Source organism: Azospirillum lipoferum (assembly GCF_024170005.1).
In the GTDB taxonomy this organism is placed as follows: Bacteria; Pseudomonadota; Alphaproteobacteria; order Azospirillales; family Azospirillaceae; genus Azospirillum; species Azospirillum lipoferum.
The window spans coordinates 619373-729810 of sequence record NZ_JALJXJ010000002.1 but is presented as its reverse complement, the minus strand read 5'-3'; the positions used below and the strand labels follow the sequence as shown (position 1 = coordinate 729810).

Sequence of the window (110438 nt, the reverse complement as noted above, 5' to 3'; positions counted from 1 at the left end):
TAAACAGATTGACCAGCACGCGCGAGATGTCCTGCGGTACCAGCTTCACCTCCCCCACCGCCGCGTCGAGTCGACGCTCCAGCGTCGCATTGAAGCTGCGGTCCTGGGCACGGAAGGCATGGTAAGACAGAGTCAGCGCCTCCTCGACCAAGCCGTTCAGATCGGTGGTCTGCCATTCGCCGCCCCCGCCACGCGAATGGGCCAGCATGCTCTTGACGATGTTGTCGGCGCGTCGGCCGTGGTCGGCGATCTTGCGCAGGTTGCCTTGCAGGCTGCCGGCCAGATCGTTGACGTCGACACGCGTGGCGTCGTCCAGATGGTCGTTCAGCGGTTCCAGCAATTCCAGCAACTCGTCCAGCAGTTCCCCCGACAATTCGGCAAAGTTATTGACGAAGTTCAGCGGGTTCTTCAATTCGTGGGCGATGCCGGCCGTGAGCTGTCCCAGCGCAGCCATCTTCTCCTGCACGATCAGCTGCCGCTGGGTTTCCCGCAGTTCCTTCAGGATGGCCTCGGCACGTTCCTTGGCTTGCCGCAACTCGTCCTCAATGCGCTTGCGGTCGGTGATGTCATGGTGCGTGATGACATAGCCGCCGTCCGCCCGCGGCGCGTTCCGGATATCGAGCGTGCGGCCGTTCGGCACCCGGCGTTCGGAGTTGTAGATCCCCTTGACCCGAAAGCGGTTGCACAGCGCCGCCACCGTTTCCTCACAGGGAACGTCGCCGTAATCGCCGCGGCTGTGGTTGTAGGTCAGGATCAACCCGACGGCCGTGCCTGGAGGGAACATGCCGACCGGATAGTCCCACAGCCGGTAGAATTCGCTGTTGGCGCCTTCGACGTTCAAATCGCTATCCAGCATCAGAACGCCGTTGGGCATGGCGTCGATCGCCGCCTGCAACAGCTGTTCCTGGTGCGGCAGCTCGGCATTGGCGGCGAGGGGGCGCATCAGGGTCAGCATTTCCATTACCGCCGGCTGGCCGCCCCAGTCCACCGATTCCATCAACTGGTCGAACCATTGGATGCTGCCGTCCGCGCGGTGGCGCTTGATCCGGCGTACCTGTGACCGGATCAGCCCCTTCAGGCAGCGCGCATAGACATCCTTTTCCGTGTGCTGGTCATCCTCGGGCACCAGAGCCATGGCACTGGGCAATGCCTGGACGCTTTCGGTGGTCTCGTAACCCAACAGGCGGGCGAGGGTGGCGCTGCAATGCAGGATGGTATCGCCGCGGTGGACGAGCAGGCCCGGCATCGCAGCGACGAGCTGGTCATGATAGACGTGCCCGAGATCCAGGGCTTCCTGCACGGACTGGGGCGGCGAAACCCTGAGGTTGGTGAAATCGTCCATCTCGATCGTCCATTTGGGTCGTCCAAGCCGGTCGTCACGCGCGTTCCGCTCGTACTGGTCTCATCACGCTTGCATCGTCGCCAGCCGGCATTCGCTCCGGTGCCGTTTCAGGGGGCATCCAGCGGCAGTCGCAGGATAACGGTCGTGCCGTCACCGGGAGCACTGTCGATGTCGATCTCGCCCCCCAGCTTGCCGGTGACGAGGTTGAAGACCGCGTAGAGCCCCAACCCCATGCTGCCCGATCCACGCCGGGTGGTGGCGAAGGGCTGGAAGAGCCGTGGCTGGATGTCAGCAGGGATGCCGCGGCCGTTGTCGGACACGCACAGCTCGACCCGCTCATTGCCAAGCAGCCGGACCGACACCATGACCCGACCCCGGCGGTTCGAACCGTGATCCGGTCCCTCTTCCCGACCATCGACTCTGCCATCGGCCATTGCACCGGCGCCGACACCATCCATGGCGACCGTGGGGGAAGGCTCCGGCTCGAAGGCATGGGCGAAGGCGTTGGTCAGCAGAGCCAGCAGCACCTCGGTCAAGGCACCGGGATAGGTGTCGAGCGCCAGCCCGTCCGGGCATTCCAGCACAAGCTCGTGCCCGGCGGCGGCCGGCTGAACCTGCACCGCCAGCACGATGTCCGACAGGTAGTCGCGCAGGCCGACGCGGCTGCGCGGCGAACTGGCCTTGCCCTCCGTCACCAGCTTCAGGCTCTGAATCAGGGCGGCGGCGCGCTCGATGTTGGCAACCAGCAGGGTGGAGACCTCGCTGGCGGTGCCGACATAGTCCTGGAAATCGCTCTTGCGCAGCTGGCCGCCGTTGAAGGTCATGATGATCGCCTCCGACGCCGTCTGCAGATGGGTGGCGGCGGTCAGCGCGATGCCGACCGGGGTGTTGATCTCGTGCGCGACCGCGGCGATCATCTGGGCGATCACCGCCATCTTCTCCGCCCGGATCAGGTCGGACTGCATGCGCTCCAGGTCGGCCAATGCTTGTTCGGCCGAATCCTTGGCACGGCGCAACGCCTCCGCCTGCTCCTTGCGTTCGGTGATGTCGTAAAGCCAGACGATGAAGACCGGCTGGTTTTCATAGTTGGTGCGGTCGACGGACATTGCCATCCAAACCGTCCGCCCATCCTCGCGCACGTAATGGATCTCGTCGGAGGCCGATAAGGCGTCGGTCCCGGATGCCCGCTCCGGCCGCCGCTCCTGGACATGGCGGAACAGGGTGGGGGCGCAGCTTTGCTGAAGGGTGTCAGCAGGCACGCCGAACAGGTCGGTGCAGCGCTGGTTGCAATAAAGCAGGTCGCCGGCTTCGGTGATGATGGCGACACCGATCGGGCTGCCGTCCAGGACCCGGCGCATACGGGCGGCCTGGGCGCGTGACGCCGCCTCCGCCGTGCGGGTTTCCTGAAGCGCGTCGCGCAGGCGGCGCACGGCGCGGCAAGCCTCCAGCGTCTTGTGGATGGTGGCTTCCAGGTCGGCGAAGTCGATGGGCTTGATGATGAAGTCGAAAGCGCCGCGGTTCATTGCCGCGCGCACGTTGCCTAGATCGCCATAGGCCGACACCATGACCGCACGGATGTCGGAATTCACCTGCGGCAGATGGTCCAGCAGGGTGAGCCCATCCATGCCGGGCATGTTGATGTCGCTCAGCACCATGTCGATGTCGGGCCGGGCGCGCAACGTCGCCAGCGCTTCCTGCCCGTCATGGGCGAACAGGAACTCCAGTTCGCCGGTACGGACGGCACGGCGGAAGCGCTGCATGATCAGCGTTTGGACATCCCGTTCGTCGTCGACAACCAGTATCTTGCCCATCCCGCCTTCCTACCGCCAACCTGCAAGACAAGCAGGCCGTTCCGCCGGAACCGGGTCACACGCCGATCCGTGGGCCCCACAATAAGCGTGCATCTTCCGAACGGGAAGGGCTGTGGCGTATGGCACCCCATCGGTTGTACGCCGCCACGGGCGCAAGACTGGGCCGGACCGCAAGCGAAAATCCCCTGTTCCCTGTGGACTGTAGGTGTTGAAGGATATCACGGGATTGCGGCACGGCCACCCGATTGTAAATGATTAGTGTCTGATCAATCCTCTCGATGCCGCGCTGGCTGCTCCTCCATGTCATGGCCGAAAGCGCGATCCGCGAGCGGCAGGGTGAACCAGAAGGCCGCACCCCGGCCCGACTCGGGGGGCGGGCCGGCTGGTGCATCCTCCACCCCGATCCGGCCGCCCAGATGCTCGACGATCCGCTTGGCGATGGCCAACCCCAGGCCGGTACCTGCCGGCTTGCCGGTCAGCGCACTGCCGGACTGACGGAAGCGGTCGAACACCAGTTCGCGGTCCTTCGCCGCCACGCCGGGGCCGCTGTCGGCCACCATCACCCGCAGAGCATCGCCGTCCAGATGGGCCTTCAGCCGGGTCCGGCCGCCGGGCGGGGTGAATTTGGCGGCGTTGGACAGCAGATTGACGACGACCTGGATCACCCGGTCCACGTCGCCGCGCACCGGGGGCAGCCGATCCGGGATTTCGACGGACAGGGCAATGCCCCGCTCCCGGAACAGCGCCTCCGTTGCGGCGACCGCCTCGGCCAGAGCCCGTCCGGCGTCGATGGTCTCGATGCGCCAGTCCAACGCGCCGGCCTCGATCTTCGCCATGTCCAGCACCTGGTTGATCAGGCGGGTCAGCCGCTCGCTTTCCTTGATGATGACGGCCAGGAACTCCTGCCGCTGCTCGGACTCCAGATCGGGGTCGTCGTAGAGGATCTCGCTCAGCGCCCGGATCGAGGTCAGCGGTGTGCGCAGCTCATGCGTGACGGTGGACAGGAAATCGTCCTTCAGCCGGTCCAGTTCGGTCAGCCGTTCGTTGGCGGTGCGCAGGGCGTCGGTGGCGCGCTCCAACTCCGCCGTCTTGCGCTCCAACTCGCGGCTATGGGCGATGACGTCGCTGGTCTCGTCCAGCATGCGCAGAAGTTCCGCCGCCTCCACCGCACCCGTCGAGACGGAGGAGGCGAGGGCGACGCGGGCGGACGCTCCGCCGATGGCGCCGGCCAGCAGCCGTTCGGCCAGCCGCAGCCGCTCCGGCCCTGCCGGTTCGTCCGGATCAGCACCGGCGAAGGCCCGCTCGGCCCGCTGGGGGCCGAGGAAGCGGGCGACCATGCGGGTAAGGTCGCCGACACTGGCGGCGCTGCGCCAATCCGGCGGTGTCCCCCGCGGTGGTGCGGTGGCGTCCGGCGCCGAGTGGAAGACATCGACGAAGGCGGCGGCCTGCGCCCGCTCCGCCGCCCCTTGCCGGTCGAACAGTGACAGGCCGACATAGGCGCCGATGTTGGCAAGCGCTGTCCAGAACAGCGCATGGGCCAGCGTGTCCCAGCTCTCCAGCCCGAACAGCGCATAGGGCCGCAATGCAGCGATCCCCCACGGTCCGTCGGCGATGAAGCTGGCCGGCAGCCAGCCCGACCGTGCGAAGCTGGGCAGCAGCAGGGTGTAGGCCCAAATCAGCGTTCCTGCCGCCACCCCGCCGATGGCGCCGCGGCGGGTGCCCCTGCGCCAGTAGAGGCCGCCGATCAGCGCCGGCGCGAACTGCGCCACCGCTGCGAAGGAGATCAGGCCGATCGACACCAGGGCGTAGGCCGACCCCGCCAGCCGGAAATAGCCGTAGCCGAACAGCAGGATCGCCACGATGGCGACACGCCGCACCGCCAGCAGCAACGGCGCCAGATCGGCAGAGCGCGCCAGCGCCTGCGGCCGGGTACGCAGCAGAATCGGCACCACGAGATCGTTGCACAGCATGGTGGACAGTGCCACCGACTCGACCACGATCATCCCCGCCGCCGCCGACAACCCGCCCAGGAAGGCCAGCAGGGCCAGCCATCCGGCTCCACCGTTCAAGGGCAGGGCGACCATGAACAGGTCGGGATCCAGCTCCCCGCCGAAAGTCAGTAGCCCCGACAGCGCCACCGGCAGCACGAACAGGTTGATCAGCAGGAGATAGAGCGGGAACAGCCAGACCGCGCGGTCCAGATGGCGTTCCTCGACCGACTCGATCACCATCACTTGGAACTGGCGCGGCAGGCACAGCATCGCCGCGGCTGACAGGATGGTGGTCGCGACCCAGGCCCCCCATGGCCCGCCGCCCGATCCCGCGGTGCCGAGTGCCGGCTCGCTCCCCATCAGGCGGATGAGATCGGGGCGGTTGGCGGCCGTGGCGAACAGGCTGTCGAGCCCGCCATGCAGACCCCAGACCACGAAGATGCCGACCGCCAGGAAAGCGACCAGCTTTACCAGCGATTCCAGCGCGATGGCGGCGACCATGCCCGGATGATGCTCCGCCGCGTCGATCTGGCGGGCGCCGAAGACGATGGCGAACAGCGCCATCACCGCGGCGATCAGGAAACCCTGATCAAGGAAGGGGGCGAGAAACGCGCCTGTGGTCGTGCCCAGCCCACCGCCGGTCAGTGCGGTGAAGCTGACGGCGACCGCCTTGAGCTGGAGGGCGATGTAAGGCGTTACGCCGACTGTGGCGGTCAGCGCCACCAGCCCGCCCAGCAACGGGCTGTGGCCATAGCGGCTGGCGAGGAAGTCGGCGATGGAGGTGATGCGCTGCGCCTTGGCGATCCGCAGAATCTTGCGCAGCACCAGCGGCGCCAGCAGCATCAGCAGGGTGGGGCCGAGATAGACCGGCAGGAAGCCGATGCCCAGCGTCGCCGCCCGTCCGACCGATCCGTAGAAGGTCCAGGTCGTGCAATAGACCCCCAGCGACAGGGCGAAGACGGTGGGGGAGGCGATGACGCTGCGCTCCGCCGCTTCTCGCCGGTCCGCCCAATGGGCAATGGCGAACAGGGCGGTGAGGTAGAGTAGGGCGGCGATCAGGACGGTGGCCCAATCCAGTCTGGCCTCCATCCCGTCCTCCTAGCGCGCGCGGCCGGCGAGCGCCGCCAGCGCGATCACCGCCGCCCACAGGCCGAACACCCAGCCATAGAGCGCCGGCATTCCCAGGATCGTTCCCTCCACCCCGAACAGGCCGAGCAGCGGCGGATTGAACAGGGCGGCGGCCAGCAGGAACAGGCCGATCATCCGGTCACGGTACCGGCGGGGTTCCGGCGTGTGATCCGGCCCGCTCAAAAGGCGCGTTCCCGGGCGGCGAGTTCGACCAGGATGTTGGCGCCGCGGATGGCGTCGTCCAGCGTCCGCACGTCGCGCTCGCGCAGCATCTCGATCATCCGCAGGAAGACTGCGGCGGTGACCAGACTGTCGCCCAGCGCGGTGTGGCGGTCGACCACCTCGATGCCCAGCCGTTCGGCGATGCCGTCCAGCGTATGATCGCCGTCATTGCCCAGCAGCATGCGCGACAGGAGCATGGTGTCCAGAACCGGACAGTCGAACGCCACCCCCGCCGCCCGTTCCTTCATTTTCAGGAATTTCAGGTCGAAGGCGGCGTTGTGTGCCACAAGCACCGCGCCGGAGACGAAGCTGCGGAACTGCGGCAGCACGGTGTCGATGGTCGGCCTGCCCGCCACCATGCCGTCGGTGATGCCGTGGAAGGGGACCGATTCCGGCGGGATCGGCCTGCGGGGATCGACCAGCGTGTTGAAGGTCTCCCCGGTCAGGATGCGCCCACCCACCACACGGACCGCGGCGATCTGGATGATCTCGTCACCGGTGCTGGGCGACAGGCCGGTGGTCTCGGTGTCGAACACCACGTAATGTAGCCGATCCAGCGGCGTGCGGCCCAGCTCGCTGGTCGCCAGCGGCTGGTGCAGCAGCCCGAAATCGAAGAATTCCGGCCGGGCGCCGGCCTTCGGCCGCGGCTGGGCGGTGCGCGGAGACTGCGCCGGCGGCAGCGGCACGCGCAGCCGGGCGCGACCGGTACCAGTGTCGGTGGGCAGCGGCTCGCTCCAGGCGGTGCTGCGGTGGTGCTGCAACACGTCGCCGGCGCTGAGGCCGCCCAGCCCGTCGGGCAGGGTCTGGTCCAGCCAGCCGTCCAGCGTGGCGCTTGGCACCGCAGACCCTTGCCAGACGAGGTCGAGATAGACCCAGCGGTCGCCGTCCTGCGGCCCGGCTGCCTCAAGGTCGAAGGCGGTGGCGCCGGTCAGCGCCTGCACGCGCCGGATCAGATAGGCGAACAGCAGGACGAGGCTGTGGCTGTCGCCATGCACCCATTGCGGCAGGCCGGTCAGCGTCACCGTGGTGGCGGACTCCGCCCCCATTCGGTGGGCAACGAGGGTGATCAGGTTGTTGGAGTGGATGTCGCTCATCGGCCAGCTGCCGGTGACGACGTTGCGGTAGGCGGTGGTAACCCGCTCCAGCCGTTGCGACAGGCTGTCGCAGGAGTCCAGCATCGCGCTTTCGAAGGCCGCACGGTCGCCGGGGCCGAGGTCGGGCGCGTCGTACAGCGTCTCCACCGCCGCGCGCAGATTGGCGATGGGCGCGCGGAACCCTTCCGTCGCCTCGCGCAGCAGCGCATCGCGCTGGCCCAGCGCTGCCAGTTCGCTGGTGGCGTCGGACAGGGTCAGCACATAGCCGGTGATAATTGGGCCGGTGATACCGGGAGGCTCGTCCGAGGCCGGAGCGGGGTCTTGCAGGATGGCGCTCATCCGGCCTTCCAGCAGGATACGGCCGTCGGTGGTGGCACCGACGAACTGGGCTGTGGTGCCGTGTTCGTGGTTGATGTGCCGGCCTTCGCGTACCCGCAGAGTCAGCCGTTCCAGCGTGTGGGTCACCGGCTCCGCCACCACGAAATGCAGCAGCGAGCGGCCCAGCCCAAGCTCTCCCGTCAAATGCAGGATATCGAGGGCGGTCTGATTGTAGAGCAGGATCTGATGTTTGGTGTTGCAGACCAGAACGCCTTCATGCAGGTCGCGCAGCACGGCGGCGAGCTGCGTCTTCTGTTCTTCGGCCTTGAACGTGGACTCGGCGACGGTGCGGGCGATGTCGCGGCGGACCTGGGCCAGCTTGTCCGACAGCTCGTTCACCGCGCGCGCGATGGGCAGCAGGTCGCCATAGCGGGCCAGCGGCACCCGGCCGCCGACGGCCCCCTCCGCATTGCCGTGGGCGATCAGCCCGGCCTCGCGGCTCAGCGTCTCGGCGGCGCGCAGCAGATAGCGGTCGACCGCCAGCCACAGCCCCCACACCGCGGCGGCGCAGGCCGCCGTCATCACCACGGCATAGGTCAGCAGCGGGTCTGAGGCGTCCGACCCCCGCACCGCCACCGCCAGCCCGACCGCCAGCACCACCAGACCAAGACCGGCGGCCCGGAAGGCCAGCGGGATCATGCGGCGGGGCAAGGGGCGGGGCAGGGATGCGGGCGACGGCGCGCCGCCGGTCTTCCGCTCCGGCCGCAGCCCGTCCAGCGCCGGGGCGGTCATGGTGCCGGTTCCATGCTGCCGGCCGCAGGCAGACCCAGATGGCGGCGGACGGTGGTCAGCAGGTCGCGGGTGGAGAAGGGCTTCGTGATGTAGTCGGTGGCGCCCAGCGCCAGTCCCTTCTGCCGTTCGACATCACGGCTGCGTGCCGTCAGCATGATGATCGGCAGGGTCTTCCAGGCCGGGTTGGTCCGCAGGGTCTGGCAGACGTCGAAGCCGTCGCGTTTCGGCATCATGGCGTCGAGCAGGATCAGGTCGGGCGTGAAGTTCTCCACCGAGCGCAGCGCCTCGTCCCCGTCGCGGGCGATACGCACGTCGAACCCGGCGCGCTGCATGAGGACCTGGAGCGACAGGACGATGCTGGGTTCGTCGTCGACAACCAGGATGGTCGGCTTCATGGCGGGGCGTCCTCCGGTACGCCGGTCTTTTGCCGGCTTCCCAATTTGCGGCCGGGGCAATGCATTGGTGCCCTGGAATGTCCATGGTACGAGCAAAGAGAAGCGGGGATCAAGCGGCACTCCTGGCTCCCCCGACCAAAGAACGGGGGTGGAGGCCGAAAGAAAAAGCCCGGCCGCGACCAAATGTCGCCGCCGGGCTTTCGTTCGGATGACACGGTGTCGCAGGGGCGGGGACCGGTTGGCCGCCGCCGCCAGCCCCACCGGGGATCAGCGTGTGGTCACGACGACCGGGTTGAGTCCCATCTTCGATTTCAACTGCTCCGCCTCGCGCTTGGCGGCGGCTGGATCGGGGTAACCGCCGACGCGCACCGCGCGCCAGGAGCGGTTGGAGCTGTCGGTCCAGTCCACCGTATAGGCCTGAAACCCGTTGCCCTGAAGCCGCTGAACCAGCGAATCGGCGTTCGCCGTGACCGAGAAGCTGCCGACCTGCACCGTGTAGCGCCCAGCCGGCGGAGGAGCGGACGGGGTGGCTACCTTGGCGGTCGGCTTCGCCTCGCCATTGGAGGACGCAGAAGGAGGGGCAGCGGACGGAGCGGCCGGCGTCGGGGCTGCCGGGCGCTTTGCCGTCTCCTTGGGCGGCGCCAGCATCGCCTGCAACGAGCCGGTTTCCGCCGGCGTTTCCGGTTTGGCCGCTTCGGGCTTCGGTGCTTCCGGCTTCTGGACGGCGGGAGCGCTGGGTGGGCTTTCGGCGGTGGCGCGCGGCTTGGGTGTTGCGGCGGTGGCGGTGGCCGGGACGGCCGGCGGTTCCGGGACTTTCAGGACCGGCGGCGGGCTGGCAGGCAGAGCGGCAACCGGCGGCGGCGGAGCGGCGGAGGGGGCCGTCTGGACAGGCGCGGTCTGGACCGGTGGAGTTTGGGCGGCAGGCGTCTGTGTCGCGGTGGCCTGCGTCGTGGTGGCCGGGGTCGGCAGGCTTCCGGTCGTGGGCGTCGGAGTGGCCGGTGCCGGGTTGGCGGATGTCTGGTTCGATGGCGCGCGGGTGATGGCCGGGGCCGGCACCATCGGCGCCGAATTGTTGGCGGCGGTCGTCACCGGCGCCGGATCGCCAGACCCGAGATACACCACGCCGACGGCGATGCCGCCCGCCGCCACCAGGGCCAGCGCGATCTTGCCCAGCGGCAGGCGGCTGCGGCCTGCCGGCTCCTCCTCCTCATACTCCAGATCGTCGTCCTGCGGGTCGGCCCGCAGGTCTTCGTTCAAGGCGCGAAGCAGCTTGGCGATGTCCTCGTTCTCCGGCGGCGGAGTCTCGGAAGGTTTGCCGTTGGCCTTCATCTCGTCCTTGAAAGTCGGTGTGGTCAGGGTAGGAGCCTGTCGGTACGGTGGCTTGAGCGTCACGGTCGACCTGCGCTTGCCCGTCATCGCGGGCCGGCTGAATGCAGTAAAAGGGGCCTTCCGGGCGCCTGGGCCGCGGAACACGGACCGGCTGCGGAAAGCCCCTTCTCCTTATCGTATTTTGCCGCCCCTTCAAACCGCCATGCGGTCGCGCCCGGCAGTGGGGCGGCACGAAAGAAGGGACTTCAGCCCTGATGCGGCCGGGTCGGGTCGACCGGCTGGGCGGTGGTGGTCGCCGTCGGCTGAGGTGTGGTCGGCTGGGGATGGGCAGGCTGGGCCGGCGCCGGGTTGATTGCAGCCGGGGGCGCCTGGGCGGTGGTCGCGGCGGGCGGCTGGGCCTCGTCCTCGTCCTTCAGGCCGGCCTTGAAGGCTTTCACGCCCTTGGCGATGTCGCCCATCACGTTGGGCAGCTTGCCGGCGCCGAACAGGAGAAGCACGATGACCAGAACGATCAACCAGTGCCAGATGCTGAAACTGCCCATCGATCAATACCTCTGAAAAACGGTCGGAGCGGACGTCGTCGCGGTCGCCACCAATGTGAGTGCCCCTTCCGCGCCGCACAAGAGGGAGCCGTCGGGAACGCCGTGATAAAGGCGGTCCCGTCAGGCCGTCGGGCCGCTCTCCGCCGGCTCTTCCGGCAGCTGGTGGCGCATGATCAGCGGCGCCTGGAAGGCGCTGAACAGCAGGGTCAGCGGCATGATGCCGAAAACCTTGAAGTTGACCCACATGTCGGTGGCGAAGTTCCGCCACACCACCTCGTTCAGCACTGCCAGCAGCAGGAAGAACCACGCCCAGCGGATGCCCAGCGTGCGCCAGCCGTCCTCCGACAGGTTGAGCACCGTGCCCAGCAGGCGCTTCATCACGTTGCGGTGCGTCGCATGGGCGACGAACAGGACGATGGCGAACAGCAGGTTGACCAGAGTCGGTTTGATCTTGATGAACAGGTCGTCCTGAAGCCACAGCGTCAGGCCGCCGAACAGCAGCACGAAGCCGGCACCGACCACGGGCATGATCGGAATGCGCCGTTCCAGCCGCCAGGACACCACGAGCGCGATGGTGATGGCGACCATGAAGACCGCGGTGCCGGTCATGATGCCGGCCTGGGAATTGGCCACGAAGAAGGCGGCGAGCGGGCCGGCTTCGATCGCCAAGCGTGCGAACTGATTCATGGTCCCTGACATAGCCCGAACCGGCCGCCCATGAAAGGGGCGAATGTTGGCGGGCGGGACATTCGGATGCACTGCCCCGTCCATCGACGGGTGATGCCTATCGGTGACAACGCACGGTTCCCGCCGCCGGAAGGCGAGCGGGGCTTTTCTCGCGCCGAGTGTTTCGCTACCTCTTTCGTCATCCGCCCTTTGGCGGAAGGCGCGAGCGGAGGAAAAGCGAATCATGGAAGCGGCCGAGGTCAAGGACCTGATCGACGAAGCCCACGAGCGGGAGCAGGCCAAGCGCAAGGCCCTTGGCGGACACCATGCCGATAATGCCGAGGACGGTGGTCACGGGGTGAAGATGTCCACCGCCATCTACATCTCCGTTCTGGCGGCGGTGCTGGCCATCGTCAGCGTCGCCGGCTCCAACGCCGGCAAGGAGCTGATGGCCAGCGCCATCGAGGCGTCGGACAGCTTCGCCTATTACCAATCCAAGACCCAGCGGCAGATCAGCCTGCGTCTTGCCGCCGACGAACTGGAGCTTCTGTCCGCCGGCATGCCGGCCGACGCCCAGGCCAAGGCTTTGCAGCGTTCCGTCGAATACCGTCAGTCGGCCGACCGGATGGAGGCCGACGAGGGCAAGAACAGTCGCAAGGACCTGCTGGCCAAGGCCAAGGCGGCGGAGGTCCGGCGAGACCATGCCGCGGCTCAGGATCCCTATTTCGACTTCGCCGAAGGCATGCTGCAGTTGGCCATCGTGCTGGCATCGGTCTTCGCCATCACCAACTGGGTCTTCATCCTGTGGGCCAGCCGCGCGCTGGCGGTGGTCGGCGTGCTGATGGCGGTGGATGGCTTCACGCTGATCCTGCCGCTGCCTTTCCTCTGATCGACTCTTGAGTCCTCCGTATGATCGGTTCAAGGGCCTCAGCCTGAACCGATCACATGCTAGAACTGGACCGACAGGCGCAGGGATCCGTAGTTGGTCAGTGACTTCTGACCTTGGAATTCCGGCGTCTGCAAGGTCTGGGCATAGGTCAGACCATAACGGCCGTAGCGCAATGTCAGTCCTGCCTGCATGCTGCCGACCAGCGGATGCTTGGCGACCGACCGGCTTTCGCGGAAGCTGTTGCCGTCCAGGAAGATGTTGCGCGCCACCGCCCGGCCCTCGGCGCTGGCATAGACGTACCAGGAAAAGCGCCCCGGCCGTTCCGAATAGGGATTGTCCTGGTAAGGGATGCTGGACGTAGGGCGCGTCACCAGTGCGCCCACCGGTGGCGGCATATTGCCGCCAAGCCGGACGGTGGCCCCTGCCGCGGCGAAGGTCAGCACGTTGCCGACGCTCCCGGCGAGATGGGGGCTGAGGTCCCATTCCAGCGGGCCGAGGCTGTTGGGCTTCTCGTCGCGCCAGACATGCTCGTAGCTCAGCACCACGCCCGGCTCGTCATGCAGCTGATAGTTCCAGCCCTCCGGATAGGTGGCGCCGCTGACGATCTTGTGGACCGTCTTCTGCGTCTGCTCCGCCAACGAGGCCGGGCCGACCATGCCGAGGTCGAGGTCGATGCGGTCGACCGCCGTCGCCGCCTCGTTCAGAACCGACACGCGGCCATAGAGCCAGCCGGCATAAGGCCGGTCCTTCGGGTTCGGGTTACGGGCGGTCAGGTCGCCCGGCGTATAGATGTTCTGGCCGAAGGCGAAGCCGTAGCGCCGCACTCCGCCCGGCTCGATCCACGGCACGAGGTTGGCGAGCCAGTCGATGTTGCCGTAGGTCGGCCGCGCGCCGGAGAAATAATAAAACTGGAAGCCGTTGGTGTAGTAGCGGTCGGTCCCGCCGCCGAACAGGTCGTTGTCGATCCAGAACCCGATGGCCGGGCCGGAGGTCGCGGGTTCATCGCCGGGGGGAGGGATGGTCTCCTGCGCCGTGGCCGCCGACGCGGTCAGCAGCAGGATTGCAAATGCTGCCGCCAAAGTGGGGCCGCTCTTCGTCACCATTCCGACACGCTCCATCCGTTTCGCGAGATAACGGACGGAGGAGAGGTGCGTTGCGCTGCAGTGCAGCTTCTTTGGGGGTAGGGGGCAGTGCGTCGACGGACGATACCCCCGTATCCTCACATCCGGGTTCGCAATCCCTCCACCGCCTCCTCCAGCGTCATGTCGATGCGCTTGATCCCGTGCAGCGCCAGGAAGCGTGCCTCGTTCTTCGACAACTCGCCCGGGATCACAGCCCAGTGGCTGTCGGCTGATCGCTTGGCGATCTGGCGGGCGAAGGTTCGCTGGATCTCGTGGTCGAAGCGGCAGCCCAGGAACAGGAAATGGCGGCCGGCGCGGCGGTCCTGGACGATCGCGGGGATCGGAGTCTGGATGTCGATCTCCGTCAGGATCTCGACATAATCGCTGTCGGAGATCAGGTAGTTGCCGGCCGGCGTCACCGCGCCCGACGGCTTGTAGAGCACGGTGTCCCAGCCGGCTGCCGCGTCGGCGGTCGTCTCGGCGCCGTCGGGGGCGTAGTAGCGCACCCATTCGCCGGTCGATTGCGGGTGCGACACCCCCTGGATCTGGCCCCAGGTCCGGTCAGCGGCAGCGCTCAACAGGCTGTCCAGCACATTGTCGTACCAGACGTCGACCAGCAGCGGTGGGGCTGGGATCGCCGCAAGCAGGGCATGCACCGGGGTCGCCGGCACGGTCTGGCGGAAAATCTCGTCGAGGATGGTCTCCAGCGTCTTGCGGTGCTTGCGCGTCTCAATGAATTGGGCGACCGCGGTCAGGTTGGACCGGATGCGACCGGGAGCGGCGACCTTGGCGTTCAGGCGCTGCACCAACTCCGCCGAATTGCGCGGGATCGGGCATCGGTCGGGTGGCAGCAGGGCGAAGGCGCCGGGGCCGAGATAGGGCACCACCTGCTGTGCCGCCAGAGCCGCGGCGATCTCGGCCAGCGCCGCAGCGGCGTCCGGCACCGTGACGGAGTCGGAATCGGTTGCAAGCGTGGTGTCGCTCATGGAAGGCCTCTCCCTTTGGTTCTCAGAGATAGATCGCGGCGCCGGCGCCGGTGTTGACGCTGGCATCCTTCAACGTTTCCACGATGAAGGCGACCTGATCCCGGGTGATCTTGCGGTGCAGCGGTAGGGCCAGCACGCGGTCGGCCGTCTTGGTGCAGACCGGGCAGGCGCCGCGGCCGGCGCCCTGCTCGCCCAGCGCCTCGATGTAATACTGCTGGGTGTGCAGCGGCTGGCCGTAGTCGCTGGCGTCGATGTCGTGGGTGTCCAGGTCCTCAATGATCGACCGCCGGCCCGACGCGCTGAAGCGGGTGCCCAGATGGACGCAATAGAGCATCGGGTTAACCACCTCCGCCCCCGGCCCGCGATAGGGCGGCTTGATCCCCTCGAAGCTCGCCATCGCTGCGTCGTAATAAGCGATGACCAGATTGCGGCGGGTCAGGATTTCCGGCAGGCGTTTCAACTGCACCAGTGCCAGCGCGGCGTTCAGGTCGCTTATCCCCGCTTGCCAGGGCAGGGTACGGGTGATGACCACGGTGTTGCGGTGCTCGGTCTCGCGCCGGCGCATGTAGCGCAGCCGGTGGGCGAGGTCGCGGTCGTCAGTGACGATCATGCCGCCTTCGCCGGCCAGCAGGATGCCTGGTTCGGAAAAGTCGAAGACCGCTGCGTCGCCGAAGGTGCCGACCATCTGGCCCTTGTAGGTGGAGCCGATGGCCTCGGTCGAATCCTCCAGCAGGATCAGGCTCTTGGCCTCGGCCAGCGCGCGCAGCTCATCCCAATGGGCGGGATGGCCGTTGACGTTGGCGGCCAGGATCGCCCTGGTCTTCGGTGTAACGAGGGTCGCTGCTTTTTCCGGGTTGATGGTGTGTTGCCAGTAATCGATGTCGACCAGCACCGGCGTGGCGCCGGACAGCGCCACCGCATGCTGGACCTGATGCCAGCCGAAGGGGCTGCACAGCACCTCGTCGCCCTCGCCGATGCCGTAGCCTTTCAGCATCAGCAGCGTGGCCATGGTGCCGCTGGACACCGCCACCGCATGGTCGCGGCCGACATAGGCGGCGAAGGCGTCCTCGAACGCCCGCACCATCCGCCCGTCGCTCAATGCCCCGGAGGACAGCAGGCGGCCGAGCATCTCGACCTCGGCACCGGAGATGTCCGGGTCGGTCAGCGGGATGTAGTCGTCAACCTCGTCTTCTTCGGCGGGGGAGGGCTGGTGCAGAATTGCGGCGGCATCGCTCATTCACTCGTCCTCGTCCCGTTGGGCGATCACGACGCCGGTGGCAAGCTCCGGCTTGTCGGTGATGAGCCAGCAGTGGTTGTTGCCGTCCACCAGATGCAGGTCGAAGCCAGCCTCTTCCCGGAAGGGATCCTCCGCCATCACCGCGGCCATGGCGCCGGTGACGGTCTTCAGGTCCGGGTTGGCCTCGCGCACGCCGCGGACCACGGCGTCGAGCCTGCCGCCCCCGGCGAACAGCCGGCCGGCCAGTGTGGCGATGCTGTCGATGCGCTCGGGCGAAAGGGCCATAGGCGTCACTCCGTTCCGCGCTTCTTGGCTTCGACGGTGATCGGCAGGCGGGTGTCCGCCGGCATTTCCGGCAGATCGAGCGTCCAGCCGTTGGCGACCTTGACCCAGCCGCCCCACAGGCCCGGATGCTCCATCTCGACGATGGGTTCCTCCAGGTCCTTCTTGGCGACGTAGATCGTGTATTGCTCGGATGCCTTGCGGATCATCACCTTCATCACGGACACTCCATCCTATTGTTCTAGTTATGTTTTTTGTTACGCCGCGATCAGCCGGGCATGCAGGGCCGGCAGTTCGGACAGGACGGCGTCCACTTCCGCCGCGGTGGTGTAGCGGCTCAGCGAGAAGCGCAGGCTGGCGGCGGCCTGCGTGCCGCTCAGTCCCATGGCGGTCAGCACATGGCTCGGTTCGTTGTCGCCGGAGGAGCAGGCCGCGCCCATCGACACGGCGATGCCGGCGCGGTCGAGCCGCATCAGAAGCTCCTCCGCATCGACCGGATGGCCCCGCCCGTCGGCGAAGCGGATGTTGCTGGTGTTGGGCAGCCGGGCGGCGCCGGCGCCATTGACCACGGCGCCCGGCCAGCGGGCGAGGATTCCCTGTTCCAGCCGATCGCGCAGGAAAGCGATCAGGTCCGCCTCGTCGAGCCATAGCGATGCCAGCGAGGCGGCAGCGCCGAAGCCGACAATGCCCGGCACATTCTCCGTACCGCCGCGCCGCCGCCGCTCCTGATGGCCGTGGATCAGCGCATGGAACGGAGCGCCCTTGCGGACATAGAGCGCACCGACGCCCTTCGGCCCGTGCATCTTGTGGGCGGACAGAGTCAGATAATCGGTGATGCCGCAATCGACAGGCACCCGACCGGCCGCCTGCACCGCGTCGCTGTGGAACAGCGCGCCATGGGCATGGGCGATGGCGGACGCTCCTTCCACCGGCATCAGCGCACCGGTCTCGTTGTTCGCCCACATCATGGAGACCAACGCCGTCGCCTCCGTCACCGTGGCGGCGAGATCGACCAGCGAGGGCAACCCGTCGCGGTTCACCGGCAGGATGGTGACGCGCCAGCCGCGCTGACGCAGGTCGTCGAACAGGGCCAGTGTCGCCGGATGCTCCACCGCCGTGGTGACGATGTGGTCACGGCGGTGGTCGGTCTCCTCGATGACGCGCAGGGCACCCAGGATGGCGGCGTGGGTCGCCTCGGTGGCGCTGCCGGTCATCACCAGATCGGCCGGCTTGGCGCCGATCAAGGCGGCGACCTGGGCCTTGGCCTCGCTGACCGCGCGGCGGGCGGCCATGCCGGCGGAATGGGGGCTGGACGGGTTGGCGAACTCGCCGAACAGGTACGGCAGCATCGCCTCGCGTACTTCCGCAGCCAGGGCGGTGGTGGCGTTGTTGTCGAGGTAGATCGTCATCACATCACCCCCCATCACATCATTCCGGGTACGCCGCGCCTCGACCCGTCGACCGGGGCGATCTCCTCCTCCAGGCAGCCGACGACGGTGCCGCCGGGAAACTCCACCAGATAGACTGGCAGGCTGCCCTCCTCGGTGCGGCCGACGCGGACGATGGTGCCGGGCGTGCCCTTGGGCGCCAGCAGCGCGCCGTCCGGCACCTGCGGGTGGCTGCCGTCGTTGAACAGGTCCTCCTGCACCGTGACCCGCAGGCCCCAGTCGTACAGCGGTTCGCGCGGCGGGATGAAACCGGGCTTGGCGGCGGCTTCGACGTCGGACATCGCGAGGCTCCTTAATCAGGTGGGGACCGGGAAACAGGTGGGGACCGGGCTTTTGGAACGGGGTTATTGGGGGTCGTTGCAGCGGGCGTCGATCACCTCAAGCTCGCGTGCGCGCATGCCGACGACGACCCGTTTTTCAAAAAAATCAACGGCATAGATGTAATACATCTGCAGATAGGTCCCGACGGAGATGACGTAGCCGACATCGCCCTCGCGGATCAGGAAGTCGCCGACCGGCCGGCCGGGATAGGTGCCGTCGTTGCGCACGTCGCGCAGGGCCTTGACTTTGAACCCCTGTTCCAGCACCGGCGGGCCGACCAGCTCGTTGGCGTCGTCGGCGCTGCGGGCACGTTCGCGGCGGTATGGTGCGGCTGTCTCTGTCATCGGGCTGCGCTCCGTCGGTTGAGGGGCCGCTAAAGGGGCGGAAGGTCGTTGGCGATTGCGAGGCCGGCGGCGCGCTGGCGGGCGATGGCGCGCACCTCCTCCTCCGGGTCGTCGAGCAGGGGGCCGAGCTGTCCGGCATCGATCCGCCCGGCGACGGCGAGGCGGACCATCCAGTCGGCGTCCGGCAGCAGCACATGTAGCTTCGACGTCGGCAGCCGCTGCGCCACCACCAGCCGCACCCGTGGGCTGTCGTCCCAGGCGAGGCTGGGCAGCCAGTCCATGGCGAGGCGGCGGGCGACCTCCACCCGCACCTCCGGGTCCTCGTCATGCATCATCGCCGGCAGCATGCCGTCGGGGATCCGCCGCACCACCCGCAGCCGCACCGAACAGTCGGGATCGCGCATCAGCGGGGCGAGGTCGGCATCCTCCAGCCGGGTGGCGACGGCGATCCGCACCTCACGGTCGGGATCGTCGCGCAGCTTCAGCAGCAGCCGGCGTGGTAGCCGCCGGGCCAGGACGGACCGCACCGTCTCGTCCGGGTCGTTCATCAGCCGGGGAAGCTGGAAGATCGGGGCGAACCGCGCGGCGTTGGCCCGGACCTCGAAATAAGGATGATCGAGATGGCCGGCGGCGAGGTCCGGGTTCCATTCGAAGAAGCGTTGGATGCGCTTGGCGTAACGGTCCTGCACGCAGGCCTTCAGCGGCAGGCAGTGGCCGGGCAGCTTGCCGCCTACGGGGAGGGTGGCAGTCTCCGGGTCGAGCCGGCGGTCATGATGGGCGCAGGCGGCGCAGTCGACCGGTTCGCCCCGCCAGTCCAGCGATTCCAGGATGTCGTCACTCATGCGCCGGCCTCCTCAAGCTCATCTTCATGCTCGCGGCGGTCGGCGACGGCGATCAGGCGGGAAGCGCCGAAACGGTCGTCGGGATCGAGGGTGCGGACCTTGGTCAACGCCTCCCGCCCGGCGTCGATCCGGCCGGTGCGCAGCAGCAGGTAGCCGATGGCGACCAGGGCGAATAGGAACAGGCGGGGAGCCGGCTCCAGCCCGCGGAAATCGGCGGTGGCCGGCGTGACGTCCCGCCAGTCGGTGTGGTTGACGCCAAGTGCCGCCATGGCGTGACCGATCATGCGCTCGCCATAGACCAGTGCCTGGCCGAGATTGGCCTTGTAGAAGTGGAATTTGTAATGTCCGAGATCGACGAGGCGATGACCGGGAGCAATCTCCGCCGCATGGGCAAGATGGGCGAGTGCCGCCGCGCTGTCGGCATAGCTGGCGGCGGCCAGATGCAGGCAGCGTTCCGCCTCGGGCGGAAGATCTCCGCCGTAATAGCGGCGGGCGAGCCAGTCCTCATCCACCTCGTCCAGCATGGCGCGGTGCTCCTGGGTTTCCCCTCTCCCGGGCTCTCAGCGGATCTTCGATCCACCTGACGCCATCAGCACAAACGAAGTTTGTGAGAGAGGCGGGAGAGGGGATCAGATCATCACGCCGGGACGCAGCAGTCGGCCGGGCAGACGGCGGCGCATTGCGGACTGTCGAAGTGGCCCTGGCATTCGGTGCACTTGGCCGGGTCGATGACGTAGGTGCCCTTCTTCAGGCTGATGGCGATGTTCGGGCACTCGGCCTCGCAGGCGCCGCAGACGGTGCATTCGGCGGACTTGATCTTGTAGGCCATGGCTCTCTCCTTCGGTGATGGGATGGCTGTGGAAGAGGGAAAAGGGGATCAGGCGCGGCGCGCGGTCAGCGCCCCGGTGCGGATCACCGCGTCCTGGCCGGCGCGGGACTGGACTACGCCCTGGCCGAGCCGCTCGGCGTAGTCCTTGAAGTAGGCGAGCGCCGACTCTTCGATGTAGTCGAAGGCGAAACGGTCGACCGGCTCGATCCCGGCATCGGCCAAGGACTTGGACGGGCAGCCGCCGATCTTGGCGACGAAGACCGCGGTGCAGTCGTTGATCGCCGCCAGGACGCCGTCCAGCGTGTCGACGTCGCCGGAGCCGCCTTCGCAATACTGGTCGACGCGGCGATGGCCGACAAACTTGGCGCCGTTCGGCCCGACCTCGTAGATCTGGAACTCCTTGGCATGGCCGAAATGTTCGTTGATGCGCTCGCCGCCCTTGGTGGCGACCGCGATCAGGATCGGATCGACGGTGAAGCCGATGCTCTCCCGGACGTCGGCCTGGGCCGCGGCCTTGGAGGCGTTGCGGCCAGCGCGCTCGGATTCGACATGCTCGCGGTAGGTGCGGCGGGCCTCGTCATCGTATTCGACGAAACCCATCGCCTCGATCTTGTCGGCGGTGAACTCCTCGCCGCGATCCTCGCCGAGCAGGCCGACGGCGTCGGCGCGGCACTGGCGGCAGTGGCGCATCAGCTTTGCCCCGCCCTCGCAGGCGTCCTGCACCACCTTCAGCTCCTGCGCGGTCGGTCCGCGCTGGCCGTTCAGGCCGAAATAGGTGCCGTGGGCGGGGTCGGAGATCAGCGGCATGATGTTGTGCAGGAAGGCGCCGCGGCTCTTCACCGCCTTGTTCACCTCCAGCAGGTGCTCGTCATTGACCCCGGGGATCATGACTGAGTTCACCTTCACCAGGATGCCGCGCGAGGTCAGCATCTCCAGCCCTAGCATCTGCTGCTCGTGCAGGATTTTGGCGGCGTCCAACCCGGTCCAGCGCTTGTGCTTGTAGAAGATCCATGGGTAGATCTGCGCGCCGACCTCCGGATCGACCATGTTGATGGTGATGGTGACGTGGTCGATGTTGTATTGCGCAATGGTGTCCACATGGTCGGGCAGAGCCAGACCGTTGGTCGACAGACACAGCTTCAGGTCCGGCGCCTTCTTCTGCAGCATTTCGAAGGTGGCGAAGGTGTTCTTGCCGGCGGCGGCCAGACTGTCGCCGGGTCCGGCGATGCCGATCACCGACAATTGCGGGATTTCCTGGGCGACCGCGAGGATCTTCTTGATCGCCTGATCGGGGGTCAGCTTTTCGGAGACCACGCCCGGCCGGCTCTCGTTCGAGCAATCGTATTTGCGGTTGCAATAGTTGCACTGGATGTTGCAGGCCGGGGCGACCGCGACATGCATGCGGGCGAAATAGTGATGCGCCTCTTCCGAATAGCAGGGATGGTTTTTCACCTTCTCCCACACCGCCGGGTCCATGTCAGCCGGACCGTCCGACGATCCGCAGGACGACGACGAACAGCCGGAGGCCGTTTCTGGTGCTGCCGGCATCACGGCTGGCGGGGCCAGTTGCCCCAGACCGAAGATGCTGTCGAGCGAAACCACGTTGCCCATCATCCACTCCTTCCCTGCCGTGCCGGACGACACCGTTGGACGAAGTGGAGAAAAGCAAGTTCGGGGCCAGAAGCGGGAATATAGGGTTTACAAGGGCTTGGTGGGGATTGTCTGCTCACGGACGCTGTCGTCATTGCGACAATGGCGGGGTGGGCGGAGGGCTTTGTCGGGGTGCCGACAAACGGTCAGGCCAACTCGCCGCGGAAGGCGACGACATGGTCCTGCCCCTCGTCCAGGGCTTCTGCCCCGAAGCCGATCAGGCCGCTGCCGACCAGCTTGGTCGCATCGCGGCGCAGCACCACTGGCGGCGATCCGCCACTGCGGATGAAGGTGCCGTTGGTCGAATGGTCGGTCAGCAAAAAGCTTTCGCGGGTGAAGTCGATCACCGCATGCTGGCGCGAGGTCTGGCGCGAGGCGATGCGCAGGCCGCTGCTGTCCTCCCGTCCGATGGTGACGCGGGGCAGCGCCCGGCTCAGCGTGATGTCCTGTCCGCGATAGGAGAGATGCAGGGTGACCATCCTGTGGCCGGCTTCCGACACCAGGGAGAAGCCCAGCGTGGTGCTGTCGATGGCGTCGTCGTCAGCGTCATCGACGGTCCGGATCTGGTGGACGCGGATCGGGACCGTCTTGCCCTTCATCGTGACATTGTTCAGGGGCTTGGCCCGACCGCGCAGATCGGGCGACAGCCCGTCGGCCAGCGCCTGCGTCGCCAGGATCTCGCCGGGCCGGGCGATCTGCTGCACCCGGGCCGCCACATTGCAGGCGTCGCCATAGAGGTCGCCGACCCCTTCGATCACCGAGCCGAAATGGATGCCGATGCGCAGCCGCAGCCCGTACTGGTCCTGGATGCCGATCATAGCACAGGCGGTGCGGACACTGTCGTCACACTGTGGGAAGGCGGCGAGTAGCCCGTCACCCAGGCTCTTGATGACTCCGCCGCGATGCTCCTCCACCAGCCGGCGCAGATGGGCCAGCACACGCTGCGTCAGCGCCGCCGCGGTGACGTTGCCGATGCGCTCGTACAGCATCGTGCTGTCGGCGATGTCGACGAACAGCAGGGCGAGTGGCTTCTCAAGCGAAGGCAAGACGGAGATCCGTTCGACCGGGGAGCACGCCATCGAACCGAAGGCCCGGCAGGGTAACACGAAACCGTGGCGGGGCGCGACGGGCAGGGACTTCCTGCTCGCCGCCTAGAGTGTGATCGCTTCAAGCGGGATTGCTTGAAGCGTAAATCGTACGAAAAACCAAAAGCTTAGAGTCTGTCTGGTGCTTCAATAAGCACCAGACAGACTCTAGAACCTCTTGATCTCGATGTTGTACTTGCGCAGTGCGTAGCTCACCTGACGCGTCGTCATTCCCAGCAGGCGGGCGGCCTTGGCCTGGACCCAGCCGGTCCGCTCCATCGCCCAGACCAGGCGGTCGCGCAACGGACCCGACTCCGGCTCATCCAACGGCAAATCCGGCCCGGCGGACACCGGTTGTGGGGCAGGGGCGGAGGGGATTGCCGGGGCGGAGGACGCCGGCAGGGGGGCGGGCAGCGGGACGATGGCCGAGGGTGGCAGCGGTTTGGAGGCGCCACAGGCCGGTGCCGGGCCGGCGGAACAGCCCGAGGCGCAGGCCGGCCATTGTGCCCCGTTCGGTGCTCCGTTTGCCGCCGCTCCGTTTGCCGGTGCCGGCACCGGCGACGGCATAGCGGCGTTGACGGCCGGCTGCGTGCGGCCCTGCGCCGGGTTGGTCACGGCTCCGCTCATCGATGGGGCCAGTCCGCCGACGGCCGCGCCCATGGTGCGGTACTGGAACAGCACCGACGAATTGCAGAGATTCATGCTGCAGGAGAGATCGGGTACACGGATGGTGCCGTTGCGGCACTGGGTCGCGGCGCGCTCGATGCAGTTCTCCAGTTCGCGCACGTTGCCGGGCCAGGTGCAACGGTTCAACACCTCCAGCGCTTCCGCGGCGATATCGAGATTGAGGCCGTTGTCGCGGCCGAACTTGGCGACGAAATGCCTCGCCAGCGTGGCGATGTCACCGCGCCGCTCGCGCAGCGGTGGCAGGTGGATCGTCACCACGTTGATGCGGAAATACAGATCGGCGCGGAACTTGCCGTGGCCGACCGCCTCCTCCAGGTTCAGGTTGGTGGCGCAGATCAGCCGCACGTCGGTTTTGATCGTCTTCGACCCGCCGACCCGTTCGAACTCCTGCTCCTGCAAGACGCGCAGCAGCTTGGCCTGGAAGTTGGAGGAGATGTCCCCGATCTCGTCCAGGAACAGCGTGCCGCCCGACGCCAGCTCGAAGCGGCCCTTGTGGTCCTTCTGCGCCCCGGTGAAGGATCCCTTCTCGTGGCCGAACAGCTCCGACTCCAGCAGCGCTTCGGGCAGGGCGGCGCAGTTGACGCGGATGAAGGGAGCATCCTTGCGTGGCGACAGGTTGTGGATGGCGCGCGCGATCAACTCCTTGCCGGTGCCGCTCTCGCCGCGGATCAGCACGGTCGACTTGAAGGGCGCCACCCGGTGCACCTGGGCCAGCACGTCGACCATGTTGGGGCTGGTGCAGACCACGTCGTTGACGGGGGCCACCACCGGTCGCAGCTCCTTCTGCACGCGGAAGGTCTCGCGCATCATGAAGCGCCGTTCCTCCGCCACCGTGCGGTGCAGGCGCACGGTCTGTCCGATCAGGTTGGCGACCATGGTCAGGAAACGGACGTCGGAGCCGAAATGGCCGCTGGGGCCGTCGTCGGAGATGCGGTCGATGGTCAGCACGCCGATGACGGTGCCGGCCGCCTTGATCGGCACGCCGACCAGCGAGGCCACCTGTTCGTCGAGATCGTCGCGCCCGCCGGAGCGGTTGTTGAACAACGGCTCCTCGGCCAGATTGGGCACGACGGCCGGCATGCCGGTCTTCAGGATGCGGCCGCTGATGCCTTCGCCCTGGTTGTAGTCGATCTCCTGTGCCGGCGAGTCCTTCGGCAGCCCCTGCGCGGCGACGAGCCGCAGAGCCCCGTCCTCGCCCTGGAGGTAGACCCGGCCGCGATGCATCTGCAACTGGTAGGACAGCGCCCGCAGCACCTCGCGCAGGGTCTGTTCCAGATCCAGCGACGATCCGAGGATCTTGCTGACTTCGTAGATCGTCAGCAGCTCCAGGCTGGAGGATGACGCGGACTGGGCAGCACTCGGCATGTTCGATCCCCTCGCTCGGCTGGGGACCCCGGCATGGGCTGGACGGCATGGTCCAGATATCGCAATGCCTCGGGTCCCGGCGTCAGCGCCTTGATCCGTCCCTCCCGAAAACGCGGTGGCCGTTGATCCGGCCGCACTGTTCATGCGCTGTTTTGGAGCCCGTCTTGCAGGCCGGGCGTGGTCGCGACTCCGTTCGTACGCTGCCAGCCGATGGAAAGTGTCCGTGACTGCTCGCCGAAAGGCAAGACCTTTTGCATAGATTCTATTGCGGCGCACAATGACCTTAGCCATTGGTGGAGTGGTTGGATCATGTTAGTAACTGACTGGTCAGTTATATAGAGGGGCGTGTCATGCCCTCCCGCCACCCCAATCCCGATCCTGCCCCCGATGGCGACCCGCCGCGCTGGCGTCGCCGCAAGGACGCCCGTCCGCAGGAGATCGTCGCTGCTGCCATGGAGGTCTTCGCCGAGCGCGGCTTCGCCGCCGCGCGGTTGGAGGAGGTGGCGGCCCGCGCCGGGGTCAGCAAGGGCACACTCTATCTCTACTTCCCCAGCAAGGAGGAATTGTTCAAGGCAGTGATCCGCGCAGCCATCCTGCCCAACCTTGAACAGGCTGAAGCGATGGTCGCTTCAGCCGGCGGACCATGCTTCCCGTTGCTGGAGCGACTGCTCCGCATGGTGGCGCGGCTGATCGCCACGACGCGCATGGCGGTGATCCCACGGCTGGTAATCGCCGAGGCCGGCAATTTCCCGGAGCTGGCCGCCTTCTATCACCACGAGGTGATCCGCCGCGGCTTCGGCGTGGTGTCAGCCCTGCTGTGGCGTGGAATCGGCAGCGGGGAGTTCCGGCCGATGCCGGTCGATCCCAGCGTGCGCCTGATCGTCGCACCGCTGCTGATGAGTGCGGTGTGGCGGACCTCCTTCGATGGCGTGGACGGTGAGCCGCCGCTGGACGTGCCGGCGCTGATGGAGGTCCACATCGACAATCTGCGCCGGGTGCTACTGCGCGATACAGGAGACGGGGCCGGAGCGGGGGATGGTGCGCCATGAGCGGGTTTCTCGGAAGCATCCTGGATGGGCTGGCGGCCATCGCGCTGGCGATCGGCTTGCCCATCGCAGCCGGCGGGGCGCCGCCGCTCGCCCATGGCTATATCGAGGGGGAGTATCTGCGCATCGCCGCCCCCAGCGCCGGCATGCTGGAAAGCCTGTCGGCCGTTCGTGGCGCGCAAGTGGCGGCCGGAGCGCCGCTGTTCGCCATCGACCGCGCCACTGCCAGGGCCGAGCGCGACCGGCTTGCCGCGGCACTGGCCCAGGCGAGGGCGCAGCGCGCCGACCTCGCCACCGGCAAACGGGCGCAGGAAGTGGCGGTGCTGACCGCACAGAAGGCGCGGGCCGAGGCGGCTCTGCGCTATTCCACCGCCGAGCTGGCGCGGCAGCAGGAACTGGTCGCCCGCAAGGTCTCCTCCCCCGACAAGCTCGACCAGGCGCGTGCCGCCTTCGACCGCGACCGCGGCCAACTGGCAGAGGCGGAGGCGCAACTGGCGGTCGCCGCACTGCCGGCCCGGCCCGAACAACTGCGCGCCGCCGACGAGGCGGTGACCCAGGCGGAAGCGGCGCTCGCCCAGGCAGAGCGGCGGCTGGCCGATCTGGCCCCCGTCGCCCCGGTGGCGGCTCTGGTCGAGGATACGATGTACAATCCCGGCGAATGGGTGCCGTCCGGCTCCCCCGTCGTGTCGCTTCTGCCGCCGGAACGGGTGAAGCTGGTGCTGTTCGTGCCGGAAACCGCCATGGCTGGGGTGACGCCGGGTGGCACGCTGTCGGTGCACTGCGACGGCTGTCCGTCCGGCCTGTCCGCGCGTGTGACGCGAATCGCCTCGCGGGCGGAATACACCCCGCCGGTGATCTACAGCGTCGGCAGCCGCGAAAAGCTGGTCTTCCGGGTGGAAGCCCGGATGGAGACGGGGCCGGACCGGCCGTTGAACCCGGGGTTGCCGGTGGACGTGTGGCCGATCGATGCCGGGCCGGCGGGGCCGGGGCAATGACGGCGGATAACTCTGCCGCCGATGCCAGCCCCGCTATCGACGTGCGCGGGCTGGTCAAGCGCTTCGGCAGCAAGATCGTGGTCGACGATGTGTCGATCCGGGTGGAAACCGGCGAGATCTATGGCTTTCTCGGTCCGAACGGGTCGGGGAAGACCACGACGATCCGGCTTTTGTGCGGTCTGTTGACCCCCGATGCGGGGGAGGGCACCTGCCTCGGCCTCGACATCCGGCGGCAGAGCGCGGCGATCAAACGGCAGGTCGGCTATATGACCCAGAAATTCAGCTTCTGGGAGGATCTGAGCATTGCCGAAAATCTGGACTTCGTCGCCCGCATGTACGCCCTGCCCGACCGGCGGCGGCGGGTGGTGGAGGCGCTGGACCGGCTGGGTCTGTCCAACCGCCGCACCCAGTTGGCGGGGGAATTGTCGGGCGGCTGGAAGCAGCGTCTGGCGCTGGCCGCCTGCATCCTGCATGAGCCGAAGCTTCTGCTGCTGGACGAGCCCACGGCGGGCGTCGATCCCAAGGCGCGCCGCGAATTCTGGGACGAGATCCACCGGCTGGCCGGAGAGGGACTGACGGTGCTTGTCAGCACCCATTACATGGACGAGGCGGAACGCTGCCACCGCATCGCCTACATTGCCTATGGCACACTGATGACGCATGGAACGGTCGATCAGGTGATTGGCGGATCAGGCCTGCACACCCGTCTGGTCGCGGGCGACGGCCTGCACCGCATCGCCGCGGCGCTGGACGGTCAGCCGGGGGTGGAGATGGTCGCGGTTTTCGGCAGCCGACTGCATGTCAGCGGAATCGACGCTACCGCCCTGGACCGGGTGCTTGCGCCGTGGGCGGAACAGCCGGAACTGCGGATCACCGTGACGGAACCGACGTTGGAAGACGTCTTCATCCACCTGATGAACCGCAGCACCGACAATTTCCGGTGACGGATTACTCGGTCTGGGCCGAGGTGACGCCGGTGTTCTTGTTCCACTTCAGGGTCAGCTTGGAGATCTGGCACAGGTTCAGGCCGTCCCACACAGCCGACTCACCATCGTCATAGACAACCTTCATGTCCCACTTGCAGGTCTTCTCGGCCTTGGCAAAAGCAACCTCGAAATACTCGCCGTCGTTCAGGATGTCGCGGCCGAGGATGTCTTCGTCCCAGCTGTTGTTGTTGTTCTCCGACACGTAGATGTGCTTCAGCGGGTAGCCGGTCTTGTTGACGATCGTGAAGTCCTGCTGGCCGGCGAGCGCCGCGCCATGCATCAGAAACAGCGAGGACGCGACGAGCAGGGCCTTGGCAGCAACGTTCTTCAAGATGATCTCCGTAAGGGGGAAATTGTTCGTATGGGTATTTGCGCATCACAATCGAGGGTCGTCAACTATGGAGTTACCCCGAGTGTTTTGTTGCGACCCTGAAGCATTATTTCTTTGGTTTGTAATAAAACAACCGGCGGCGGTGTTTTTCCTGACCTGGACAACGCCTGCCGCCTGCCGACTCGCCGGGTTGTCAGCGCATCAGCCGCTTCATCAGGCTGGAGGTGTCGAGCCGGTTGCCGCCCATCGCCTGTACCTCGGCATAGAACTGATCCACCAGCGCCGTTACCGGGATGGTGGAGCCGTTGCGCCGGGCTTCGTCGAGCACGATGCCCAGGTCCTTGCGCATCCAGTCGACGGCGAAGCCGAAGTCGAAGCGGCCGTCCAGCATGGTGCGGGCACGGTTGTCCATCTGCCAGGATTGTGCCGCTCCCTTGGAGAGGACGTCGACGACCTTGTGCCCATCCAGGCCGGCCTTCCGGGCGAAATTCATTCCTTCGGCCAAAGCCTGGACGAGCCCGGCGATGCAGATCTGGTTGACCATCTTGGTCAGCTGTCCAGCGCCCGACGGTCCCATATGGACGACGGACCGGCCATAGGCGGCCATCAGCGGCCGGGTCCGATCGAAGGCGCCGGCATCGCCGCCGACCATCACCGTCAGCGCGCCGCTTTCGGCCCCGGCCTGACCACCCGACACCGGGGCGTCGAGAAAGAAGACCCGGTGATCGTGCGCCACACCGTCCATTTCACGGGACACCACGGCGGAAATCGTGGAGTGGTCGACGATGACCGTGCCGGGCGCCATGGCGGTGATCGCCTCCGTCGCCACGGCCCGCACGTCGTCGTCGCCGCCGACGCAAAGGAACACGGCGTCAGCACCGGTCGCCGCTTCTTCCGGCGTAGGGGCGGTCTGGCCGCCATGGGCCCTCACCCAGGCCTCGGCCCTGGCGGCCGTACGGTTGTAGACCGTCACGGCGTGCCCGGTCCTGGCGAGGTGGCCGGCCATGGGAAAGCCCATGGTGCCGAGCCCGAGGAAGGCGACCTTTCGGGCGGTGGCCAGCGGATCGCCCTTGGTGTTCGCATCGATGGTCATGGTTCGGTTCGCTCGGAAGGAGTGTTGGTGTTTGTCGCGGAATCACTGGCGTCCAGCCTAAGGTGGACCGGCCCGGCCGGCAAACGCGGCAGGTGCGCATGGGGAATGGGTTCCCGGTTGCAAGAGGCCAATGGTCGCAAGCGCTTGGCGCGTCGTGATCTTTGTCGCGGCGCACACAATGTGGTACATGATGGAAACCGGGCCGCAAGGCCGGGCAAGATCATGACCAAGTTCTGGACCGCAGCCGGTCCCGCCGGGGCGGTCCCAATCCAGGGGAAGGAACAACGCATGTCGGGTTTCAAGGACGCGCCGCCGGATGACCGGTCTGAACTGACGCCGGAGCAGGAAAGCGCCATCCGCATCGTCGCCAACAACCTGCATCGCCTGAACGACGCCGTCGTCAAGGCGGTCGAGGCCGGTGTGACGGTCGAGCTGATGCGCACCGCCCGCTACCACAACGAGACCGGCAACTGGGGCGACCAACTCACCCCGGTGATCCGTCCCGGCAAGTGACCCTTTCCGGCCGATCCGGCCGGAAGCTTGGCGAAAAGGCCGCATCCGTCCAGCGGATGGCGGCCTTTTTTCGTATGTCGACAAAATTTCGGCGCCGACGGAAGAAAGGCTGGTCGCCGGCGGCGGCGGGCACAAACTTGTTGGGCATTCCGCCATCGATGCGAGGCCCCAGCCATGCCGTCACGCGACCCCGAACGGCGCGAAGCCGCCAGCCGTGAACAGAGCGATCGCAGCACCGTTCAGCCCGACACCGATCCCGATGTCGATATCGGGACCCGGCCGCTGACGCCGGGGGAATTGAACGCGATGTGGAGGTTGAACCGCCTGGAGCAGCCGACCTTCGACGATCTGACCCGCGGTCTGTGCCTTGGCCTGGTCTGGTGCATGGCGATGTGGACACCGATGTTCGTCAGCGCGCTCACTTGATCCCGTCTGCCGTGCCCCGGCCCGACGGTCCGGCCCTGGGTCAGCGGGCAGATGTCAGCGAGCGGATGCGCGCGGCCAGCTGGTCGGGGGTGAAGGGCTTCGCCAGGACCGATGCGGTGTCGGCGCCCATGTTGGCAAGCGATTCCGGGCTGTAGCCGGACGCCAGCAGCACGCGCAGCTGCGGCCAGTTCTCGCGGATGTGCCGGGCGAGATCGATGCCGGAAACACCGCCGGGCATCACGACGTCCGATACCACCAGATCGAAGTTCCGGTCAGTCTCCAGCAGTGTCAGCGCCGTGACGCCATCCTCGGCGGTCTCGACCGTGAAGCCTTCCTGGACCAACCCTTCCACTGTCGCCATCAGCACCAGTGGATTGTCCTCCACCACCAGGATGCGCAGCGGACGGAGATCGGTTGCCGGGGCCTGCGGAACGAGGACGGGCTCCGCCGGCTGGACGTCGCTCAGCGGCAGGTCGATGCGCACGCGGGTGCCTTCGCCGGGCCGGCTGTCGATGGTGGCGCTGCCGCCGGACTGGCGGGCGAAGCCATAGACCATCGACAGGCCAAGCCCGGTTCCCTTGCCGACGCCCTTTGTGGTGAAGAAGGGATCGAAGGCGCGGGCCATCACGTCGGCCGGCATGCCGGCGCCGGTGTCGGAAACCTCGATGCGGGCGGTACGCGGCTCCGGACCCATGGCGGCACCGAGGGGGGCAGCGCCGATAGGGCCGGCGGCGATGCGGATGAGGCCGCCGCCCGGCATGGCATCGCGGGCGTTCAGCACGAGGTTCAGCACCGCCATTTCCAACTGTACCGGGTCGACGGCGACCGCCATCGGGACCGGGGCTATGTCCCATTCCAGCGCGACGTCGGCCCGGATGGAGCGTTCCAGCAGGTCGCCCATCCCGCGCAGGCTGTCGCCCAGGTCGATCACTGTCAGGTTGACCGCATCCTGGCGCGAGAAGGACAGCAGTTGCCGTGTCAGCTTCTCCGCCCGCTCCAGCGCGGTCCGCACCCCACCCAGGAAACGCTGGCCCTCGGCCGGCAGATGGCGGGCCAGCAGATGCAGGTTGGCGAGTGCCGCGGTCAGCAGATTGTTGAAGTCATGCGCCACCCCGCCGGTCAGCTGGCCGAGCGCCTCCATCTTCTGGCTCTGGCGCAGCGCCTCCTCCAGCCTTTCGCGGTTGCGCACCTCGTCCGCCCAGCGCCGGACCGCCGCACTTTCCGAGGCGGCGCGGCTGTAGGCCAGCCAGGCGATCAGCGCCAGCGCCAGCGTCGCCGGAGCAACGAAGGCGGCGTCCAGTGCCATATTCCGCCACCAGGACCGGGTGACCTGCGTCCCGTCCAGCCCATAGACGACATAGATCGGGAAGGTGCCGACCCGCTTATAGGCGAACACGCGCTCCAGACCCTGCACATGGCTGTTGCCGGTGTGGAAAATCCCCTCGTCCGGCTGGCGGCGGATTTCGGCGCGCAGGCCGCGGTCGGCCGGCAAGGTGGGCAGCGGCGCATTCGGACGCGTCGGATCCAGGGTGGGGAAGCGCATCAGCATCGCGCCATCGTCGCGGATCAGCGCGATGGATTCCCCTTCGGTGCCGACAATCTGCCGATAGAAACTGGCGAAATAGTCGGGATTGACGATGGCGGCGATTATTCCGTCGAAACGGCCGTCGGGACCGCCGGGACTGCTGCGGCGCCGGCTGATGCCGAAGCTGGGCTTGCCGGTGCCGGGATCAGCGACCGGCCCGGCGATGAGCAGACCGGAATCCTGCTCCCGCTGTTCGCGGAAATCCGGACGGTTACCGATGTAGCTGTTGCGCGCCGGAAAGACGAGGCTGGAGTTGCGCACGTAACCGTCGGGATCGGTCAGCCCGATGGCGCCGATCTGGTCTAGCTCGCCTTCCAGGGTCTTCAGGTAGCGGTGCAGCGCTTCCGACTCTGCGATCTCGCGCCAGCTGCGTCCATGGATATGCTCGTCCACCCGGTCCAGCACCTGGGCCATGGTGTCGAACACCTTCAGCACATGCTCGTGCAGGACCAGCGCGTTCTTGCGGCTGTTGCGCTCGGCCTCGTCCTGCGCCTCCCATCGCTCGCGCCAGCCGATGCCGGCAAACAGCACGAGCGGCAGGGCGACCGACACAGCCAGCAGCAGGCGCAGAAGGCGCAAGGATCCCCTGCGGTCGGTCCGGCTGTCGAGGCTGCGAAAGGGCATTACCAACCATTGCCAAGGAAACGGATCGTGCCGGCTGCCATCGGCACGGGGCACATGGCGGCGGCACAGGGCGGACCCCACCCTGGTCACCATGGACGAAGCATTGAAGGGCGGGCAACTCTGACTTTACGGTAGGGGTGGCGCGTTCTCGGTGGTTCACGGGTCGCAGGTGCAGGCACGGGGAAAGCGCCCTTCCGTCCAGCGCCGGCGGCGGCGGACGTCCGACCCGTCATCGTCGGGGCGGGGCAGTCCGCAAAGCTCGCCGAGCCGGTCCCGCAGATCGTCGAGATGGGCGTTGGTCAGGATGGCGATGCCGGCGAAGAAGGGCTCTCGGCAACGGGTGGCGACCTTGCTGCAGAAATCGGGGGCCCAGCGCAACAGATGCCGGTCGAGGAAGCGGACGGCGTCGAGCGTGCGCCCATGGTCGAGCAGGGCGGCCAGCAGCGCCAGTTCCGCGGCGATATGGTCGTCCGCCAGCCGGTCCAGCGGCGGTCGGCGCAGTTCCGCCTCCACCCCCGTCTCCAGCCCATTACGCCAGCGCAGCAGCGAGGCGGCGGCATCGGCCCGCATCTCCTCGTCCAGCCAGGGGCCTTCGGTCGGGCAGGCGCGCAACTCGCCGCTGCGGTGGATGGCGGCGAAATCGGCGGCCAGCGGAGCGAGGCTGCGGCGGGTGATCCGCTCCGGCAGGTCGCTGACCACCTCGTCCACCAGGGCTGCGGCCTGGAGGGCGTCGTCACGGTCGAGCGCCAGCGGACCACGGCCGACCGGGGCGTTGCGCAGCGACTCCAGCAGAGCGGGAGTCGGCTCTTCGGCGTGCAGGCGGGCGAGAAGGCGCAGGCCCTGGGCGGAAGCGGCCAAATCCAGGTCGTTGGGGACGGGGGCCCTCGCGATGCCGGACCCGTCCCGAACAGGCGGTGACAAGGCAGCCTCTAGAACCGTGCTCTCCACGCTGTTCCTCCCGGCATTCGGACCGGATCGGACATGTGCCGGGGCCGGACCGCATGGGAACGCTGCACGAATGGATTTCGCGTCTTATGGATTTCTTCCAGCGTCGCATCTTCCGGGCGGATCGTTCGCCCGAACGTTTGCGCGATCTGTTGCAAGTCTCTACTACCAGCGGGACAAGCATTGGTCAACGAGGTGGATGGATGGAGGAAAGACATGGGCCGGCTGTTGCCTTGCGACACAATGTCCGGCCTTATCGCAAGCCCCCGTCCCATACAGGAGTTCCTTCCGCCATGCCGCTTCCCCTCATCGAACAGGCCGATGCCGCGCCGGAGGTCCGCGCCGTCTACGATGACATCAAGGCGACGCGCAACGTTCCCGACGTTAATAATTTCTGGAAAGCGATCGCCAACCACCCGCCAACGCTGGCGCGGACCTGGGAAAGCCTGAAGGAGGTGATGGCTCCGGGTGCGCTGGACCCTTTGGTGAAGGAGATGATCTTCGTCGCGGTCAGCGTCACCAACAACTGCCAGTATTGCATCCGCTCGCACGAGGCGGCGGTGCGCCGGCTGGGCATGACCGACGCGCAGTTCGGGGAGTTGATGGCCGTGGTGGGCATGGCGAACGAGACCAACCGCCTCGCGGTCGGCTATCAGGTTGAGCTGGACGAGCGGTTGAGGTGAGCCCGTCAGGCGGCGCGCGGCAGGGCCCGTACCGCCTGCTCCAGCCGTCGCTGCGGCAGGCCGTTGACCAAATCACTGCGAACGGTAAAGTGGGCGACGCTGCGGCCGTCGCCCAACTCCTCGCTGGCGATGCGCTCCACACGCACCTCCACGTCCCAGCCGATGTTGGCCCAGGCGGTGCGGATGCGCCGGGCCAATTCGCGGGCGCCGCGCTCGCTGAAGCTGTCGAGCCGACCGGCCGACGGGCCGGGATGGAAGCGGGGATAGAGCCGGGGCATGGCGATGTCTCCTTGTTCGGCGGCGGTGCGCCGGAGATATCCGGCGTTTCGTCGAACAAAGAAATAATCCAAATTGGATTATTCTGGCCAGGGAATGCTGATACCGGAACGGTATAGACGTCAGGGCTCCTGCAAGCCGACCACGGTGTGAAGGGTATCGATCTCTTCCAGCGGCACCGAGAATTCACGGTCCGCCGGCCGATATTCACGCAGAATCACGGCGTCTGGGCTGCGCCGCACGAACTCCTTCACAAGCACCGCCCTGTTGCGCTTGACCACCACCACCCCGGCCCCCGGTGACGGTGGCTTGTGCGGGTTGACGTGCAGAAGTTGCGCCGGGCGGAAACGCGGCATCATCGACTCGCCGACCACATACATGGCATAGGGATCGCGGGCATTCTTCAGGTAATCGGGGCGCGTAATCCAGTCGATGGGACCATCTTCCAGGAACATTTCCTGGTCCACCCCACCGCGCGCCGCTGCCCGCACCGGCATCGAGGCTGCGGTCTGTGTCTGCGGAACCGTGGCGGCACGGAGCAGTGGCGGAAGAGCCGGACGGGCAGGCCGTAGCTGGGGCGCGTGGGCCGCCGGCCCGTCGAGGCCGAGCAGGGCCGCCGGTTCGACTCCCAGCGGCCCGGCCAGCTTGACCGCCCAATCGACGGTCATCTTGCGCTGGCCGGTCTCCAGCTTGTTGATCTGGGGCTGGGAGGTGCCCGCCAACTCAGCCAGCTTTTCCTGGCTCAGCCCGGCGGCCTGCCGCAGTTCGCGCATCGTGGTCATGGACTGTTCATACCAAAGCGGCTTTGGAAAGTCCATGATTTCGGAATAAATCCAGTTGCGGGCAGAACCCGCCTTGGTCTAAACCATTGCGGTATGACGCTCGACGACTGGCTCACCCGGACCGCTACCAAGGAAGAGGCCTTTGCTGTCCTGATCGGGACGAGCCAGGCGACGGTCAACCGTTACCGCCACGGCCGCCGCGTCCCCCGTCCCGCCGTGATGGCCCGTATCGCCGCCGCCACCGGCGGGCAGGTGACGGCGAACGATTTTCATGGGTTGGGGGAAGGGTGAGGGCAGAACGCGCGCAACAAAAAAGGCCCTTTCCCGTCGGGAAAGGGCCTTTCCTGTAACGTAGCCGTTCTTACGAGAACAGGCTCGACACCGACCGCTCTTCGCTGATGCGCATGATCGCTTCGGCGAGCAGGGGGGCGATGGTCAGCTGACGGATGTTGCGTGACACGCGCACCGCCTCGGTCGCCTGGATGCTGTCGGTGGTGACCAGCTGTTCCAGCGGCGACACGGCGACGCGGGCGACCGCACCGCCGGACAGGACGCCGTGGGTACAGAAAGCGTGGACCGACTTGGCACCGGCGTCCATCAGCGCGACGGCGGCGTTGCACAGCGTGCCGCCCGAGTCGACGATGTCGTCGATCAGGATGCAGCGGCGGCCATTGGCGTCGCCGATGATGTTCATCACCTCCGACACGCCGGCGCGTTCACGCCGCTTGTCGATGATGGCCAGATCGGCATCCAGCCGCTTGGCCAGCGCGCGGGCGCGCACCACGCCACCGACGTCCGGCGACACGATGGTGATCTCGTCGATGCTCTCGAAGGACTGGCGGATGTCCTTCTCGAAGACCGGGGCGGCCATCAGGTTGTCGGTGGGGATGTCGAAGAAGCCCTGGATCTGACCGGCGTGCAGGTCCATCGTCAGCACGCGGTTGGCGCCAGCCTGGGTGATCAGGTTGGCGACCAGCTTGGCCGAGATCGGCGTGCGCGGGCCGGTCTTGCGATCCTGCCGGGCATAGCCGTAATAGGGAATGACCGCCGTGATGCGCCGGGCCGACCCGCGCCGAAGCGCATCGATCGTCACCAGCAGTTCCATCAGATTGTCGTTGGCCGGAGCCGAGGTCGACTGGACGACGAACACGTCCTCGCCGCGCACGTTCTCCAGGATCTCGACGAAAACCTCCATGTCGGAAAAACGGCGCACGCTCGCTTTTGTCAGCGGCACGCCGAGACAGGTGGAGATCGCCTCGGCCAGCGGACGGTTGCTGTTGCCGGCAAGCACCTTCATCGGGGTCGGCTCTCTTTGCAGGGAAACGGCTCAAGGCACGTTCGCCGCTTGCGCGCCGGCGCCCCTTGAAAACGGGGCGGACCATAACAAAGGGCCAGCCCCGTGTAAACGTTCCATGACGGTCGGGTCTTTCCCCATTGGGGAATGCCGCCCCCGCGCGGGCGGCATGACCAGGGGACCGGCGATGGCCCGTTCGGGCCACGTTCGGGGGCGCCTCAATTCTGCAGGACGATGGCCGAAAGGCCGCGGCCGTAGTCCGATTCCCCCCGAAGGCAGGAGCGGCGGTAGCTGAAAAAGCGGTCCTCCTCCGCCACCGTGTCGTTGGGGCAGCGCTGGATCACCGTGACGCCGGAGTCGCCCAGCCGGCGCGTGACGTAGGCGGCCAGATCGAACAGGAAATGGCCGGGCTTGCGGGCAGGAGCGAAGTAATCGCGGTTGCGCGGGTCCTCCTCCTCGAACGGGGCGGGGAATTCCGGTCCCACCTCGTAGGAGCGCTGGGCGATGCAGGGGCCGATGCAGGCGACGATCCGGTTCGGCTTGGCGCCCAGTTCGACCATGCGGGCGACGGTCGCCTCGATGACGCCGCCCTTGGCCCCCTTCCAGCCGGCATGGGCGGCGCCGATCACCCGTGCCTTGCTGTCGGCGAACAGGACCGGCGCGCAGTCGGCGGTCAGGATGCCCAGAGCGATCCCCGGCTCCCGGGTCGCCATGGCGTCGGCCTTTGGCGCCGTCTCCGGCGTCCAGGGCTCTTCGACCACCACGCAGGTCGGGCTGTGGACCTGATGGCAGGTGATGAGGTTGCCGGAGGCCACCTCCATGCGTGCGGCTGCGCGGGCGCGGTTCTCATGCACGGCCGCCGCGGAGTCGTTGGACCCCAGCCCGCAGTTCAGCGAGGCGTAGAGCCCGGTGGACACCCCGCCGGTGCGGGTGAAAAAGGCGTGTCGAATGTGGGTGATGTCGTTCAGCGCGCCGAGTGTGATCACGAACGCCGTCCTTCCCTGTTCTGTGGCCCTTCACCACCCAACAGGGCAGGGGGCCGCGATGCACGGTCCGCCGGGATTGTCTTGCTGGCGGTTATGGTGCGGTGTCTCTAACCGGGTTCCGCGCCCGCCGCTCAGAAGCCCGCCGGCGGGGCGTCGGCGAAGGCTCCGGGCGTGGCGAGCGCGACCAGTTTGAACAGCCTGCCCATTTGCGCCGGATCGATCAAGCGGTCCAGCGCGCTGCGGATGTCCTGCGCCTGGGCCGGCCTGGCCTTCGCCGTCAGGGCGGATGCCCGCTGGCGGATGCCCACCCGGCTCAGCCATTCCCCCTGTTCGACCGGGCCGAAGGACTGTGCGCCGCCCTCCCGCGCGGCGGCGGCGATGGCGGCAAAATCGACATGGGCCGTCAGGTCGGCCTCGCCCGGCGCCTCGAGCACCGGGGCGTAGGCATGGCGGCGCATCGCCTGGAGCGTGTCGCCAACCGCCGGACCGTGGGCATAGCCATAGTCGATGACCAGTGCCGCGCCGGGAGCGACCGCCAGCCGGGTGCCGATCAGCCGCGCCACCGCCTGCGAGGCGGGGGATACCTCGACGACGCTGCCGTCGGGCGCGTCGCGCAGCGCATCCGGCACCAGCCGGTTGCCGGAACTGCCGAAGGCCTCCAGCACGAAGCGGAAGCGCGGATCGTCTTCCGTACTGTCGGGCTCGACATCGACCAGGCGTTCGAACCAGCCATAATTGGTCTTCTGCACCTGACGGATCGGCAGGGCGTCGAAGAACTCGTTGGCAATCAGAATGGTCGGACCCTCCGGCACATCCTCCAGCCGGTCATGCCAGTGGACGGCATCGCCGGCGATGGGCTGGAGCGCCTGGCGCTGGCGGTCGCGCAAGGCCGAGCTGGTCTCGACCAGATGGACGGCGGCGTTGTCGCGGAACAGCGGCAACACTGCCGCCGCCCGCAGCACGTCGGCCATCAGCGTGCCGCGGCCGGGACCCAGTTCCACCAGATGGAAAGGGCCTGGGCCGCCCAGCCGCGCCCATGTGTCGACGCACCAGAGTCCGACCAGTTCGCCGAACATCTGGCTGATTTCCGGCGCGGTGGTGAAGTCGCCGCCCGTACCGAACGGATTGCGGCGCATGTAATAGCCGAAGCGTGGATGGCCCAGCGCCTCCGCCATGAAGGCGCCGACGCTCATCGGACCGTCCATCACGATGCGGCGGGCCAGCAGATGGGCCAGCGTGTCCGGGCCGGCGCTTTCGTCCGCCATGGCGTCAGGCCGGGATGGCATGGCGCCGGCCGCGCAGGACCAGCCACAGGCCCACCGCCACCATCGGCAGCGACAGCAGCTGTCCCATGGTGGCGCCGGCGAACAGGAAACCCAGCTGCGGGTCGGGCTCGCGGAAGAACTCCACGATGATGCGTGACAGGCCGTAGCCGATCAGGAACAGCCCGCCGATCGTGCCCGGCCGGTTGCGCAGCGCCGGGCTGCGGATGGCGATCGCCAGCAGGATGAACAGAACCACGCCCTCCAATGCCGCCTCGTAGAGCTGGCTGGGGTGGCGCGGCACCTGGAGCGGGTCGCGCGGGAACACCATGGCATAGGCGAAATCGGGCGCTGGCCGGCCATACAGCTCGCCATTGATGAAGTTGGCGATGCGGCCGAAGAACAGCCCGATCGGCGCACAGGCGGCGATGATGTCGCCGAAGACGAAGGGCGAGATGCCGCGGCGCCAGCAGAACAGGGCGATGGCGGTCAGCACGCCGACCATGCCGCCGTGGAAGGACATGCCGCCGTGCCAGACCTGGAAGGCATCCAGCGGATTCTCAATGTAGTAGGGCAGGTTGTAGAACAGCACATAGCCGAGCCGCCCGCCCAGGATGGTGCCGATCACCGCCCAGGTCAGGAAATCGTCGAATTCCTCCGGATTCGGCCGGCGGTCGGAGTCGAGCCGCGCCAGCCCCAGGCAGTAGCGCCAGCCCAGCACGAAGCCGGCCAGATAGGCCAGCGCGTACCAGCGGACGACCACCGGGCCGACGGAAAAGGCGACCGGATCGATGGTGGGAAAGGCCACGACGGGAAGGGTGGCGAGCATGGGAACTCCGGTCAGCGAAACGGGTCGGGCTGCGACAGGAAATCCTGCACATAACGCCGGACACCCTCCTCCAGCTCGGTGAAGGGCTGGTCGAACCCGGCGGCACGCAGGCGATCCGTCGTCGCCTGCGTGAAATATTGGTATTTGCCGCGCAGATGCTCGGGCATCTCGAAGTACTCAATCCGGGGAGGCAGCCCCAGCGCGGTGAAGGTCGCCAGCGCCAGATCCCTGAAGCTGCGCGCCTTGCCGGTGCCGACATTGAACAGGCCGCTGACCTCGGGATGGTCGTACAGCCACAGCATCACCGCGACGCAGTCGTCGACGTGGATGAAGTCGCGCAGCTGGCCGCCGTCCTCGAACCCGTCCTTGTGCGACTTGAACAGGCGAGCCGGATTGCCGGCCGTTAGCTGCGGGTGCAGCTTGGCGACCACGCTCATCATGTCGCCCTTGTGGGCTTCATTGGGGCCGTAGACGTTGAAGAACTTCAGGCCGGCCCATTGCGGCGGCACGAGGTCGCCGCTGGCGACGGCGCGGGCGATGCGGCGGTCGACCAGATGCTTGGACCAGCCATAGGCGTTCAGCGGCCGCAGCCGCGCCAGCCCATCGCAGGAGCCGTCATCGTCGAATCCGGCGGAGCCGTCGCCATAGGTCGCGGCGGAGGAGGCGTAGATCAGCCGGCAGCCGCGCCAGGAACACCAGCGCCACAGATCCAGCGTCAGCGCCACATTGTTGGCGACGATCTTGTCGACGTCCCGCTCGGTGGTGGCGGAGATGGCGCCGAGATGGAAGACGGTGTCGATCTCGGCGGCATGCTGGTCGAGGAAGGCCAGCGTCTGTTCCGGCGGCACCAGGGCCGCGACCTCGCGCTTGGCAAGGTTCTGCCACTTCTCGCCATCGCGGAAGCGGTCGACGACCCCCACGTCGGTGATGCCGCGCGCAGCCAGAGCCGCGACAAGGTTGGACCCGATGAAGCCGGCCCCGCCGGTGACCACGATCATAGCGCTGTCCGCTGTTGCTCGACGCGTTTCGTGGGGACTTATAGGCGGGTGGGGCGGTGGGGGCAAGGTGATGCCCCCTCCCTTCCACACTTGCGAGCGGGAGGGGGCGCAGTGCTGAACTCTTACCGCGCCGACCGGTTCGCCGCGCTGACCAGCGCCCGCAGCGAGGCGGTCACGATGTCCGCATCGATTCCCACGCCGAACAGGGTCTTGTCGCCAGTCTTCACCTCGACATAGGCGCAGGCCTGTGCGTCCTCGCCGGCGCCGATGGCGTGCTCGCGGTAGTCGACGACGTGCAGGTCGGTGCCGCAGCCCTGGCGCAGGGCGTCCAGGAAGGCGTCGATCGGGCCATTGCCCTTGCCCTTGGTGGTGATGATCTCGCCATTGCGGCGCATCACCACGCTCATGGCGCGGGCACCGGAGTTCGGGCCGCGCGGCTCGGTCGAATGCTCGACCAGTTCCAGCGGCTTGTCGGCGTCCAGATACTCGGCCTTGAAGGCGGCGTGGATGTCGGCGGGCGACAGCTCCTTGCCGGTTTCGTCGGCAACGCGCTGCACGACCTTGGAGAACTCGATCTGCAGGCGGCGCGGGATCTGCAGGCCGTAGTCCTTCTCCAGAACATAGGCGATGCCGCCCTTGCCGGACTGGCTGTTGATGCGGATCACCGCCTCATAGCTGCGGCCCAGATCCTGCGGGTCGATGGGCAGGTACGGGACCTCCCACTTGCCGGTGTTGGACTTGGTCAGCGCCTTCAGCCCCTTATTGATGGCGTCCTGGTGCGAGCCCGAGAAGGCGGTGAACACCAGCTCGCCGGCATAGGGATGGCGCGGATGGACCGGCAGCTGCGTGCAGTATTCGGAAATGCGGACGATCTCGTTGATGTCGTCGATGTTCAGTTCCGGATCCACACCCTGGGTGAACATGTTCAGCGCCAGCGTGACGACATCGACGTTGCCGGTGCGCTCGCCGTTGCCGAACAGGGTGCCTTCGACGCGGTCGGCTCCGGCCAGCAGGCCCATCTCCGCCGCGGCGACGCCGGTGCCGCGATCGTTGTGCGGGTGCAGCGAGATGATCGCCGATTCGCGGTTCTTCAGGGTGCGGCAGAACCACTCGATCTGGTCGGCATGCACGTTCGGCATCGACATCTCGACCGTGGCCGGCAGGTTCAGGATCACCTTGTTGGTGGGGGTGGCGCCCCAGGTCTCCATCACCGCCTCGCAGATCTCGACCGCGAAGTCCAGCTCGGTGCCGGTGAAGCTTTCCGGCGAATATTGCAGGACGATCTCGGTCTCCGGCGTCTCGGCGGCCAACTGCTTGATCAGTTTGGTGCCGGCGACGGCAATGTCGACGATGCCCTGGCGGTCCAGTCCGAACACCACGCGACGCTGCAACTCGGACGTGGAGTTGTACAGGTGGACGACGGCGCGCTTGGCGCCACGGATGCCGTCGAAGGTGCGGCGGATCAGTTCCTCACGCGACTGGGTCAGCACCTGGATGGTGACGCCGTCAGGAATCTTGCCCTGGTCGATGACCTCGCGGCAGAAGTCGAAATCGGTCTGCGACGCGGCGGGGAAGCCGACCTCGATTTCCTTGAAGCCCATGCGCAGCAGCAACTCGTACATCGCGCGCTTGCGGTCCGGCCCCATCGGTTCGATCAGCGCCTGGTTGCCGTCGCGCAGGTCGACCGAGCACCATATCGGTGCCTTATCCAGGGTGCGCGACGGCCACTGGCGGTCGGTCAGCTTCACCTGGGGGAAGGGGGCGTATTTGGACGGGGACTTCGGCAGGGTCGGGATATTGGTCGCGGTGCTCATGGCGTCGTTCGGCTCCACTGGCGGCCCCGGGCCAAGCATTCAGTGCTGGCGGGGCAGCGGATCGGAATTTGAAAGGCGGAGGGACCGGCGAGGGGTACGGCCGCGGAGCCGCCGGATGTGGCTCAGCGACCGCTGCTAAGTCGCAGTCCCGGCCCCGGCCGGGCGACGCCGATGTGGGCGCCTTCGAAAACATCGCTCATGGAACAGACACTTCGACCGATGGAAATGGTGTGCGAACGCAACGAACCCGGACGCTTAAAGCGCCGGGCCGAGAAGTCGAAGAAGGGCGTTCTGGCGGTCGGTGGTGTTCATGGGGCGCACTTTGCGCAGGCGCGGCATGGCTGTCAAGCCCGGACTGGCGAAAAACGGACTGCGGGATGCGCCAACCATCGCCATCCCGCCTGTCCTCCTCGGCCTCCCGCGTCAGCCCCAGATCAGGTGATACAGCGTCGGCAGCAGCAGAGCCGTCGCCAGCCCGTTCAGCCCCATACCCAGCCCGGCGAAAGCGCCTGCCACCTCGTTGACCTGCAAGGCGCGGGCGGTGCCGATGCCGTGCGCCGCCACCCCCATCCCGAATCCGCGGGCGCGCCAGTCCCTCACCCGGACGAGGTTCAGCACCCAGGTGCCCAGGCTGGCGGCGACGATGCCGGTGATGATGACGAACACCGCCGTCAATGACGGCAAGCCGCCGATCTGCTCCGACACGCCCATGGCGATGGGGGAGGTGACGGATTTCGGCGCCATCGACAGGATGGTCGCCTTGCTGCCGCCGAACGTCCAGACCAGCGCCACGGCACTCAGCGCCGAGGCCGCGGACCCCACCAGCAGCGCCACCAGCAGCGCCAGGGCCGAGCGGCGGACCTCCTGGAACTGGTTGTAGAGCGGAATGGCAAGCGCCACCGTCGCCGGACCCAGCAGGAAGTGGACGAACTGCGCGCCGTCGAAATAAGTGCGGTAATCGATGCCCGACAGGCTGAGCGTGCCGGCGATCAGGACGACGGCGATCAGCACCGGGTTCAGCACCGGGCGCCGGCCCAGCTTCTCGAAGATCCACAGGCCGATCTGATAGGCGACCAGGGTCAGGGTTAGCCCGGCCAGCGGGCTGGCCGACAGATAGACCCAGATCTGGTGAAGGTCGGCGCTCATGGCCGGTCCTCCCCGGTCGGCTCTTCCTCCAGCCGCGGATCGATGCGGCTCAGCAGGAAGGCCATCAGCTTCGCCGTCACCGCGATGCCGAACAGGGTGCTGCCGAACAGGGCGGCGACGATCGGCAGCGCCTCCGTCTCCAGGCGGGTGACATGCACCATCACGCCGACGCCGGCCGGCACGAACAGCAGGGAGAGGTGGCGCAGGAGCCCGCCCGCCGTGTCCTGCACCGTGTCCGGCACGCCGCCACGCAGCAGCAGACCGGCGAACAGCAGCAGCATGCCCAGCACTGGACCGGGAACCGGCAGATGCAGCAGGCGGGCGGCCAGCTCACCGGCCAGTTGGCAGAGCAGCAGGAGTGTCAGGGTTCCGAGCATCGCGGACTCCGGTAGAAGGGGCGCTGTGCGTTCCTTCTACCGCAGTTGCGAAATCGCCGGGCTGCATTCCGTGAATGCGAGCGTCGCGAATTGGCGGCTGGATGTTCAGGAGTGTGGGGTTATTGCAGCTTGCTGCGGACGTGCTGGCTGCGGCGGACGATTGATTGCGCCTCCACCGTCACTTCCTTCTTGCCGAACAGGCGCAGGAAGATGGCGTTCACGGTGGCATGGGCGCTGACCGTCAGGGTGCCTGCGGCGGCATCCTCGGCAATCGTCAAGGGGGACAGGCTCGACCCCAGGAATCCGTTGGGAAAGGCCTTGTCGAAGAAGCTGCGGATGTGTCCGTCGCGTTGTGAATCGAACATCACGCGCCCGCCGGCCAGTGCAGCGGCATCGACCGCCTGCGACAGCCGGGCTTCCACCGCATAGCTGCGCAACGCGTCGACGGTGCAGCCGGCACCCAGCGCGGTCGGAATGGCAAGGATCAGGGCAACCACCAGAAGCAGGTGTCGACCCGTCCGCCGGTCTTCGTGCCCGCCATAGGGCAGGGGACGATAGACCAAAGTCATTGCCGGCCTCCCAAGCAATTGCCTATGCGGAAAGGAGTGTTTTCATTGGATACATTACTCTTAGCATCATCCGACAAGCAGGCAAACCAGGAAATGCAGCAGAGCGACAGCAAAAATCACGGCACAAGTTGTTATGTATTTTACGCAAAGGCGGTAACCCAAATTCGTGGAGATGGCAACAAAGGGGAAACCCCTTCGTGGAGGGTAGGGCGCATGCTCTCAACTTTAAAAACGCTCATGAAACGAAGTTGAGTTGGGACAAAAATAGGCCAATCGGGCACGACTCGGATAGCGTTAAGGACTTGTTCGCCATCGGCGCCGGTAGGCTGGCCCAAGCCCCTCCCATTCCGCGCCGGAGTTGCCGTCTGTGCCGTTCTTTCCGCCCTCTTTCCGTGACCGTTCGAACGGGCGGTGGCCGATTCGATCGCTTCCGGACCATGTGCTGGCTGTCGCGGTGGTGGCGCTTCTGCTGGTCGCCCTGTCGGGTGAGGTGCGTGGCGCGCTGGTCGGCCTGATGACCGAGGTTACGGGCGTTCGGGACATTGTCCTTATGCACTGAACACGCGTGTGCCTTCTCCGTTTCCGTTCTGCCGGCTAGACTCCGGGCGCAATGACGGGGAGACGGCCCGATGAAGGGCGGCGTTTGGCGCGTGGTGATGCTGGGGCTGGCGGTGGCGGCTGCCGCGCTGGTTTTTCTGGGTGTGGAGATCACGCAACTGGCGGCGGATGACCGCACCGCCTTCACCCGTGGTCTGGCGACCTGCGGACTCGGCCTGCTGGCGGTGTGGTTCGTCTTCTCGCGCCTGTCGCGCCATTTCCGCGATCTCGACCGCCTGTCCGACCGCCTGTCGGGCACCCGCAGCGGGATCGACCTTGAACCCCTGTCCGGCGGGCGCGGCGGCGAGCTGGCGCGCTTGGCCGAGGCGGCGAGCCTGGCCCGAGGCGGCGAGCGCGGCCTGGATGATGGGCCGCTGGGTGATGGGCCATTGGGAGGCGGGCGGATGAACCGGGCCTTGCGCGCGGCTCTGGCCCTGTCCGACGATCCTCTGCTGATTCTCGACGAACAGGGGCGGGTGGAGCAGCTGAATCCCGCCGCCGCCCGTCTGTTGGCGGTGGAGGAGGGGGCCGACATCGGCAAGTCCCTGTTCCGTGACGATCTGGCCCGCGCCATGGAGCGTGCGCGCGGCGGCGGAGCCCCCGTCACCGCGGTGCTGCGCCGGACGGAGGACGGCGAGCTTTCGGTGCGGGTGGCGGACCTGGGCCTCGGCGCCGGGGTGCTGCTGTCCTTCCCCGCCCGCGGCATGGCCCACGCCGCCGGGCTCAGCGGCAAGCGCACGCTCAGCCTGCGCCCGGCCCAGCCGGCAGCTCCGCTCGGCGACGAGGAGCCGCTGGCCGCACTGCCCTTCGTGGCGCTTTGGGTGGAGACGGCGGGCAAGGAATCCGACAGCGGTCCGGTGATTGCGGTCGGCACTGTGCGGCTGGTCGGGTCGCGCATCTTCCCGACGGTGTCTCTCACCCTTCTGATCGATCCCATCGACCCGGTGCCGGCCGAGGCAACGGCCCGTCACGGCATCGGCACCGCCATGGTGGCTGGCGAACGCCCCTTCGCCGCGGTCTGGCCGGTGATCCAGGACGCGCTGCACAACTGCATCGCCGTCGGGATCGGCGTCGACTCGGCCCTTGCTGCACTGGCGCGGTCGGCAGCCCAGGCCGGCATCGCCGATCCGGGGCTGCCGCCGTCGCTCGACCTCGGCGCGCTGGCGGGAGCGCTGGACCCGGCCTTGACTGGCGCGTCGGCCGGTCGGCTGGCGGATGCCTTCGCTTTGCCCCGTCACCCGCGCAGCGGTCCGCAGGGAGAAGTGCTGTTCCAGGCCGAGCTTGCCGTGGCGTTGTTGTCCCGGCTGACGGAACGCGGAATTGTCACCCAGGGACAGGCGCGGGCGTTGGTCGCCGGTGGCGACGCGCAGACGTCGCTTGCGCATCCTCCGCCAACCTGAACCCGCTCATCGACAACCGGCTTTCCGGCCGCAGGTAATGCCGCGTCCATGGACCGGCATGATCGAAGGGTGTCAGGCAACTGCCGCCGCGCAGCACCATGCGGTTGCTGGCAAGCCGGCCGTTGACCGCCTCGTCCGGTACGGCCTCGCCGGAACCATGAGGATGGCGGTAGCCCGGATATGTGGTGAAGGCGTCGCTGGTCCATTCCCACACGTCGCCGCACATCTGCCAGGGGCCGGTGCCGTGGCAGGTGCCTGCACGGGGATGGCGGTGGCCGGTGCCCAACAGGTTGCCCATGCTGCCGCAGCCGGCGGCGACCACCTCCCACTCCGCTTCCCGCGGCAGGCGCTTGCCGGCCCAGCGGGCATAGGCGTCAGCCTCGTACCAGCTGACATGGCAGACCGGCTCGTCTGGGTCGAGGGGCTGCATGCCATAGAGGGTGAAGACCTGCCAGCGGCTGTCCGATCCGGAGCCCGAGCGTTCCCAATAGAGCGGGGCGCTCCAGCCTTCGGCGTGCGCCACCTCCCAGCCGTCGGACAGCCAAAGGGAGCGGTCGCGGTAGCCGCCGGCCTCGATGAAGGTCAGATAGTCGCCGCAGGTCACTGGACGGGCTGCCAGCCGATAGGGTTCCAGCCAGACACGGTGGCGTGGGCTTTCATGGTCGAATCCGGGCAACGGCGTCGGTCGGCCGACCTCGACGAGGCCGCCGGGCTGCTCCAGCCAGCCGTCGGGTGGGGCGCCCAGATGCGGATGGTCGGGAGGCTGCTCGTAGGCCGGCCGCAGCGGATTGCTCCACAGGGCATGCTTGATGTGCAGGAGCATCCGCTCCTGGTGCCGCCGTTCATGGGCGACGGCCATCATCAGTGCCGCTTCGACCGAGCCCCACAGCGCATCCTCTACGCCATCGATCAGGTGCAGCACGGCGGCGTTGATCTGGTCGCGGTAACGCATGATCTCGGCCGCCGACGGGCGCGACAGCATCCGGGGCGGCGGGGTGCCGCCATCGCTACGGACGTCGTTGCGGGCGGCGAACAGGTCGAGGAAGGCCGAGTCGGCGGGACGATAGCCGGGACTGAAGGGGATCAGTACGGCCACCTCGAACAGCCAGCTGGTATGGGCGAGGTGCCATTTCGCCGGTGCCCCGTCCGGAACGGTCTGCACCATCAGGTCTTCCGGCGATAGGGTGGCGACCAGTTCGGCGCTGCGGGCACGCGCCTTCTGGAAGCGGGTGGCGAGGGCCTGCCGGCGTTCGGTAAAGGATTGGGCGGCAACCGATTCGGCGGCCTTGTCGGCGCTCGGGATGGGATGTGTGTCGGGCACGGGCGGTCCCTCCGAAATCCGGATCTCTTCGGAGAGTGTCCACCCGGAGCGCCCCTTTTGGAATGCGTGCATCCGTGGTGCAGCGGTCACCGCAAATAGCGGCTGCGACCTGACGCCGCATCTGCAAAGGCACTACTGATGCATCGACCCAAAAACGAAAAGGCCGCCAGAAAGGCGGCCTTGTTCATTCGAAGCACAGCTCAGTGTCGGACAAGACTTACTTGATCTTGGCTTCCTTGAACTCGACGTGCTTGCGCGCCACCGGGTCGTACTTGCGGAACGACAGCTTCTCGGTGGTCTTCTTCGGGTTCTTCTTCTTGACGTAGAAGAAACCGGTGTCTGCCGTGCTCACCAGCTTGATGAGGACGGTGTTCTGCTTGGCCATGATCTCGATCCCGACAAAAAATCCGTGCCCCGCCGGCCCGGCGGGGCGGCGTCGTAGCGGCGGAAAATACCGTCTGACGCCGCAATGTCAAGCCCTATGGGCGGCGAAATCGGTGTCCAATGGCGATTGCCACAGGGACACCTTATCTAAATACGGTTCAGCGCTCCGCCACGGTGTTGACAACGGCGGTGGCAACCGCGCGCTGGTACAGCCCCGGTTCGGCCAGCAGCCGCATGGCAACCTTCAGGTCCAGTTCCGGCTCATGCTCCTTCCACGGGCAGGCCTCACGCAGGGCGTTCAGCGCATGCTCGTCGTCGGCCGCCTTCGACCGCCAGCTCGCCACCTGCGTCGGGCGCAGACGCCCTTCACGCAGGTCGGACAGCAGCGCCTCCGGATCGGTTTGGCCCGCCCGGCTGGTGCAGACGGTGGGCTGGACGCCCTGGCGGTGCAGGGTGTAGCCGGCCGGGGTGTAGATGCGGCTCCAGGTCAGGAACAGCTCGCCATCGTTGGGCAGGCGGTTGACCGTCTGGACGCTGCCCTTGCCGTAGCTGGAGGCGCCGACCACCACCGCGCGGCCCGAGTCCTGCAAAGCCGCCGCCACCACCTCCGCCGACGAGGCGGAGCGGCCGTCGACCAGCACCACCAGCGGCAGCCCGTCGAGCAGGTCGTCCGGATTGGCGTCGAAACGCTGGCGGCTTTCCGGGTTGCGGCCTTCGGTGGAGATGATCCGGCCGCGGCGGATGAACAGATCGGCGACCGCGACCGCCTGGTCCAGCAGCCCGCCCGGATTGCCGCGCAGATCGAGAACCATCCCCTGCAAGGTCGGACCGGCCGCCTGCCGGATCGAGGTTACCGCGGAGCGCAGGCTGGAGGCCGTCGTGGCGTTGAAGCGGTCGAGCTTGACGATGCCGACATCGCCTGACATCGAGTAGGTGACGGTGTTCGGCACCACACGTTCGCGGCGCAGCGGCAGGCGGCGAGGGGCGCCATTGTCGCGGGCGACTGTCAGCGTGACCAGCGTGCCGGTGGGGCCGCGCAGCCGCTCGCGCATATCGGCGGCGGTCATCCGCGTGGTCAGGTCGCCATCGATCGCCAGAAGCTGGTCGCCGTCGACGATGCCGACGCGCTCGGCCGGGCTGTGCGGCATCACGTCATGCACGATGACGCGACCGTTGGATGTGGTGTCCAGCGACAGGCCGACGCCGCCATACCCTTCGCGCTGGGCGCGTTCGTTGCTGGCGCGCTGGACACCGGTGTAGCGGGAATAACCGTCCAGGTCGGCGGTGACGCCGTCGAACACCACCTGATACAGCCGCTCCGGCGTCGCTTTCGCCAGGATTGGGGAATAGGCGCGGGCGCGGTCGATGATGCGGGTAGTCAGAACCGCCCAACCGGCCGCGTCGCCATCGGCAGCGGCACCGTACTCCGCCGCCAGGGCGCCCGACACGTACAGGCGTACGGTGCTGCCAGCATGCTCAACCGTCACCGACGAGTCGAGCGCGGTCAACCCCTTCAGCCCGTCCATGCCCAGACGGTTGAAGGACACCGGTTCCAGATAGACCTCGGCGATCTTGGCGAAGCCGACGGAGAAGACCTGTTCGACCACCGACGGCGGCGCGCTGTTCGCGGCCTGCGGCGTTCCGGCGAGAGCGGTGGTGGCGAGAAGGGCTGCGGCGGAGAGCTGGAAGGCCAGATGGCGGAGGGGGCGGATGAGGCGGTGCGCAACGCCTGACATCAAGGGGCCCGGCATTGCGGAGATCCGAAAAGGCGGCAGGCGGGACGGTGCATTCCGGTCGCACACGTCGTGATCGCACACGCTGTGATCGAACTGGGCCATGGGGCGAACCGCGGCCTCCCTTTCCTGCAGCCGGACCGGAGGAGGATGTTCCCGATCCCGGATGGGTGATAGATACACCTTCGTTTAGGAGGGTGGGCGGGACAAAATTGCGGGCCGCACCACAATGTTGCGGATTGTCCAACCCTGTGTCGCCAAGGTCACGCTGGTATGGCGGAGGTGCCACCAACCCGTGGCTTGGCCGCGAGTCGGTCGTATATCAGTCCTGAGGCTCAAGCGTTGCCATTGTGCAACGCTCTAGTCCATGTCCCCTCCGTCACACCGAGTCGGCCAGCCGGAAAAGGGTGCTGCCGCTGACCGGATCGGCCTCCACCAGCACCACCTTGACCGGGCTGCTGAGGCGGTACGTACGACCCGTACGCTGTCCGGTCAGAGCGTGTGCGGCCTCGTCATGCTCGTACCTGTCGTCGGGCAGGCTGCTGGCGGGGACCAGCCCGTCGGCTCCGCTCTCGTCCAGCCGCACGAACAGCCCGAAGCGGCTGACGCCGGAGATGCGCCCGCTGAAGCGTTCCCCTACCCGGTCGGCCAGGAAGGCGGCGGTGTAGCGGTCCACCGCGTCGCGTTCCGCGGCGGCAGCGCGGCGTTCGGTGCCGGACAGATGCTCGCCGATCTCCGTCAGCCTGCCCAGCGTCTCGTCATCCAGCCCGCCGACGCCCAGCCCCAGCGTGCGGATCAGCGCGCGGTGGACGATCAGGTCGGCATAGCGGCGGATCGGCGAGGTGAAATGGGCATAGCGGTGCAACGCCAGACCGAAATGGCCGATGTTGTCGGGGCTGTAGGCGGCCTGGGCCTGGGCGCGCAGGATGATCTCGCTGACCAGCGGCGCGTGCGAGGTGCCCTCCACCTTGCGCAGGATGCGGGTTAAATGGTCCGGTGTCAGGTCGGCGCTCTTGGCCAGCGGATGGCCGATCCCGGCCAGGAAGCCGCGTAGCGCCTCCATCTTCTCCATCGAAGGGCGGTCGTGGATGCGGTAGAGGCCGGGCATGGTGCGCCGTTCCAGCACCTCCGCCGCCGCGACGTTGGCGGCGATCATGAATTCCTCGATCAGCCGGTGGCTGTCGTGGCGTCCGCGCCGGGCGATCTCGGCGACCCGGCCGCGCTCGTCGATATGTACCCGGCGTTCCGGCAGGTCGAGTTCCAGCGTGCCGCGCTTGGCGCGGGCGGCGGCGAGCCGGGCATAGGCGTCGAACAGCGGGGCGATGACGGCGTCGGCCAGCGGCGCCGTCGCCTCGTCCGGCCTGCCGTCGTGGCAGTCCTGCACCTGTTCATAGGTCAGCCGCGCCGCCGACCGCATGAGGCCGCGGACCAAGCGATGCCGGATCAGCACGCCGTCGCGGTCGACCCACAGGTGGAAGGCCAGACAGGCGCGGTCCTCCCCCGGCCGCAGCGAGCACAGCCCGTTCGACAATGCCTCCGGCAGCATCGGTACGACGCGGTCGGGGAAATACACGGAGTTGCCGCGCTCGTAGGCCGCGCGGTCCAGCGCCGATCCGGGGCGCACGTAATAGGACACGTCGGCGATGGCGACGATCAGGTGCCAGCCTTCCGGGTTCTCAGGGTCGCCGTCCCGCTTCGCCCACACGGCATCGTCGAAGTCGCGGGCGTCGGCGCCGTCGATGGTCACCAGCGGGATGTCGCGCAGATCCTCCCGCTGCATCAGCGCCGGCACCGCCGCCAGTTCCGCCTCGCGCAGGGCGGCATGCGGGAACACGGTGGGAATGCCGTGTGCGTGGATGGCGATCAGGCTGAAGGCGCGCGGCTCGTCGGTGGAGCCCAGCCGTTCAACCACGCGGGCCTGCGGCTGGCCGGCGCGCCCGGCTGGCAGGATGTCGGCGAAGACGAGATCGCTGGGTTCGGCATCGCCGCGGTTGGGCGGCAACACCAGGAACTCGGTCTTGTGGCGACGGTCGGTCGGGTGGATGCGTCCGCCATCGGCGCTCGGCCGGTAGACGCCAAGGATGCGGCCCTCGCGTTCGCCGTCTATGCGGCGGATGACACGTGCCTCGTAAAGACGGTCGTTGATGCGGGCGAGTTTCGCCAGCAGCGTGTCGCCGACGGCCAGCGGCTTGTCCTCCCCCCGCGATTTCCTTTCCGGCAGCAGGAAGATGCGCGGCGGATTGCCTTCGCCGGTCCAGGTCAGCGGTCGGGCCGACAACTCGCCGTCCGTATCGACGCCGGTGACCAGCAGAACCGCAACGGCAGGCAGGGACTGCGGCGGGGCCATGCGCTTGTTGCGTCCGCGCTCCACCGTGCCCTCCGCCTCCAGTTCGCGCAGCAGGTCCTTCAGCATCTCGCGGTCGGCTGATCCGGACAGCTTGAAGGCGCGGGCGATCTCGCGCTTGCCGACGGGGGTGGTGCTGGACCGGATGAAGGCGAGGATGGTGTCCTTGCTGGGAAAATGGCTGTCGGTCACTGGGCGGGGAGTCCGTCGGTTCTCGTCATGGAGTTCGCTATATAGGGATCAATCCGAGCCAGGAGTCGTCGACCAGGGACGACCGGCCATCGCACGGATGGCGTCGCTGCGTTCCAGCGCCTCGCGGAAACCGGCGAGCGGGAAGCGGACCTCCGTCTTCTCCCCCGCCGGCGACTGGCCGACGATGGAGACCTCCGGCGCCGGGGCGATCTTCTCCACCATCCTGCGGTTGATGTCGGGATCGCTCACCGCGCAGGTGTTGGTCTCGAACCGGAAGGGCTTGCAGGGGGAATCGGGCTTGAACACCGCCCGGTCGGCCCAGACCCGCACCAGCTTGTCCAGGTCCAGCGAGTCGGCGGACACGCGGAAACGCAGCCCCTCGCGCCAGCGGTCGGTCGAGCGCAGCCAGACCAGCCGGGCGGTGCGGTCGTTGATGCCGCGGGTGGACAGCTCACACTCCACCTGCCTCGTGCCGGACCAGAGCTGACAGTAGAGCTTCCAGCTCTTGAAGGCTTCGTCAAATTCCCGGAAGGGCCTGTCGTCCGCCGCGGTCGCCCGAGCGGCACCAGCGGAGAGAACGATCAGCATCGCCAGGGCGAGGATCAGGCGCTGTCCGTGGCGGAGGGCGGGCATGGGAAGGTTACTCCCGCCGCTCGGCCCGCCGCCGCAGCAGATGATCCGCCAGTACGCAGGCCATCATCGCCTCGCCCACCGGGACGGCGCGGATGCCGACGCAGGGGTCGTGGCGGCCCTTGGTCAGGATGTCGGTATCATTGCCGGCGGTGTCCACCGTCTGGCGCGGCGTCAGGATCGAACTGGTCGGCTTCACCGCGAAGCGCACGACGATGTCTTGCCCGGTGGAGATGCCGCCCAGGATGCCGCCGGCGTGGTTGGTCAGGAACTGTGGCTGGCCGTCCGGCCCCATGCGCATCTCGTCGGCGTTGTCTTCGCCGGTCAGTTCGGCGGCGGCGAAGCCATTGCCGATCTCGACCCCCTTCACCGCGTTGATCGTCATCATCGCGCAGGCAAGGTCGCTGTCCAGCTTGTCGTAGAGCGGGTCGCCCAACCCCACCGGCACACCCGACGCCACCAGTTCGACCACCGCGCCGACCGACGAACCGCTCTTGCGGATGCCGTCGAGATAGTCGGCCCACTGGGTGGCGGCGACCGGGTCGGGGCAGAAGAAGGGGTTGTTGTCGATTTCCGCCCAGTCCCAGCGGCTGCGGTCGATCTTGTGCGGACCGATCTGCACCAGGGCGCCGCGCACCTGGATGGCGGAGCCCAGCACCTTGCGTGCCACCGCCCCGGCGGCGACCCGGCAGGCGGTTTCCCGTGCCGAGGAGCGGCCACCGCCGCGATAATCGCGGATGCCGTATTTCTGCCAGTAGGTGTAGTCGGCATGGCCGGGGCGGAATTTGCCGGCGATGTCGCTGTAGTCCTTGGAGCGCTGGTCGGTGTTCTCGATCAGCAGGGAGATCGGGGTGCCGGTCGTCTTGTCCTCGAACACGCCGGACAGGATCTTCACCTGATCGGGTTCCTGGCGCTGGGTGGTGTAGCGCGACTGGCCGGGCCGGCGCTTGTCCATCCAGGGCTGGATGTCCGTTTCCGCCACGAGGTCGATCAGCGACGGGCAGCCGTCCACGACGACGCCGATGGCCGGACCGTGGCTCTCGCCCCAGGTGGTGAAGCGGAAAAGCGTGCCGAAGCTGTTGCCGGCCATGGTGACATCCTCCCGAAACGAACCCGCGCCTGAAAGTTCACAGCTGTGAAGCAGTGTACCGAGTTTTCACCGATGGTGAAAATGCGCGCGTTTCTTGCGGCCTTTCGGCGGCAAGGTCAAGGAAGCGATGAGCCGATTTTCAAGGGGAGTTTTTAAAAGGGAGGAATGGTGCTGCCAGAGAGGATTGAACTCTCGACCTCTCCCTTACCAAGGGAGTGCTCTACCACTGAGCTACGGCAGCGCCAGATGCGGACGTCCGATGACAGGATCGGAGGAATGGTGCTGCCAGAGAGGATTGAACTCTCGACCTCTCCCTTACCAAGGGAGTGCTCTACCACTGAGCTACGGCAGCCCCGATAACCGATCATCGCCGGGGCGACGCGTCCGGGTGAGGCGTTCAGGCTTGACCGCCCCCCGAAGTGGCGCGGGTTATGCCACAGGCCTTTTGGGGATGCAAGCGCTTAAAATCACCTCGTCGCTCACTTTTTTCCGTGCCCGGAACGAGCCCCCCGATCAGGTTCCAATCACGCCTGCGTCGCGGCGGGCGGAAGCACCGCTTCGGCGCGGAAATCGGGCACGATGGTGCCGAGGATCGACAGAACCCGCTCGCCGTCGCCGGCCCGTGCCGTCACCTCCAATTCACCGACCGCGCGGTTGATCAGCGCATAGTCGATCAGCCGAGGGGAGGCGAGGAAGACGCCGTCGGCCTCGGTGCGGCTCGGCGCCTCCGCAGCGGTCAGGATTTCCTCGAACAGCTTCTCGCCGGGGCGCAGGCCGGTATAGGCGATCTCGATGTCGACGCCTGGGCGATAGCCGGCCAGCCGGATCATCTGGCGGGCGAGGTCGGCGATCTTCACCGGCTCGCCCATGTCCAGCACCAGGATCTTGCCACGGTCCTCGGCACGGGTGGCGCCGTGGGCGGACGCCTGCAGTACCAGCTCCACCGCCTCGCGCACCGTCATGAAATAGCGGCGCATATCGGGGTGGGTGACGGTCAGCGGGCCGCCCTTCGCCAGCTGCCGGGTGAACAGCGGCACCACCGAGCCCGACGACCCCAGCACGTTGCCGAAGCGCACGGTCATGTAGCGGGTGGCATGCTCCGTCCCATCGCGAGGCGGCAGAACGTCGAGCGCCTGGCAATAGGTCTCGGCGAAGCGCTTGGCCGCCCCCATCACGCTGGTCGGGCGGATCGCCTTATCGGTGGAGATCAGCACCATGGCGAGGCAGCCGGCGGCACGCGCCGCATCGGCGACGTTGCGGGTACCGACGACGTTGGTCAGCACGCCCTCGCACGGGTTGGCCTCCACCAGCGGCACATGCTTCAGCGCCGCGGCGTGGAAGACCAGGGCGGGGCGCTCCTCCTGGAACAGGCGCATGATGCGGTCGCGGTCGCGCACGTCGGCGATGACCGGTCGGGGGTCGAGGCCGGGGAACTTCTCCCGCACCTCCATCTCGATGCTGTAGAGGTTGAACTCCCCGGCATCGAGCAGGATCAGCCGTTCCGGTCCCAGTGCCGCGATCTGGCGGACCAGCTCGCTGCCGATGGTGCCGCCGGCGCCGGTGACGATCACACGCCGGCCGCCGACCAGCCCGGACATGGCGCCTCGGTCCAGCACCGCCTGCGGCCGGCCCAGCAGATCCTCCAGCGCGATCGGCCGAACCTCCACCCCCTTGCCTTCGCCGAGCGCCGATTTGAATTCGGTCAGGCTGGGCAGGCGGGAGAGGACCAGGCCAAGCGCCTCCGCCCGGTCGAGCAGGCTGCGCAGGGTCGATCCCTTCAGTTCGGCATCGCCCTTGGTGACGATCAGCCGCTGCGGCCGTTCGCGCTTGCGGTCCAGCGCCTGGACCACCTGCTCAAGGTCGTCGGGACCGCCCAGCACCGGCACGCCGCGCACGGCATGGCCGACCCGCCGGCCCTTGTCGTCCAGGATGCCGACGACGCGATAGGCCGACTGGCCCGGCTGGTCGAGCGAGCGGATGAACAGCTCCGCCGCGTCACCGACGCCCAGCAGCAGGACGGGGATGCGCGGCACGCCTTCCACCGCCTCGGCCCAGCTGAAACGGCGGTCCTTCAGGAAGCGGTAGGCGAAGCGCGGCCCGCCGAGCAGAAGCATCTGCACCAGCCACAGAATCGGCGGCAGCGACCGCGGCAGAAGCTCCGCACGGGTCAGCAGGAACATCGCCAGGACGAAGCACAGGACCGCCACCGTGACGGCGCGGACCACCTGCATCAGGTCGGGGATGGAGGCGTAACGCCAGATGCCGCGATAAAGCCCGAACAGCAGGAAGACGGCCGCCGAAACGCCGACCAGCACCGGTAGCGCAATGGTCAGGGCGTCGGAATACAGACCGAAGGCGGAACCGCCCACCCGCAGGTACAGGGCAACGACCAGGGCGACCCCGGTCATGACCAGATCGTGCAGGAACACCAGGGATGCCCGTGCGGACGGGATACGCATGCCGCTAAACCTTGTTCATTCGTTCGGCTTGTTTCGCCGTCGCGATCAGCCGCGGGAAGCTTTGAACCATTCCGCGGTGGCGCGCAACCCGGACGCAAGGTCATGCGGCGGGCGCCAGCCGAGCCTTTCGCGGATGGGACCGTCATCCACCGTCAGCGTCCCTGCCAGCCGATCGAACACCGCGCGCATGCCGGTCAGCGCCGCGCCCAGGGCCATCAGGCTGCGCGGCACCGGGATCAGCCGCGCCGGCCGGCCCAGTGCTGCGGCGATGGCGCGCACCAGATCAGCGGTCGACAGAGGTTCCCCATCCTGGACCAGAAGGGTTTGGCCGGCGGCATCGGGATGCTCCAGCACCGTCACAACGGCGTCGGCGAGGTTGCCGACATAGATCAGGCTGCGCCGGTTGTGGATGCCACCCAGCGGCAGCGGGAGGCCGGTCGCCACCAGCCTCACCAGGGCGCGCATGTTGCCGGCCGCACCGGGGCCGTAGACCAACGGCGGGCGGATCACCGCCACCTCCATGCCGGTGCGGGCGGAGATCGCCGCCAGCGCCCGTTCGGCCTCCAACTTGGAGACGCCGTAGGGGCTGTGGGGATTGGGAACCGTCGCCTCGTCCAGCGGGGTGGGGCGGCTTTCGTCCACCATCGCCTTGATGCTGCTGAGGAAGACGAAGCGCTTCACTCCGGCGGCGGCCGCCTGCTCCGCCAACCGGATCGTGCCGGCGGTGTTGACGCGGCGGAACTCCGCCAGCGGGTCGTCGGCTTTGTCGCGCATCACATGGACGCGGGCCGCCATGTGGATGACTGCGTCGACGCCGGCCAACGCCGTGGTCCAGTCGGTGTCCGGGCCGATGTCGCCGACCACCGCCGGCTCCCACGGGCCTTCCTTGGCGCCGCGCAGGGCGGCACGCACCAGATGTCCGTGGGCGGCCAGCAGCGGGACGGTGTGGCGGCCGACGAAGCCGGTGGCACCGGTCAGGAGAACGCGCATGTGCAGGGTGGCCCGGTTTGAATTCGTATGAGGGAGAGCACCATGCCTTAGTATCCGGTTTGGCCAGGTGGCGCCACGGCGTAAAGCCCCCAAAGCCCCAAGACCCTTTTCCAGCTTTCGGTCGGGTGTAGGAATGGCTATAAGCTGGAGAGGGACGCGTGAATAAGGACGCTACCAAGACATGTCACACATCGTCGACGGTGCAAATGATCGGCACAGCCGGATCATCATCGTCAGCTTTAATTGCGCAGACTTCGTCAATCGCGTCATTGGCTGTCTGCTCGACCAGACCGATCCCGCCTTCGAGGTGGTGATCGTCGACAATGCCTCTAAGGACGTCGACGGCATCGCCTTGCCTGCCGATCCGCGCTTCAGCATGGTCCGGATGGACAGCAATGTCGGATTCGCCAAGGCCAACAACATCGGTGCCGCCGGCGCCACCGTCCCCTGGATCGTCACGCTGAACCCCGATGCCTTTCCGCGCCGCGACTGGATGGAGCGGCTGCAGGCCGCCGCCCACGCGCAGCCCGACGTGGCGATGTTCGGCTCGACCCAGCTCTTCTCGCACGACCCCCGCATGATCGACGGCGAGGGGGACCAGTATTCCATCTTCGGCTTCGCCTGGCGGGTCAATTACCGCCGCATGCTGAAGCCGCCCTATTACAGCGGCGCGGTCTTCTCGCCCTGTGCCGCCGCCGCCATGTACCGGCGCGATTATTTCGAGGCAGTCGGCGGTTTCGACGAGGATTTCTTCTGTTATTGCGAGGATGTCGACCTCGGCTTCCGCATCCGTCTCAGCGGCGGACCGGCGGTTCAGGTCGGCGACGCTGTGGTGGAGCATGTCAGCAGCGGCGTGTCCAAGCAGTACGGCACCTTCGCCCAGTATCACGGTGTCCGCAATCTGGTGTGGACGATGGTGAAGAACATGCCGCTGCCGCTGCTGCCCCTGGCCTTCGCCGGCCATTCGCTGCTGGTCGTCTATCTGGTGTTCCGCAGCCTGGGCAGCGGGCGTACCGGCGCCATCGGCCGCGGCATCCGGGACGCGCTGTGCGGTCTGCCGGGCATGATCGCCAAGCGCCGGACGATCCAGCGGGACCGCAAGGCAACGCTGGGGGAGGTCGCCGGCATGATCGCCTGGAACCCGCTGCTGCTGAAGACGCGCGGCCGGCCGGGCTGTTCGCTGTCGCGCCGTTCAGACCAGCCGCCATCCGTGGGTGTTGAAAAAGCGTAGGGCGGAGCGGGCGAACATGCGGATGTGCGCGCTGCCCTTGCGCGCCGCCTTGCCGCCGAAATGCACCATGCGCACGTCCGGCACATAGGCGATCTCGCCCAGCGCCATCGCCCGGCGCGATAGGTCGAAATCCTCGAAATAGAGGAAATAGCCGTCATCGAAGCCGCTCAGCCGGGTCAGCGTGTCGCGCCGGAACAGCATGAAGGCGCCGCTGACCTGCTCCAATCCGGTGACGACGGCATCGCGGGTGACGTCGCGCATCTCGTAGCGGTCGAGCCGCCGGGCGAACAGCCGCTTGACAGCAGCGGGGGCGAAGGCGCGCAGACCCAGGTCCAGCACGGTCGGTCGCCGCTTGCACAGGAACTCCTGCTCTCCCGACGGACCGAACACCTTGGGCGTCAGCAGCACGGTGCGCGGGTGTGCCTCCATATAGCGCCAGCCGGCCAGCAGCGCGTCCGGTTCCAGCAGGATGTCGTAGTTCAGGATCAGGTGATAGGGCGCGTCGCCCCGCCGGATCGCCAGATTGTGCCCGGCACCATAGCCGACATTGCCATGCCCGGTGATCAGCGTCACCGGCGGCCGGCCGGCCTCCGCATAACGGTTCAGCAGCGCCCGGAACGGGTTGGCCGCCGCATCGCCGCCCTCCGGTGCACCATTGTCGACGATCCACAGCCGCGTCTGCACACCGGTTCCTTCCGCCAGCCGGTCAGCGGCAGCGCCAATGGTGTCGAGTGAGCGGGCCAGAAGCTCCGGATCAGGGTGATAGAGGACGACGGACAGGTCCAGAAACGCGGAGGTCATCGGGATCAGGCCTTCGACATGCGCGTGAGCGTCGCCAGCAGCAGCACGACGGCGATTGCACCCGGCGCCAGTGTCCAGGCGCCGAAAATGCCGGCGGCCAAAGCTGCGACAATGAGGACGAGGCTGTAGCCGATGATGGTCAGCACCACACGGTCATGCCGGCCGACGCCCTTGGCGGCCTTTTGATAGAAATGTTCGCGGTGCGCCTGCCAGATCTTCTCGCCGCGCAGCAGCCGGCGCAGCAGCGTGATGGTGGCGTCGGTCAGGTAATAGGCGGGCAGGATCAGTGCCGCCGCCCAATCGCCGCGGGCCGCCAGCGAGGCCAGCAGGAAGGCCAGGATATGGCCCAGCGGGATGCTGCCGACATCGCCCATGAACATGCGGGCCGGCCGCCAGTTGTGGGTCAGGAATCCCGCCGCCGCTCCGGCCAGCGCCGCCCCGGCGACTCCGGTCAGCCCGAAATCGCCCATCACCAGCGACACCAGCGCCACGCCGCCGCCGATCAGGATCGTCTCGCTGCCGGCCAGCCCGTCGATCCCGTCCATGAAATTGTAAAGGTTGACGAACCACAGCCACAGGAAAGCCGTCGCCGCCCGGTCCACCCCCCAGGGCAGCCAGCCCTGCCAGACCAGCTGGTCCGCCGGCAGCGCCAGCAGCCCGAACGCAACCGCCAGCGCCTGCACCATCAGCCGCAGCAGCGGCGACAGGGTACGGCGGTCGTCCATCCATGACACCCCCATCAGCGCCATGGTGCCCAGCAGCACCGTGCCCGTCTCCAGCGGCCGGCCGAAAGCGATTCCGGTGATGGCGAAGACCGGCACCACCGTCAGCATCACCGCCCATCCGCCGCCGCGCGGGGTGGGTGCCTGATGGCTCGACCGCTCGTTCGGGATGTCCATGATGCTGCTGGCGAGCAGATAGCGCAGCACCCGCGTCGACAGGTACCAGCCGACGGCCAGACACAGCAGGAAGACGGCGATCAGCGCGGACGAATAGGCGGTGGAGTTCATAGTGACTCGGGGTGGTGGAGGGGAGGGGTAGGTCAGAGCTTGTGATAGCCCTTGTACCACTCCACGAAGCGCGGCAGGCCGATCTCGATCGGGGTCTTCGGTTCGAAGCCCAGCACCTGACGGCTCAGTTCGATGTCGGCGGCGGTCTCCGGCACGTCGCCGGCCTGCATCGGCTCCATCACCTTCACCGCCTCGCGTCCCATCGCCTGTTCCAGCACGCCGATGAAGCGCATCAGCTCCTCGCACCGGTTGTTGCCGAGGTTGAACACGCGGTGCGGGGCACCGGTCCCGGCATCGACCGGGGCGGGGCGGTCGAGGGCGGCCAGCACGCCGGCGACGATGTCGTCGATATAGGTGAAGTCGCGCTTCATCAGGCCGCCGTTGAAGACGCGGATCGGCCGGCCGGCGGTGATGGCGTCGGCGAACAGCCAGGTCGCCATGTCCGGACGGCTCCACGGGCCGTAGACGGTGAAGAAGCGCAGGCCGGTCATCGGCATCTGGTAGAGATGGCTGTAGGTGAAGGCCAGCATCTCCGCCGCCTTCTTGGTGGCGGCATAGACCGACACCGGGCTGTCGACGCGATCCTCCACCGAAAAGGGCATCTTGCGGTTGGCGCCATAGACCGACGAGGTCGAGGCGTAGACGAAATGCCGCAAGCCCGGCATGCGCCGTGCCGCCTCCAGCAGAGTCACCTGTCCGGTGACGTTGGCGTCGACATAGGCATAGGGATTCTCGATGGAGTAGCGCACGCCCGGCTGGGCCGCCAGATGGACCACGCCGGTCACGTCGGCGAACTGGGGCCACAGCCCCTCCACCGTCTTCCGGTCGGAGATGTCGGCCCTGATGAAGCGGAAGCCGGAGCGGCCGGTCAGCCGGGCCAGCCGCGCCTCCTTCAGCGCCACCGCGTAATAGTCGTTCAGGTTGTCGAGGCCGAGCACGCTTTCCCCGCGGTCGAGCAAGGCCGCCGCGACATGCGATCCGATGAAGCCGGCGGCCCCGGTGACGAGGATGGTCATGGTCCGACACCCTTATGACTATGGTCCGTCGGTCTTATGCCCCACCGGCGGCCGGTGCGCCAGCCTCCATCCGCGAGTATCTTGTGACCGGTTCGCACGCTTGACAGCCGATCCGCCCTGCCGGTCTACTGCGCGACCGCGACACATCAGGACCGATGGGACCATCGATGCCCCCGAAGAAGAATCCGCTGAACCTGAACCCGCTGCAGCTGCGCACCCTGACCCTGCTGCAGGAGATCGCCCGGTTGGAGAACAAGCCGGCCGAGGACGAGGAGGGTGGCTTCCAGATCACCGCCCTGCCGCATGCCCATGGCAACCACTTCCACCTCGGCCATGCCGTGGTCGCCGCCAAGGATGCCACCGGCCTGCAGAACGACGCCGTCTGGACCATCCTGGAGCGCAAGGGCATCGTGAAGCGCACTCCCGGCGCCGCGATCCTGACCGCCACCGGCGTCGAGTACGACACCGGCCTGCGCGACCAGATCCTTCATCATTCCGACCACTGAGGCCGGCCATCGAGGCCAGCTGCGGAGCCGCGCCGATGGACGACACCGCCGAGACGTTGACCCCGCCGTTGACCCCGCCGCTGGCCCCGGTGAAGCAGAAGCCGTCGGCCCGCGACGAGCGCCTCGCCGCCCGCCTGCGCGAGAATCTGCGCAAGCGCAAGGAGCAGGCACGGCAGCGGGGGGAATAGTCCCTCTCCCGACCCGGGAGAGGGGCCTCTCGTTCAGAGCAAATCCTTCCTGAACCAGATCTGCTTGTGCCCCGGCGGATAGCCCTCCATCTCCGCCCACACGTCATAGCCAAGCTTCGGATAGAAACCCGGCGCCTGGAAGTCGTAGGTGTAGAGCCGCGACCAGCGGCAGCCGCGCGTCCTGGCCTCCGCCTCCGCTGCGGCCATCAGCCGGCCGCCGAGGCCGCTGCCGCGGGTGGAGTCGTCGACCCACAGCAGGTCGACATACAGCCAATCCCAGTTGGTGTAGCCGACCAGCCCACCCTTCAGCGTGCCGTCCGCATCGCGGGCGACCACCACAAGGTCGCGGCGGTCGTAGGCACGGCCGAGCGAGGCCTCGTTGTAGGCGCGCAAGCCGTCGAAGACACGGGCCAGATCGGTCGGGGCGGGGGTGTCCGTCACGGACAGGGTGAAGCGCTGCATCGTCTGGTTCATGGGGGCGAAGCTTAGCCGCCGCGGCGCCGAAGACCAGCGCCGTGATAAAGAACCGTCCATGCGCCACAAGCGGCCCGGCTTTTCTTGAGCCTCGCCGCGCGCTCGGCTACAAACCAGCCTTCACGACCCCTCCATCCAATCGATACGCCAAGGAGTACCCCCGCGATGGGCATCATGCCGGACAGCTGGATCCGCGAGATGGCCGAGACCAAGGGCATGATCGAGCCCTTCGTCGAGACCCAGAAGCGCGAAGGCGTGATTTCCTACGGCGTGTCGTCCTACGGCTACGACGCCCGGGTCGCCGACGAATTCAAGATCTTCACCAACGTCGACAACGCCATCGTCGACCCGAAGCGCTTCGACGATTCGAGCTTCGTCGACCGCAAGACCGACGTCTGCATCATCCCGCCCAACAGCTTCGCGCTGGCGCGCACGGTGGAGTATTTCCGCATCCCGCGCGATGTTCTGGTCATCTGCCTGGGCAAGAGCACCTATGCCCGCTGCGGCCTGATCGTGAACGTCACGCCGCTGGAGCCGGAGTGGGAGGGCCATGTCACGCTGGAAATCTCCAACACCACCCCGCTGCCCGCCAAGGTCTATGCGAACGAGGGGCTGTGCCAGTTCCTGTTCCTGAAGGGCGACAGCGTGTGCGAGGTGTCCTACGCCGACAAGTCCGGCAAATACATGGGGCAGAAGGGCGTCACGCTGCCCCGGCTCTGAGTCCCCCTCATCTGAACGCCTTCTGAAGCGCATCCGCGAAAGAAACAGGTCCATGGACAAGATCCGCATCCGCGGCGGCCGCCCGCTGAACGGCTCCATCACCGTTGGTGGCGCCAAGAACGCCGCCCTGCCGCTGATGACGGCGTCGCTTCTCACCGACGAGACGCTGACGCTGACCAACCTGCCGATCCTGGCCGACATCAACACGCTCTGCAATCTTCTGTTGCAGCACGGCGTGGCGATCCACATGGCCGGAGCCGGCGGCGATTGCGCCGGCCGCGCCGTGGACTTCACCGCGCGCGACATCACCAACACCACCGCTCCCTACGATCTGGTGCGCAAGATGCGCGCCAGCGTGCTGGTGCTGGGTCCGCTGCTCGCCCGCTGCGGCGAGGCCAAGGTGTCGCTGCCCGGCGGCTGCGCCATCGGCGCGCGCCCGGTGGACCTGCATATCAAGGGTCTGGAGGCGATGGGCGCCGACATCCGGATCGACGCGGGCTATATCGTCGCCAAGGCGCCGGCCGGCGGCCTGCGCGGTGCGGAGTACGTCTTCCCCAAGGTGTCGGTGGGTGCGACCGAGAACCTGCTGATGGCCGCCACGCTGGCCAGGGGCACCACGATCCTGGTGAATGCGGCGCGCGAGCCGGAGGTGACCGACCTCGCCGAATGCCTGGTCAAGATGGGGGCGAAGATCACCGGGATCGGCAGCGACCGGCTGGTGATCGAGGGCGTCGATCGGCTGCACGGCGCCCGCCACATGGTGGTGGCCGACCGCATCGAGACCGGCACCTACGCGATGGCCGCAGCCATCACCGGTGGCCGTCTTGACATCATGAACACCCGTCTCGATCTGATCAAGGCGGCGGTCAAGGCGTTGGCCCCGGCTGGCGTCGCCTTCGAGGAGATCGAGAACGGAATCCGCGTGTCGCGCGCGAACGGTGAACTGCACGGCGTCGACGTGATGACCGAGCCGTTCCCCGGCTTCCCCACCGACCTTCAGGCCCAGATGATGGCCCTGATGTGTACGGCGACAGGGGCCGCGATGATCACGGAAACGATCTTCGAGAACCGGTTCATGCACGCGCCGGAGTTGACCCGCATGGGCGCGCGGATCACGGTCCACGGCTCGTCGGCCCTGGTGCGCGGCGTGGAGCGGCTGACCGGTGCGCCCGTGATGGCGACGGACCTGCGTGCTTCGGTGTCGCTGGTGCTCGCCGGGCTGGCGGCGGAGGGGGAGACGATGGTCAACCGCGTCTACCACCTCGACCGCGGCTATGAGCGGGTGGAGGAGAAGCTGGCCGCCTGCGGTGCGGAGATCGAACGCATCCACGGCGGCGACGAGTAAGCGGCGGGGGTGCTCCTCCGCCATACCCACAAGGTTGGCCTTTCCCGAGAGGTGCCCCCGAACATGACGGCCTCAGCCATGACCCCGATCCGCCTGCTTGCCGAAGACGAGGAGGATCTGAAGGTCGTCTCCGCCTGCCTGCAGGACGCCATCCTTCCGGTCGGCGACATGTGCTTCCAACCCGACGAGAAGCGGTTCGTCATGGTCGTCAACCGCTTCCGCTGGGAGGCCGCCGACCGTGCGCGCCCCGGTCCCGCTGCCGACGATGACGATTTGGCTCCCTATGAGCGGGTCCATTGTGGCCTGCGGGTGGAGGGAGTGACCGGGGCCAAACTACGCGGCTTCGACCTGAAGGACCGCGGCCGGATCATGGAGCTGCTGTCGATGGAAACGGTGGAGGGCGGAATCGCCCTGCATTTCGCCGGTGGCGGCTGCGTGCGCCTGGACGGGCTGTCCTGGCGCATGGTGGTGGAGGATCTGGGCGAGCCCTGGCCGACCGGCTGCAAACCCTGCCATCCTGACGAACCAGCCTGACAGTTTCTACCCCGGTGCGGAATGCTGGGGTCAGCGTTCCGCGACCTGGGTATCGGCGTGCAGGCGGCGGATCACGTCCTGCGCCGTCTTCTTATAGGTCATGGTGTCCTCGTCCTCGCCCGGCGACAACTGCGACCGGCGGACGGTGAAGAAGCGGTGGCCGACGTCCAGCATGCCGCTGGCCTCGATCAGGATGCTGAGGTCCTTGCCGTCGGCGCTGGGCGAAACGGAAACGATCTGCCCTAATTCCTCACCGAGCAGGCCGGTCACTTCCAGCCCGACAAGATCGTCGCCGGTGCGCAGATCGGCCGCTTGGGCCGACTCGATCTGGGCGAAGGGCAGGATAGCCGCCAGCGCAAGGCCGGCCAACAGGGTTTGGAACCTCATGATTCGGGCTCCCATCGCTGATGTGTGTCTCCTATGTCACAATCAACATGGGAATTGCGGGACAGTTCCCAGGGAACCATCCAGGGGTAATCCGGTTGCTGCGGCATAGGTCACGCGGTGAGCCCGGCGCAAAAGGGCTCAGGCGCGGCAAACAGCGAAGGAGACCTCTCCATGGCTCGAAAGCTTGATGGAAAGACCGTGGCCGTGCTCGCCACCGACGGCTTTGAACAGGTGGAGCTGACTGAACCGGTGAAGGCCCTGCGCAACGCCGGCGCCACCGTGCATGTGGTGGCACCCAAGGGCGGGCAGATCCAGGGCTGGAACCACCATGACCGTGGCGACATGGTCGATGTCGACGTGAGGCTGGACCAGGCGGATGCCGGCCGTTACGATGCGCTGCTGCTTCCGGGCGGTGTCATGAACCCGGATTCGTTGAGGCTGGAGCCAAAGGCGATCGAGTTCGTGAAGAGCTTCGTGACTTCCGGCCGGCCCATCGCCGCAATCTGCCACGGCCCCTGGACGCTGATCGATGCCGACGGCGTGCGCGGCAAGCGCATGACCAGTTGGCCGTCGTTGCAGGCCGATCTGCGCAATGCGGGTGCGACCTGGGTCGATGAGCAGGTGGTGACCGACCATGGCCTGGTCACCTCGCGCAAGCCCGACGACATTCCGGCCTTCTGCCGCAAGATGATTGAGGAGTTCGGCGAAGGCCGCCATGCCGGCCATCGCCACGCGGCGGAGTAGGGGGGCGCTTATGCCCCCTCCCCGACCCTCTCCCGCGAAGCGGGGGAGGGACACGGGCGACGCAAAAAGCATGGGAATGGAGGGGGCCGCTCCGTCGCCTCGGGTGACTGAACGCTACGCCGTCACCAGCGGCGACAGTCCGTTCTGGATCGCCCACACCGCCGCCTGGGTGCGGTTCTGGGCGTTGATCTTCCGCATCACGTTCTTGAAATGCATCTTCACGGTCGATTCCGTGATGTGCAGGTTGCGCGCGATGGCCTTGTTCGACTGGCCAGCCAGCAGGCAGCGCAGGATCTGCACCTCGCGTTTCGACAGGTCGCCGCTGGGCGGCATGGCGATGGGAGTCGGATGGTGCTGCGGGCGTTCGTTGGCGGCGGCCATCAGCAGGCCGGCGACATGGGTCGGATAGACCACCTCGCCCAGCATCACCAGCCGCAGGGAGCGCAAGAGGCTCTCGCTCGACATGCTCTTGTTCAGATAGGCATCGGCGCCGGCCTTCAGCGACTGCGACAGGCTGCGGTCGGCGATGGTGTCGGCCAGCACGGCGATCCGGGCGGAGGTGCCGTCGCGCAGGCGCCGGATGCCGGCAATCTCCTCGGGCATGCCGTCCTGGAGCGCCAGCACGATCAGGTCAGGTTCTTCGCTGTCGGCGATCAGGTCGAGCGCGTCGTCGGCGCTGGCCGCGTGGGCGCTGACCCGGAAGGGGCCGCCGCCGATCAACGTTGCCAGAGCCGCCGAAAACAGCCGGTCGTGGTCAACCAGCATCACATTCCATGTCGTCATCGATCATCCTCCGCTGGGCCGCCCTTCTCCGGGCGGCGGCGATCCCCCCTTTTGGTCTGCGCCTAAAGATCCCGGGTAAGGACCGGACCGGTCGATCCGGTCCACGCAGACTCCGAACATAGAAAATTAGAACAATATTGTTCGGAACAGCGGGCTTTACGCTTCATGCCGGGATGATTTATACGGTTCATTAACCAACAGCGCAAGGTGAGACCAGGAAAGTCACAGCCAATAGATCGGATTTGGCGAGAAAATGAACGCAGATCCATTCATTCGATATTTAGGGGTAGCTGCGCCATGAAGCGGCGCGAATGAACCGCTTTCGCATTGGGGCTTTTTGGTGTTCTTGGCCCTACTGAGGAGTGGTCCGCTGAGAATAAGGGGACACGATGGAGTTCGAGCTTCAAGCGCGCGGTGGTTCGCGTAGCGCGGGCAATCCCACGCGGATTTTTCTGGTGGTCGACGAGCAGCCGATGGTCCGCCATGGCTTCGCGCTGTCCATCGGCGAAATCTACCCCGGGACGCGCGTGCTGGAGGCCGGGTCGTTGGATGAAGCGCTGAACATCGGCCGCCAGACTCCCGAACTGGCCCTTGTCCTGTACGATCCGGGCCTGCCGCGCGGGGAGGAGGAGGACGCAGGTGGGGCCATCGCCGGGCTACGCCGGTTGAAGGAAACGCTGGGCGACGTTCCGGTCCTGATCCTCACCAACTCCGACGAGGTGGCTGACATCGTCGACAGCGTCCGCATGGGTGCCCGCGGCTATGTGCTGAAGACCAGCCCGCCGGAAGTGCTGGAGCATGCCATCTCGCTGGCGCTCAGCGGCGACATCTTTCTGCCGCTGCCGCGCGCGGTGCTGAACGGGGCGCTGGCGGACGGGCCGCGTGGCAACGACGACATCCTCGACCGGCTGACCGACCGTCAGCGCGACGTTTTCGAACTGCTGCTGGCCGGCCATTCCAACAAGGAGATCGCCCGCGGCCTGGGTGTGCTGGAAGGCACGGTGAAGGTGCATGTGCGCGCCATCATGCAGAAGCTGGGCGTACGCAACCGCACCCAGGTGGCGGTGGTCGCCGCCCGCAACGGCTGCTTCACCGGGGAAGGCTGAACAAGTCCAGCGTCTTCGTCCGCATTGCCTGAACGGCCCCGCTTCCGGCAGACTGGCGCCCGCATCATCCAGTTGGGGAGCGGGCGCTTGGTTCAGGTGGCGGTGGCCGACAGGCCGGAAGAGGCGGTGCGCGAGGAAAAGAAGGTCGCTGTCCATGGCGCCGCGACCGTCCGGTTCGAACATCGTCACGGCGAGACCCGGCTGGCGACCCTCTACCACCATGATCCGCTGCGGGTCCTGATGCCGACGCCGCGCCGCGATGATCTTCCCATCGCGGTGCTCGCCACCACGTCCGGCGGAATGGTCGGCGGCGATCGCATGGACATCGCCCTGTCCGTCGGGCCTGGTGCCAGGGCGCTGGTTACCACGCAGGCGGCCGAAAAGGTCTATCGTTCCACCGGCGCCGATTGCCGCATCGACACCACGCTGTCGGTGGAGGATGGCGGCTGGCTGGAATGGATGCCGCAGGAGGCGATCGTCTTCGAAGGCTCGCGCCTGCGCCGCCTGACCCGGATCGACCTGTCGGGAGAGAGCCGTATCATCGCCGGCGAGATGCTGGTCTTCGGCCGGGCCGCCTTCGGCGAAACGGTCACCCGCGGCCTGATCCGCGACGCCTGGGAGGTCGCCCGCGACGGCCGTCTGATCTGGGCCGACGCCCTGCATCTGGACGACGACATCGCCGAGGTACTGGCCCACCCCGCCGGCTTCGGTGGAGCCGCCGCCTGCGCCACCCTGCTGCATGCCGCCCCCGATGCCGCGGCCCATCTCGACGCCGTCCGCGCGCTGGCCGAGCCTTTGAAGGGGGGGCGCATCGGTGCCACCGCGCTGGACGGCCTGCTGATCGTCCGCATCCTCGGCGGTGATGCCCGCGCGGTGCGCCGCGCCTATGCCGTGCTGTGGTCGGGTTTGCGCAGCGAGGCTGCCGGCCTGCCCACCCGCCTGCCTCGGCTGTGGGAGGTTTGACGGTAGCGTTCAAGCTCTGCCGCAAGCACTTTCAAGCCTCTACGTCATACGACGCACTTGGCGCGCCGCATCATCGTGGCATAATCGCCGGCAACGAACAGGGTGGCGAAAGGGCAATCCCCCGATGAACCTGACAGGGCGCGAGAAGGACAAGCTGCTCGTCGCGATGGCGGCGATGGTGGCGCGGCGGCGGCTGGAGCGTGGGGTCAAGCTGAACCATCCGGAGGCGGTTGCCCTCATCACCGATTACGTGGTGGAAGGGGCCCGCGACGGCCGCACGGTGGCCGAGCTGATGCGTGACGGTGCCACCGTCCTGACCCGCGATCAGGTGATGGACGGCGTGGCCGACATGATCCACGACATCCAGGTCGAGGCCACCTTCCCCGACGGCACCAAACTCGTCACCGTCCACCAGCCGATCCGTTGAGGGGGAGAGCCTATGAAACCCGGTGAAATCTTCCCGGCGCCCGGCGAGATCGTGCTGAACGACGGCCGCGACACCATCGAACTGGACGTCGCCAATGCCGGCGACCGGCCGATCCAGGTCGGCTCGCACTTCCACTTCTACGAGACCAACAGCGCGCTGGCCTTCGACCGCGAGAAGGCGCGCGGCTTCCGGCTGGACATTCCCGCCGGAACCGCGGTGCGCTTCGAGCCGGGCCAGACCCGCCATGTGAAGCTCGTCGCCTACGGCGGCGACCGGGTGGTGATCGGTTTCAACCGCAAGGTCAACGGCGCCCTCTGACGGGCTGACAGGAAGGGCGAACGACAATGGCGCACCGCATCGACCGGGCCGAGTATGCGGCCCTCTACGGCCCGACCACCGGCGACCGCATCCGGCTGGCCGACACCGACCTGATCGTGGAGGTCGAACGCGACCACACCGTCTATGGCGAGGAGGTGAAGTTCGGCGGCGGCAAGGTGATCCGCGACGGGATGGGGCAAAGCCAGCGCTCGCGTCATCAGGGAGCCGTCGATACCGTCATCACCAACGCCCTGATCATCGACCATTGGGGCATCGTCAAGGCCGACATCGGCATCACCGGCGGGCGCATCGCCGCCATCGGTAAGGCCGGCAATCCGGACATCCAGCCCGGCGTCGACATCATCATCGGTCCAGGCACCGAGGTGATCGCCGGCGAAGGCAAGATCGTCACTGCCGGCGGCATCGACGCCCATATCCATTTCATCTGCCCGCAGCAGGTGGACGAGGCGCTGAACAGCGGCGTCACCACCATGCTGGGCGGCGGCACCGGCCCGGCCGCCGGCACCTCGGCCACCACCTGCACGCCGGGGCCGTGGCACATGGAGCGGATGCTCCAGGCCGCCGAAGGGCTGCCGATCAACCTCGGCTTTTTCGGCAAGGGCAACACCAGCCGCCCCGACGCGCTGCTGGAGCAGATCGCCGCCGGCGCCTGCGGCCTGAAGCTGCACGAGGACTGGGGCACCACGCCGGACGCCATCGACACCTGCCTGACGGTGGCCGACCAGCTCGATGTCCAGGTGGCGATCCACACCGACACGCTGAACGAATCGGGCTTCGTTGAGGACACCATCGCGGCGTTCAAGGGCCGCACCATCCACACCTTCCACACCGAAGGGGCGGGCGGCGGCCATGCGCCGGACATCATCCGGGTGGCCAGCCTCGCCAATGTGCTGCCCAGCTCGACCAATCCGACGCGGCCCTTCACCATCAACACGGTGGACGAGCATCTCGACATGCTGATGGTGTGCCACCACCTCAGTCCGCGCATCCCGGAGGACGTCGCCTTCGCCGAAAGCCGCATCCGGCGCGAGACCATCGCGGCGGAAGACATCCTGCACGACCTGGGCGTCTTCTCCATGATCTCGTCGGACAGCCAGGCGATGGGCCGGCTGGGCGAAGTGGTGATCCGCACGTGGCAGACCGCGCACAAGATGAAGCTGCAGCGCGGCCGGCTACCGCAGGAGACCGGCGACAATGACAATTTCCGGGTCAAGCGCTACATCGCCAAATACACCATCAACCCGGCGCTGTCGCACGGCATCGGCCATGTCGTCGGCTCGGTCGAGGTCGGAAAGCTGGCCGATCTGGTGGTGTGGTCCCCGGCCTTCTTCGGGGTGAAGCCGGACATGGTCATCAAGTGCGGCACCATCGCCGCCGCGCTGATGGGCGATCCCAACGCCTCGATCCCGACGCCGCAGCCGGTGCATTACCGTCCCATGTTCGGCGCCTTCGGCCGGGCGATGCAGGCCAGCAGCGTGACCTTCGTCAGCGCCAAGGCGCTTGAGCTGGATGTCGGCCGCCAGCTTGGCCTGCACCGCGAGCTGATCGCCGTCCAGGGCACCCGCACCGTCGGCAAGAAGGACATGATCCACAACGACGCCACCCCGCACATCGAGGTCGATCCGGAGACCTACGAGGTGCGGGCGGACGGGCAACTGCTGACCTGCGAACCGGCGGACGTCCTGCCGATGGCGCAGCGGTATTTCCTGTTCTGAGGCGCTTTTTTTTATTCCCTCTCCCCCCCGGGGAGAGGGTTAGGGTGAGGGGGATGCGCAGGCCGGACCTTTTCGGCTGCGCCGAACCCCCTCATCCCGACCTTCTCCCCAGGGGGAGAAGGGGATTCAAGCAAGGTTTTGTCGGTGATCGGTGTATTCGACTCAGGACATGGCGGATTGACGGTGCTGCGCGCCCTGGTGGACGCGGTTCCCGACCGGCCCTTCGTCTATCTCGGCGACCATGCCGCAGCTCCCTACGGCCCGCGCAGCGAGGACGACATCTACCGGCTGACCGTGGCCGGGATGGACCGGCTGTTCGCCCAGGGCTGCCGGCTGATCGTCATCGCCTGCAACACCGCCGCGGCCGTCGCGCTGCGGCGGCTCCAGCAGGAATGGCTGCCGTCTGCCCATCCCGGCCGTAACGTGCTGGGCGTGCTGGTGCCGATGGTGGAGGCGATCACCCGCGTGCCGTGGATGATCGACACGGTTCCGCCCGACCATCTCGCCGAACCGCGCAGCGTCGGCATCTTCGCCACCGCGGCGACGGTCAATTCCGGCTCCTTCCCGCGGGAGATCGGCAAGCGCGCCCCATCCGTCCGCGTCGTGCAGCAGGCCTGCCCCGACCTCGTGCCGCTGATCGAGCGCGGCGCGTCGGATGACGAGATCGAGCCGACGGTGACCGGCTATGTCCGCGTGCTGCTGGACAAGATGGGCAGCCAACCGTTGGACACGGTGGTGCTGGGCTGCACCCATTACCCGCTGGTCCGCCACCTGTTCGCCCGCGCCCTGCCGCCGGGGGTGGAGATCCTGTCCCAGCCGACGCTGACCGCCCGCTCGCTGGAGCAGTATTTCGACCGCCACCCCGAATTCCGGCCCGATCCGGCCGAACGGGGCCTGAAATTCTTCACCACCGGGGATGCGGCGCTGGTCAGCGAACTGGCTGGCCGCTTCTTCGGCCACCCGACCCCCTTCGAACGGCTTCGCTGATGACCGACCCCACCCGCCGCGCCACCCGAGTCCACGCCCGCGGCCATTGGCCCGTCGAGCAGGCGGCCGGCACCGTGACGCTCGCCTTCGACGACCGCTTCCGCCGCCGCATGGCGATGACCGACGATGCCGGCGGCGCCTTCCTGCTCGACCTGCCGCGCGCGGTGGCGCTGGACGATGGCGACGGGCTGGAACTGGGCGACGGCAGCTTCCTGCGCGTGGTCGCCGCCCCTGAGGAGCTGATGGAGGTCCGCGTACCCGGCCCGGTCGAGGCCTTCGCCCGCGTCGCCTGGCATCTCGGCAACCGCCACCTGCCGGTGCAGATCGTCGGCGATACCATCCGCCTGCGCCGTGATCATGTGATCGAGGACATGCTGCGTGGGCTGGGGGCCGAGGTGCGCGACGTGACGGCGCCCTTCATGCCGGAGGGCGGCGCCTATGGCGGGCACTCGCATGGCGGCGGGCATGGGCATTCGCACTGAGTTGGATAGTGTTTCCACCCACGCCCTGACGCGCCTGCTGGCGTGGCTGTCGCCCAGCTTTCCGGTCGGCGGCTTCTCCTACAGCCATGGCATCGAAGCGGCGGTGGAGCAGGGGCTGGTGCGGGATCGGGCGACGATGATCGTCTGGCTCGACGGGATCCTGCGCCACGGTGCCGGGCGGACCGACGGCATGCTGTTCGCCGCCGCCCACCGTGCCGTGCTGGCCGGTGACGAGGCCGGTTTTGCCTGGGCGGTGGAGCGGGCCGACATCCTGCGCGCTTCCGCCGAGACCGCACTCGAAGCGCGGGCGCAGGGGCAGGCCTTCCTGCTGGCGATCCGCGCCGCATGGCCGCTCGACGGGCTGGCACGCTGGGATGCGGTGATCGCCGGCACCGGCCGACCGGTCGCTTATGCCGTGGCGGTGGCGCTGGCGTCGGCACTGATCGGCGTGGCGGAGGGGCCGGCGCTGACCGCCTACCTGCATGCCTTCGCCGCCAATCTGGTGTCGGCCGGCGTGCGGCTGGTGCCGCTGGGCCAGACCGACGGGCAGCGGGCGCTGGCCGCCCTCGACCCCATCACCCACCGAGCGGCCGAGGCGGCGCTGGCAGCCCCGCTCGACGATCTCGGCGGCCGGGCGATGGCCGTCGACTGGACCTCGATGATCCACGAAACCCAATATACGAGGCTGTTCCGCTCATGAGCGCTCTCCCCGCTATCGAAAAGAGCCACGCCGGTCCGCTTCGCGTCGGCATCGGCGGTCCTGTCGGCTCCGGCAAGACCGCGCTGACCGACGCGCTGTGCAAGCGCATGCGCGACGATTGGGAGGTGGCGGCGATCACCAACGACATCTACACCAAGGAGGATGCTGAATTCCTCACCCGCTCCGGTGCCTTGAAGCCGGAACGGATCATGGGGGTGGAGACCGGCGGCTGTCCGCATACCGCGATCCGCGAGGATGCCTCGATCAACCTCGCCGCCGTCGACCAGATGAACGCCAAGTTCCCCGACCTCGACCTGATCTTCATCGAATCGGGCGGCGACAATCTCGCGGCCACCTTTTCGCCGGAACTGGCGGACATCACCATCTACGTCATCGACGTGTCGGCCGGCGACAAGATCCCGCGCAAGGGCGGGCCGGGCATCACCCGGTCGGATTTGCTGGTCATCAACAAGACCGACCTCGCCCCGATGGTCGGCGCCAGCCTGGAGGTGATGGATCGCGACGCCCGCAAGATGCGCGGCGACCGTCCTTTCGTCTTCGCCAACGTCAAGGCGGGCGAGGGGCTGGATGCCATCCAGTCCTTCATCGTCCAGCGTGGCGGCTTGCCCCTGCCGGGCTGACAACCGGCAGGACGCCCTGGGAACCTCCGGCTTGACCATGCTGTTCATGCAGCATGAGACGATTCAAGCCGGAGGATGCCCTGATGACGCGCCCCACCCCTGCAACGGCCCTGCTGCTGGCCGCGCTGGGAACCCTGTCCGTCGCCGCGCCCGCGTTGGCGGCCGACGACTGCGCGGCCGGACTCGACCGGCTGGGACAGCAGGCGGCGGCTCTCGAGGCTGCCGGCCCCGGCTCCGCCGCTCCGGTGACCCCGCAGGAAACCGCACAGCTGCGCTCCCTTCAGCAGGCGGCACAGGCCGCGGCGCAGAAGGGTAATGCCCCCGCCTGCCAAGCCATCCTGGGCGAGGCGACGGCGTTGCAGGACTCCATCGCCCACCCGCGCGCCATCGCCGCCGACGATCTTGAGAACGCCAAGCTGCGCAGCCCGGACGGCAAGGATCTCGGCAGCATCTCCGAACTGATCATCGATCCCGGCACCGGGCGCGTCGCCTATGCGGTGGTCGAGCTGGGCGGGTTCCTCGGCATCGGCGACGCCGATTTCGCGGTTCCCTGGGCGCTGTTCACCCCGTCTGGCGACGGCTATGTCCTGAACGTACCGAAGGACAAGCTGACCAACGCCCCCCGCTTCGACGACAGGAACCGCCCCAACATGAACGACCGCCAGTGGGCGATGGCGGTGCACACCTATTATGGCGTCGCTCCCTATTGGATGCGCGATTCGGCGACGCTGGCCGCCATCGCCGGTTCGGCCGGCGGCGGCGATGCCTCGGCCGGCCCTCTGCGCCAGGAGGTGCAGCGCCTCTCTCAGGAGGTGGCACGGCTGAATCAGGAACTACAGCAGGCACGCGGCGCTGCCGGTTCCAGCGGGGCGACGCCCGGCGCGGGAATGGGGCAGGGCGGCGCTTCGCCGGCGGCACCGGAATCCGTCTCGCGGACGCCGTCCGGGAACGGCACCCCCCAGCCGCCGGTTTCCCAACAGTGACGCGATAACGATCCGATGGCGGACGATCCCCGACCGGAATCCGCATTCAGGAGGACCGACATGGAACTCTCTTCCATCACCGAAACGGCCCAGCGCAACCTGCGCGGCCTCAATGACCGCATCCATGGCCCCGGCGGCGGCTACAGCATCAATGTCGGCCACAGCGAAAGGCTGGCCTCGCTGGCCGGCGGCGTGGTGCTGGCGGTGCTGGGCCTGCGCCGGCCCAACTGGACTGGGGCCGCCATGGCGCTGGCTGGCGGCGCCCTGGTCGCGCGTGGCCTCACCGGCTATTGCCCCGGCAAGGCGATGCTGGCCGACTGGTCGCACAATGACCGGGCCGCCATCCCGGCGCAGGACGTGGAACACGGCATCGACCCCTATTCCCGCCATCCCGGCGACATCTATCAGGAGACCTGCGAGGAGGAGATCGTCGACGAGGCTTCCCAGGAATCCTTTCCGGCGAGCGACCCACCCTCCTTCACCCCGGGCGTTGCGCGGTAAGCCGGCAATCAGGCAAGCGGCCTGATGCCATAACAGAAATGTCATCAAGAAACGGTCTGCCGGTCCCGTGCCGGCAGACCGTTTTTGATATAGATCAATGAAACACAGAATTTGGGCAACTTCGGCTTTTACTGACTGTGCGTGAGGCAATGCTGCGTAATGATTGAAGCGCATGTGCGGATCGCGTCCATTGCACGTTGCGGGCTCACAGCGATTGGTCTATGGTGCGCTGCACAAGGAACGCCGCGTGCCTTTACCCGGCGAAAGGCCGCCATGGTTGCGGCCGCTCCTCCCGTCACACCGACCGCAGGACAGTCCGCCATGACCACGATCATTCCCGCCGCCGCCACGCTCGAAGGCAAGAAGGGGCTCGTCCTTGGCATCGCCAACGATCAGTCGATCGCCTGGGGCTGTGCCCGCGCCTTCCGCGCGATGGGCGCCGACCTCGCGGTCAGCTATCTGAACGACAAGGCCAAGAAGTTCGTCGAGCCGCTGGCCCAGCAGCTCGAGGCCGAGATCTTTGAACCGGTGGACGTCACCGGCGAGGGCCAGCTGAAGGCCATCTTCGACAAGATCGGCGAGAAGTGGGGCAAACTCGACTTCGCGCTGCACAGCATCGCTTTCGCTCCGAAGGAGGACCTGCACGGCCGCGTCGTCGACTGCTCGCGCGAAGGCTTCCAGCAGGCGATGGACGTTTCCTGCCATTCCTTCATCCGCATGGCCAAATATGCCGAGCCACTGATGAAGGACGGCGGGTCGCTGTTCACCATGTCCTATTTCGGCGCCAACCGTGTCATCGACAATTACGGCGTCATGGGGCCGGTGAAGGCCGCGCTGGAGGCCAGCGTGCGCTATCTGGCGGCCGAACTGGGCCCGAAGGGCATCCGCGTCCACGCCATCTCCCCCGGCCCGATCAAGACCCGCGCCGCCTCCGGCATCGCCCATTTCGACGAGCTGATGAACAAGGCGGCCGAGCGTGCTCCCGAAGGCCGTCTGGTGACCATCGAGGAGGTCGGCTACACGACCGCCTTCCTCGCGACTGACGGCGCCAAGGGCATCACCGGCGACACCACCTATGTCGATTGCGGCTATTCGATCGTCGGCTAAGGCCGACGACATCCGGCCTCGGGTTCAGGCCGGCCGATTTCCGGTTGCGGAAGGGGCGGGTGCGGCGACGCATCCGCCCTGTTTCGTTCCAGCCTGCCTCCTGCGGGTGCGTCATATTGCCGTGTGACGCCGCCGGCCGTTTTGGCGCAATGGTAACACCAGCCATAATCCGGGCTAACGGGGTGCCGGCAAGGGGGAGGCGGCAAGGTCATGGGCGCCATCACATGGCGACGGCAGTTGAGCGTCGGCCAACCGTCCATCGACGACGATCACAAGCATCTGATCGAGTATCTGAATGAACTCGACGCAGCACTGGCCGCTGAGCGTTTCCAGCCGGCCCGCGTCGCCAAGATCCTGGTCAAGCTGCTGGAATACACCAAGGAGCATTTCGCCCGCGAAGAGCGGATCATGCAGATCGTGCGTTATCCGAAATTCGAGGAGCATGTCGCCATGCACCGCAGTGCGGTCAGGATGGTCAGCGAGCTGTCCAACCGCTTCGCCATCGAACCCACCCACGAAAACGCGGCGCAGCTGTATAAATTCACTGCCGACTGGCTGGTCCGCCACATCATCCTGATGGACACGCAGCTGACCCCCTATGTGCGCGGCGTGTGGGCGTGATGGAGTAGGGGCGGTTGCTTACCCCACGAACTCCGTGGCCCGATAGCCCTGGGCATAGAGCAGGGCGGTCAGGTCGCCATGATCGACCCGGGCACGGGCTTCGGCTGCCACCACCGCCTTGGCGTGGAAGGCGACGCCCAGCCCGGCGGCCAGCAGCATCGGCAGGTCATTGGCACCATCACCGACCGCCATCGTTTCCGCCACCGGGACGCGATGCTCGCCGGCATAGGCCATCAGGGCCTGGAGCTTGCTGTCCTTGTCGAGGATCGGCTCGATCACCTTGCCGGTCATCACGCCGCCCTCCACCTCCAGCTCGTTGCCGCGATCGTCGTCGAAGCCGATCCAGCTGCGCACTCGGCCGGTGAAGCAGCGGAAGCCGCCCGACACCAGGACGCAGACGGCGCCGTTGGCGCGCATGGTGCCGACCAGCTGGGCCGCACCCGGCATCAGCGTGGCGCGCTGCCACACCTCGTCGATCACCGTCTCCTTCAGGCCCTTCAGCAGGGCGACCCGCTCGCGCACCGCGTCCTTGAAGTCGATCTCGCCATTCATGGCGCGGGCGGTGATGTCGGCGATGTGATTCTTCAGCCCGACATAGTCGCCCAGCTCGTCCAGCATTTCCTGCTCGATGATCGTCGATTCCATGTCGGCGACCAGCAGCCGCTTGCGCCGCGTCGCCGCCGGCTGGGCAATGATGTCCAGCGTGGCATCCTTCAAAGCGTGGCGGATCGCCGCCTCCGCCTGTTCCGGCGCCAGATTGCCGAAGGGCAGGTCGCAGGCGGTGCCCGGCGCCAGCCAGTCCGGCGCGCCGGCATCGGCGCCCAGCCCGACCAGCGCCGCCTTGGCGGTCTGGACGGTAGCCTCGTCGAGCGTGGCGGTGCGGGGGGCGATCAGCGTGGCGACGGCGTTCATCGGCAGGTATCCCGAGGAAAAGAGGGCCTTTGCGCGCTGCCTACCACAGGCGGGGAGCCGGGTCCAACGAAGCTTCGGCGTCGGCACGCGGATGGGTGTTGCAATGCGGACGCCGGAACGCCATGGAAGGGGGATGAGCGACCCTACCCCCTCCATCACCGACGTAGTCGTCATCGGCGGCCCGACCGCGTCAGGCAAGTCGGGGCTGGCGCTTGCCATCGCCGAGGCGTTCGGCGGCACCGTCATCAATGCCGACAGCATGCAGCTTTACGCCGACCTCGACGTTCTGACCGCCCGGCCGCCGGCCGAGGATCTGGCGCGGGCTCCGCACCGCCTCTATGGCGTGCTGCCGGCGGCGGAACGCGGGTCGGCGGCGCGCTGGCGCGACATGGCACTGGCGGAGATCGCGACGGCCAAGGCCGCAGGCTGGTTGCCCGTGGTAGTCGGTGGCACGGGCCTCTATCTGCGCGCGCTGATGCAGGGGCTGAGCGAGGTGCCGCCCATCCCCGACGAGGTGCGCGCCGCTGCCCATGCCCGATTGGCCGCCATCGACGGCGAGGCCTTCCGTGCCGAACTGGTCGCTCGCGACCCGGCGTCGGCCAAGCTGAACCCCGGCGACACCACCCGTCTGACCCGCGCCTGGGAAGTGCTGGAGGCCACCGGCCATCCGCTGTCGTACTGGCAGAGCCAGACCGCCCAGGGCGCGCCGGCCGATCTGCGCTTCACCATCCTGGTTCTCGACCCGCCGCGCGCCGACCTCTATGCCCAATGCGACAGGCGCTTCCACCTGATGATGGAGCAGGGGGCATTGGAGGAGGTGCGGCGATTGGACGCGCTGGCCTGCGAGCAAAACCTCGCCGTCGACCTGCCGGTGCTGAAAGCCCTGGGAGTGCCCGAACTCCGCCGCGCTCTGCATGGCGAAATCCCACTCGACGAGGCCATTGCGCTGGCCCAGCAATCGACCCGCCGCTATGCCAAACGGCAGGTCACGTGGTTCCGTCATCAGATTGTTGGCAAATCACCCGATATGCTGGTAAGTCATACAGGACAGCATAGCTGCCATACCATTGATCTGCCTTGTTCGCTTGCGGTACGAAATGCAATGCTCGACCGCCTGAGAACGATACTAAATTACTGATCCGAAGGAGAAGCACCGTGTCGGTTGATTGGGGTCATGTGTTCGCGGGCCGCGTGGGCGGCATGACGGCGTCCGAAATCCGGGAACTGCTGAAGCTGATCGACCGTCCGGAGATCATCTCCTTCGCCGGTGGCATTCCCGACCCCGATCTGTTCCCCAGCTCGGCCATCGCCCGGTCCTATGAGAAGATCTTCCAGTCGAACTCCGGTGCCGGCGCCGCGCTGCAATACTCCATCACCGAAGGCTATACGCCGCTGCGGGAATGGATCTGCGATTACATGGGCGGCAAGGGCGTCAACATCGGGCTGGATGGTGTTCTCATCACCAACGGCTCGCAGCAGGTGCTGGAATTTGTCGGCAAGTTGCTGATCGGCCCCGGCGACAAGATCGTCGTGACCCGTCCGACCTATCTCGGCGCGCTCCAGGCTTTCTCGCCCTACGAGCCGACCTATCTCTCGATCCCGATGGACGGGGAAGGGCCGGAGATGACGGCGCTGACCGAGGCGCTGGCGCAGAAGCCGAAGTTCTTCTACCTCGTCCCCGATTTCCAGAACCCGAACGGCACCACGGTGACGCTGGCCCGCCGCCACGCCATCCTGGATGCCTGCGAGGCGGCCGGCGTGCCGGTGATCGAGGACACCGCCTATTGCGAGCTGCGCTATGACGGCGAGCATCTGCCGCTGCTGGCGGCGCTGGATTGCGAGCGCAACGGCGGCAAGCTGACCAACGTCATCTTCGGCGGCACCTTCTCCAAGACGATGGTGCCGGCGATGCGGGTGGGCTGGGTCAATGCCGCACCGGAGGTGGTGAATCGGCTGGTGCTGATGAAGCAGGCGGCCGACCTGCATGCGAGCACGATCAACCAGATCGTCATGCACGACGTCGTCTCGCAGATCTTCGACAGCCACATCAAGCTGCTGCGCACCCAGTACAAGGAGCGTCGCGACGCCATGCTGGCCGCGCTGGAGGAATACGCTCCGCCGGGCGTCACCTGGACCAAGCCGGAAGGCGGCCTGTTCGTCTGGATCGAGGCGCCGGAGGGTGTCGACGGCACCGAACTGCTGGCCCGTGCCATCAAAGAGGCCAACGTCGCCTTCGTCCCCGGTTCGGCCTTCCATGCCGATCGGTCGGGCAAGAACACGCTGCGCCTCGCCTTCTCCGTCACCAAGCCGGCCCAGATTCGTGAGGGCATCCGCCGGCTGTGCGAGCTGCTGAAGACTGCTGCCTGACCGCTTGACCCTTCAGTTCGTTGCTTTTTCGGAACGGCGGCCGCGCTTCGGTGCGGCCGCCGTCTCCGTTTGCGGCGGGCGCCGACTGGACGGGAGCTGGATGCACACCTCCAGCGAGTGCGCAATAATTGGAAAAACTGCGGCAAAAAAACTTTGCAAACATTCGCGAATAGGGTTGACCTATGACGGATGATTTGACTAATTTGCCGCTCCCAGCACACGCCATCGGGGCTAAGCCGTTGTTCTGAACGGCATCCCCTCCCCGGCGGGGTTGGTGTTCCCAAGGAACCGGGCGCCCTAGAGGAGGCGCCCACATGAGAAGGTCGTGAGCGATGTCCGAACAGAAGCTGACCGGCGCCCAGATCGTCATCAAAGCCCTGAAGGATCAGGGCGTTGACATCATCTTCGGCTATCCCGGCGGCGCCGTACTTCCCATCTACGACGCGCTGTTCCAGCAGAACGACCTGAAGCATGTCCTTGTACGCCACGAGCAGGCCGCGGTTCACGCGGCGGAGGGCTACGCGCGCTCGACCGGCAAGGTCGGCTGCGTGCTGGTGACCTCCGGCCCCGGCGCCACCAACGCGGTGACCGGCCTGCTGGACGCCCTGTGCGACAGCATCCCGCTGGTCTGCCTGTCGGGCCAGGTGCCGACCCACCTGATCGGCAACGACGCCTTCCAGGAAGCCGACACCACCGGCATCACACGTCCCTGCACCAAGCACAATTACCTGGTGAAGGACGTCGACAATCTGGCCCGCACCCTCCACGAGGCCTTCTATGTCGCGCGCAGCGGCCGTCCCGGCCCGGTGCTGGTCGACATTCCGAAGGACGTGCAGTTCGCCGACGGCACCTATGTTCCGCCGGCGGAGGTCAAGCACAAGACCTACCGGCCGCAGGTGAAGCCGGAGATGGCCCGCATCGAAGAGGCGGTGGATCTGATCGCCAACGCCAAGCGGCCGGTCTTCTACACCGGCGGCGGCGTGATCAATGCCGGCCCCTTTGCCGCCAAGCTGCTGACCCAGTTCGTCAAGGCCACCGGCTTCCCGATCACCTCAACCCTGATGGGGCTGGGCGCCTTCCCGGCTTCCGAAAGCCAGTGGCTGGGAATGCTCGGCATGCATGGCACGTACGAGGCGAACCTCGCCATGTACGAATGCGATGTCATGATCAACATCGGCGCCCGCTTCGACGACCGCGTGACCGGCAAGCTGTCGGCCTTCTCGCCGGGTTCGAAGAAGATCCACGTCGACATCGATCCCAGCTCGATCAACAAGAACGTCGCCGTCGACATTCCGATCGTCGGCGACTGCGGTGCCGTGCTGGAGGACATGCTGCGCATCTGGAAGGCGCGCGCCAAGTCGCCGGACAAGGCCGCGCTGAAGGAGTGGTGGGGCAAGATCGAGGGCTGGCGCGCCCGCAACTGCCTGAACTACAACCGCACCGAATCGGTCATCAAGCCGCAATATGCGCTGGAGCGCCTGCGCGAGGCCCTGCGCGGCAAGGACCACTACATCACGACGGAAGTCGGCCAGCACCAGATGTGGGCCGCCCAGTTCCTGCCCTTCGACCAGCCGAACCGCTGGATGACCTCGGGCGGGCTCGGCACCATGGGCTACGGCCTGCCGGCCGCCATCGGCGCCCAACTGGCCCATCCCGACGCCATCGTCGTCGACGTGTCGGGCGAGGCCAGCTTCCTGATGAACATGCAGGAGATCGGCACCGCCGTGCAGTACCGCGCGCCGGTCAAGATCTTCATCCTGAACAACCAGTATATGGGCATGGTGCGCCAGTGGCAGGAATTGCTGCACGGCTCGCGCTATTCCCAGAGCTACTCCGAAGCCCTGCCGGACTTCGTGAAGCTGGCGGAATCCTGGGGCTGCGTCGGCTTGCGCGCCACCACGGTGGCCGAGGTCGATCAGGTGATCGAGAAGATGCTGACGGTCACCGACCGCCCCTGCATCATCGACATCGCCGTCGATCCGAAGGAAAATTGTTTCCCCATGATCCCGGGCGGCAAGGCCCACAACGAGATCCTGTTCGGTCCGGACGACAGCCCGTCCGACGCCACGCCGGAAGACGGCATGGTGCTGGTCTGATCGGCTGACGACGAACGAACGGAAGGACGGGATTCATGGAAAACGCGATCGAAAAGCACACCATCGCCGTGCTGGTGGACAACGAGCCAGGCGTTCTCGCCCGCGTCATCGGGCTGTTCTCCGGCCGCGGCTACAACATCGAAAGCCTGACGGTGGCGGAGGTGAACAATGCCGATCACCTGTCGCGCATCACCCTGGTCACCTCCGGTACCCGGATGATCATCGAGCAGATCAAGGCGCAGTTGAGCCGGCTGGTTCCGGTCCACCGCGTCCATGACCTGACCGATGAGGGGCCGGCGGTGGAGCGCGAGCTGGCGCTGGTCAAGGTGGCCGGCACCGGCGACCGCCGGATCGAGGCGCTGCGCCTCGCCGACATCTTCAAGGCCAAGGTGGTGGACGCCACCCTGACCAGCTTCGTCTTCGAACTGACCGGCACCACCGAACAGGTCGATGACTTCGTCGGGCTGATGACCCAGCTCGGCCTCGTGGAAGCCAGCCGCACCGGCGTGGTCGCCATGTCGAAGGGGCCGGCGGCGTTCTAAAAGGCTTGCCCAAAACAGCTTTTGGGTATTCTGCGCAAGATTGGGGCGGCAAAAACGCAAGGAAGCTTTGCAGTTTGCCGCTCCGTCGAGCGATTGTTTCCCTTGACGGGCGGCTTTGCTCAATGGAGTAATCCGCCGCAGGAAACGCACTCTGTCTTCGTTCGTTGCGAATTCAAGGAACCATCTCCATGCGCGTCTATTACGATCGTGATGCCGACGTCAACCTGATCAAGGGCAAGAAGGTCGTCATCGTCGGCTACGGCAGCCAGGGCCACGCCCACGCCCACAACCTGCGTGACAGCGGCGTGAAGGACGTGCGGATCGCGCTCCGCCCGGGTTCGGCCACCATCAAGAAGGCCGAGACCGCCGGCTTCACCGTGATGACCCCGGCCGAAGCAGCCGCCTGGGCCGACGTCGTGATGGTTCTGACCCCGGACGAGCTGCAGGCCGACCTGTACAAGGACGATCTGGCCCCGAACATGAAGCAGGGCGCCGCCCTGGCCTTCGCGCACGGCCTGAACGTCCACTTCAACCTGATCGAGCCGCGCGCCGACCTCGACGTGTTCATGATCGCGCCGAAGGGCCCCGGCCACACCGTGCGCAGCGAATACCAGCGTGGCGGCGGCGTGCCGTCGCTGGTCGCCGTTCATCAGAACGCCTCGGGCAACGCGCTGGATATCGCCCTGTCCTACGCCTCGGCCAATGGCGGCGGCCGCGCCGGCATCATCGAGACCACCTTCAAGGAAGAGTGCGAGACCGACCTGTTCGGTGAGCAGGCCGTGCTCTGCGGCGGCCTGACCGAACTGATCCGCGCCGGTTACGAGACGCTGGTCGAGGCGGGCTACGCCCCCGAGATGGCCTACTTCGAGTGCCTGCACGAAGTGAAGCTGATCGTCGACCTGATGTACGAGGGCGGCATGGCCAACATGCGCTACTCGATCTCCAACACGGCCGAATACGGCGACTACCGCACCGGCCCGCGCATCATCACGCCCGAGACCAAGGCCGAGATGAAGCGCGTCCTGACCGACATCCAGGAAGGCCGCTTCGTCCGCGACTGGATGCTGGAGTGCAAGGCCGGTCAGCCGTCCTTCAAGGCGATCCGTCGCCGCAACGCCGAGCACGAGATCGAGAAGGTCGGCGAGAAGCTGCGCGCCATGATGCCGTGGATCGCCGAGCGCCGTCTGGTCGACAAGTCGAAGAACTGATCTGGCGAAAGCCATATTGGTTTTGTGGAGAGCGCGTCCCTTCGGGGGCGCGTTTTTCATTTGGGGGCAAGATGTTCCGGGGTGATGCCGAACACCATGGCGAACCCTTTGCTGCCGGCGTCGGTAATCGTGACCGCGCGGCTGCCGGGCATGCGGGCGATCCAGCTGCGTTCCAGCGAACAGGTCAGCAATGCCGCGCCCAGTTGTCCGGCCAGATGAGGCCGCCGCTCGCTCCAGTCGAGGCAGGTCCGGCAGAGCGGTCTGTGGTTCCCGCCGGCTTCGGGAAATGTGAGACCCAGCCCGGCCAGGAAATCCCGGCCGTCATCCGTCACCAAGGCTCCGCCGTCACCGATGATGACAAGCCGGAGGTCGCTCAGCCGGTCAGCCAGTGCTGTGCCCAATCGTCCGGCGAGGTGGTCATAGCAGGTTCGGGCGGCTCTCAGAGCCTCGTCCTTTGGGCCGGGAGGACGATGGCGTGGTGGTCCGGCGGTCGCCACCGCCATCAGGCTCTCCATCGCTTGGGCGATGACCGGGGAAGCCAGCCGGTAATAGCGGTGCCGCCCCTGGCGCTCCACCGCCAGCAATCCCGCCTCGGTCAACTTGGCCAGATGGCCGCTGGTGGTCGGCGCGCCAACGCCGGCGTGCCAGCACAGCTCCCCGGCAGTCAGCGCCTGTCCGCCCATCAGGGCGGAGAGGATGTTCGCCCGCGCCGGATCGCCGATCAGGGCGGCAATGGTGGCGATGGCGTTGGCGGAGGCGATGGGCCTGGCGGTCATGCCTTTCAGTTTAGGCCCGTTCGCCGGATCCGTCAGCCGCCGACGCTTCGTCCATGGCCGAAGCGTTCCCAGAGATCTTCCGTCGATCGGACTGGCATGGTGGGTGACCTTCTTCAAGCGACGGAGCCTTCATGACCATTCCTTCAGCTTCAGCTGGGTCCGCTTCGCGGCCCGATCTGTGTGTGGAGCTTGCCTTGCTGCTGGCACTTGCAACCTTGTGGGGTGCGTCCTACAGCTTCATACGGATCGGAGTGGAGACGATCCCACCGCTGACCTTCATTGCCGGCCGGACCTTGATAGCGGGAACCGTTCTGCTGGCCGTCATCCATTGGCGCGGGCTTTCCCTGCCGCGCGAACGGGCCGTATGGAGCCGTTTTCTGGTGCAGGCCTGTCTGAACAGTGTCTTGCCTTTCACCTTGATCGCCTGGGCCGAACGGACGGTCGAAGCTGGGACCGCTGCGATCCTCAACGCGACGACACCGATCTTCGCTTTTCTCATCACGCTGCTGCTGACCAGGCACGAAGCCTTGTGCCTGCGAAAGACCGTCGGCGTGCTTGTCGGGCTCGGCGGGACAATCCTGGTCATCGGGGTGGGGGCGGTGGACGGGATCGGTCGCGATCTTCTGGCGCAGGGCGCCATCGTCTTCGCCACCCTCTGCTATGCCGGGGCGGCCATCTTCGGCCGTGTCTTCAAGGGATTGGACCCGATCATGCCTGCCGCCGGATCGCTGATGTGCGGCGCGGTCCTGCTGCTGCCGGTCAGTCTGGCGGTCGACCGGCCCTGGACACTGATGCCCTCATGGGAGTCGTTGCTGGCGCTCGTCAGCCTGTCGGTCTTCTCGACCGCGCTCGCTTTCGTTCTCTATTTCCGGCTGGTCCACACCCTTGGGGCGGTTCCAACGACCGGTCAGGCCTATCTGCGGGTACCCATCGGCGTCGGCGTCGGTGCGCTGATGTTGGGCGAGACGCTGGAGCCGACCATCCTCGCCGGCTGTGCCTTGGTCGTGTTCGGGGTGGCGGCGATGACCATTCCGGCCCGTCGCCGGTCTTGAATGGACAAACCTTTCAGCCGCGCGGCTCCCCGAATCCGCTTGGCGGGGTTTCGGCGACGGCGGCGCGGCCGGGGTCGCGCTTCTGGGTTTCCAGCAGGATGTCGCGGGCGATGGGGGCCGCCGCGGTGGAGCCGCCGCCGCCATGTTCGACGAAGACGGCGCAGGCATAGCGCGGTGCCTGGATCGGCGCGAAGGCGACGAACAGGGCATGGTCGCGCTCGCGCCAGGGCAAATCCTCGTTCTTCTTCACGCCGTTGTTGCGCTCGGCCATGGTGATGCGGCGGACCTGGGCCGAACCGGTCTTGCCGGCCATCTCATAGCCGACTTCGGTGATGCGCGACTTGAAGGCGGTGCCGTTGGGGGCGTTGGTCACCTCGGTCATGCCGCGCAGTACGATGTCGAGGTTCTCCTTCTTCACGCCGATGCTGGGCCAAGCCGTCTGCTCGCCGCTGACCGTCTTGATCTGCTTGGTCAGGTGCGGCTTAACCGCATAGCCGCCATTGGCCAGCCGGCAGGTCATCACCGCCAGTTGCAGTGGCGTCGTCAGCACATAACCTTGGCCGATGGAGGCGACCAGGGTCTCGCCCATGTCCCAGCCCTTGCCCAGCGTCGCCTTCTTCCAGGCGATGGAGGGAATCAGGCCGGCGCGTTCGTGCGGCAGGTCGATGCCGGTGCGGTTGCCCAGGCCGAAGCGGTTGGACATTTCGGCGATGCGGTCGATGCCGATCCGGCGTGACACGTCGTAGAAGAACACGTCGCAGGAATGGCGCAGCGCGCCGACGAAATCGACGGTGCCGTGCCCACCGCGCTTCCAGCAGTGGAAGCGGTGGTCGCCCAGCTCCAGATAGCCGGGACAGAACACGGTGTGCCGGTTGCTGACCACGCCCGACTCGAGCGCCGCCAGTGCCGCCATCATCTTGAAGGTGGACCCTGGCGGATATTGTCCGACCACCGCCTTGTTGTTCAGCGGAGTCGCCTGGTTGGACAGCAGCTCCTCCCACAGCTCGGCGCTGATGCCCATGGTGAACTGGTTGGGATCGTAGCTGGGGTGGGAGCACAGGGCATAGATGCCGCCGGTGTGCACGTCCATCACCACGGCCGAGGCGCTGACCTCCTGCGACAGCCGCTCCTGCACGAAGCGTTGCAGCACCATGTCGATGGTCAGCTGCACCTCGCGGCCGGACTGGCCCTCGTCGCGCGACAGCTCGCGGATGACGCGGCCGACGGCGTTCACCTCCAGCTGGCTGGTGCCGGCGGTGCCGCGCAGCACCTTCTCGTGGAACTTCTCGATGCCGGCCTTGCCGATGCGGAAGCCGGGCAGGGACAGCACGGGATCGCTGTTGCCGCTCAGTTCAGACTCCGACACGGCGCCGACATAACCCAGGATATGGGCGGTCGAGTCCGCCTGCGGGTAATAACGCAACTCGCCTACCTCGATTGCCACGCCAGGCAGGTCGGGGGTGTTGGTCTCCAGCGTCGCCACCTGCTCCCAGGTCAGGTTCTCGCGCACGGTGACGGGGACGAAGCGGCGCTTGCGGTGCAGTTCGCGCAGCACGCGGCGGCGGTCGCCGTCGGTCAGCGGCACGATGCGGGAGATCTTGTCGAGAGTCTCCTGGATGTTGTGGGTGCGTTCCGACACGACGACGACGCGGTAGTTCTGCTGGTTGACCGCCAGCGGCACGCCGAAACGGTCGACGATGTTGCCGCGCGATGGGGCGATCAGCCGCAGGCTGATGCGGTTCTCCTCGGCCAGCATGGTGTAGCGCGCCGACTCGACGACCTGCAGGTAATAGAGGCGACCAACCAGCGCGGACAGGCCGGCCAGCTTGATTCCGCCCAGCACCAGGGCGCGGCGCGCCAGCAGGCGGGAACGGTCGGTGTCGCGATCGATCGAACTCATGAGACCCGTCGGGACCCTTTACCCATTCAGGAACGCGCGGTGGACGCGGATCAGCAGCCAACCCACCGCAGGAAACACCGCCACTGTCAGCAGACCCTGGAACAGGGCCGGCAGGATCGACAGCGTGGCGGCGTCGAGCACCGAGAAGGCCAGCCATTGCAGCAGCACCCCCCCGGCCATTACCAGCGTGAAGCCGAACCACAGCAGGGCGAAGGTGCTGGCCAGGAACACGCGGCGCTGGTTCAGGACAGCCCATTGCGCGACGACCAGCAGCAGGGCGTTGACGCCCAGCGGTCCGCCGATCAGGAAATCCTGAAGCAGTCCGATCAGAAAGGCTACCCCCGGACGCATCAGGTCAGGCCTGTGGATCGTCCAGTAATAGACGGAGACCAGCGTCAGGTTCGGTGCCACCGGGGCATAGCCGGGGACCGGTACCGGGATCATGCCCACCAGCACCATCATCACCGTGACGGCGAAGGGCGCCAGATTGCGCCCGGTCTTGTCCACCTTCTGCCAAAAGGTCGCCGTCATGTCGGCGAGTCCTCGGCCGGCGGACCCTCCGCCCGGCTCACTTCCACTCTGGTGACGGGTCCAGATCGGTGCTCGGCAGGCCGAAATCCACCAGACGCAGATGTTCGATGCGGGATAGGTCGGCGCTGGGCAGGACGCGGACGCCTCGCTCGCTGACCGCGGTTACCACGCCGACCGGCAGGCCGGGCGGGAACAGCCCGCCGTCGCCGGAGGTCACCACCCGCTCGCCCACCTGGATCGGCGAGTCGGGCGGCAGGTAGAGGAGCTTGGCCTGATCGGAATTGTCGCCGGCCAGGATCGAGCGCTGGCGCGTGTTCGACAAGATCACCGGAATGCGGGCGTTGATGTCGGTCAGCAGCAGGACGCGGGACGACCATTCGCCGACCTCGATCACCCGGCCGACCAGACCGGCGCCGGCGAGCGCCGCCTGACCCTTGCGCACCCCGTCGCGCTTGCCGGCGGTGACCACCAGCGTACGGACGAAGGAACTGCCGGGTGTGGCGATCACGCGGGCGGCGATATAGTTGACCGACGGTTCGGGACGGACCCGCAGCAGACTGCGCAGGCTGTTGTTCTCCGCCTCCAGCCGCAAGGCCGCCTGCTTCCACTGCAGAAGCCGGGCATTTTCTGCCTTCAGCCGCTGGTTCTCGTCGAAGGCGTTCTCAAGCTCCACCGCGGACTCGACCACGCGCGCCGCGGTGGCGGCGGGGCGGGAGATCGCATCCAGGATGGGGGCGAAGGCATCGGTCACGCGTGCGCGCGCGCTGTCCACCGAGACGGACTCGATCTTGCCGACCATCATCAGGGCGATGGAGGCCAGCACCAGCAGAAGGAAGGAGAAGCGCTGCGCGAGAGCCCGCAAGGGGGCGGCAAGGCGGATGACGGAGCCGGATGAGCGTGGCTTCACAGGAAATTCCCGTCCAGATACGCGGTCCGTCTCCGGTCCTCACCGCCAAGGGTGGGCGGGGGACCGGAGGCCTTCCAACCAGGGATACACCAATCAGTAGGCGCTGACCAAGACGTTTCGCAGCGTCTTCATCTCCTCCAGCGCGCGGCCGGTGCCGAGCGCCACGCAGGAGAGGGGATCGTCGGCGATCGACACCGGCAGGCCGGTGGCGTGGCGCAGGACGAAGTCCAGGTTGCCCAGCAGGGCGCCGCCGCCGGTCAGCACGATGCCCTTGTCGACGATGTCGGCGGCCAGTTCCGGAGCGGTGTGCTCCAGCGCCACCTTCACCGCTTCGACGATGGCCGAAACGGGTTCGGCCAGCGACTCGGCAATCTGCCGTTCGGAGATGATCAGTTCCTTGGGCACGCCGTTCATCAGGTCGCGGCCCTTGATCTCCAGGATGCGGCCTTCGCCGTCCTCGGGCGGACAGGCGGAGCCGATTTCCTTCTTGATCCGCTCGGCCGAGCCTTCGCCGACCAGCAGATTGTGGCTGCGGCGGATGTAGCCGATGATGGCCTCGTCCATCTTGTCGCCGCCGACGCGGACCGAGCGCGAATAGACGATGCCGCCCAGCGACAGCACGGCCACCTCGGTGGTGCCGCCGCCGATGTCGACGACCATCGAGCCCGTCGGTTCGGTCACCGGCAGCCCGGCGCCGATCGCGGCGGCCATCGGCTCCTCGATCAGGAAGACGCGGCGGGCGCCTGCGGCCTCCGCCGATTCCTGGATCGCCCGGCGTTCCACCGCGGTCGAGCCCGACGGCACGCAGATGATGACCTGCGGGCTGGCGAAGCTGCGGCGGTTGTGAACCTTGCGGATGAAATGCTTGATCATTTCCTCCGCGACTTCGAAATCGGCGATGACGCCGTCGCGAAGCGGCCGGATGGCCTGGATATTGCCGGGGGTGCGGCCAAGCATCATCTTCGCCTCGTCACCGACGGCGAGAACCTGCTTTTTGCCGCGCACGTTGGCGATGGCGACGACGGACGGTTCGTTCAGGACGATGCCGCGGCCCTTGACATAGACCAGGGTGTTGGCCGTCCCCAGATCGATCGCCATGTCGGCGGACAGAACGCCGAGCAGTTTGGAGAGCATGGAGCTGACGAACTCTATCAAAGCGGTTGAGACGGCCGAGCCGGCGGGCTGGCATGGCATGCCCGCCAACGGTTCCATAGTCGAATGCGCCCGCACGCTCAAGCGGAGAGTGCGCCCGGCAGCCCTGATACCTGCCGCGGAGACGGTTTCCGGAGAACCGGGGACCGCCGCGGCATGGCGTCTGGTGAGGGGCACATTGGCGGGTTAGGGTTAATATTCCGTCAACGGGCGGAAGCCCGGCGGTCAAGCCCATCCCGATCCGCTGAAAGCCCTGCTGACCAGTGTGACGGTGAAGTGTCTATCTCTGTCGATGCTGCGCCGCAATAGACTTTTGACAGACGAGATGATGGATCACGGTGAATTATCAGTGATGATCTGCCGTCAATTTTGGCTTGGCATTCTCTTCCGGCTTGGTGACATGCCGGTGATGACCTTCCAACCGGTCCATGCAGGCCAGCAGAACACCGGAAATCACGAAGGTCATGTGGATGATGACCAGCCACATCAACTCGTCGCGCGAGGTCTGTGACAGGTTCATGAAGGCCTTCAGCAGGTGAATGCCCGAAATGGCGACGATGGAGGCGATGAGCTTCAGCTTCAGTCCGCCGAAATCGACCTTGCCCATCCAGTCCGGCCGGTCTTCGTGATTGGCGACGTCGATCTTGGAGACGAAGTTCTCGTATCCCGCAAAGATCACCATCAGCAGAAGATTGCCGGCAAAGGACAGGTCGATCAGCGTCAGCACGGCCAGAAGCACGTCCTTCTCGCTCATTTCCAGCACATGCGGGATCATGTGCAGGATCTCCTGCATGAACTTCACCAGCAGGGCGCCCAGTGAAACGACCAGCCCCAGATAAAAGGGGGCGAGCAGCCAGCGGCTGGCGAAGATAACCTGTTCAAAGCGGCGTTCGATCATGGCGGGTTCGGCACGTCGTTGAGGAAGGAAGACACATGAGGCATGTGTCGCAATGCTGCGCCGCAAAATCAATCGGGCAGTTTCGTAAGGTCGCGTCAGGATGGGGATGGGGGCCGCCTTTGGTCATAGGCGCTGTCATCGTACCGTAACGTCCTGGCGCTATGGTAGGGGCTTTGGAAAAGACCGCCGGGAAGGGTTTGGCGACCATGAAGACCTCCGCTCCGCACATCGTGTCCGCGTTCGAGGACGCGCTGAAGCGGCTGAAATCCGCCATCGTGCAGATGGCCGGCGCTGCGGAGACGCAGATCGACCAGGCCCTGACCTGCCTCGCCCAGCGCAACCCCGAGCTTGCGCGGGAGATCGTGGAGTCGGATGCCCGACTCGATACCTTCGAGCACGACATCGAAGCCCATTGCATGCGCCTGCTGGCCCTGCGCCAGCCGGTTGCCGACGACCTGCGCGAGGTCATCGCGGCGCTGAAGATCGCCGGCAACCTGGAGCGCATCGGCGACCATGCCGCCAACACCGCCAAGCGCGCCGTCGCCATCTTCAGTCTGCCCGACTCCGGATCGCTGGCGGGGCTGCCGCAGCTGGGGCGGCTGGTGCGTGAGCGGCTCAGCGCCGTGATCGACGCCTATGTCGACAATGACGGCGAGGCCGCGTTGCGGATCTGGCGCACCGACGACGAGGTGGATGCGCTCTACACCAGCCTTGTTGCGGAAGTGGAACGGTCTGCCCTGGCGGCTCCGGAGCAGTTCACGGCGCACATGCACCTGATGATGATTGCCAAGAATCTGGAACGGATCGGCGACCACGCCACCAACATCGCCGAGGTCGTCTATTTCGTCAGCACCGGCGAGACCCTGCTGGACGAACGTCCGAAGGCCGATCATTCCTACGATCCGGTGGGCTGACGACGGGGGGAAGACGGGACGCGCCGTACGGCATAAGGCCATATTGCGGCGCACCACCGTGCCTATGGGGGATAGCAATTTCGTTGCGGAGCGATCACGTTAGCAGAACGATGCTTCCGTCGCCCACACACGAGACACCATCCGCCTGATGACCGATGACCTGATCCGCCTTTATGCCGCCATCCTCGACCGCCAGCAGATGGACCCGGCCCAGTCAAAGACCGCACGGCTGATTGCTGCCGGGCCGAAGAAGATCGCCAAGAAGGTGGGCGAGGAGGCGGTCGAAGTGGCGCTGGACGCCATGAACGAGGATCGCCAGGGCGTGATCAACGAAAGCGCCGACCTGCTCTATAATCTGTCGGTTCTGTGGGCAACGCTGAATATCCATCCAGACGACGTCTTTGCCGAGATCCGCCGGCGGGAGGCGCTTTACGGGATTGCCGAGAAGCTGCCGAAGACCGTGCCGGAGCGCTGAGGGCGCTCAAGCCACCCCCAGACCGTTCAGCAGCGACAAGCGCCGTTGCGTGAAGGACGCATGCCGGCGCGTCAGTTCCGCGCGGTTGGCGTCATTCCCCTCGCAGCGTTCGCCGTCACGGCCCAGCACGATGCCGTCGGCCGACAGGTGGCGCCAGGCGAAGGCGGCAGGCTCTTCGTGCAGGCTGGCGGCGAGCAGGAACAGCGCCTCGATCCGCGACACCGGCACGCCGGCGCCCAGCAGTGGTGAGGCGAGCTGTCCCGGCGTGTCGCCGAAGCGGTGCCGATCCAGAACCGCGGCGTTGAAGCGGTCGCAAGAGGCTTTTCTGTCGGCAAGGCCATCCTCGGGCATCACCGGTGAGGCCAGTGACAGGCTGGTCAGCAGAACCAGTGCGCGCAGCACCGCATCTTCCCCCTGCGCCGCCAGGGCGGGGCGGGCGAGCAGTGCGTCCAGGCTCTGCGGACCCTCGGCCAGCGCCTCGCCCAGCGGATGGTAGAGGGCCCTTGGGAAGGGCAGGCGGCCGACCGGTGTGGAGGCCACATCCGGCAAATCGTCGGCCGCCACCAGAAGGGCGAAACGGGTTTCTCCCAGCAGCAGGCGTCGTTCGGCCGGACCCAGCCGCTCGCCGCCCTTCACAAACAGGTCGCGACGGAAGCTGCGGTTGGTCATCATGTCACGCAGGGTCTCCGCCTGGGCGGGGTCGCGCGCCTCGGTCGCCAGCGCCTGCTGTGTAGGGGAGAGAGTGAGGTCGTCCAGCTGTTCCATCGGCACGGCGGCGCCGGCGAACTCCAGCTTGGCGGTGGCCAGTTCGCGCGCCACGTCGGCATGGTAGAAGGCGGTCCAGTCGCCGTTCAGATATTCATGGGCGATGTAGTTCGGCGATTTGTGGCGAAGCTGCTCGATCCGCTCCACCACGCCGTCGGTGTTGGCGAACCAGCCGCCGCCCTGCGCCGCGAGCCGGGCGGCGAACTCCACCGCGCGGGCAATCCGGTCGGGAAGCGAGCCGTCGCCCTCGGCGCAACGCTCCACCAGCAGGCGTCGCAACGGCATATGGACCAGGGTGCCGGGCAGGGCGTTGTAGCTGACGAAGACGACACCGCCGGGCGTCAGACGGCGGCGCAGCACCTCCAGCAGGATCGCCCGGTTCTCCGCACTTACCCAGGACCAGACGCCATGCAGCGCGACCGCATCCAGCATCGGCCCATCGCGCCGGGCGTAGTCGGCGAAGCTTTCCTCCAGGAATTCGGCATTGGTCAGCCCGGCATCGGCCGCCAGCCTGCGGGCGCCGGCGATGTGTGAGGGGTTGAAGTCCATCGCCTCGAACCGCGCCGCCGGGTGGGCGCCGGCCAGCAGTGCGCTGGTCAGCCCATGGCCGCAGCCGGGTTCCGCCATGGTGAAGCCGCCGCGCCGCAGAGCTTCGGGCGGACGCCAGCCGCGCAGCGTCAGGGCGAAGCAGAGCAGGGCCGGCGACCAATCACGATAGACGGCGCGGATATAGTCGATGCCGCCGACATAGCCTTCGGTCCAGCCGCCCATCGCCAATCTCCCGTTCCGATGCTCCGTTTCGACAACGCCGGTGTAGCCGCCGGTGGCGGAGTCCGGCCACCGAAAAGCGCGCGTCAAAAAATTCACATGGGGTGCGATTTTGCTATCGACAGGCCAAAAGCCCTTCGTTATAAACCGCGCCACACCGGCCGGGACAACGGCTTGGCCGGCGCGATGAACAGTCGGCTGATTTCAGAAAAGTTTTCAGCCAAGTTCACCGCATCAAGAGATGGGCGCATAGCTCAGTTGGTAGAGCAGCTGACTCTTAATCAGCGGGTCCAAGGTTCGAGTCCTTGTGCGCCCACCATCTCTTGAAGCCATTCCTACGGATGGGCGCATAGCTCAGTTGGTAGAGCAGCTGACTCTTAATCAGCGGGTCCAAGGTTCGAGTCCTTGTGCGCCCACCATCCATAAGGGGCTGGAACCGAGCAGGTTCCGGCCCCTTTCCATTTGCGAGGTTTCGTTTTGCGTGGGAGGGGCGCCTCTCGTGGTGTCCCCTCCCTAACCGTCACCCCTCCGCCTGTGCCAGGAAATCTGCGGTCACCCGGTCCATCGTCGCCAGATGAGTGTGGAACCAGTCGGGGAAATGCTCGGTCACATACAGGCGGGCGCGGGTCTCCTTACCCTCTTCCAGTTCCGCTTCCATGGTTGCGATCACATTCAGGACGCGGGCGTGCTCGTCCTTGTGGCAATGCAAGGCGAAGAAGCCGTGCCGGGTCATCAGCGCGTTCTCGCGGGCAAAATGCTCACGCAGATGCTGGGCGAAGGCGGCGAAGGGGGTCCGAAGCTGGCCGACCGGGGCATTGCAGGCCGCCTGCAGCAGGGCGACCGAATCGACATGGTCCTGGTCCATCACCGCGTAACCAAGGACAGGCACATCAGCGGCAGGGGCGGCGGGCGTGGTGGTGGCAAGCATGATGTTGGCTTCCAAAAAAGATGGCCTTCGGAGACGATGCTCCGAAGGCCACCATACCCGCACGCCGATCATGGTCTCTTGACGATGGTCAAGACACCCGAATCGTCAGGCTTTCGCCTCGCCGGCCTCCAACTCGTCGATGAAGCCGCGGATGACGCCAAGTCCCTTCTGCCAGAAGGCCGGGTCGGAGGCGTCGAGGCCGAACGGGGCCAGCAGCTCCTTGTGGCGTAGCGTGCCGCCGGCCGACAGCATCGCCAGATACTTCTCGGCAAAGCCCTGTTCCGCATCCTGGTAGACCGCATAGAGCGAGTTCACCAGGCAGTCGCCGAAGGCGTAGGCGTAAACGTAGAAGGGCGAGTGGATGAAGTGGGGGATGTAGGACCAGTAATGCCGGTACCCCTCGTCGAAGCGCAGTGCCGGCCCCAGGCTTTCGGCCTGCACCGCCATCCAGATCTCGCCGATGCGGTCCGAGGTCAGTTCACCTTCGCGCCGTTCGGTGTGGACGCGGCGTTCGAAATCGAAGAAGGCGATCTGGCGCACCACCGTGTTCAGCATGTCCTCGACCTTGCCGGCCAGCATGATGCGGCGGCGCTTGGGGTCGGTCTCTGCCGCCAGCAGGGCGCGGAAGGTCAGCATCTCGCCGAACACAGAGGCCGTCTCCGCCAGCGTCAGCGGGGTGTCCGACAGGAAATGACCCTGCTTTCCGGCCAGGATCTGGTGGACGCCATGCCCAAGCTCATGGGCGAGCGTCATCACGTCGCGCGTCTTGCCCTGGTAATTGACCAGCAGATAGGGGTGGACGCTCGGCACGGTCGGATGGGCGAAGGCGCCCGGCGCCTTGCCGGGGCGGACCGGCGCGTCGATCCAGGGATTGTCGAAGAAGCGCTTGCCGAGGCTGGCGAGGTCGGGGGAGAAGCGGCCATAGGCGCCCAGCACGATGTCGCGCGCCTCGCTCCAGGGGATGCTGCGGTCGGCATCCTCCGGCAGGGGGGCGTTGCGGTCCCAATAATCCAGATGGTCCTGGCCGAACCATTTGGCCTTCATCGCGTAATAGCGGTGGGAGAGGTCCGGATAGGCACCCTTGACGGCGGAGACCAGCGCGTCGACGACTTCATCCTCGACCCGGTTGGACAGGTTGCGGGCGGAGGTCGGCGTCGGGTAGTTGCGCCACTCGTCCTCGATCTCCTTATCCTTGGCCAGCGTGTTGGTGACCAGGGCGAACAGCCGCGCATTCTCGCCCAGCACCTTGCCCACCACCTCGCCGGCCTCGCGGCGGACGGCGGGGTTGCGGTCGGACAGGCGGTTCAGGGCCTCCGCACAGGTCAGATCCTTGCCACCCATGGGGAAACGCAGACTGGCGATGGTCTCGTCGAACAGGCGGTTCCAGGCGGCGCGGCCGACCACATGCTTTTCATGCAGCAGACGCTCGATCTCATCGGACAGTTGATGGTCGCGGTAGAGGCGGACGTCGCGCAGCCACGGCCCGTAATGGCGCAACGCTACCGATGCCTTCTGCTTGGCCGTCAGGTCCGTCTCGTCCAGCCGGTTGATCTCCAGAGTGAAGAAGATCAGGTGGGCGGAGATGTCGTTCACCCGCTCCTGCGCCGACTGGTAGAATTTGGCGACCGCCGGGTCGACCATGTTGCCGTTGTAGACCAGTCCGGCATAAGACATGACGCGCGACAGCGTCTCGTCGATGTCCTCATACTGGCGGATCGCCGCGGCCAGATCGTCGCCGGTCAGCATCGCCAGCTTGCCGGCATAGCGCTCGCGGAAGGCTTTGCATTCCCGCTCCATCCGGTCGAGATCGGACTTCAGCTCGGCCGACTCGGTGCCGGGGTAGAGGTCGCTCAGGTCCCAGGTGGGAAGCGTACCCAGATCGGGGGTGTCGTTTGCGGCCGTTGCGGCGCTGCTGGTCATCGAATCCCTCCAGAGATTGGTGGGATCCATATAAGCGCGCACGCGGCGCGGGCAAAGTCCTCATACGGCGGGCGGGCTTCCCAGGGCGGCGCCGATGGGGTGCAGAGCCTGTCGTCCGGCACGCAGGACGGCACGCGACAGCTCGGCCAGCGCGGTACCGGCGATGCGGCTCTGCTGCCAGTAGAGCGGCACGTCCAGCGGCCGGCCGGGCACCAGTTCCACCAGACGGCCGGCGGCCAGATGGTCGGCCACCAGCGGTTCCGGGTTCATTCCCCATCCCATCCCGGCCAGCGCTCCGTCAACGAAGGCGTGGGTGGAGGGGAGCCAGTGGGTCGGTGGGGTGGGCTCCGGCACCGACTCGTGGTCGCTCAGCGCCAGACGCAGCCACTGCACTTGCAACTGGTCCTTGCGGTTGAAGGTCAGGCAGGGCGCGGCGGCAAGGCTGTCCGCCGTTATCCCATCGGGGAAATGGCGGCGCAGGTACTCCGGGCTGGCGGTGGCACGATAGCGCAAGGCCCCCAGCGGACGGCTGTTGCAGCCGGGGACCGGCGCCACGCTGGCGGTGACGGCGGCCAGCACCTCGCCTCTGCGGAGCCATTCGGCGCTATGGTCCTGGTCGTCCAGCACCAGATCGAATAGGCATCCAGGCACGTCCGCCATCGCAGCGACGAACCATGTGGCGAGGCTATCGGCATTCACCGCGATTCGCAGGGTCACCGGCCCGTCCGCCGGGCTGAGGCCGGGCAAGGCGCCGCGCAGTTCGCTTTCCAGCAGAGCCACCTGCTCCACATGTTGGCACAAGCGCTGGCCGGCCACGGTGCCGGTGCAGGGCTGGCCGCGCACCACCAGCACGGTGCCCAGCCGCTCCTCCAGCAACTTCACCCGCTGCGACACTGCTGACGGAGTGACGTGCAACTGCCGCGCGGCGCGCTCGAAGCTGCCGGTGCGGATCACGGCGGCCATGGCCGCCAGCAGCGGATAGTCCAGCATGGATTAGCTCTGCTTCATCTAGGCAAGAAGGATTAAGTACGAGAAAGGGGCGCGTGATGGTAGCGGATTGGCACACACCGACACCGGAACCGCTACAATGACCGACCTTTCCGCCACCGCCCTGCTGCCGGCTTTTCTGCCGGGCCTGCTCCTCGGCTTCAGCCTGATCGTCGCCATCGGGGCGCAGAATGCTTTCGTGCTGCGCCAGGGCTTGCGCAACGAGCATGTGTTGGCGATCTGCGCCACCTGTGCCCTGTCGGATGCCGTGCTGATCCTGGCGGGGGTGAGCGGCTTCGCCACCGTCGCGGCGCGCTGGCCGTGGCTGGAACCGCTGATGCGCTATGCCGGGGCGGTGTTCCTGCTGGTCTATGGCCTGCGCAGCGCGCGGTCGGCTTGGCAGGGCGGCAACGGGCTGAACCCGGCCGACCGGGAGCCGGGCGGGCTGCTGCCGGCGCTGCTGACCTGCCTCGCGCTGACCTGGCTGAACCCGCATGTCTATCTGGACACGGTGGTGCTGGTTGGCTCCGTCTCCGCCCGCTTCGCCGAAGCGCGGGGGGCCTTCGCCCTGGGGGCGATGACGTCGTCCTTCCTGTTCTTCTTCGCGCTCGGCTATGGCGCCCGGCTGCTGCGCCCGCTGTTCGCCCGGCCCACCGCCTGGAAGGTCATGGACGGCGTCATTGCTCTGGTGATGTGGGCGATCGCGGCAGGCCTGCTGATCGGTTAGGCGCGGGCGAACAAGGCCTCGTCCTCGCAGAACAGCAGCGACCGGTGCAGCGCCGTTCCGGCAATCGTACCGGCACCGACGGCCAGCGCCACCGATCCTGCGGCCCGCGCTGCATCGCCGCAGGCGAAGACACCGGGGACATTGGTTTCCTGCATCGTATCGACACGAATATGAGTGCCGAGCGGCCCGTCTTCGCTCGCGCACCCAAGCTGTGCGGCCAGCGGGCTCGCAACGCGGCTTCTCGGCAGCACGAACAGTCCGGCAAAAGGCAATTTGCGTCCGTCGGCGAGCGCGACCTCCGGCGGATCGCCGTCGATCCCGGCGATGAGGGCAGTCTCGATGGCGACCCCGCGCCCCGCCAGATGGGCCGACTGATCGGCGTCGGGTTCGAAAGCGCCATTCAGGAGCAGCGTCGTCGGTCCCCAATCCGGCAGCATCAGCGCGTGGTGCATGGAGTGCCCGGACACGGCGACGACACCGATACGGCCCTGCATCAACTCGTAGCCGTGGCAGTAGGGACAATGGAAAACGGAGCGTCCCCAACGTTCCGCCAGACCGGGAATTGCCGGCAATTCGTCGACAACACCGACGGCGATCAGCAGCCGGCGTGCTCGGTAACCGATGCCGTCCGAGTCGGTGATTTGAAATCCCTCGCGCGTCCGGATGGCCTCTTCGGCCCGGCCGGTCTTCCAGGTGACGGTCGGATAGCGCATCAGCTGGTCGCGGGCTTCGGCGGCGATTTCTCCCGGCGGACGGCCGTCCTGACCGAGGAAACCATGCGAGTGGCTGGCGAAGCGGTTGCGCCGCAGCCCCTCATCCATCACCAGCACCCGGCGTCGGGCACGGGCCAACTGCAGAGCGGCGGCGATGCCGGCATAGCTGCCGCCGACGATGATGGCGTCATAAGTCGTCGTGTCGGTTCCGGTCATGACCGTGCCTTTCCAGGGATTCGCCGGGCGCGTCGTTCACGCCCTTTCATGACACATATTAAGTTACATGAAAGGGCGTGGTCAATGTGCCATGTAACTTATGAAGTGGCCTGAGTCGAAGGGGCCGGAACTAACCGCCCGCCCGGCGTCACACCCGAAGGGAGCGATCACCGATGAGACAGGACAGCCGCCTTTCCCGCATGCTGCATGTGCTGATCCACATGGACCGGCATGACGGTGCGCTGACGTCGGAGGCGATCGCCGAAATGCTGAACACCAATCCGGTGGTCATCCGTCGGACCATGGCGGGACTGCGTGAGGCCGGCCATGTGCGGTCGGAAAAGGGCCATGGCGGCGGCTGGCGGCTGGCACGGCCGCTCGATGGGATCACTCTGCTGGACATTCACCGCGCATTGGGGGAACCGGGGGTCTTCGCCATCGGTCCAACGGCGGACGAGCCGAGTTGTCTGGTGGAGCAGGCCGTCAATGCCGCCCTCGACGGAGCATTGCGTGAGGCGGAGGCGGTGCTCGTCCGCCATCTCGGCCAGGTGACGCTCGCCGATCTCGCCGCCGATTTCGATCGACGTATGAAGGCCCGGGGGAAGTGCTGAAAAGCGGAGTCTAGCCCACTTTGGGCGTCTCCCCCTCCTGTGCGCGTCGGATCGCCGCTTCCACGCATTGCAGGTGCAGCTTCTTGCGGGCGAGTTGGCGGGCGCGGCGCTCCTCCAGGTCGGTGGTCGCCATCGCTTCGATGGCACAGCCGCGCCAGCCGTTGGCGTCCAGGGCGCGGGCGACCTCGGCATAGCCGAAATAGCCCTTCTCCGGCTGCTCCCAGGGCGGGCGGAAGTCGGCGCGGCGCAGGACGAAGCGGTTGGACTGGCTGCCGCCGCCCAGGTTGGTGAGCCGGGCCACGATCAGCCGCTCGCCGTTGCCGTGAACGACGGTCAGGATCGGGCGGATTCCGGTGATGGGTGGATCGACGGCCATGATCCATGCATAACGGTCCGGGGGCGTCCTGACCAGAGCGTCGCTGACCGCACTGCCACACGCTCCATCTCCCGTCCCAATGGAGAAACGCCGATGCGCCCCATCACGATGCCCGTCATGCGGATTGTCCCGAGCCTGTCGTCCGCCGCCCTTTCGCTTCTTCTGCTGATCAATCCCGTTGCGGCCCAACTGGCGCCCGCCCCGGTGGTGGCGCCGCTGGCCTGTGCGGCTTATGCGGCCGGCCCGATGATCGAGGCGCAACTGTTCTTTGGTCGCAACATCGGCGACGCGCTTGGCGTCAGCGAGGGCGACTGGGCCGATTTCCTGAACGCCGAGGTAACGCCGCGCTTTCCCAACGGCCTGACCGTCACCGACGGGTCAGGCCATTGGCGCGATATGGAAACCGGGCGTCTCGTGCGGGAGCCCAGCAAAATCCTGACTCTGCTGGCCGATGGCGATCCTGCGACATTGCGGCTGATCCGCGAAATCGTCGATCTGTACAAGGGACGCTTCCACCAGCAGTCGGTCGCGCTGGTCATTAGACCGGCTTGTGTTTCCTTTTGAATTTCGGGTTCCGGAACAGCGTTTCGCCAATTGGGGAATGCGACAGCTCGCCGCACCCCCGACCTTCAGACATTTGCCTGCTCTTATGCTTTTGTCGCAGATTGTGGAGGCTGCGGAACTGATCGTTTCGCGGCCGAGAGGAAATGCGCACCGAATAGTACCAAAATAGAATGAGGGACGCCCTGCCATGAGCGCGATCGCCAGCACCGCCACCGCCGAGCTTTTCGACCAGATGCATGCCCGTTCCCTGTCGGACCCCGCGGGGTTCTGGGGCGAGGCGGCGAAGGACATCTCCTGGTTCAAGCCGTGGGACAAGGTGCTGGACGACAGCAACGCGCCCTTCTACCGCTGGTTCACCGGCGGGGAGCTGAACACCTGCTACAATGCGGTGGACCGTCATGTGGAAGGCGGGCGCGGCGCCCAGGCGGCGATCATCTATGACAGCCCGGTCACCCAGACCGTCCAGACCATCACCTATGCCGAGTTGCAGGATCAGGTCGCCCGCTTCGCCGGTGCGTTGCGCGCCCAGGGTGTCGAGAAGGGCGACCGGGTCCTTCTGTATATGCCGATGATCCCGCAGTCGCTGGTCGCCATGCTGGCCTGCGCCCGTCTGGGTGCCGTGCATTCGGTGGTGTTCGGCGGCTTCGCCCCGCATGAGCTGGCGACCCGCATCGACGACGCCAAGCCGAAGGCCATCGTCTCGGCCTCCTGCGGCATCGAGCCGAACCGCGTCGTCAAGTACAAGCCGATGCTGGACGCCGCCATCGAACAGTCGTCGCACAAGCCCACCAGCGTCATCGTCTGGCAGCGCCCGCAGGAAACGGCGACGCTGATCGCCGGCCGCGACATCGATTGGGCCGAGGCGGTGGCGAAGGCCGAACCAGCGGAGTGCGTGCCGGTCAAGGCGACCGACCCGCTCTACATCCTCTACACCTCCGGCACGACCGGTCAGCCCAAGGGCGTGGTGCGCGACAATGGCGGCCATGCGGTGGCGCTGCGCTGGACCATGGCCAACATCTACAACGTCAAGCCGGGCGAGGTGTATTGGGCGGCATCGGACGTGGGCTGGGTCGTCGGTCACTCCTACATCGTCTATGCGCCGCTGCTGACCGGCTGCACCACCGTTGTCTTCGAAGGCAAGCCGGTCGGCACCCCCGATCCGGGCACCTTCTGGCGCGTGATCGAGCAGCACAAGGTCGGCACGCTGTTCACCGCCCCGACCGCCTTCCGCGCCATCAAGCGCGAGGATCCGGACGCCAATTACCTGAAGAAATACGACCTGTCGCACTTCCGTGCCCTGTTCCTGGCCGGCGAGCGGTCGGACCCCGATACGCTGCATTGGGCCGAGGACAATCTGAACGTCCCGGTGATTGACCACTGGTGGCAGACGGAGACCGGCTGGGCGATTTCCGGCAACCCGCTGGGTGTCCATCTGTTCCCCATCAAGTACGGCTCCGCCACCCGCCCGATGCCGGGCTGGGACGTGCGGGTGCTGAACGCCGAGCTGAAGGAGGTTCCGCGTGGCGATATCGGCGCCATCTGCGTCAAGCTGCCGCTGCCTCCGGGCACGCTGCCGACGCTGTGGAACGCCGACGAGCGCTATAAGAAGTCCTACCTCGCCGACTACCCGGGCTATTACCAGACCGGCGACGCCGGCTTCGTCGACGATGACGGCTATGTCTATGTCATGGCCCGCACCGACGACATCATCAACGTCGCCGGCCACCGCCTGTCCACCGGTGCCATGGAAGAGGTGCTGTCGAGCCACAAGGACGTCGCCGAATGCGCGGTGATCGGCGTTGCCGACGACCTGAAGGGGCAGGTGCCGCTGGGCTTCGTCTGCCTGAAGGCCGGCGTCACCCGTCCGCATGAGGAGATCGTCAAGGAAGTGGTCCAGCTGGTGCGCGAGCAGATCGGCCCGGTCGCCGATTTCAAGCGCGCCCTGGTGGTCGACCGCCTGCCGAAGACCCGCTCCGGCAAGATCCTGCGCGGCACCATGCAGAAGATCGCCGACAGCCAGGACTACAAGATGCCGGCGACCATCGACGATCCCGGCATCCTGCCGGAGATTGCCGACGCGCTGAAGACGCTGGGCTATGCCAAGTCCAGCAGCACGCCGGCCTGATGCGGTGAACGAAGAGGGGGTGGCCTTCGGGCCGTCCCCTCTTCATTTTGGGAGAGTGTCAGCCGGAAACGACTGACAGATTCTCCGGTTCCTCGCTGCCGAGATCGAGCAGCGGCAGGAAACTCGCCGGCTCCTGCGCGCCGGACAGCGCGTAGCGGCGGTTGAAGATGTAGCAGGGGACTGCCTGCAACCCCATCTGGCGGGCCAGCGCGTCGGCGGCCAGCACCGCGGCCGATTCGGCGTCGGTGGAAAGCTGGCGCCGGGTCTCGACGAAATCCATTCCCAGCCCGGCGGCGACGCTGGCCAGCGCGTCCGGATCGCCGATGTCGACGCCTTCGACGAAATAGGCGGCGAACAGCGCGTCGGCCATCGCATTGCCCAGCCCCAGGCGGCCGGCGATGCGGACCAGCCGGTGCGCGTCGAAGCTGTTGGGCGTGCGCTGGATGCGGTCGAGCGCCAGCGGCAGCCCGTCGCGCGTCGCCGTGTCCTCCACCACCCGGTGAATCTGCCGCGCCCGCTCGGTCCCTCCGAATTTGGCGGCCAGATAGTCCTCGCGCGACATCCCGCTGCGCGGCATGTCCGGGTTCAGCTGGAACGGTTGCCAGCGGAGTTCAGGGCGCAGGTTGGGCCGCTGCATCAGCGCGCGGTCGAGCCGGCGCTTGCCGATGTAGCACCAGGGGCAGATCAGGTCGGCGAAGGTTTCGATCAGCATGGCGCCACTATCAGCGCGTGCCCGGAATGGAGCAACTGCTTCTTCCGCCCCATCCCGCCCCGCAACCGTTTGTTAACCGAGTTTGCCCGACAGTCCGGAGTGGCTCCGCCCGTCACCCTGCGGCCGGCGGACATATCCCGGTGGGCGATTCCCGATGAGCAATTCCTACGTCGACGGCAAGGTGCGCGAAGCGATCCTGGCGGCCAAGGGCAGCCGGATGAATGCGCAGAAGATCCTGATGGCCTGGGCCGTCGAGGATCCCGAGCTGCTGCGCGGGATTGCCCAGCCCTTCCTGAAGGCGATCGCCGCCGCCGCCATCGAGCGCGCCGGCCGCCCCCCCAGCAGCAGGTCCGCCGCGCGCCCGGCCGCCGCAGGCGGTGCGGGGGGAGGGCGTCCGTCCGCCTCCGGCCTCAGCCGCGATGCGCTCGAAAATCTGCTGAACCAGTTGGGCCGCGAGCCGGACGAGTCCGTCCCCCAACGCCCCGTGCCGGCCGGCAAGACTGCTGCTGCAGGGGGGGCGGGAGCAGGGAAGGGCGCCACCGTCCACAACGCTCCGGCGGGCGGACCGAACCATGAAAAGGCGATGATGGCGATCGCCAAGGCCTTCGTCGCCAAGAAGGTGCGCTGAGGCGCCCTTACGGGCCGTTGGTTTACGACCCGTTGTTCGGGGCGTAGGGCGTCGGCTCGTCGAACCAGCCCTTCTTGCGCGGCAGGGTGCGGATGTCCGGCGGCGGGCTGGCCAGCGCGGTGTTGCCGTTGCGGTAGGGGTCCGGAATATGGTGGCATTCCACGTCGGCCAGCGTGCGATAGCAGTAGAGGCGCGACCGGTCGACCTCGACCTTGTCCGGACAATAGTCGCCGTCCTTCTCGAAACTCAGGATCGAGCAATCGCGGCCGGTGGCGGCAGAGACGATGTGGTCGCCGATGGTCTTCTTGGTGGCGTTCAGCGTCACGACATCGGCGCCGGCTGCCGCCAGCCCGAGCGGAGAGGTGCAGCCGGCTAGAGCCATCATGGGAATCGCAAGCGACACGGCGACCCAGCCCCGCATCCGACCTTTTTCCGTCGCGCCCGATACTGCGACCATGCCCGCGCCCACCATCCAGCAGTTCCCGATGCTACGCACACGCCGCACCCGATTCTGCACAGTGCACGTGAGCGCGGTTAACAAGCGGTGAATTCACCGATGGGGCACCCCTCAGCGCAGCAGGGTGCAGATGCGAGACCGGCATTGCACGACGACGAAGGCGTCCTTGTCCTCGGTGCAGCCGACTTTGAAGGTGGTCGCCCCCTCGCGCCCCATGGTGTAGCGCAGCACCTCGACCTTCGCCGGCGTGCAGTTGCCCATCGATTTGGCGATCTCCTTTGCCTCGGCCTGTGCGGCTGAGACGTTGGCCGCCGCCATCGCCGGACCCGCCGCGAAGATGGCGAGGACCGGCAGGGCGGCAGCAAGGCGGAGGAGGAGCGAATCGCGGATCGGCATGGCGCGACTATCGCACGGGGTAGGGCGCTCCGGAAGGGCTGCCTCCGAAATGTCGCAGCAATGCGAATCACGCCGCGCGGCGGCGGCGAAACTGGTATGGTCGGACGTATAACGCGACCGTGACGGCTCCTTGCCGACCGGTCCAGGATCAGGGCGGGGAAACGCATGACTTCGAACGATCGGCGGCTGGGCGACCGCATTCTCGCCGCGCTGGAACTGGCGCTGGAACAGAAGCATCTCGACGTTGCCGAACATCTCGCCCGCGCACTAGAGGAGACGCTGACCCGTTTTGGCGGACCCGATGCGGTCGACCACCGCGAGCTGTCGGCCGGCATGCTGCAGGCCTTCGAGCAGTTGGAGGAGATGCGCCGCGCCGCCCATCGACTACCGTGACCCGGTCGGTGGATCGGCCCCGGGCAATGGGCATCGCGGCCGGTGTTTTTTGCAATTTGGTGATTGACAGGCGGCGTACTAGGCGACTACAAACCGCCCACCGAACGACGGGGCCTTCAACGGTTCCGGTGAAAAACACCAAGCAGTCCAAGGCTTTGGCTCTGAGGCGGTCCGGTGTTTCGAACAAGTCGCTCTGCGCGGGTGTAGCTCAGTTGGTTAGAGCGCCGGCCTGTCACGCCGGAGGCCGCGGGTTCAAGTCCCGTCACTCGCGCCACTTTCTCTTTGAAATTCGGCGTCAATCGCCAGTACGGCCTAAGGACTCGCGAATCGCGGGTCCTTTTTCGCATGGCTATTGTCTTTCCTTTCCCCGATTTTAAAAACGTGGTATTACCAAGCTCTTCCGCGGGGACCTGCTTGTCCTTCCGCGTGGTGAAAAGCGATTCAAAGCGCTTTCCTTGCCCACGGTCTCGGCATATATTCCGGCCCGTCTGATGGGCTAATCCAAGGCATGGCTGCCACGGCTTTGCGCTTCCGCCGATTTCCCGGCCGGAACGGCGCCCGTGGTCGTGGGCTTATGGGAGGAACGCGGTGTCGACTCCGCTGATCATTGAGTATCTTCCGATCCTGGTGTTTCTGCTGATCGGCATCGCGCTGGCCGCGGTGATGGTGGGGGCATCCTACGTCATCAGCCCGAAGAACCCGGACGCCGAGAAGGTCTCCCCCTACGAATGCGGCTTCGAGCCGTTCGAGGACGCGCGCACCAAGTTCGACGTGCGGTTCTACCTGGTCTCGATCCTGTTCATCATCTTCGACCTGGAAGTCGCCTTCCTGTTCCCGTGGGCGGTTGCGCTCGGCGACATCGGGCTGTTCGGCTTCTGGTCGATGATGCTGTTCCTGGGCATCCTGACCATCGGCTTCATTTATGAGTGGAAGAAAGGAGCTCTGGAATGGGAGTAGAGGTCGCCAAGCCGCTGGCGCCGATTCCGCCCGGACCGGAACAGGACGCCTACATCCGCGCGGTCTCCGACGAGATCCAGGACAAGGGCTTCGTGCTGGCGAAGTACGAGGATCTGCTGGCCTGGGCCCGGACCGGTTCGCTGTGGCCGATGACCTTCGGGCTGGCCTGCTGCGCGGTGGAGATGATCCACGCCTATATGAGCCGGTATGACCTGGACCGCTTCGGTGTCATTCCGCGTCCCAGCCCGCGCCAGTCCGACTGCATGATCGTCGCCGGCACCCTGACCAACAAGATGGCGCCGGCGCTCCGCAAGGTCTACGACCAGATGCCGGAGCCGCGCTGGGTCATTTCGATGGGGTCCTGCGCCAACGGCGGCGGCTATTACCACTATTCCTACGCGGTGGTGCGTGGCTGCGACCGGATCGTGCCGGTGGACATCTATGTCCCCGGCTGCCCGCCGACTGCGGAGGCGCTGATTTACGGCATCCTCCAGCTCCAGAAGAAGATCAAGCGCGGCAATCGCATCGCCCGCTGACCACGGCGTACCGTCCCGCTTCCGGACCCCGGAGGCGGGACGAACGACAAGCGCGCTGAAGACAAGTAGGAAGGCAGGGTCCCACCCATGTCCGAACAGGCGTTGAAGGAACTCGGGGACGTCATCGCCGCCAAGATCGGCGGCGACGTCCTGAAGGTCGAGGTGAGGCTCGGCGAACTGATGGTGACGGTCAAGCGGCCGGCCATCCTGGCGGTGCTGACCGCGCTGCGCGACGATCCGGCGACCCGGTTCGAGCAGCTGACCGACATCACCGCGGTCGATTACCCGGACCGCGCGGAGCGGTTCGAGGTCGTCTACCAGCTGCTCAGCTACACCCACAACCGGCGCATGCGCGTGAAGCTGGCCACCGATGAGGACACACCCGTCCCGTCGGCCGTTGCCGTCTTCAGCGCCGCGAACTGGTTTGAGCGCGAGGTGTGGGACCTGTTCGGCATCTTCTTCGAGAACCATCCGGATCTGCGCCGCATCCTCACCGATTACGGGTTCGAGGGTCACCCCTTCCGCAAGGACTTCCCGCTGACCGGCTACGTCGAAGCCCGCTACGACGAGGACCAGAAGCGCGTGATCTACGAGCCGGTCCGTCTGACCCAGGATTTCCGCGCCTTCGACTTCCTCAGCCCGTGGGAAGGCATGACCAACGTCATGCTGCCCGGCGATGAGAAGGCGGCCCTCCAGGACGGGAGCAAGAAGCCGTGAGCATGACCGTTTCGACCGAATCGGCGACCGGCGTCGTCTCGACGGGTCCGAACGGCGCGATCAGCGCCTCCGGTCCGGAGACCAAGACGCAGATCAAGCCCTATACGATGAATTTCGGGCCGCAGCATCCGGCTGCCCACGGCGTGCTCCGTCTGGTGATGGAGCTGAACGGCGAGGTGGTGGAGCGTTGCGATCCGCACATCGGCCTGCTGCACCGCGGCACCGAGAAGCTGATCGAGTACAAGACCTACATCCAGGCCGTGCCGTATTTCGACCGTCTGGACTATGTCAGCCCGATGTGCATGGAGCACGCCTATGTGCTCGGCATCGAGAATCTGCTGCAGATCAAGGCGCCGCTGCGCGCCCAGTACATCCGCGTGCTGTTCTCGGAAATCACGCGCATCCTGAACCACATCCTGTCGATCACGACCGGTGCGCTCGACGTCGGCGCGATCACCCCGGCGCTGTGGGGCTTCGAGGAACGCGAAATCCTCATGGAGTTCTACGAGCGCGTGTCGGGTGCGCGCCTGCACGCCAACTATTTCCGGCCGGGCGGCGTCGCCTGGGACATTCCGGACGGTCTGCTGGACGACATCTGGGCCTTCACCGAGCGTTTTCCAAAGTTCATGGACGACCTCGAAAGCCTGCTGACCGAGAACCGCATCTTCAAGCAGCGCACGGTCGACATCGGCATCGTCACCAAGGAGCAGGCGCTCGACTGGGCCTTCACCGGTCCGATGCTGCGCGGCTCCGGCGTCGCCTGGGACCTGCGCAAGTCGCAGCCCTACGAGGTCTACGACCGCATGGAGTTCGACGTCCCGGTCGGCCTGACCGGCGACTGCTGGGCGCGCTATCTGGTCCGCATGGAGGAGATGAAGCAGTCGCTGCGCATCATCCGCCAGTGCTGTAAGGAGATGCCGGCCGGTCCCTACAAGATCGAGGACCGCAAAGTGTCCCCGCCGCCGCGCGGCGAGATGAAGCGCTCGATGGAAGCGCTGATCCACCACTTCAAGCTCTTCACCGAGGGCTTCCACGTTCCCGCCGGCGAGACCTACACCGCCATCGAGGCGCCCAAGGGCGAGTTCGGCGTGTATCTGGTGTCCGACGGCACCAACAAGCCCTACCGCTGCAAGATCCGCGCGCCGGGCTTCGCCCATCTTCAGGGCCTGGACTTCATGTCGAAGGGTCACATGCTGGCCGACGCCGTCGCCAACATCGCCTCGATGGACATCGTTTTCGGAGAAATCGATCGATGAGCGCGCCCGCTTCCGATCACGGCCACGCCGAGCCGACCAGCTTCACCTTCACTCCGGAAAACCTGGAGCTGGCGAAGCGCATCATCGCCAAGTACCCGGCCGGCAAGCAGGCCAGCGCCTGCATGCCGCTGCTGGACGTCGCCCAACGTCAGCACGGCGGCTGGCTGCCGCGCGTCGCCATGGACGCCGTGGCCGACCTGCTCGGCATGCCGCGCATCCGCGTGTACGA

Annotated in this window: 116 protein-coding genes and 5 tRNA genes (2 of these 121 running past the window's edge); 51 read left to right on the top strand and 70 right to left on the bottom strand. The window is 66.9% G+C overall.

Annotated elements, in window-relative coordinates:
* The 9 genes from J2848_RS07405 to J2848_RS07365 all read right to left on the bottom strand — a co-directional run.
* A protein-coding gene (locus J2848_RS07405) for a PAS domain-containing sensor histidine kinase (RefSeq protein WP_149229788.1) crosses the window boundary here: on the bottom strand, positions 1–1342 show its 5' portion. Its footprint begins 353 nt before the window's first position; only the first 1342 of its 1695 coding nucleotides appear in the window; it begins with the start codon at positions 1340–1342; its stop codon lies off the left edge, out of view.
* Between the two features lie 107 nt (positions 1343–1449).
* Entirely contained in the window at positions 1450–3153 is a 1704-nt protein-coding gene (locus J2848_RS07400) for a hybrid sensor histidine kinase/response regulator (protein ID WP_149229789.1), read from the bottom strand.
* A 266-nt stretch (positions 3154–3419) separates the two neighbouring features.
* Complete coding sequence (locus tag J2848_RS07395) at positions 3420–6233, bottom strand: sensor histidine kinase (protein ID WP_149229790.1); 2814 nt, start codon at positions 6231–6233, stop codon at positions 3420–3422.
* A gap of 9 nt (positions 6234–6242) precedes the next feature.
* Positions 6243–6455, bottom strand: a complete 213-nt coding sequence (locus J2848_RS07390; RefSeq protein ID WP_149229791.1) for a hypothetical protein — start codon at positions 6453–6455, stop codon at positions 6243–6245.
* Complete coding sequence (locus J2848_RS07385; RefSeq protein ID WP_170306944.1) at positions 6452–8698, bottom strand: 3'-5' exonuclease; 2247 nt, start codon at positions 8696–8698, stop codon at positions 6452–6454. The genes J2848_RS07390 and J2848_RS07385 overlap by 4 nt, the downstream gene beginning before the upstream one ends.
* The gene (locus J2848_RS07380; protein ID WP_149229792.1) at positions 8695–9093 is read right to left on the bottom strand and encodes a response regulator transcription factor; all 399 of its coding nucleotides are present in this window, start codon (positions 9091–9093) and stop codon (positions 8695–8697) included. The genes J2848_RS07385 and J2848_RS07380 overlap by 4 nt, the downstream gene beginning before the upstream one ends.
* A 267-nt stretch (positions 9094–9360) precedes the next feature.
* Entirely contained in the window at positions 9361–10485 is a 1125-nt protein-coding gene (locus J2848_RS07375; RefSeq protein WP_246193666.1) for an SPOR domain-containing protein, read from the bottom strand.
* Positions 10486–10667: 182 nt separating this feature from the next.
* Positions 10668–10964, bottom strand: coding sequence for a twin-arginine translocase TatA/TatE family subunit (locus J2848_RS07370; RefSeq protein ID WP_149229794.1), 297 nt, complete (start codon positions 10962–10964; stop codon positions 10668–10670).
* 120 nt (positions 10965–11084) lie between these two features.
* The gene (locus tag J2848_RS07365; RefSeq protein WP_149229795.1) at positions 11085–11651 is read right to left on the bottom strand and encodes a septation protein A; all 567 of its coding nucleotides are present in this window, start codon (positions 11649–11651) and stop codon (positions 11085–11087) included.
* Between the two features lie 223 nt (positions 11652–11874).
* Here J2848_RS07365 and J2848_RS07360 point away from each other — a divergent pair, with 223 nt between their 5' ends.
* Complete coding sequence (locus tag J2848_RS07360) at positions 11875–12519, top strand: DUF4337 domain-containing protein (RefSeq protein WP_149229796.1); 645 nt, start codon at positions 11875–11877, stop codon at positions 12517–12519.
* A gap of 59 nt (positions 12520–12578) precedes the next feature.
* Here J2848_RS07360 and J2848_RS07355 read toward each other — a convergent pair whose 3' ends face one another.
* The 14 genes from J2848_RS07355 to nifA all read right to left on the bottom strand — a co-directional run bounded on the left by J2848_RS07355 (position 12579) and on the right by nifA (position 24716).
* The gene (locus J2848_RS07355; RefSeq protein ID WP_149229797.1) at positions 12579–13622 is read right to left on the bottom strand and encodes a lipid A deacylase LpxR family protein; all 1044 of its coding nucleotides are present in this window, start codon (positions 13620–13622) and stop codon (positions 12579–12581) included.
* A gap of 116 nt (positions 13623–13738) precedes the next feature.
* The gene (locus J2848_RS07350; RefSeq protein ID WP_149229798.1) at positions 13739–14626 is read right to left on the bottom strand and encodes an SIR2 family NAD-dependent protein deacylase; all 888 of its coding nucleotides are present in this window, start codon (positions 14624–14626) and stop codon (positions 13739–13741) included.
* 22 nt (positions 14627–14648) lie between these two features.
* Positions 14649–15863, bottom strand: coding sequence for a DegT/DnrJ/EryC1/StrS family aminotransferase (locus tag J2848_RS07345; RefSeq protein ID WP_149229799.1), 1215 nt, complete (start codon positions 15861–15863; stop codon positions 14649–14651).
* Positions 15864–16148 (bottom strand): hypothetical protein, encoded by a 285-nt coding sequence (locus J2848_RS07340; protein WP_149229800.1) that lies wholly within the window; start codon positions 16146–16148, stop codon positions 15864–15866.
* A gap of 5 nt (positions 16149–16153) precedes the next feature.
* Positions 16154–16363 carry a putative nitrogen fixation protein NifT gene (gene nifT, locus J2848_RS07335; RefSeq protein WP_149229801.1) on the bottom strand — a complete coding sequence of 70 codons (210 nt, stop codon included), beginning with the start codon at positions 16361–16363 and terminating at the stop codon, positions 16154–16156.
* Positions 16364–16402: 39 nt separating this feature from the next.
* On the bottom strand, positions 16403–17554 hold the full coding sequence (locus J2848_RS07330; protein WP_170306945.1) for a cysteine desulfurase family protein: 1152 nt from the start codon (positions 17552–17554) through the stop codon (positions 16403–16405).
* Positions 17555–17568: 14 nt separating this feature from the next.
* Positions 17569–17874, bottom strand: a complete 306-nt coding sequence (locus J2848_RS07325; RefSeq protein WP_149229803.1) for a nitrogen fixation protein NifZ — start codon at positions 17872–17874, stop codon at positions 17569–17571.
* A gap of 63 nt (positions 17875–17937) precedes the next feature.
* Positions 17938–18258, bottom strand: a complete 321-nt coding sequence (locus J2848_RS07320; protein ID WP_149229804.1) for a nitrogen fixation protein NifZ — start codon at positions 18256–18258, stop codon at positions 17938–17940.
* 29 nt (positions 18259–18287) lie between these two features.
* On the bottom strand, positions 18288–19100 hold the full coding sequence (locus tag J2848_RS07315; RefSeq protein ID WP_149229805.1) for a 4Fe4S-binding leucine-rich repeat protein: 813 nt from the start codon (positions 19098–19100) through the stop codon (positions 18288–18290).
* Complete coding sequence (locus J2848_RS07310; protein WP_149229806.1) at positions 19097–19624, bottom strand: hypothetical protein; 528 nt, start codon at positions 19622–19624, stop codon at positions 19097–19099. Before J2848_RS07310 ends, J2848_RS07315 begins: the two co-directional genes overlap by 4 nt.
* Positions 19625–19737: 113 nt before the next feature.
* Positions 19738–19929 (bottom strand): 4Fe-4S dicluster domain-containing protein, encoded by a 192-nt coding sequence (locus tag J2848_RS07305; RefSeq protein ID WP_109864984.1) that lies wholly within the window; start codon positions 19927–19929, stop codon positions 19738–19740.
* 48 nt (positions 19930–19977) lie between these two features.
* Positions 19978–21543, bottom strand: coding sequence for a nitrogenase cofactor biosynthesis protein NifB (gene nifB, locus J2848_RS07300; protein WP_376992941.1), 1566 nt, complete (start codon positions 21541–21543; stop codon positions 19978–19980).
* Positions 21544–21725: 182 nt separating this feature from the next.
* Positions 21726–22625 carry an adenylate/guanylate cyclase domain-containing protein gene (locus J2848_RS07295; protein WP_246193667.1) on the bottom strand — a complete coding sequence of 300 codons (900 nt, stop codon included), beginning with the start codon at positions 22623–22625 and terminating at the stop codon, positions 21726–21728.
* Between the two features lie 207 nt (positions 22626–22832).
* On the bottom strand, positions 22833–24716 hold the full coding sequence (gene nifA / locus J2848_RS07290) for a nif-specific transcriptional activator NifA (RefSeq protein WP_149229809.1): 1884 nt from the start codon (positions 24714–24716) through the stop codon (positions 22833–22835).
* 350 nt (positions 24717–25066) lie between these two features.
* Here nifA and J2848_RS07285 point away from each other — a divergent pair, with 350 nt between their 5' ends.
* The 3 genes from J2848_RS07285 to J2848_RS07275 are packed head-to-tail and all read left to right on the top strand — an operon-like array spanning position 25067 to position 27701.
* Positions 25067–25765, top strand: coding sequence for a TetR/AcrR family transcriptional regulator (locus J2848_RS07285; protein ID WP_149229810.1), 699 nt, complete (start codon positions 25067–25069; stop codon positions 25763–25765).
* Positions 25762–26757 carry an HlyD family secretion protein gene (locus J2848_RS07280; RefSeq protein ID WP_149229811.1) on the top strand — a complete coding sequence of 332 codons (996 nt, stop codon included), beginning with the start codon at positions 25762–25764 and terminating at the stop codon, positions 26755–26757. The genes J2848_RS07285 and J2848_RS07280 overlap by 4 nt, the downstream gene beginning before the upstream one ends.
* A complete protein-coding gene (locus J2848_RS07275) occupies positions 26754–27701 on the top strand; it encodes an ABC transporter ATP-binding protein (protein ID WP_149229812.1) in 948 nt (315 codons plus the stop codon). The genes J2848_RS07280 and J2848_RS07275 overlap by 4 nt, the downstream gene beginning before the upstream one ends.
* Before the next feature lie 4 nt (positions 27702–27705).
* Here J2848_RS07275 and J2848_RS07270 read toward each other — a convergent pair whose 3' ends face one another.
* Both J2848_RS07270 and J2848_RS07265 read right to left on the bottom strand, forming a co-directional pair.
* Positions 27706–28074 (bottom strand): hypothetical protein, encoded by a 369-nt coding sequence (locus J2848_RS07270; RefSeq protein WP_246193668.1) that lies wholly within the window; start codon positions 28072–28074, stop codon positions 27706–27708.
* A gap of 193 nt (positions 28075–28267) precedes the next feature.
* A complete protein-coding gene (locus tag J2848_RS07265) occupies positions 28268–29167 on the bottom strand; it encodes an NAD(P)-dependent oxidoreductase (RefSeq protein WP_149229814.1) in 900 nt (299 codons plus the stop codon).
* Positions 29168–29455: 288 nt separating this feature from the next.
* On the opposite strand from J2848_RS07265, the gene J2848_RS07260 reads away from it, so the two are divergent.
* Together J2848_RS07260 and J2848_RS07255 are read left to right on the top strand one after the other, a co-directional pair.
* Positions 29456–29680 carry an SMc00767 family acetate metabolism repressor gene (locus tag J2848_RS07260; protein WP_042443767.1) on the top strand — a complete coding sequence of 75 codons (225 nt, stop codon included), beginning with the start codon at positions 29456–29458 and terminating at the stop codon, positions 29678–29680.
* Positions 29681–29854: 174 nt separating this feature from the next.
* Positions 29855–30106, top strand: coding sequence for a hypothetical protein (locus J2848_RS07255; protein WP_149229815.1), 252 nt, complete (start codon positions 29855–29857; stop codon positions 30104–30106).
* 40 nt (positions 30107–30146) lie between these two features.
* On the opposite strand, the gene J2848_RS07250 is transcribed toward J2848_RS07255, so the two are convergent.
* Positions 30147–32315, bottom strand: coding sequence for a hybrid sensor histidine kinase/response regulator family protein (locus J2848_RS07250; protein ID WP_149229816.1), 2169 nt, complete (start codon positions 32313–32315; stop codon positions 30147–30149).
* 156 nt (positions 32316–32471) lie between these two features.
* Positions 32472–33173, bottom strand: a complete 702-nt coding sequence (locus J2848_RS07245) for a TorD/DmsD family molecular chaperone (protein ID WP_246193669.1) — start codon at positions 33171–33173, stop codon at positions 32472–32474.
* Positions 33174–33553: 380 nt separating this feature from the next.
* Here J2848_RS07245 and J2848_RS07240 point away from each other — a divergent pair, with 380 nt between their 5' ends.
* The gene (locus J2848_RS07240; protein WP_149229818.1) at positions 33554–33943 is read left to right on the top strand and encodes a carboxymuconolactone decarboxylase family protein; all 390 of its coding nucleotides are present in this window, start codon (positions 33554–33556) and stop codon (positions 33941–33943) included.
* Between the two features lie 5 nt (positions 33944–33948).
* Here the strand turns inward: J2848_RS07240 and J2848_RS07235 are convergent, their stop codons facing one another.
* Together J2848_RS07235 and J2848_RS07230 are read right to left on the bottom strand one after the other, a co-directional pair.
* Positions 33949–34221, bottom strand: a complete 273-nt coding sequence (locus tag J2848_RS07235) for a hypothetical protein (RefSeq protein ID WP_149229819.1) — start codon at positions 34219–34221, stop codon at positions 33949–33951.
* A gap of 120 nt (positions 34222–34341) precedes the next feature.
* Positions 34342–35001, bottom strand: a complete 660-nt coding sequence (locus J2848_RS07230) for an XRE family transcriptional regulator (RefSeq protein WP_149229820.1) — start codon at positions 34999–35001, stop codon at positions 34342–34344.
* Positions 35002–35094: 93 nt separating this feature from the next.
* Here J2848_RS07230 and J2848_RS07225 point away from each other — a divergent pair, with 93 nt between their 5' ends.
* The gene (locus tag J2848_RS07225) at positions 35095–35292 is read left to right on the top strand and encodes a helix-turn-helix domain-containing protein (RefSeq protein WP_149229821.1); all 198 of its coding nucleotides are present in this window, start codon (positions 35095–35097) and stop codon (positions 35290–35292) included.
* A gap of 70 nt (positions 35293–35362) precedes the next feature.
* Here the strand turns inward: J2848_RS07225 and J2848_RS07220 are convergent, their stop codons facing one another.
* From J2848_RS07220 to J2848_RS07180, 9 genes are all read right to left on the bottom strand, one after another.
* On the bottom strand, positions 35363–36298 hold the full coding sequence (locus J2848_RS07220) for a ribose-phosphate pyrophosphokinase (protein WP_149229822.1): 936 nt from the start codon (positions 36296–36298) through the stop codon (positions 35363–35365).
* Between the two features lie 215 nt (positions 36299–36513).
* Positions 36514–37281 (bottom strand): peptidoglycan editing factor PgeF, encoded by a 768-nt coding sequence (pgeF, locus tag J2848_RS07215; protein WP_149229823.1) that lies wholly within the window; start codon positions 37279–37281, stop codon positions 36514–36516.
* 131 nt (positions 37282–37412) lie between these two features.
* On the bottom strand, positions 37413–38546 hold the full coding sequence (locus J2848_RS07210; RefSeq protein WP_149229824.1) for a class I SAM-dependent methyltransferase: 1134 nt from the start codon (positions 38544–38546) through the stop codon (positions 37413–37415).
* Positions 38547–38550: 4 nt separating this feature from the next.
* Positions 38551–39372: a prolipoprotein diacylglyceryl transferase gene (gene lgt / locus J2848_RS07205; protein ID WP_149229825.1), complete on the bottom strand. Its 822-nt coding sequence runs from the start codon at positions 39370–39372 to the stop codon at positions 38551–38553.
* Between the two features lie 11 nt (positions 39373–39383).
* Positions 39384–40370 (bottom strand): ADP-glyceromanno-heptose 6-epimerase, encoded by a 987-nt coding sequence (rfaD, locus tag J2848_RS07200; RefSeq protein WP_149229826.1) that lies wholly within the window; start codon positions 40368–40370, stop codon positions 39384–39386.
* Between the two features lie 122 nt (positions 40371–40492).
* The gene (gene leuA, locus J2848_RS07195; RefSeq protein ID WP_149229827.1) at positions 40493–42184 is read right to left on the bottom strand and encodes a 2-isopropylmalate synthase; all 1692 of its coding nucleotides are present in this window, start codon (positions 42182–42184) and stop codon (positions 40493–40495) included.
* Positions 42185–42607: 423 nt separating this feature from the next.
* Positions 42608–43330, bottom strand: coding sequence for an LrgB family protein (locus tag J2848_RS07190; protein ID WP_149229828.1), 723 nt, complete (start codon positions 43328–43330; stop codon positions 42608–42610).
* Entirely contained in the window at positions 43327–43707 is a 381-nt protein-coding gene (locus J2848_RS07185) for a CidA/LrgA family protein (RefSeq protein ID WP_149229829.1), read from the bottom strand. The genes J2848_RS07190 and J2848_RS07185 overlap by 4 nt, the downstream gene beginning before the upstream one ends.
* A gap of 119 nt (positions 43708–43826) precedes the next feature.
* Positions 43827–44276: a pilus assembly protein TadG-related protein gene (locus J2848_RS07180; protein ID WP_149229830.1), complete on the bottom strand. Its 450-nt coding sequence runs from the start codon at positions 44274–44276 to the stop codon at positions 43827–43829.
* Between the two features lie 629 nt (positions 44277–44905).
* Here J2848_RS07180 and J2848_RS07175 point away from each other — a divergent pair.
* Positions 44906–46273 (top strand): PAS domain-containing protein, encoded by a 1368-nt coding sequence (locus J2848_RS07175; protein WP_149229831.1) that lies wholly within the window; start codon positions 44906–44908, stop codon positions 46271–46273.
* Here the strand turns inward: J2848_RS07175 and egtB are convergent.
* From egtB to J2848_RS07125, 10 genes are all read right to left on the bottom strand, one after another.
* Positions 46197–47594: an ergothioneine biosynthesis protein EgtB gene (gene egtB / locus J2848_RS07170; RefSeq protein ID WP_246193670.1), complete on the bottom strand. Its 1398-nt coding sequence runs from the start codon at positions 47592–47594 to the stop codon at positions 46197–46199. The two genes, J2848_RS07175 and egtB, sit on opposite strands and share 77 nt — an antisense overlap.
* Positions 47595–47811: 217 nt before the next feature.
* The gene (rpmG, locus tag J2848_RS07165; RefSeq protein ID WP_012974790.1) at positions 47812–47979 is read right to left on the bottom strand and encodes a 50S ribosomal protein L33; all 168 of its coding nucleotides are present in this window, start codon (positions 47977–47979) and stop codon (positions 47812–47814) included.
* A 157-nt stretch (positions 47980–48136) separates the two neighbouring features.
* Entirely contained in the window at positions 48137–49714 is a 1578-nt protein-coding gene (locus J2848_RS07160) for a S41 family peptidase (RefSeq protein WP_149229833.1), read from the bottom strand.
* 376 nt (positions 49715–50090) lie between these two features.
* Positions 50091–52247: a ribonuclease R gene (gene rnr, locus J2848_RS07155; protein WP_149229834.1), complete on the bottom strand. Its 2157-nt coding sequence runs from the start codon at positions 52245–52247 to the stop codon at positions 50091–50093.
* Between the two features lie 48 nt (positions 52248–52295).
* Positions 52296–52880: an invasion associated locus B family protein gene (locus tag J2848_RS07150; RefSeq protein ID WP_149229835.1), complete on the bottom strand. Its 585-nt coding sequence runs from the start codon at positions 52878–52880 to the stop codon at positions 52296–52298.
* A gap of 7 nt (positions 52881–52887) precedes the next feature.
* On the bottom strand, positions 52888–53967 hold the full coding sequence (gene aroC / locus J2848_RS07145; RefSeq protein WP_149229836.1) for a chorismate synthase: 1080 nt from the start codon (positions 53965–53967) through the stop codon (positions 52888–52890).
* A gap of 166 nt (positions 53968–54133) precedes the next feature.
* Positions 54134–54208: transfer RNA gene (locus J2848_RS07140), tRNA-Thr, on the bottom strand.
* A gap of 36 nt (positions 54209–54244) precedes the next feature.
* A tRNA-Thr gene (locus tag J2848_RS07135) sits at positions 54245–54319 on the bottom strand.
* Between the two features lie 172 nt (positions 54320–54491).
* Positions 54492–56426, bottom strand: a complete 1935-nt coding sequence (locus J2848_RS07130) for a polysaccharide biosynthesis protein (RefSeq protein ID WP_149229837.1) — start codon at positions 56424–56426, stop codon at positions 54492–54494.
* A 45-nt stretch (positions 56427–56471) separates the two neighbouring features.
* Positions 56472–57416: a UDP-glucose 4-epimerase family protein gene (locus tag J2848_RS07125; RefSeq protein ID WP_149229838.1), complete on the bottom strand. Its 945-nt coding sequence runs from the start codon at positions 57414–57416 to the stop codon at positions 56472–56474.
* 181 nt (positions 57417–57597) lie between these two features.
* On the opposite strand from J2848_RS07125, the gene J2848_RS07120 reads away from it, so the two are divergent.
* Complete coding sequence (locus tag J2848_RS07120; RefSeq protein ID WP_149229839.1) at positions 57598–58647, top strand: glycosyltransferase family 2 protein; 1050 nt, start codon at positions 57598–57600, stop codon at positions 58645–58647.
* Here J2848_RS07120 and J2848_RS07115 read toward each other — a convergent pair.
* The 3 genes from J2848_RS07115 to J2848_RS07105 are packed head-to-tail and all read right to left on the bottom strand — an operon-like array spanning position 58609 to position 61474.
* Positions 58609–59448, bottom strand: a complete 840-nt coding sequence (locus J2848_RS07115; protein ID WP_149229840.1) for a glycosyltransferase — start codon at positions 59446–59448, stop codon at positions 58609–58611. The two genes, J2848_RS07120 and J2848_RS07115, sit on opposite strands and share 39 nt — an antisense overlap.
* A gap of 5 nt (positions 59449–59453) precedes the next feature.
* Positions 59454–60458: an MraY family glycosyltransferase gene (locus tag J2848_RS07110; RefSeq protein ID WP_149229841.1), complete on the bottom strand. Its 1005-nt coding sequence runs from the start codon at positions 60456–60458 to the stop codon at positions 59454–59456.
* A gap of 32 nt (positions 60459–60490) precedes the next feature.
* A complete protein-coding gene (locus J2848_RS07105; RefSeq protein WP_149229842.1) occupies positions 60491–61474 on the bottom strand; it encodes an NAD-dependent epimerase/dehydratase family protein in 984 nt (327 codons plus the stop codon).
* Positions 61475–61641: 167 nt separating this feature from the next.
* Here J2848_RS07105 and J2848_RS07100 point away from each other — a divergent pair, with 167 nt between their 5' ends.
* Positions 61642–61980 (top strand): hypothetical protein, encoded by a 339-nt coding sequence (locus J2848_RS07100; protein ID WP_149229843.1) that lies wholly within the window; start codon positions 61642–61644, stop codon positions 61978–61980.
* 35 nt (positions 61981–62015) lie between these two features.
* Positions 62016–62168, top strand: coding sequence for a hypothetical protein (locus J2848_RS07095; RefSeq protein WP_170306946.1), 153 nt, complete (start codon positions 62016–62018; stop codon positions 62166–62168).
* A gap of 33 nt (positions 62169–62201) precedes the next feature.
* On the opposite strand, the gene J2848_RS07090 is transcribed toward J2848_RS07095, so the two are convergent.
* On the bottom strand, positions 62202–62642 hold the full coding sequence (locus tag J2848_RS07090; protein WP_246193671.1) for a GNAT family N-acetyltransferase: 441 nt from the start codon (positions 62640–62642) through the stop codon (positions 62202–62204).
* A 165-nt stretch (positions 62643–62807) separates the two neighbouring features.
* Between J2848_RS07090 and dcd the strand changes: the two genes are divergently transcribed.
* From dcd to J2848_RS07075, 3 genes are all read left to right on the top strand, one after another.
* Entirely contained in the window at positions 62808–63362 is a 555-nt protein-coding gene (gene dcd, locus J2848_RS07085) for a dCTP deaminase (protein WP_014248468.1), read from the top strand.
* Between the two features lie 52 nt (positions 63363–63414).
* Complete coding sequence (gene murA / locus J2848_RS07080; RefSeq protein ID WP_149229844.1) at positions 63415–64707, top strand: UDP-N-acetylglucosamine 1-carboxyvinyltransferase; 1293 nt, start codon at positions 63415–63417, stop codon at positions 64705–64707.
* A gap of 63 nt (positions 64708–64770) precedes the next feature.
* Positions 64771–65241, top strand: coding sequence for a DUF2948 family protein (locus J2848_RS07075; RefSeq protein ID WP_149229845.1), 471 nt, complete (start codon positions 64771–64773; stop codon positions 65239–65241).
* Between the two features lie 30 nt (positions 65242–65271).
* On the opposite strand, the gene J2848_RS07070 is transcribed toward J2848_RS07075, so the two are convergent.
* On the bottom strand, positions 65272–65628 hold the full coding sequence (locus tag J2848_RS07070; protein WP_149229846.1) for a hypothetical protein: 357 nt from the start codon (positions 65626–65628) through the stop codon (positions 65272–65274).
* A 171-nt stretch (positions 65629–65799) separates the two neighbouring features.
* Between J2848_RS07070 and J2848_RS07065 the strand changes: the two genes are divergently transcribed.
* Positions 65800–66372, top strand: a complete 573-nt coding sequence (locus tag J2848_RS07065) for a type 1 glutamine amidotransferase domain-containing protein (protein WP_149229847.1) — start codon at positions 65800–65802, stop codon at positions 66370–66372.
* Between the two features lie 114 nt (positions 66373–66486).
* Here J2848_RS07065 and J2848_RS07060 read toward each other — a convergent pair whose 3' ends face one another.
* Positions 66487–67155: a LuxR C-terminal-related transcriptional regulator gene (locus tag J2848_RS07060; protein ID WP_149229848.1), complete on the bottom strand. Its 669-nt coding sequence runs from the start codon at positions 67153–67155 to the stop codon at positions 66487–66489.
* A 455-nt stretch (positions 67156–67610) separates the two neighbouring features.
* On the opposite strand from J2848_RS07060, the gene J2848_RS07055 reads away from it, so the two are divergent.
* The 13 genes from J2848_RS07055 (at position 67611) to J2848_RS06995 (ending at position 77727) form a co-directional block, all read left to right on the top strand.
* Positions 67611–68261, top strand: a complete 651-nt coding sequence (locus J2848_RS07055; RefSeq protein ID WP_246193672.1) for a LuxR C-terminal-related transcriptional regulator — start codon at positions 67611–67613, stop codon at positions 68259–68261.
* 96 nt (positions 68262–68357) lie between these two features.
* Positions 68358–69224, top strand: a complete 867-nt coding sequence (locus J2848_RS07050) for an urease accessory protein UreD (RefSeq protein ID WP_246193730.1) — start codon at positions 68358–68360, stop codon at positions 69222–69224.
* Positions 69225–69348: 124 nt separating this feature from the next.
* The gene (locus J2848_RS07045; RefSeq protein ID WP_085089984.1) at positions 69349–69651 is read left to right on the top strand and encodes an urease subunit gamma; all 303 of its coding nucleotides are present in this window, start codon (positions 69349–69351) and stop codon (positions 69649–69651) included.
* Positions 69652–69663: 12 nt separating this feature from the next.
* Positions 69664–69969: an urease subunit beta gene (locus tag J2848_RS07040; RefSeq protein ID WP_149229851.1), complete on the top strand. Its 306-nt coding sequence runs from the start codon at positions 69664–69666 to the stop codon at positions 69967–69969.
* A gap of 26 nt (positions 69970–69995) precedes the next feature.
* On the top strand, positions 69996–71705 hold the full coding sequence (gene ureC / locus J2848_RS07035) for an urease subunit alpha (protein ID WP_149229852.1): 1710 nt from the start codon (positions 69996–69998) through the stop codon (positions 71703–71705).
* 144 nt (positions 71706–71849) lie between these two features.
* A complete protein-coding gene (murI, locus tag J2848_RS07030) occupies positions 71850–72692 on the top strand; it encodes a glutamate racemase (RefSeq protein WP_149229853.1) in 843 nt (280 codons plus the stop codon).
* Positions 72692–73174, top strand: a complete 483-nt coding sequence (locus J2848_RS07025; protein WP_149229854.1) for an urease accessory protein UreE — start codon at positions 72692–72694, stop codon at positions 73172–73174. The genes murI and J2848_RS07025 overlap by 1 nt, the downstream gene beginning before the upstream one ends.
* Entirely contained in the window at positions 73158–73874 is a 717-nt protein-coding gene (locus J2848_RS07020) for an urease accessory protein UreF (RefSeq protein WP_246193673.1), read from the top strand. Before J2848_RS07025 ends, J2848_RS07020 begins: the two co-directional genes overlap by 17 nt.
* The gene (ureG, locus tag J2848_RS07015) at positions 73871–74515 is read left to right on the top strand and encodes an urease accessory protein UreG (RefSeq protein ID WP_063635068.1); all 645 of its coding nucleotides are present in this window, start codon (positions 73871–73873) and stop codon (positions 74513–74515) included. Before J2848_RS07020 ends, ureG begins: the two co-directional genes overlap by 4 nt.
* A gap of 83 nt (positions 74516–74598) precedes the next feature.
* The gene (locus tag J2848_RS07010; protein ID WP_170306947.1) at positions 74599–75498 is read left to right on the top strand and encodes a PRC-barrel domain-containing protein; all 900 of its coding nucleotides are present in this window, start codon (positions 74599–74601) and stop codon (positions 75496–75498) included.
* A gap of 60 nt (positions 75499–75558) precedes the next feature.
* Complete coding sequence (locus J2848_RS07005) at positions 75559–75999, top strand: YgaP family membrane protein (RefSeq protein WP_149229857.1); 441 nt, start codon at positions 75559–75561, stop codon at positions 75997–75999.
* 321 nt (positions 76000–76320) lie between these two features.
* Entirely contained in the window at positions 76321–77106 is a 786-nt protein-coding gene (gene fabI, locus J2848_RS07000; protein ID WP_149229858.1) for an enoyl-ACP reductase FabI, read from the top strand.
* Between the two features lie 210 nt (positions 77107–77316).
* A complete protein-coding gene (locus J2848_RS06995; RefSeq protein WP_149229859.1) occupies positions 77317–77727 on the top strand; it encodes a bacteriohemerythrin in 411 nt (136 codons plus the stop codon).
* 18 nt (positions 77728–77745) lie between these two features.
* Here the strand turns inward: J2848_RS06995 and serB are convergent, their stop codons facing one another.
* Positions 77746–78639: a phosphoserine phosphatase SerB gene (serB, locus tag J2848_RS06990; protein WP_149229860.1), complete on the bottom strand. Its 894-nt coding sequence runs from the start codon at positions 78637–78639 to the stop codon at positions 77746–77748.
* 133 nt (positions 78640–78772) lie between these two features.
* Here serB and miaA point away from each other — a divergent pair, with 133 nt between their 5' ends.
* The 5 genes from miaA to ilvC all read left to right on the top strand — a co-directional run bounded on the left by miaA (position 78773) and on the right by ilvC (position 84852).
* Entirely contained in the window at positions 78773–79777 is a 1005-nt protein-coding gene (miaA, locus tag J2848_RS06985) for a tRNA (adenosine(37)-N6)-dimethylallyltransferase MiaA (RefSeq protein ID WP_149229861.1), read from the top strand.
* A gap of 17 nt (positions 79778–79794) precedes the next feature.
* Complete coding sequence (locus J2848_RS06980) at positions 79795–81006, top strand: aminotransferase-like domain-containing protein (RefSeq protein ID WP_149229862.1); 1212 nt, start codon at positions 79795–79797, stop codon at positions 81004–81006.
* A 332-nt stretch (positions 81007–81338) separates the two neighbouring features.
* Complete coding sequence (locus tag J2848_RS06975) at positions 81339–83102, top strand: acetolactate synthase 3 large subunit (protein ID WP_149229863.1); 1764 nt, start codon at positions 81339–81341, stop codon at positions 83100–83102.
* A 35-nt stretch (positions 83103–83137) separates the two neighbouring features.
* Entirely contained in the window at positions 83138–83644 is a 507-nt protein-coding gene (gene ilvN / locus J2848_RS06970; protein WP_149229864.1) for an acetolactate synthase small subunit, read from the top strand.
* Positions 83645–83832: 188 nt separating this feature from the next.
* A complete protein-coding gene (gene ilvC / locus J2848_RS06965) occupies positions 83833–84852 on the top strand; it encodes a ketol-acid reductoisomerase (RefSeq protein WP_012974735.1) in 1020 nt (339 codons plus the stop codon).
* Between the two features lie 56 nt (positions 84853–84908).
* On the opposite strand, the gene J2848_RS06960 is transcribed toward ilvC, so the two are convergent.
* The gene (locus tag J2848_RS06960) at positions 84909–85628 is read right to left on the bottom strand and encodes an ArsR/SmtB family transcription factor (protein WP_149229865.1); all 720 of its coding nucleotides are present in this window, start codon (positions 85626–85628) and stop codon (positions 84909–84911) included.
* A gap of 194 nt (positions 85629–85822) precedes the next feature.
* Here J2848_RS06960 and J2848_RS06955 point away from each other — a divergent pair, with 194 nt between their 5' ends.
* The gene (locus J2848_RS06955; RefSeq protein ID WP_246193674.1) at positions 85823–86680 is read left to right on the top strand and encodes a DMT family transporter; all 858 of its coding nucleotides are present in this window, start codon (positions 85823–85825) and stop codon (positions 86678–86680) included.
* A 13-nt stretch (positions 86681–86693) separates the two neighbouring features.
* On the opposite strand, the gene mrdA is transcribed toward J2848_RS06955, so the two are convergent.
* The 5 genes from mrdA to J2848_RS06930 form a co-directional block, all read right to left on the bottom strand.
* On the bottom strand, positions 86694–88580 hold the full coding sequence (gene mrdA / locus J2848_RS06950; protein ID WP_149229867.1) for a penicillin-binding protein 2: 1887 nt from the start codon (positions 88578–88580) through the stop codon (positions 86694–86696).
* A gap of 18 nt (positions 88581–88598) precedes the next feature.
* Positions 88599–89111 carry a rod shape-determining protein MreD gene (mreD, locus tag J2848_RS06945; RefSeq protein WP_149229868.1) on the bottom strand — a complete coding sequence of 171 codons (513 nt, stop codon included), beginning with the start codon at positions 89109–89111 and terminating at the stop codon, positions 88599–88601.
* A 37-nt stretch (positions 89112–89148) separates the two neighbouring features.
* Complete coding sequence (gene mreC / locus J2848_RS06940) at positions 89149–90018, bottom strand: rod shape-determining protein MreC (protein WP_149229869.1); 870 nt, start codon at positions 90016–90018, stop codon at positions 89149–89151.
* A gap of 93 nt (positions 90019–90111) precedes the next feature.
* Entirely contained in the window at positions 90112–91152 is a 1041-nt protein-coding gene (locus tag J2848_RS06935) for a rod shape-determining protein (RefSeq protein ID WP_012974729.1), read from the bottom strand.
* 364 nt (positions 91153–91516) lie between these two features.
* Positions 91517–92068, bottom strand: a complete 552-nt coding sequence (locus tag J2848_RS06930) for a TIGR00645 family protein (protein ID WP_149229870.1) — start codon at positions 92066–92068, stop codon at positions 91517–91519.
* Positions 92069–92274: 206 nt separating this feature from the next.
* Here J2848_RS06930 and phoU point away from each other — a divergent pair, with 206 nt between their 5' ends.
* Both phoU and hisE read left to right on the top strand, forming a co-directional pair.
* Positions 92275–92982, top strand: coding sequence for a phosphate signaling complex protein PhoU (gene phoU / locus J2848_RS06925; RefSeq protein ID WP_149229871.1), 708 nt, complete (start codon positions 92275–92277; stop codon positions 92980–92982).
* A 148-nt stretch (positions 92983–93130) separates the two neighbouring features.
* The gene (gene hisE / locus J2848_RS06920) at positions 93131–93457 is read left to right on the top strand and encodes a phosphoribosyl-ATP diphosphatase (protein WP_149229872.1); all 327 of its coding nucleotides are present in this window, start codon (positions 93131–93133) and stop codon (positions 93455–93457) included.
* A gap of 6 nt (positions 93458–93463) precedes the next feature.
* On the opposite strand, the gene J2848_RS06915 is transcribed toward hisE, so the two are convergent.
* Positions 93464–94993, bottom strand: coding sequence for a class I SAM-dependent methyltransferase (locus J2848_RS06915; RefSeq protein ID WP_149229873.1), 1530 nt, complete (start codon positions 94991–94993; stop codon positions 93464–93466).
* A gap of 240 nt (positions 94994–95233) precedes the next feature.
* Here J2848_RS06915 and J2848_RS06910 point away from each other — a divergent pair.
* Positions 95234–95309 (top strand) — tRNA-Lys (locus J2848_RS06910).
* Positions 95310–95333: 24 nt separating this feature from the next.
* Positions 95334–95409 (top strand) — tRNA-Lys (locus J2848_RS06905).
* A 101-nt stretch (positions 95410–95510) separates the two neighbouring features.
* Here the strand turns inward: J2848_RS06905 and J2848_RS06900 are convergent.
* The 3 genes from J2848_RS06900 to J2848_RS06890 all read right to left on the bottom strand — a co-directional run bounded on the left by J2848_RS06900 (position 95511) and on the right by J2848_RS06890 (position 98828).
* Positions 95511–95918 (bottom strand): bacteriohemerythrin, encoded by a 408-nt coding sequence (locus J2848_RS06900; RefSeq protein ID WP_149229874.1) that lies wholly within the window; start codon positions 95916–95918, stop codon positions 95511–95513.
* Between the two features lie 105 nt (positions 95919–96023).
* Positions 96024–97838: a M3 family oligoendopeptidase gene (locus J2848_RS06895; protein ID WP_149229875.1), complete on the bottom strand. Its 1815-nt coding sequence runs from the start codon at positions 97836–97838 to the stop codon at positions 96024–96026.
* Between the two features lie 60 nt (positions 97839–97898).
* Complete coding sequence (locus J2848_RS06890; protein WP_149229876.1) at positions 97899–98828, bottom strand: LysR family transcriptional regulator ArgP; 930 nt, start codon at positions 98826–98828, stop codon at positions 97899–97901.
* Positions 98829–98925: 97 nt separating this feature from the next.
* Between J2848_RS06890 and J2848_RS06885 the strand changes: the two genes are divergently transcribed.
* Complete coding sequence (locus J2848_RS06885; protein ID WP_149229877.1) at positions 98926–99552, top strand: LysE/ArgO family amino acid transporter; 627 nt, start codon at positions 98926–98928, stop codon at positions 99550–99552.
* Here J2848_RS06885 and J2848_RS06880 read toward each other — a convergent pair.
* Positions 99549–100481, bottom strand: coding sequence for an NAD(P)/FAD-dependent oxidoreductase (locus J2848_RS06880; RefSeq protein WP_149229878.1), 933 nt, complete (start codon positions 100479–100481; stop codon positions 99549–99551). The genes J2848_RS06885 and J2848_RS06880 overlap by 4 nt on opposite strands.
* Positions 100482–100654: 173 nt before the next feature.
* On the opposite strand from J2848_RS06880, the gene J2848_RS06875 reads away from it, so the two are divergent.
* On the top strand, positions 100655–101092 hold the full coding sequence (locus J2848_RS06875) for an Rrf2 family transcriptional regulator (RefSeq protein ID WP_149229879.1): 438 nt from the start codon (positions 100655–100657) through the stop codon (positions 101090–101092).
* A gap of 10 nt (positions 101093–101102) precedes the next feature.
* Here the strand turns inward: J2848_RS06875 and J2848_RS06870 are convergent, their stop codons facing one another.
* Positions 101103–101468: a hypothetical protein gene (locus tag J2848_RS06870; RefSeq protein WP_149229880.1), complete on the bottom strand. Its 366-nt coding sequence runs from the start codon at positions 101466–101468 to the stop codon at positions 101103–101105.
* A 93-nt stretch (positions 101469–101561) separates the two neighbouring features.
* Here J2848_RS06870 and J2848_RS06865 point away from each other — a divergent pair, with 93 nt between their 5' ends.
* Entirely contained in the window at positions 101562–102032 is a 471-nt protein-coding gene (locus tag J2848_RS06865; protein WP_149229881.1) for a DUF3574 domain-containing protein, read from the top strand.
* A gap of 187 nt (positions 102033–102219) precedes the next feature.
* Positions 102220–104157, top strand: coding sequence for a propionyl-CoA synthetase (locus tag J2848_RS06860; protein ID WP_149229882.1), 1938 nt, complete (start codon positions 102220–102222; stop codon positions 104155–104157).
* Between the two features lie 58 nt (positions 104158–104215).
* On the opposite strand, the gene J2848_RS06855 is transcribed toward J2848_RS06860, so the two are convergent.
* Positions 104216–104869: a DsbA family oxidoreductase gene (locus tag J2848_RS06855; protein WP_149229883.1), complete on the bottom strand. Its 654-nt coding sequence runs from the start codon at positions 104867–104869 to the stop codon at positions 104216–104218.
* Between the two features lie 154 nt (positions 104870–105023).
* On the opposite strand from J2848_RS06855, the gene J2848_RS06850 reads away from it, so the two are divergent.
* A complete protein-coding gene (locus J2848_RS06850; RefSeq protein ID WP_149229884.1) occupies positions 105024–105497 on the top strand; it encodes a hypothetical protein in 474 nt (157 codons plus the stop codon).
* A gap of 22 nt (positions 105498–105519) precedes the next feature.
* On the opposite strand, the gene J2848_RS06845 is transcribed toward J2848_RS06850, so the two are convergent.
* Together J2848_RS06845 and J2848_RS06840 are read right to left on the bottom strand one after the other, a co-directional pair.
* The gene (locus J2848_RS06845; RefSeq protein WP_246193675.1) at positions 105520–105918 is read right to left on the bottom strand and encodes a hypothetical protein; all 399 of its coding nucleotides are present in this window, start codon (positions 105916–105918) and stop codon (positions 105520–105522) included.
* A 147-nt stretch (positions 105919–106065) separates the two neighbouring features.
* Positions 106066–106350, bottom strand: a complete 285-nt coding sequence (locus J2848_RS06840; RefSeq protein WP_246193676.1) for a hypothetical protein — start codon at positions 106348–106350, stop codon at positions 106066–106068.
* A gap of 165 nt (positions 106351–106515) precedes the next feature.
* Between J2848_RS06840 and J2848_RS06835 the strand changes: the two genes are divergently transcribed.
* The 7 genes from J2848_RS06835 to nuoE form a co-directional block, all read left to right on the top strand.
* Positions 106516–106743: a hypothetical protein gene (locus tag J2848_RS06835; RefSeq protein WP_149229886.1), complete on the top strand. Its 228-nt coding sequence runs from the start codon at positions 106516–106518 to the stop codon at positions 106741–106743.
* Between the two features lie 197 nt (positions 106744–106940).
* Positions 106941–107017: transfer RNA gene (locus J2848_RS06830), tRNA-Asp, on the top strand.
* A 314-nt stretch (positions 107018–107331) separates the two neighbouring features.
* Positions 107332–107700: an NADH-quinone oxidoreductase subunit A gene (locus J2848_RS06825; protein WP_045580751.1), complete on the top strand. Its 369-nt coding sequence runs from the start codon at positions 107332–107334 to the stop codon at positions 107698–107700.
* On the top strand, positions 107691–108236 hold the full coding sequence (locus tag J2848_RS06820) for a NuoB/complex I 20 kDa subunit family protein (protein WP_174470176.1): 546 nt from the start codon (positions 107691–107693) through the stop codon (positions 108234–108236). Before J2848_RS06825 ends, J2848_RS06820 begins: the two co-directional genes overlap by 10 nt.
* Positions 108237–108323: 87 nt before the next feature.
* On the top strand, positions 108324–108953 hold the full coding sequence (locus J2848_RS06815) for an NADH-quinone oxidoreductase subunit C (RefSeq protein WP_109074000.1): 630 nt from the start codon (positions 108324–108326) through the stop codon (positions 108951–108953).
* 107 nt (positions 108954–109060) lie between these two features.
* Positions 109061–110209: an NADH-quinone oxidoreductase subunit D gene (locus J2848_RS06810; RefSeq protein WP_244560922.1), complete on the top strand. Its 1149-nt coding sequence runs from the start codon at positions 109061–109063 to the stop codon at positions 110207–110209.
* On the top strand, positions 110206–110438 hold the 5' portion of the coding sequence (gene nuoE / locus J2848_RS06805) for an NADH-quinone oxidoreductase subunit NuoE (RefSeq protein ID WP_149229887.1). It continues 412 nt past the right edge of the window; only the first 233 of its 645 coding nucleotides appear in the window; its start codon is at positions 110206–110208; its stop codon lies beyond the right edge, outside the window. Before J2848_RS06810 ends, nuoE begins: the two co-directional genes overlap by 4 nt.

Excerpts from the sequence above, each read along its gene's own strand:
- J2848_RS07400 (WP_149229789.1), bottom strand. The coding sequence starts at position 3,153 with ATGGGCAAGATACTGGTTGTCGACGACGAACGGGATGTCCAAACGCTG.
- J2848_RS07395 (WP_149229790.1), bottom strand. The coding sequence starts at position 6,233 with ATGGAGGCCAGACTGGATTGGGCCACCGTCCTGATCGCCGCCCTACTC.
- J2848_RS07385 (WP_170306944.1), bottom strand. The coding sequence starts at position 8,698 with ATGACCGCCCCGGCGCTGGACGGGCTGCGGCCGGAGCGGAAGACCGGC.
- J2848_RS07380 (WP_149229792.1), bottom strand. The coding sequence starts at position 9,093 with ATGAAGCCGACCATCCTGGTTGTCGACGACGAACCCAGCATCGTCCTG.
- J2848_RS07370 (WP_149229794.1), bottom strand. The coding sequence starts at position 10,964 with ATGGGCAGTTTCAGCATCTGGCACTGGTTGATCGTTCTGGTCATCGTG.
- J2848_RS07365 (WP_149229795.1), bottom strand. The coding sequence starts at position 11,651 with ATGAATCAGTTCGCACGCTTGGCGATCGAAGCCGGCCCGCTCGCCGCC.
- J2848_RS07360 (WP_149229796.1), top strand. The coding sequence starts at position 11,875 with ATGGAAGCGGCCGAGGTCAAGGACCTGATCGACGAAGCCCACGAGCGG.
- J2848_RS07355 (WP_149229797.1), bottom strand. The coding sequence starts at position 13,622 with ATGGTGACGAAGAGCGGCCCCACTTTGGCGGCAGCATTTGCAATCCTG.
- J2848_RS07350 (WP_149229798.1), bottom strand. The coding sequence starts at position 14,626 with ATGAGCGACACCACGCTTGCAACCGATTCCGACTCCGTCACGGTGCCG.
- J2848_RS07345 (WP_149229799.1), bottom strand. The coding sequence starts at position 15,863 with ATGAGCGATGCCGCCGCAATTCTGCACCAGCCCTCCCCCGCCGAAGAA.
- J2848_RS07340 (WP_149229800.1), bottom strand. The coding sequence starts at position 16,148 with ATGGCCCTTTCGCCCGAGCGCATCGACAGCATCGCCACACTGGCCGGC.
- nifT (WP_149229801.1), bottom strand. The coding sequence starts at position 16,363 with ATGAAGGTGATGATCCGCAAGGCATCCGAGCAATACACGATCTACGTC.
- J2848_RS07330 (WP_170306945.1), bottom strand. The coding sequence starts at position 17,554 with ATGACGATCTACCTCGACAACAACGCCACCACCGCCCTGGCTGCGGAA.
- J2848_RS07325 (WP_149229803.1), bottom strand. The coding sequence starts at position 17,874 with ATGTCCGACGTCGAAGCCGCCGCCAAGCCCGGTTTCATCCCGCCGCGC.
- J2848_RS07320 (WP_149229804.1), bottom strand. The coding sequence starts at position 18,258 with ATGACAGAGACAGCCGCACCATACCGCCGCGAACGTGCCCGCAGCGCC.
- J2848_RS07315 (WP_149229805.1), bottom strand. The coding sequence starts at position 19,100 with ATGAGTGACGACATCCTGGAATCGCTGGACTGGCGGGGCGAACCGGTC.
- J2848_RS07310 (WP_149229806.1), bottom strand. The coding sequence starts at position 19,624 with ATGCTGGACGAGGTGGATGAGGACTGGCTCGCCCGCCGCTATTACGGC.
- J2848_RS07305 (WP_109864984.1), bottom strand. The coding sequence starts at position 19,929 with ATGGCCTACAAGATCAAGTCCGCCGAATGCACCGTCTGCGGCGCCTGC.
- nifB (WP_376992941.1), bottom strand. The coding sequence starts at position 21,543 with ATGATGGGCAACGTGGTTTCGCTCGACAGCATCTTCGGTCTGGGGCAA.
- nifA (WP_149229809.1), bottom strand. The coding sequence starts at position 24,716 with ATGCCGAGTGCTGCCCAGTCCGCGTCATCCTCCAGCCTGGAGCTGCTG.
- J2848_RS07285 (WP_149229810.1), top strand. The coding sequence starts at position 25,067 with ATGCCCTCCCGCCACCCCAATCCCGATCCTGCCCCCGATGGCGACCCG.
- J2848_RS07280 (WP_149229811.1), top strand. The coding sequence starts at position 25,762 with ATGAGCGGGTTTCTCGGAAGCATCCTGGATGGGCTGGCGGCCATCGCG.
- J2848_RS07275 (WP_149229812.1), top strand. The coding sequence starts at position 26,754 with ATGACGGCGGATAACTCTGCCGCCGATGCCAGCCCCGCTATCGACGTG.
- J2848_RS07265 (WP_149229814.1), bottom strand. The coding sequence starts at position 29,167 with ATGACCATCGATGCGAACACCAAGGGCGATCCGCTGGCCACCGCCCGA.
- J2848_RS07260 (WP_042443767.1), top strand. The coding sequence starts at position 29,456 with ATGTCGGGTTTCAAGGACGCGCCGCCGGATGACCGGTCTGAACTGACG.
- J2848_RS07255 (WP_149229815.1), top strand. The coding sequence starts at position 29,855 with ATGCCGTCACGCGACCCCGAACGGCGCGAAGCCGCCAGCCGTGAACAG.
- J2848_RS07250 (WP_149229816.1), bottom strand. The coding sequence starts at position 32,315 with ATGCCCTTTCGCAGCCTCGACAGCCGGACCGACCGCAGGGGATCCTTG.
- J2848_RS07240 (WP_149229818.1), top strand. The coding sequence starts at position 33,554 with ATGCCGCTTCCCCTCATCGAACAGGCCGATGCCGCGCCGGAGGTCCGC.
- J2848_RS07235 (WP_149229819.1), bottom strand. The coding sequence starts at position 34,221 with ATGCCCCGGCTCTATCCCCGCTTCCATCCCGGCCCGTCGGCCGGTCGG.
- J2848_RS07230 (WP_149229820.1), bottom strand. The coding sequence starts at position 35,001 with ATGACCACGATGCGCGAACTGCGGCAGGCCGCCGGGCTGAGCCAGGAA.
- J2848_RS07225 (WP_149229821.1), top strand. The coding sequence starts at position 35,095 with ATGACGCTCGACGACTGGCTCACCCGGACCGCTACCAAGGAAGAGGCC.
- J2848_RS07220 (WP_149229822.1), bottom strand. The coding sequence starts at position 36,298 with ATGAAGGTGCTTGCCGGCAACAGCAACCGTCCGCTGGCCGAGGCGATC.
- J2848_RS07210 (WP_149229824.1), bottom strand. The coding sequence starts at position 38,546 with ATGGCGGACGAAAGCGCCGGCCCGGACACGCTGGCCCATCTGCTGGCC.
- lgt (WP_149229825.1), bottom strand. The coding sequence starts at position 39,372 with ATGCTCGCCACCCTTCCCGTCGTGGCCTTTCCCACCATCGATCCGGTC.
- rfaD (WP_149229826.1), bottom strand. The coding sequence starts at position 40,370 with ATGATCGTGGTCACCGGCGGGGCCGGCTTCATCGGGTCCAACCTTGTC.
- leuA (WP_149229827.1), bottom strand. The coding sequence starts at position 42,184 with ATGAGCACCGCGACCAATATCCCGACCCTGCCGAAGTCCCCGTCCAAA.
- J2848_RS07190 (WP_149229828.1), bottom strand. The coding sequence starts at position 43,330 with ATGAGCGCCGACCTTCACCAGATCTGGGTCTATCTGTCGGCCAGCCCG.
- J2848_RS07185 (WP_149229829.1), bottom strand. The coding sequence starts at position 43,707 with ATGCTCGGAACCCTGACACTCCTGCTGCTCTGCCAACTGGCCGGTGAG.
- J2848_RS07180 (WP_149229830.1), bottom strand. The coding sequence starts at position 44,276 with ATGACTTTGGTCTATCGTCCCCTGCCCTATGGCGGGCACGAAGACCGG.
- J2848_RS07175 (WP_149229831.1), top strand. The coding sequence starts at position 44,906 with ATGAAGGGCGGCGTTTGGCGCGTGGTGATGCTGGGGCTGGCGGTGGCG.
- rpmG (WP_012974790.1), bottom strand. The coding sequence starts at position 47,979 with ATGGCCAAGCAGAACACCGTCCTCATCAAGCTGGTGAGCACGGCAGAC.
- J2848_RS07160 (WP_149229833.1), bottom strand. The coding sequence starts at position 49,714 with ATGTCAGGCGTTGCGCACCGCCTCATCCGCCCCCTCCGCCATCTGGCC.
- J2848_RS07150 (WP_149229835.1), bottom strand. The coding sequence starts at position 52,880 with ATGCCCGCCCTCCGCCACGGACAGCGCCTGATCCTCGCCCTGGCGATG.
- aroC (WP_149229836.1), bottom strand. The coding sequence starts at position 53,967 with ATGGCCGGCAACAGCTTCGGCACGCTTTTCCGCTTCACCACCTGGGGC.
- J2848_RS07130 (WP_149229837.1), bottom strand. The coding sequence starts at position 56,426 with ATGCGTATCCCGTCCGCACGGGCATCCCTGGTGTTCCTGCACGATCTG.
- J2848_RS07125 (WP_149229838.1), bottom strand. The coding sequence starts at position 57,416 with ATGCGCGTTCTCCTGACCGGTGCCACCGGCTTCGTCGGCCGCCACACC.
- J2848_RS07120 (WP_149229839.1), top strand. The coding sequence starts at position 57,598 with ATGTCACACATCGTCGACGGTGCAAATGATCGGCACAGCCGGATCATC.
- J2848_RS07115 (WP_149229840.1), bottom strand. The coding sequence starts at position 59,448 with ATGACCTCCGCGTTTCTGGACCTGTCCGTCGTCCTCTATCACCCTGAT.
- J2848_RS07110 (WP_149229841.1), bottom strand. The coding sequence starts at position 60,458 with ATGAACTCCACCGCCTATTCGTCCGCGCTGATCGCCGTCTTCCTGCTG.
- J2848_RS07105 (WP_149229842.1), bottom strand. The coding sequence starts at position 61,474 with ATGACCATCCTCGTCACCGGGGCCGCCGGCTTCATCGGATCGCATGTC.
- J2848_RS07100 (WP_149229843.1), top strand. The coding sequence starts at position 61,642 with ATGCCCCCGAAGAAGAATCCGCTGAACCTGAACCCGCTGCAGCTGCGC.
- J2848_RS07095 (WP_170306946.1), top strand. The coding sequence starts at position 62,016 with ATGGACGACACCGCCGAGACGTTGACCCCGCCGTTGACCCCGCCGCTG.
- J2848_RS07090 (WP_246193671.1), bottom strand. The coding sequence starts at position 62,642 with ATGAACCAGACGATGCAGCGCTTCACCCTGTCCGTGACGGACACCCCC.
- dcd (WP_014248468.1), top strand. The coding sequence starts at position 62,808 with ATGGGCATCATGCCGGACAGCTGGATCCGCGAGATGGCCGAGACCAAG.
- murA (WP_149229844.1), top strand. The coding sequence starts at position 63,415 with ATGGACAAGATCCGCATCCGCGGCGGCCGCCCGCTGAACGGCTCCATC.
- J2848_RS07075 (WP_149229845.1), top strand. The coding sequence starts at position 64,771 with ATGACGGCCTCAGCCATGACCCCGATCCGCCTGCTTGCCGAAGACGAG.
- J2848_RS07070 (WP_149229846.1), bottom strand. The coding sequence starts at position 65,628 with ATGAGGTTCCAAACCCTGTTGGCCGGCCTTGCGCTGGCGGCTATCCTG.
- J2848_RS07065 (WP_149229847.1), top strand. The coding sequence starts at position 65,800 with ATGGCTCGAAAGCTTGATGGAAAGACCGTGGCCGTGCTCGCCACCGAC.
- J2848_RS07060 (WP_149229848.1), bottom strand. The coding sequence starts at position 67,155 with ATGACGACATGGAATGTGATGCTGGTTGACCACGACCGGCTGTTTTCG.
- J2848_RS07045 (WP_085089984.1), top strand. The coding sequence starts at position 69,349 with ATGAACCTGACAGGGCGCGAGAAGGACAAGCTGCTCGTCGCGATGGCG.
- J2848_RS07040 (WP_149229851.1), top strand. The coding sequence starts at position 69,664 with ATGAAACCCGGTGAAATCTTCCCGGCGCCCGGCGAGATCGTGCTGAAC.
- ureC (WP_149229852.1), top strand. The coding sequence starts at position 69,996 with ATGGCGCACCGCATCGACCGGGCCGAGTATGCGGCCCTCTACGGCCCG.
- J2848_RS07025 (WP_149229854.1), top strand. The coding sequence starts at position 72,692 with ATGACCGACCCCACCCGCCGCGCCACCCGAGTCCACGCCCGCGGCCAT.
- J2848_RS07020 (WP_246193673.1), top strand. The coding sequence starts at position 73,158 with ATGGGCATTCGCACTGAGTTGGATAGTGTTTCCACCCACGCCCTGACG.
- ureG (WP_063635068.1), top strand. The coding sequence starts at position 73,871 with ATGAGCGCTCTCCCCGCTATCGAAAAGAGCCACGCCGGTCCGCTTCGC.
- J2848_RS07010 (WP_170306947.1), top strand. The coding sequence starts at position 74,599 with ATGACGCGCCCCACCCCTGCAACGGCCCTGCTGCTGGCCGCGCTGGGA.
- J2848_RS07005 (WP_149229857.1), top strand. The coding sequence starts at position 75,559 with ATGGAACTCTCTTCCATCACCGAAACGGCCCAGCGCAACCTGCGCGGC.
- fabI (WP_149229858.1), top strand. The coding sequence starts at position 76,321 with ATGACCACGATCATTCCCGCCGCCGCCACGCTCGAAGGCAAGAAGGGG.
- J2848_RS06995 (WP_149229859.1), top strand. The coding sequence starts at position 77,317 with ATGGGCGCCATCACATGGCGACGGCAGTTGAGCGTCGGCCAACCGTCC.
- serB (WP_149229860.1), bottom strand. The coding sequence starts at position 78,639 with ATGAACGCCGTCGCCACGCTGATCGCCCCCCGCACCGCCACGCTCGAC.
- miaA (WP_149229861.1), top strand. The coding sequence starts at position 78,773 with ATGAGCGACCCTACCCCCTCCATCACCGACGTAGTCGTCATCGGCGGC.
- J2848_RS06975 (WP_149229863.1), top strand. The coding sequence starts at position 81,339 with ATGTCCGAACAGAAGCTGACCGGCGCCCAGATCGTCATCAAAGCCCTG.
- ilvN (WP_149229864.1), top strand. The coding sequence starts at position 83,138 with ATGGAAAACGCGATCGAAAAGCACACCATCGCCGTGCTGGTGGACAAC.
- ilvC (WP_012974735.1), top strand. The coding sequence starts at position 83,833 with ATGCGCGTCTATTACGATCGTGATGCCGACGTCAACCTGATCAAGGGC.
- J2848_RS06960 (WP_149229865.1), bottom strand. The coding sequence starts at position 85,628 with ATGACCGCCAGGCCCATCGCCTCCGCCAACGCCATCGCCACCATTGCC.
- mrdA (WP_149229867.1), bottom strand. The coding sequence starts at position 88,580 with ATGAGTTCGATCGATCGCGACACCGACCGTTCCCGCCTGCTGGCGCGC.
- mreD (WP_149229868.1), bottom strand. The coding sequence starts at position 89,111 with ATGACGGCGACCTTTTGGCAGAAGGTGGACAAGACCGGGCGCAATCTG.
- J2848_RS06935 (WP_012974729.1), bottom strand. The coding sequence starts at position 91,152 with ATGCTCTCCAAACTGCTCGGCGTTCTGTCCGCCGACATGGCGATCGAT.
- J2848_RS06930 (WP_149229870.1), bottom strand. The coding sequence starts at position 92,068 with ATGATCGAACGCCGCTTTGAACAGGTTATCTTCGCCAGCCGCTGGCTG.
- phoU (WP_149229871.1), top strand. The coding sequence starts at position 92,275 with ATGAAGACCTCCGCTCCGCACATCGTGTCCGCGTTCGAGGACGCGCTG.
- hisE (WP_149229872.1), top strand. The coding sequence starts at position 93,131 with ATGACCGATGACCTGATCCGCCTTTATGCCGCCATCCTCGACCGCCAG.
- J2848_RS06915 (WP_149229873.1), bottom strand. The coding sequence starts at position 94,993 with ATGGGCGGCTGGACCGAAGGCTATGTCGGCGGCATCGACTATATCCGC.
- J2848_RS06900 (WP_149229874.1), bottom strand. The coding sequence starts at position 95,918 with ATGCTTGCCACCACCACGCCCGCCGCCCCTGCCGCTGATGTGCCTGTC.
- J2848_RS06895 (WP_149229875.1), bottom strand. The coding sequence starts at position 97,838 with ATGACCAGCAGCGCCGCAACGGCCGCAAACGACACCCCCGATCTGGGT.
- J2848_RS06890 (WP_149229876.1), bottom strand. The coding sequence starts at position 98,828 with ATGCTGGACTATCCGCTGCTGGCGGCCATGGCCGCCGTGATCCGCACC.
- J2848_RS06885 (WP_149229877.1), top strand. The coding sequence starts at position 98,926 with ATGACCGACCTTTCCGCCACCGCCCTGCTGCCGGCTTTTCTGCCGGGC.
- J2848_RS06880 (WP_149229878.1), bottom strand. The coding sequence starts at position 100,481 with ATGACCGGAACCGACACGACGACTTATGACGCCATCATCGTCGGCGGC.
- J2848_RS06875 (WP_149229879.1), top strand. The coding sequence starts at position 100,655 with ATGAGACAGGACAGCCGCCTTTCCCGCATGCTGCATGTGCTGATCCAC.
- J2848_RS06870 (WP_149229880.1), bottom strand. The coding sequence starts at position 101,468 with ATGGCCGTCGATCCACCCATCACCGGAATCCGCCCGATCCTGACCGTC.
- J2848_RS06865 (WP_149229881.1), top strand. The coding sequence starts at position 101,562 with ATGCGCCCCATCACGATGCCCGTCATGCGGATTGTCCCGAGCCTGTCG.
- J2848_RS06860 (WP_149229882.1), top strand. The coding sequence starts at position 102,220 with ATGAGCGCGATCGCCAGCACCGCCACCGCCGAGCTTTTCGACCAGATG.
- J2848_RS06855 (WP_149229883.1), bottom strand. The coding sequence starts at position 104,869 with ATGCTGATCGAAACCTTCGCCGACCTGATCTGCCCCTGGTGCTACATC.
- J2848_RS06850 (WP_149229884.1), top strand. The coding sequence starts at position 105,024 with ATGAGCAATTCCTACGTCGACGGCAAGGTGCGCGAAGCGATCCTGGCG.
- J2848_RS06845 (WP_246193675.1), bottom strand. The coding sequence starts at position 105,918 with ATGCGGGGCTGGGTCGCCGTGTCGCTTGCGATTCCCATGATGGCTCTA.
- J2848_RS06840 (WP_246193676.1), bottom strand. The coding sequence starts at position 106,350 with ATGCCGATCCGCGATTCGCTCCTCCTCCGCCTTGCTGCCGCCCTGCCG.
- J2848_RS06835 (WP_149229886.1), top strand. The coding sequence starts at position 106,516 with ATGACTTCGAACGATCGGCGGCTGGGCGACCGCATTCTCGCCGCGCTG.
- J2848_RS06820 (WP_174470176.1), top strand. The coding sequence starts at position 107,691 with ATGGGAGTAGAGGTCGCCAAGCCGCTGGCGCCGATTCCGCCCGGACCG.
- J2848_RS06815 (WP_109074000.1), top strand. The coding sequence starts at position 108,324 with ATGTCCGAACAGGCGTTGAAGGAACTCGGGGACGTCATCGCCGCCAAG.
- J2848_RS06810 (WP_244560922.1), top strand. The coding sequence starts at position 109,061 with ATGAATTTCGGGCCGCAGCATCCGGCTGCCCACGGCGTGCTCCGTCTG.